This window comes from Paenibacillus woosongensis, from assembly GCF_009725165.1.
Lineage (GTDB): Bacteria > Bacillota > Bacilli > Paenibacillales > Paenibacillaceae > Fontibacillus > Fontibacillus woosongensis.
Genome location: NZ_WNZW01000003.1, coordinates 344,645 through 459,987 on the forward strand (window position 1 = coordinate 344,645; position 115,343 = coordinate 459,987).

General features: G+C 46.1%; 96 protein-coding genes and 1 pseudogene (1 of these 97 cut by a window edge). 73 read left to right on the forward strand and 24 right to left on the reverse strand.

Going from position 1 to position 115,343, the window contains the following annotated elements; genetic code table 11:
• Positions 1-181: 181 nt before the first annotated feature.
• From GNP95_RS12530 to GNP95_RS12555, 6 genes are all read left to right on the forward strand, one after another.
• Positions 182-1,207, forward strand: a complete 1,026-nt coding sequence (locus GNP95_RS12530; protein WP_155611194.1) for an ABC transporter substrate-binding protein — start codon at positions 182-184, stop codon at positions 1,205-1,207.
• Positions 1,208-1,218: 11 nt separating this feature from the next.
• Entirely contained in the window at positions 1,219-2,226 is a 1,008-nt protein-coding gene (locus tag GNP95_RS12535; RefSeq protein WP_155611318.1) for a FecCD family ABC transporter permease, read from the forward strand.
• Complete coding sequence (locus GNP95_RS12540; RefSeq protein ID WP_413773744.1) at positions 2,219-3,253, forward strand: FecCD family ABC transporter permease; 1,035 nt, start codon at positions 2,219-2,221, stop codon at positions 3,251-3,253. Before GNP95_RS12535 ends, GNP95_RS12540 begins: the two co-directional genes overlap by 8 nt.
• 114 nt (positions 3,254-3,367) lie before the next feature.
• A complete protein-coding gene (locus tag GNP95_RS12545; protein WP_155611319.1) occupies positions 3,368-4,180 on the forward strand; it encodes an alpha/beta hydrolase in 813 nt (270 codons plus the stop codon).
• Between the two features lie 215 nt (positions 4,181-4,395).
• Entirely contained in the window at positions 4,396-6,126 is a 1,731-nt protein-coding gene (locus GNP95_RS12550) for an ABC transporter ATP-binding protein (protein ID WP_155611196.1), read from the forward strand.
• 236 nt (positions 6,127-6,362) lie between these two features.
• The gene (locus tag GNP95_RS12555) at positions 6,363-8,468 is read left to right on the forward strand and encodes a serine hydrolase domain-containing protein (RefSeq protein WP_155611197.1); all 2,106 of its coding nucleotides are present in this window, start codon (positions 6,363-6,365) and stop codon (positions 8,466-8,468) included.
• A 55-nt stretch (positions 8,469-8,523) separates the two neighbouring features.
• On the opposite strand, the gene GNP95_RS12560 is transcribed toward GNP95_RS12555, so the two are convergent.
• A complete protein-coding gene (locus tag GNP95_RS12560) occupies positions 8,524-9,261 on the reverse strand; it encodes a glycosyltransferase family 2 protein (RefSeq protein WP_155611198.1) in 738 nt (245 codons plus the stop codon).
• A 199-nt stretch (positions 9,262-9,460) separates the two neighbouring features.
• On the opposite strand from GNP95_RS12560, the gene GNP95_RS12565 reads away from it, so the two are divergent.
• The 5 genes from GNP95_RS12565 to GNP95_RS12585 all read left to right on the forward strand — a co-directional run bounded on the left by GNP95_RS12565 (position 9,461) and on the right by GNP95_RS12585 (position 15,235).
• Positions 9,461-10,195: a glycosyltransferase gene (locus GNP95_RS12565; protein WP_155611199.1), complete on the forward strand. Its 735-nt coding sequence runs from the start codon at positions 9,461-9,463 to the stop codon at positions 10,193-10,195.
• A gap of 501 nt (positions 10,196-10,696) precedes the next feature.
• Positions 10,697-12,817, forward strand: coding sequence for a glycosyltransferase (locus GNP95_RS12570; protein WP_196427162.1), 2,121 nt, complete (start codon positions 10,697-10,699; stop codon positions 12,815-12,817).
• A gap of 28 nt (positions 12,818-12,845) precedes the next feature.
• On the forward strand, positions 12,846-13,469 hold the full coding sequence (locus tag GNP95_RS12575) for a glycosyltransferase family 2 protein (protein ID WP_230873788.1): 624 nt from the start codon (positions 12,846-12,848) through the stop codon (positions 13,467-13,469).
• A gap of 16 nt (positions 13,470-13,485) precedes the next feature.
• Positions 13,486-14,595: a DegT/DnrJ/EryC1/StrS family aminotransferase gene (locus tag GNP95_RS12580; RefSeq protein WP_155611202.1), complete on the forward strand. Its 1,110-nt coding sequence runs from the start codon at positions 13,486-13,488 to the stop codon at positions 14,593-14,595.
• Positions 14,588-15,235, forward strand: a complete 648-nt coding sequence (locus tag GNP95_RS12585; RefSeq protein ID WP_155611203.1) for an acetyltransferase — start codon at positions 14,588-14,590, stop codon at positions 15,233-15,235. The genes GNP95_RS12580 and GNP95_RS12585 overlap by 8 nt, the downstream gene beginning before the upstream one ends.
• An 86-nt stretch (positions 15,236-15,321) precedes the next feature.
• On the opposite strand, the gene GNP95_RS12590 is transcribed toward GNP95_RS12585, so the two are convergent.
• Positions 15,322-16,380 (reverse strand): glycosyltransferase family 4 protein, encoded by a 1,059-nt coding sequence (locus tag GNP95_RS12590; protein WP_155611204.1) that lies wholly within the window; start codon positions 16,378-16,380, stop codon positions 15,322-15,324.
• Positions 16,381-16,397: 17 nt separating this feature from the next.
• On the reverse strand, positions 16,398-17,837 hold the full coding sequence (locus GNP95_RS12595) for a glycosyltransferase (RefSeq protein ID WP_155611205.1): 1,440 nt from the start codon (positions 17,835-17,837) through the stop codon (positions 16,398-16,400).
• 343 nt (positions 17,838-18,180) lie between these two features.
• Between GNP95_RS12595 and GNP95_RS12600 the strand changes: the two genes are divergently transcribed.
• Both GNP95_RS12600 and GNP95_RS12605 read left to right on the forward strand, forming a co-directional pair.
• Positions 18,181-19,371, forward strand: coding sequence for a cytochrome P450 family protein (locus GNP95_RS12600; RefSeq protein ID WP_155611206.1), 1,191 nt, complete (start codon positions 18,181-18,183; stop codon positions 19,369-19,371).
• A 588-nt stretch (positions 19,372-19,959) separates the two neighbouring features.
• Positions 19,960-20,679 (forward strand): YebC/PmpR family DNA-binding transcriptional regulator, encoded by a 720-nt coding sequence (locus GNP95_RS12605; RefSeq protein WP_155611207.1) that lies wholly within the window; start codon positions 19,960-19,962, stop codon positions 20,677-20,679.
• An 85-nt stretch (positions 20,680-20,764) separates the two neighbouring features.
• Here GNP95_RS12605 and GNP95_RS12610 read toward each other — a convergent pair whose 3' ends face one another.
• Positions 20,765-21,646, reverse strand: coding sequence for a TetR/AcrR family transcriptional regulator (locus GNP95_RS12610; protein WP_155611208.1), 882 nt, complete (start codon positions 21,644-21,646; stop codon positions 20,765-20,767).
• Positions 21,647-21,828: 182 nt separating this feature from the next.
• Between GNP95_RS12610 and GNP95_RS12615 the strand changes: the two genes are divergently transcribed.
• Both GNP95_RS12615 and GNP95_RS12620 read left to right on the forward strand, forming a co-directional pair.
• On the forward strand, positions 21,829-23,313 hold the full coding sequence (locus GNP95_RS12615; protein WP_155611209.1) for an MDR family MFS transporter: 1,485 nt from the start codon (positions 21,829-21,831) through the stop codon (positions 23,311-23,313).
• Between the two features lie 220 nt (positions 23,314-23,533).
• On the forward strand, positions 23,534-25,372 hold the full coding sequence (locus tag GNP95_RS12620; protein WP_155611210.1) for a UbiD family decarboxylase: 1,839 nt from the start codon (positions 23,534-23,536) through the stop codon (positions 25,370-25,372).
• Here GNP95_RS12620 and GNP95_RS12625 read toward each other — a convergent pair.
• From GNP95_RS12625 to GNP95_RS12635, 3 genes are all read right to left on the reverse strand, one after another.
• A complete protein-coding gene (locus GNP95_RS12625) occupies positions 25,276-26,424 on the reverse strand; it encodes a sensor histidine kinase (protein WP_196427163.1) in 1,149 nt (382 codons plus the stop codon). The two genes, GNP95_RS12620 and GNP95_RS12625, sit on opposite strands and share 97 nt — an antisense overlap.
• Positions 26,425-26,685: 261 nt before the next feature.
• Entirely contained in the window at positions 26,686-27,060 is a 375-nt protein-coding gene (locus tag GNP95_RS26740) for a LytR/AlgR family response regulator transcription factor (RefSeq protein ID WP_155611320.1), read from the reverse strand.
• Positions 27,050-27,466, reverse strand: a complete 417-nt coding sequence (locus GNP95_RS12635; RefSeq protein WP_155611212.1) for a LytR/AlgR family response regulator transcription factor — start codon at positions 27,464-27,466, stop codon at positions 27,050-27,052. Before GNP95_RS12635 ends, GNP95_RS26740 begins: the two co-directional genes overlap by 11 nt.
• 187 nt (positions 27,467-27,653) lie before the next feature.
• Between GNP95_RS12635 and GNP95_RS12640 the strand changes: the two genes are divergently transcribed.
• From GNP95_RS12640 to treR, 9 genes are all read left to right on the forward strand, one after another.
• A complete protein-coding gene (locus tag GNP95_RS12640; RefSeq protein WP_155611213.1) occupies positions 27,654-28,571 on the forward strand; it encodes an ABC transporter ATP-binding protein in 918 nt (305 codons plus the stop codon).
• Between the two features lie 32 nt (positions 28,572-28,603).
• The gene (locus tag GNP95_RS12645) at positions 28,604-29,368 is read left to right on the forward strand and encodes a hypothetical protein (protein WP_155611214.1); all 765 of its coding nucleotides are present in this window, start codon (positions 28,604-28,606) and stop codon (positions 29,366-29,368) included.
• A 187-nt stretch (positions 29,369-29,555) separates the two neighbouring features.
• Positions 29,556-30,182 carry a DUF1796 family putative cysteine peptidase gene (locus GNP95_RS12650; protein ID WP_196427165.1) on the forward strand — a complete coding sequence of 209 codons (627 nt, stop codon included), beginning with the start codon at positions 29,556-29,558 and terminating at the stop codon, positions 30,180-30,182.
• Between the two features lie 213 nt (positions 30,183-30,395).
• Positions 30,396-31,151 carry a hypothetical protein gene (locus tag GNP95_RS12655; RefSeq protein ID WP_155611216.1) on the forward strand — a complete coding sequence of 252 codons (756 nt, stop codon included), beginning with the start codon at positions 30,396-30,398 and terminating at the stop codon, positions 31,149-31,151.
• 47 nt (positions 31,152-31,198) lie between these two features.
• The gene (locus GNP95_RS12660; protein WP_155611217.1) at positions 31,199-31,915 is read left to right on the forward strand and encodes a phosphocholine cytidylyltransferase family protein; all 717 of its coding nucleotides are present in this window, start codon (positions 31,199-31,201) and stop codon (positions 31,913-31,915) included.
• A 121-nt stretch (positions 31,916-32,036) separates the two neighbouring features.
• A complete protein-coding gene (locus GNP95_RS12665; RefSeq protein WP_155611218.1) occupies positions 32,037-33,152 on the forward strand; it encodes a DNA alkylation repair protein in 1,116 nt (371 codons plus the stop codon).
• Between the two features lie 271 nt (positions 33,153-33,423).
• On the forward strand, positions 33,424-35,142 hold the full coding sequence (treC, locus tag GNP95_RS12670) for an alpha,alpha-phosphotrehalase (RefSeq protein WP_155611219.1): 1,719 nt from the start codon (positions 33,424-33,426) through the stop codon (positions 35,140-35,142).
• A 55-nt stretch (positions 35,143-35,197) separates the two neighbouring features.
• Positions 35,198-37,159: a PTS system trehalose-specific EIIBC component gene (treP, locus tag GNP95_RS12675; protein WP_155611220.1), complete on the forward strand. Its 1,962-nt coding sequence runs from the start codon at positions 35,198-35,200 to the stop codon at positions 37,157-37,159.
• Positions 37,160-37,233: 74 nt separating this feature from the next.
• Positions 37,234-37,959, forward strand: a complete 726-nt coding sequence (gene treR, locus GNP95_RS12680; RefSeq protein ID WP_155611221.1) for a trehalose operon repressor — start codon at positions 37,234-37,236, stop codon at positions 37,957-37,959.
• 679 nt (positions 37,960-38,638) lie between these two features.
• On the opposite strand, the gene GNP95_RS12685 is transcribed toward treR, so the two are convergent.
• Entirely contained in the window at positions 38,639-40,405 is a 1,767-nt protein-coding gene (locus GNP95_RS12685) for a hypothetical protein (protein ID WP_230873789.1), read from the reverse strand.
• Between the two features lie 1,172 nt (positions 40,406-41,577).
• On the opposite strand from GNP95_RS12685, the gene GNP95_RS12695 reads away from it, so the two are divergent.
• The gene (locus GNP95_RS12695; protein ID WP_155611321.1) at positions 41,578-45,036 is read left to right on the forward strand and encodes a glycoside hydrolase family 2 TIM barrel-domain containing protein; all 3,459 of its coding nucleotides are present in this window, start codon (positions 41,578-41,580) and stop codon (positions 45,034-45,036) included.
• Here the strand turns inward: GNP95_RS12695 and cdaS are convergent.
• Together cdaS and GNP95_RS12705 are read right to left on the reverse strand one after the other, a co-directional pair.
• Positions 45,017-45,634: a sporulation-specific diadenylate cyclase CdaS gene (cdaS, locus tag GNP95_RS12700; protein WP_155611224.1), complete on the reverse strand. Its 618-nt coding sequence runs from the start codon at positions 45,632-45,634 to the stop codon at positions 45,017-45,019. The two genes, GNP95_RS12695 and cdaS, sit on opposite strands and share 20 nt — an antisense overlap.
• Before the next feature lie 128 nt (positions 45,635-45,762).
• Positions 45,763-46,314, reverse strand: a complete 552-nt coding sequence (locus GNP95_RS12705) for a TetR/AcrR family transcriptional regulator (RefSeq protein ID WP_230873790.1) — start codon at positions 46,312-46,314, stop codon at positions 45,763-45,765.
• 276 nt (positions 46,315-46,590) lie between these two features.
• Between GNP95_RS12705 and GNP95_RS12710 the strand changes: the two genes are divergently transcribed.
• The 6 genes from GNP95_RS12710 (at position 46,591) to GNP95_RS12735 (ending at position 54,026) form a co-directional block, all read left to right on the forward strand.
• Positions 46,591-48,036 carry a 4-hydroxyphenylacetate 3-hydroxylase family protein gene (locus GNP95_RS12710; RefSeq protein ID WP_155611226.1) on the forward strand — a complete coding sequence of 482 codons (1,446 nt, stop codon included), beginning with the start codon at positions 46,591-46,593 and terminating at the stop codon, positions 48,034-48,036.
• Positions 48,037-48,083: 47 nt separating this feature from the next.
• On the forward strand, positions 48,084-49,160 hold the full coding sequence (gene sfnG, locus GNP95_RS12715) for a dimethylsulfone monooxygenase SfnG (protein WP_155611227.1): 1,077 nt from the start codon (positions 48,084-48,086) through the stop codon (positions 49,158-49,160).
• 49 nt (positions 49,161-49,209) lie between these two features.
• Positions 49,210-50,421, forward strand: coding sequence for an acyl-CoA dehydrogenase family protein (locus tag GNP95_RS12720; protein ID WP_155611228.1), 1,212 nt, complete (start codon positions 49,210-49,212; stop codon positions 50,419-50,421).
• 220 nt (positions 50,422-50,641) lie between these two features.
• A complete protein-coding gene (gene pelA, locus GNP95_RS12725) occupies positions 50,642-51,601 on the forward strand; it encodes a pectate lyase (protein WP_155611229.1) in 960 nt (319 codons plus the stop codon).
• Between the two features lie 235 nt (positions 51,602-51,836).
• The gene (locus GNP95_RS12730; RefSeq protein ID WP_155611230.1) at positions 51,837-52,817 is read left to right on the forward strand and encodes an aldo/keto reductase; all 981 of its coding nucleotides are present in this window, start codon (positions 51,837-51,839) and stop codon (positions 52,815-52,817) included.
• Positions 52,818-52,904: 87 nt separating this feature from the next.
• A complete protein-coding gene (locus GNP95_RS12735; RefSeq protein WP_155611231.1) occupies positions 52,905-54,026 on the forward strand; it encodes a tetratricopeptide repeat-containing glycosyltransferase family 2 protein in 1,122 nt (373 codons plus the stop codon).
• 4 nt (positions 54,027-54,030) lie between these two features.
• Here GNP95_RS12735 and GNP95_RS26600 read toward each other — a convergent pair whose 3' ends face one another.
• Both GNP95_RS26600 and GNP95_RS12745 read right to left on the reverse strand, forming a co-directional pair.
• The gene (locus GNP95_RS26600) at positions 54,031-54,822 is read right to left on the reverse strand and encodes a collagen-like protein (protein ID WP_330163386.1); all 792 of its coding nucleotides are present in this window, start codon (positions 54,820-54,822) and stop codon (positions 54,031-54,033) included.
• Positions 54,823-55,356: 534 nt separating this feature from the next.
• Positions 55,357-56,118: a YheC/YheD family protein gene (locus tag GNP95_RS12745; protein WP_155611232.1), complete on the reverse strand. Its 762-nt coding sequence runs from the start codon at positions 56,116-56,118 to the stop codon at positions 55,357-55,359.
• A 234-nt stretch (positions 56,119-56,352) separates the two neighbouring features.
• Here GNP95_RS12745 and GNP95_RS12750 point away from each other — a divergent pair, with 234 nt between their 5' ends.
• The 8 genes from GNP95_RS12750 to GNP95_RS12785 all read left to right on the forward strand — a co-directional run bounded on the left by GNP95_RS12750 (position 56,353) and on the right by GNP95_RS12785 (position 65,854).
• Entirely contained in the window at positions 56,353-57,444 is a 1,092-nt protein-coding gene (locus GNP95_RS12750; protein ID WP_330163387.1) for a glycosyltransferase family 4 protein, read from the forward strand.
• A 191-nt stretch (positions 57,445-57,635) separates the two neighbouring features.
• Complete coding sequence (locus tag GNP95_RS12755; protein WP_155611233.1) at positions 57,636-60,818, forward strand: bifunctional cytochrome P450/NADPH--P450 reductase; 3,183 nt, start codon at positions 57,636-57,638, stop codon at positions 60,816-60,818.
• A 481-nt stretch (positions 60,819-61,299) separates the two neighbouring features.
• Positions 61,300-62,142 carry an SPL family radical SAM protein gene (locus tag GNP95_RS12760; RefSeq protein ID WP_330163388.1) on the forward strand — a complete coding sequence of 281 codons (843 nt, stop codon included), beginning with the start codon at positions 61,300-61,302 and terminating at the stop codon, positions 62,140-62,142.
• 104 nt (positions 62,143-62,246) lie between these two features.
• The gene (locus GNP95_RS12765; RefSeq protein ID WP_155611234.1) at positions 62,247-62,687 is read left to right on the forward strand and encodes a MarR family winged helix-turn-helix transcriptional regulator; all 441 of its coding nucleotides are present in this window, start codon (positions 62,247-62,249) and stop codon (positions 62,685-62,687) included.
• A gap of 139 nt (positions 62,688-62,826) precedes the next feature.
• Entirely contained in the window at positions 62,827-63,849 is a 1,023-nt protein-coding gene (locus GNP95_RS12770) for an NADH:flavin oxidoreductase/NADH oxidase (RefSeq protein ID WP_330163403.1), read from the forward strand.
• A 97-nt stretch (positions 63,850-63,946) separates the two neighbouring features.
• The gene (locus GNP95_RS12775) at positions 63,947-64,249 is read left to right on the forward strand and encodes a Dabb family protein (protein ID WP_155611236.1); all 303 of its coding nucleotides are present in this window, start codon (positions 63,947-63,949) and stop codon (positions 64,247-64,249) included.
• 62 nt (positions 64,250-64,311) lie between these two features.
• Positions 64,312-64,812 (forward strand): GNAT family N-acetyltransferase, encoded by a 501-nt coding sequence (locus GNP95_RS12780; RefSeq protein WP_155611237.1) that lies wholly within the window; start codon positions 64,312-64,314, stop codon positions 64,810-64,812.
• Positions 64,813-64,963: 151 nt separating this feature from the next.
• A complete protein-coding gene (locus GNP95_RS12785; RefSeq protein WP_155611238.1) occupies positions 64,964-65,854 on the forward strand; it encodes a hypothetical protein in 891 nt (296 codons plus the stop codon).
• 24 nt (positions 65,855-65,878) lie between these two features.
• Here GNP95_RS12785 and GNP95_RS12790 read toward each other — a convergent pair whose 3' ends face one another.
• Positions 65,879-67,270 (reverse strand): aldehyde dehydrogenase, encoded by a 1,392-nt coding sequence (locus GNP95_RS12790; protein ID WP_155611239.1) that lies wholly within the window; start codon positions 67,268-67,270, stop codon positions 65,879-65,881.
• A gap of 20 nt (positions 67,271-67,290) precedes the next feature.
• A complete protein-coding gene (locus GNP95_RS12795; RefSeq protein WP_155611240.1) occupies positions 67,291-67,593 on the reverse strand; it encodes an ArsR/SmtB family transcription factor in 303 nt (100 codons plus the stop codon).
• 190 nt (positions 67,594-67,783) lie between these two features.
• Between GNP95_RS12795 and GNP95_RS12800 the strand changes: the two genes are divergently transcribed.
• From GNP95_RS12800 to GNP95_RS12815, 4 genes are all read left to right on the forward strand, one after another.
• Positions 67,784-69,322, forward strand: a complete 1,539-nt coding sequence (locus tag GNP95_RS12800; RefSeq protein ID WP_155611241.1) for a hypothetical protein — start codon at positions 67,784-67,786, stop codon at positions 69,320-69,322.
• A 180-nt stretch (positions 69,323-69,502) separates the two neighbouring features.
• On the forward strand, positions 69,503-70,318 hold the full coding sequence (locus GNP95_RS12805; RefSeq protein ID WP_155611242.1) for an undecaprenyl-diphosphate phosphatase: 816 nt from the start codon (positions 69,503-69,505) through the stop codon (positions 70,316-70,318).
• Between the two features lie 119 nt (positions 70,319-70,437).
• Complete coding sequence (locus tag GNP95_RS12810; protein ID WP_155611243.1) at positions 70,438-70,848, forward strand: MerR family transcriptional regulator; 411 nt, start codon at positions 70,438-70,440, stop codon at positions 70,846-70,848.
• On the forward strand, positions 70,841-71,104 hold the full coding sequence (locus tag GNP95_RS12815; protein WP_155611244.1) for a hypothetical protein: 264 nt from the start codon (positions 70,841-70,843) through the stop codon (positions 71,102-71,104). Before GNP95_RS12810 ends, GNP95_RS12815 begins: the two co-directional genes overlap by 8 nt.
• 65 nt (positions 71,105-71,169) lie before the next feature.
• On the opposite strand, the gene GNP95_RS12820 is transcribed toward GNP95_RS12815, so the two are convergent.
• A complete protein-coding gene (locus GNP95_RS12820; RefSeq protein WP_155611323.1) occupies positions 71,170-72,801 on the reverse strand; it encodes a catalase in 1,632 nt (543 codons plus the stop codon).
• A gap of 506 nt (positions 72,802-73,307) precedes the next feature.
• On the opposite strand from GNP95_RS12820, the gene GNP95_RS12825 reads away from it, so the two are divergent.
• The 6 genes from GNP95_RS12825 (at position 73,308) to GNP95_RS12850 (ending at position 80,104) form a co-directional block, all read left to right on the forward strand.
• Positions 73,308-74,336: an ROK family protein gene (locus tag GNP95_RS12825; protein WP_330163389.1), complete on the forward strand. Its 1,029-nt coding sequence runs from the start codon at positions 73,308-73,310 to the stop codon at positions 74,334-74,336.
• Between the two features lie 20 nt (positions 74,337-74,356).
• The gene (locus GNP95_RS12830; protein ID WP_330163390.1) at positions 74,357-75,595 is read left to right on the forward strand and encodes an MFS transporter; all 1,239 of its coding nucleotides are present in this window, start codon (positions 74,357-74,359) and stop codon (positions 75,593-75,595) included.
• Between the two features lie 131 nt (positions 75,596-75,726).
• Positions 75,727-76,737, forward strand: coding sequence for an AraC family transcriptional regulator (locus GNP95_RS12835; protein ID WP_155611245.1), 1,011 nt, complete (start codon positions 75,727-75,729; stop codon positions 76,735-76,737).
• A 112-nt stretch (positions 76,738-76,849) separates the two neighbouring features.
• Positions 76,850-77,644 (forward strand): SDR family NAD(P)-dependent oxidoreductase, encoded by a 795-nt coding sequence (locus GNP95_RS12840; RefSeq protein WP_155611326.1) that lies wholly within the window; start codon positions 76,850-76,852, stop codon positions 77,642-77,644.
• 79 nt (positions 77,645-77,723) lie between these two features.
• A complete protein-coding gene (locus GNP95_RS12845; RefSeq protein ID WP_155611246.1) occupies positions 77,724-78,728 on the forward strand; it encodes an ROK family protein in 1,005 nt (334 codons plus the stop codon).
• Between the two features lie 155 nt (positions 78,729-78,883).
• A complete protein-coding gene (locus GNP95_RS12850) occupies positions 78,884-80,104 on the forward strand; it encodes an MFS transporter (protein ID WP_155611247.1) in 1,221 nt (406 codons plus the stop codon).
• Positions 80,105-80,132: 28 nt separating this feature from the next.
• On the opposite strand, the gene GNP95_RS12855 is transcribed toward GNP95_RS12850, so the two are convergent.
• Positions 80,133-80,807 carry an SOS response-associated peptidase gene (locus GNP95_RS12855; RefSeq protein ID WP_155611248.1) on the reverse strand — a complete coding sequence of 225 codons (675 nt, stop codon included), beginning with the start codon at positions 80,805-80,807 and terminating at the stop codon, positions 80,133-80,135.
• A 150-nt stretch (positions 80,808-80,957) separates the two neighbouring features.
• Between GNP95_RS12855 and GNP95_RS12860 the strand changes: the two genes are divergently transcribed.
• Positions 80,958-81,479: a GNAT family N-acetyltransferase gene (locus GNP95_RS12860; RefSeq protein WP_155611249.1), complete on the forward strand. Its 522-nt coding sequence runs from the start codon at positions 80,958-80,960 to the stop codon at positions 81,477-81,479.
• Here the strand turns inward: GNP95_RS12860 and GNP95_RS12865 are convergent.
• Positions 81,456-81,917 (reverse strand): annotated as a pseudogene (locus GNP95_RS12865) (rRNA adenine N(6)-methyltransferase family protein); the annotation flags it as partial. The gene GNP95_RS12860 and the pseudogene GNP95_RS12865 overlap by 24 nt on opposite strands.
• Before the next feature lie 244 nt (positions 81,918-82,161).
• Here GNP95_RS12865 and GNP95_RS12870 point away from each other — a divergent pair.
• On the forward strand, positions 82,162-84,537 hold the full coding sequence (locus GNP95_RS12870; protein ID WP_155611250.1) for a glycoside hydrolase family 16 protein: 2,376 nt from the start codon (positions 82,162-82,164) through the stop codon (positions 84,535-84,537).
• A gap of 912 nt (positions 84,538-85,449) precedes the next feature.
• On the forward strand, positions 85,450-86,121 hold the full coding sequence (locus GNP95_RS12880; RefSeq protein WP_155611251.1) for a transcriptional regulator: 672 nt from the start codon (positions 85,450-85,452) through the stop codon (positions 86,119-86,121).
• A gap of 377 nt (positions 86,122-86,498) precedes the next feature.
• Here the strand turns inward: GNP95_RS12880 and GNP95_RS12885 are convergent, their stop codons facing one another.
• Complete coding sequence (locus GNP95_RS12885; protein ID WP_155611252.1) at positions 86,499-87,980, reverse strand: amidase; 1,482 nt, start codon at positions 87,978-87,980, stop codon at positions 86,499-86,501.
• Positions 87,981-88,189: 209 nt separating this feature from the next.
• Between GNP95_RS12885 and GNP95_RS12890 the strand changes: the two genes are divergently transcribed.
• From GNP95_RS12890 to GNP95_RS12930, 10 genes are all read left to right on the forward strand, one after another.
• Positions 88,190-91,306, forward strand: a complete 3,117-nt coding sequence (locus GNP95_RS12890; RefSeq protein ID WP_196427168.1) for a hybrid sensor histidine kinase/response regulator — start codon at positions 88,190-88,192, stop codon at positions 91,304-91,306.
• 116 nt (positions 91,307-91,422) lie between these two features.
• Positions 91,423-91,527 carry a DUF6254 family protein gene (locus GNP95_RS26195; protein ID WP_230873791.1) on the forward strand — a complete coding sequence of 35 codons (105 nt, stop codon included), beginning with the start codon at positions 91,423-91,425 and terminating at the stop codon, positions 91,525-91,527.
• A 95-nt stretch (positions 91,528-91,622) separates the two neighbouring features.
• The gene (locus tag GNP95_RS12895) at positions 91,623-92,825 is read left to right on the forward strand and encodes a macrolide family glycosyltransferase (RefSeq protein ID WP_155611254.1); all 1,203 of its coding nucleotides are present in this window, start codon (positions 91,623-91,625) and stop codon (positions 92,823-92,825) included.
• A 177-nt stretch (positions 92,826-93,002) separates the two neighbouring features.
• Positions 93,003-93,332, forward strand: coding sequence for an ArsR/SmtB family transcription factor (locus GNP95_RS12900; RefSeq protein ID WP_330163392.1), 330 nt, complete (start codon positions 93,003-93,005; stop codon positions 93,330-93,332).
• Positions 93,329-93,739 carry an SRPBCC family protein gene (locus tag GNP95_RS12905; RefSeq protein WP_330163393.1) on the forward strand — a complete coding sequence of 137 codons (411 nt, stop codon included), beginning with the start codon at positions 93,329-93,331 and terminating at the stop codon, positions 93,737-93,739. Before GNP95_RS12900 ends, GNP95_RS12905 begins: the two co-directional genes overlap by 4 nt.
• Before the next feature lie 276 nt (positions 93,740-94,015).
• Positions 94,016-94,666, forward strand: a complete 651-nt coding sequence (locus tag GNP95_RS12910) for a glycosyltransferase (protein WP_330163394.1) — start codon at positions 94,016-94,018, stop codon at positions 94,664-94,666.
• 280 nt (positions 94,667-94,946) lie between these two features.
• Positions 94,947-95,411, forward strand: a complete 465-nt coding sequence (locus GNP95_RS12915; protein WP_155611256.1) for a phage tail protein — start codon at positions 94,947-94,949, stop codon at positions 95,409-95,411.
• A gap of 295 nt (positions 95,412-95,706) precedes the next feature.
• Positions 95,707-96,405, forward strand: coding sequence for a class I SAM-dependent methyltransferase (locus GNP95_RS12920; RefSeq protein WP_155611257.1), 699 nt, complete (start codon positions 95,707-95,709; stop codon positions 96,403-96,405).
• Between the two features lie 458 nt (positions 96,406-96,863).
• Entirely contained in the window at positions 96,864-99,479 is a 2,616-nt protein-coding gene (gene ppsA / locus GNP95_RS12925; RefSeq protein WP_155611258.1) for a phosphoenolpyruvate synthase, read from the forward strand.
• A 110-nt stretch (positions 99,480-99,589) separates the two neighbouring features.
• Positions 99,590-99,955 (forward strand): hypothetical protein, encoded by a 366-nt coding sequence (locus GNP95_RS12930; protein ID WP_155611259.1) that lies wholly within the window; start codon positions 99,590-99,592, stop codon positions 99,953-99,955.
• Between the two features lie 94 nt (positions 99,956-100,049).
• Here GNP95_RS12930 and GNP95_RS12935 read toward each other — a convergent pair whose 3' ends face one another.
• From GNP95_RS12935 to GNP95_RS12945, 3 genes are all read right to left on the reverse strand, one after another.
• Positions 100,050-100,844 (reverse strand): SDR family NAD(P)-dependent oxidoreductase, encoded by a 795-nt coding sequence (locus GNP95_RS12935; RefSeq protein WP_155611260.1) that lies wholly within the window; start codon positions 100,842-100,844, stop codon positions 100,050-100,052.
• Positions 100,845-100,867: 23 nt separating this feature from the next.
• Positions 100,868-101,713: an aldo/keto reductase gene (locus GNP95_RS12940; protein ID WP_155611261.1), complete on the reverse strand. Its 846-nt coding sequence runs from the start codon at positions 101,711-101,713 to the stop codon at positions 100,868-100,870.
• A gap of 979 nt (positions 101,714-102,692) precedes the next feature.
• Complete coding sequence (locus GNP95_RS12945) at positions 102,693-103,400, reverse strand: MerR family transcriptional regulator (protein WP_155611262.1); 708 nt, start codon at positions 103,398-103,400, stop codon at positions 102,693-102,695.
• A gap of 156 nt (positions 103,401-103,556) precedes the next feature.
• On the opposite strand from GNP95_RS12945, the gene GNP95_RS12950 reads away from it, so the two are divergent.
• The 7 genes from GNP95_RS12950 to GNP95_RS12980 all read left to right on the forward strand — a co-directional run bounded on the left by GNP95_RS12950 (position 103,557) and on the right by GNP95_RS12980 (position 108,211).
• A complete protein-coding gene (locus tag GNP95_RS12950) occupies positions 103,557-104,045 on the forward strand; it encodes a DUF6022 family protein (protein ID WP_155611263.1) in 489 nt (162 codons plus the stop codon).
• 20 nt (positions 104,046-104,065) lie between these two features.
• Positions 104,066-104,707, forward strand: a complete 642-nt coding sequence (gene vat(I), locus GNP95_RS12955; RefSeq protein ID WP_413773745.1) for a streptogramin A O-acetyltransferase Vat(I) — start codon at positions 104,066-104,068, stop codon at positions 104,705-104,707.
• A 26-nt stretch (positions 104,708-104,733) separates the two neighbouring features.
• On the forward strand, positions 104,734-105,624 hold the full coding sequence (locus GNP95_RS12960; protein ID WP_155611265.1) for a Vgb family protein: 891 nt from the start codon (positions 104,734-104,736) through the stop codon (positions 105,622-105,624).
• 82 nt (positions 105,625-105,706) lie between these two features.
• Complete coding sequence (locus tag GNP95_RS12965) at positions 105,707-106,057, forward strand: DUF2200 domain-containing protein (protein WP_155611266.1); 351 nt, start codon at positions 105,707-105,709, stop codon at positions 106,055-106,057.
• 592 nt (positions 106,058-106,649) lie between these two features.
• A complete protein-coding gene (locus GNP95_RS12970; protein WP_230873792.1) occupies positions 106,650-107,168 on the forward strand; it encodes a hypothetical protein in 519 nt (172 codons plus the stop codon).
• Between the two features lie 126 nt (positions 107,169-107,294).
• Complete coding sequence (locus GNP95_RS26200) at positions 107,295-107,558, forward strand: hypothetical protein (protein WP_155611268.1); 264 nt, start codon at positions 107,295-107,297, stop codon at positions 107,556-107,558.
• Between the two features lie 281 nt (positions 107,559-107,839).
• Positions 107,840-108,211 carry a hypothetical protein gene (locus GNP95_RS12980; RefSeq protein ID WP_155611269.1) on the forward strand — a complete coding sequence of 124 codons (372 nt, stop codon included), beginning with the start codon at positions 107,840-107,842 and terminating at the stop codon, positions 108,209-108,211.
• A gap of 300 nt (positions 108,212-108,511) precedes the next feature.
• Here the strand turns inward: GNP95_RS12980 and GNP95_RS12985 are convergent, their stop codons facing one another.
• The 3 genes from GNP95_RS12985 to GNP95_RS12995 form a co-directional block, all read right to left on the reverse strand.
• Positions 108,512-108,790: a hypothetical protein gene (locus tag GNP95_RS12985; protein WP_155611270.1), complete on the reverse strand. Its 279-nt coding sequence runs from the start codon at positions 108,788-108,790 to the stop codon at positions 108,512-108,514.
• A 234-nt stretch (positions 108,791-109,024) separates the two neighbouring features.
• Entirely contained in the window at positions 109,025-109,558 is a 534-nt protein-coding gene (locus GNP95_RS12990; RefSeq protein ID WP_155611271.1) for a CueP family metal-binding protein, read from the reverse strand.
• Positions 109,559-109,771: 213 nt separating this feature from the next.
• Positions 109,772-110,578, reverse strand: a complete 807-nt coding sequence (locus GNP95_RS12995) for a class I SAM-dependent methyltransferase (RefSeq protein ID WP_155611272.1) — start codon at positions 110,576-110,578, stop codon at positions 109,772-109,774.
• A gap of 405 nt (positions 110,579-110,983) precedes the next feature.
• Between GNP95_RS12995 and GNP95_RS13000 the strand changes: the two genes are divergently transcribed.
• The 4 genes from GNP95_RS13000 to GNP95_RS13015 form a co-directional block, all read left to right on the forward strand.
• Complete coding sequence (locus GNP95_RS13000) at positions 110,984-111,751, forward strand: ABC transporter ATP-binding protein (protein WP_155611273.1); 768 nt, start codon at positions 110,984-110,986, stop codon at positions 111,749-111,751.
• Entirely contained in the window at positions 111,738-113,669 is a 1,932-nt protein-coding gene (locus GNP95_RS13005) for an ABC transporter permease (RefSeq protein WP_155611274.1), read from the forward strand. The genes GNP95_RS13000 and GNP95_RS13005 overlap by 14 nt, the downstream gene beginning before the upstream one ends.
• 12 nt (positions 113,670-113,681) lie before the next feature.
• Positions 113,682-114,050 (forward strand): YxeA family protein, encoded by a 369-nt coding sequence (locus tag GNP95_RS13010; protein ID WP_155611275.1) that lies wholly within the window; start codon positions 113,682-113,684, stop codon positions 114,048-114,050.
• Between the two features lie 73 nt (positions 114,051-114,123).
• Positions 114,124-115,343, forward strand: the 5' portion of a protein-coding gene (locus tag GNP95_RS13015) for a M1 family metallopeptidase (protein ID WP_155611276.1). The gene runs 982 nt beyond the window's last position; 1,220 of the gene's 2,202 nt are visible here — the first part of the coding sequence; its start codon is at positions 114,124-114,126; its stop codon lies beyond the right edge, outside the window.

Below are 115,343 nucleotides of genomic sequence, written 5' to 3' on the forward strand. Positions count from 1 at the left end.
CTCCTTTTTTGCTTGTCTTGGCTGCATCGTATCAGGACCCAAATGGATATCGTCCAAGCACCTTCTGGATTTAGTCTATGTTCCGTTAGAAATCGGCAGCCTATAATTTGTAATTGAGAATGATTATCGATGAAAAAGATATGATTCTCAAGGATGATCGAAGATGAGGGGAGAGCAAGACATGTTAAAGAAATCAACGTTACTAGTTATAGCGTTGGGGGTGATGCTTGGTCTATCCGCGTGTGGAGCCAAGGAAGAGGCGCAGCCGGCTGACGCAGGTACAACCCATCAGCAAACGGAGAATTCCGCTTCTTCTGCCGGCAATTCCGCGAACAAGGACGGGCATGCATCGGCTGAGACAAGAACGATCAAATATTTGGGTCAGGAATACAAGGTGCCGGCCGAGGTCAAGAAAATCGTCATTACCGGTTCGGTAGAGTCGATGGAGGATGCTCTCGTACTCAAAGTTAAACCGGCGGGCGCGATGACGATGGGAGGTTCTTTCGAGCCGTTATTTGCGGAAATTACTGCAGAAGCAGTCGCGATTGGGGAGAAGACGCAGCCGAATGTTGAAACGATTCTGAAGCTGGCGCCGGACGTTATTTTGGCCAGTACAAAGTTTCCCGCTGAGACGTTGGAGAAGCTGGGCAAGGTCGGCCTGACGATTCCTGTCTCCCATATTTCTACGGACTGGGAAGCAAATTTGAAGCTGCTTGCTGAACTTGCAGGCGAGGAAGAGCAAGCGGATCAATTACTTGCATCGTACAAGCAAGAGGCCGCTGAATTGAAGGAGGCAATCGAACCAGCCCTTAAGAATAAAAGTGTGCTAATGATCCGGCTGCGTGCCGGCAGTATGATGATCTATCCGGAGGATGTTTTCTTTAATCCATCGCTTTACGGAGATCTGGGGGCGAATGTACCGGAGGAAGTGAAGCAGGCGAAGGCGCAGCAAATGATTTCACTGGAGAAGCTGTCTGAGATGAATCCGGATTACCTGTTCGTCCAATTCTCAGAGGCAGAGAACAAGGACACGCCAAAAGCGCTGGAAGAACTGGAGAGCAACCCGATCTGGAGCAGCATCAATGCGGTGAAAAACGGCAATCTGTTCGTGAACATGGTTGATCCGAGCGCTCAAGGCGGAACGGCTTACAGCAAAATTGCGTTTTTGGAAGCCATCAAGAACAGCAAATTAGCTGAAGCGAAGTGACGGAGACGGGTATGCGGGCAAGGCATTGCACAGCTGTCCTGATCCTAGGGAGCTCTCCGTTTCTAATCGTGTTTACGATTGTGATATCCGTGATATATGGCGCAAAGAACATCGATATAAGTACGATTCGAGAAGCGCTGTTTCATTTCGATGCAGGGAATGTGAATCACCAAATCATCATTCATTCCCGATTGCCTAGAGCTGTAGGGGCACTGCTCATTGGAGCTTTTCTCGCCATATCCGGGGCATTAATGCAGGGGATGACAAGAAATTATCTTGCATCCCCTTCTATTATGGGCGTCTCGGACGGTTCGGCATTTGCCATCACGCTCTGTATGGTATTTATGCCGGATTCTAACTCGGCGGAAATGATCCTGTATTCCTTCATGGGCTCGGCGCTCAGCATCGTGATCGTCTTTGGGCTTGCCTCGCTGCTCCCCGGCGGATTGTCGCCGGTACACATGGCGATTCTGGGTACGATTATCGGCACGTTTCTGAGCAGCTTATCCGCGGCGATGGCAGCTTATTTTCAAATTTCACAGAATATCAGCTTCTGGTACAATGCCCGGCTGCATCAATTGAACCCGGAGCTGATCAAACTGGCGATACCGTTTGCCGTCATAGGCATTGTGCTGGCCATTTGGCTGTCCAAGTCCATCACCGTACTGAGCCTCGGTGAAGAAATTGCCCTTAGTCTCGGACAAAAAACGAAGCTGATTAAATTCGCGGCCATGCTAACCGTCGTCATTCTAACGGGAATCTCAGTAGCTCTAGCGGGCAAAATCGGATTCGTCGGTTTGATTGTGCCTCATATCGTCCGTTTTCTGACCGGTGTAAATTACAAGTGGATCATTCCTTGCTCCGGCATCGTCGGAGCGCTGTTTCTGGCGCTTTGCGACGTACTTAGCCGTTTTTTGAATTATCCCTATGAAATGCCGATTGGCGTAGTTACGTCCCTGCTTGGTGTTCCTTTTTTCCTTTATTTAATTCGATCCAGGGGGGATGGGAAGCGTGCATAGATCAAGGAATCTACGTTTTGCCGGGGTGTTTATAATTGGACTTGCCCTGGTTCTCACTGCGGCGTATATCAGCCTGACGAACGGCACCTTCGATATCGGAATCCGGGATGTTGTCCGGACGCTGCTGCGCATTCACCCCGAGCCGGAGCACGATTTGGTTATTTTTGAGTTTCGGCTGCCGCGGATCGTTATTGCGCTGCTTGTTGGGGCTGGGTTAGGGTTGGCTGGAGCCGTCATTCAGAGTATTACCCGCAATGGATTGGCCGATCCCGGCATTTTGGGGATTAATTCGGGCGCAGGGGCGGCCATGGTTATTTTCCTCTTTTTCTATCAAGGACAAATCCGGGGGGACGTGTGGCTATCTATTCTGGCGATGCCGCTTTTTGGCTTGGCAGGCGGGCTGATCGCTGCGATGCTGATTTACATCTTCTCTTGGAAAAATGGCCGGCTGGAGCCGCAGCGGCTGCTGCTTACCGGCATTGCGATCGGCTCGGGCTTAAGCGCCATTTCTCTGTACCTGACTTTGAAAATGAACCCTGGCGATTTTGAAATGGCCGCGGTCTGGAATATGGGCAGCATTTATAACGCCAACTGGAAATATATCATTTCCATGCTTCCCTGGCTTCTGCTTCTCGGACCGCTCATTGTGTGGAAGTCGTACATGCTCGATTTGTTCCAGCTGGATGAAGACAGCATAATTAGCGTGGGGATTGCCTCGGAAAAAGAAAAAGCCTTGCTCTTGCTGTGCAGCATCGGCATTGTCAGCGCCTGCGTGTCCGTCTCGGGCGGGGTCGGCTTTGTCGGATTGATGGCCCCGCATATTGCAAGGCGCCTTGTTGGCCAGGCGCACCGGCATATGCTGCCGGTTTGCGGCATAGTGGGGGCGCTGCTGGTCATGCTGGCGGATTATATCGGCAGGACGGCATTTGCTCCGTCGGAACTGCCAGTAGGCGTCGTTATAGCCTTGCTTGGCGTGCCTTATTTCATCTTTCTGCTCTACAGAGCCAAAGGCCGGGGCATAGCTTGAATGTGACTCAGCCGCAGGAGCTAACGAGTTGCTCTAGATCAATGAAAAAGGAGAGTGGTTTCGTTGAAAAATATTAACCAGTCGTTTACGTTGCCGAATACGCAGTATTGGGATATGCGCTCAACGGCAGCGAACCGCGATTATCGCATTTTTGCCTTTAAGCCGGAGGAAGCGCCGCCTCCAGGCGGCTATCCGGTCATCTATTTGCTAGACGGAAATGCGCTATTTGCTACTATGGTGGATGCTGTCCGAGCACAATCCCGTGTACAGAAAAAAACCGGTGTGTCTCCCGCTGTTGTGATCGGCATTGGCTATCCAAGCGATGCGTTATTTGATCCTGCGCGCTACTATGATTACACGATGCCGACGCAGCCTGATCAGATCATTCCTGGACCGGAGGGCAAGCCTTGGCCGGAGCTGGGCGGCGTCGATGAGTTCATTGAGTTCATCGAGCAGGATCTGAAGCCGGAGGTGGAACGTCAATTTCCCATTGATGGCGGCAGACAGGCCGTACTGGGGCATTCCCTTGGCGGCTTGTTCGTGCTGCAGGCTCTGTTCGATCATCCGCATTTATTTCAGAATTATATTGCGGGCAGTCCCTCGATTCATTGGAACAAGTCCTATATGGCTGAAGCGGAGCAGAGATTTGTATCCCGTATGGGGCAGGGAGATAGGCAGGGGGATAGCTCAAGGACGCCCAAAAAGCTGAGCTTGCTGATTACAGCAGGGCAGCTGGAGCAGTCACATCCCAGCCGAATGGTCGAGAACGCGAACGGGCTCGCTGATCGACTGGGAAAGCTAGCTGAGCAGGGATCTGAGCTGCGCGTGGAATATTGCGAGTTTGCCGGGGAGAGCCACATCTCGGTGCTGCCCGCCTTGATCAGCCGTGCGGTCCGCTTTGCGCTTGTTGAAGCAGCAAACGGCTAGCTGAGGTATGCCAACATGTGAAAGCAGCTTCTATCTGTACAAAAGCGATTTTCGCAAATGTGTATTGTAGCTTCGAGCAACGTGGGTTACAATGGCATTAATATTTGGCCGTCACCTCCTGGTTTGAGGGAGAGGAACGGCCATTCCGGCATTTCCAGCCTAGCTGCTGTGAAAAAAATAAAATAGAGAGGGGCTGGAATGAACCAATGAGTATGATGATTCGCCGTTTTTTCGCTTACTACCGGCCCTATAAGGGCTTGTTCCTGCTTGATTTCGGCTGCGCCTTGATCGCCGGCCTGCTGGAGCTGGGTTTTCCTTTGGTCGTAAACCGGTTTGTGGATGATTTACTGCCCAATGAAGAATGGAATCTGATCGTATGGGCATCACTGGGATTGCTGGCATTATATCTATTAAATACGGCTCTGATGTATATCGTCAATTACTGGGGGCATATGCTCGGGATAAATATCGAGACGGATATGCGCAAGAAGCTATTTGATCATATTCAGAAACTAAGCTTCCGATTTTTCGATAACACAAAGACAGGGCATCTGATGTCGAGGCTGACGAACGACATGATGCAAATTGGCGAGATGGCTCACCATGGACCCGAGGACCTGTTCATAGCCGTCATGACGCTGGCTGGCTCTTTCACGCTCATGCTTACGATTAACTGGAAGCTGGCGGTTCTCACCTTTGTTGTCGTTCCCGTCATCATTTGGCTTGTCGTGTATTTTAACGGCAAAATGACCAAGGCGATTCATCAGCTCTTCACCGACGTCGGCGATTTTAACGCGCGTGTCGAAGATAACGTCGGCGGTATTCGCGTCGTTCAGGCGTTTGCGAACGAAGAGCATGAGAAGGAAAGATTCGCTGTGAATAACGGCCGGTTCCGTCTGACGAAGTTGTTCTCCTATAAGCTAATCGCCAAGAACAGTGCCATCAGTTACATGATGATGCGTCTGGTGACGCTGTTTGTCATGGTTTGCGGTACGTGGTTCGTCATTCGCGGCCAGTTGTCCTACGGCGAGTTTGTCGGCTTCCTGCTGTTGACGAACGTCTTCTTCCGGCCGATTGAGAAAATCAATGCGATCATCGAGAGCTACCCGCAAGGCTTCGCGGGCTTTAAGCGCTATGTCGAGCTGCTCGATACCGAACCGGATATTGCGGATAGGCCGGATGCCGTGGAGATTGGCGAACTGCGGAGGGAGATCCGCTATGAGGGTGTGTCCTTCGGATACGATAGCGAATCGTCTGTTCTGAGCAATATTAACCTGACGATTCGTCAAGGCGAGACAGTGGCCTTTGTCGGCCCGTCTGGTGCCGGCAAGACGACATTGTGCAGCCTGCTGCCGCGTTTCTATGAAGTGCAGTCAGGAGCGATTACAATAGACGGCGTAGACATTCGGGACATCAAGATGCAGTCGCTGCGCCATCAGATCGGGATCGTGCAGCAGGATGTGTATTTATTTGCAGGAACGATTCGCGAAAATATATTATACGGCAAGCTGAACGCATCGGAAGAGGAGATCTGGGAGGCGGCGCGCCGGGCCCGTCTGGATGAATTTATCCGATCCCAGCCTGACGGCATGGAGACGGTTATCGGTGAACGAGGCGTGAAGCTGTCCGGCGGACAGAAGCAGCGTCTCGCGATCGCGCGGATGTTCCTCAAGAACCCGCCGATTCTTATTCTGGATGAAGCGACCTCTGCGCTGGATACGGAGACGGAGCAGGTCATTCAGCAATCACTGGCCGAATTGTCTGCAGGCCGTACGACGCTCGTAATCGCCCACCGGCTGGCAACGATCAAAAATGCTGACCGTATCGTCGTCGTCAACGAGGAGGGTATTGCCGAGCAGGGAACGCATGAGGAGCTGCTCGCAGCTCGCGGCCCGTACAGCCGTTTGCATCAAGCGCAGTTTCAAAGCGCGGTCGGAGCTCTGTAATGCGGCTTAGCTAGGTAAGCATGCTATACCGCACCAACTATATTGGATATGAAGAATCCGCATTGGAGGCGGATTCTTTTTTTTGCGATGGAGGCTTACATAAAGTTCTTGAGAAGCGAATCGGAATGTCTTCGCCTACCCTTTCATACGAATATTATTGGCCCGTTGAACGAAACCGGTACTCTCGGCGTATTATCTATGATTTGCCATTATAACTAGGATTGAGAGGGAGAGAGATGAACAAGAAAGGACGTATCGCCGTATCGATCATGCTTGCCGCAAGCCTGCTCATGCCGATGGGAAGTGTGGCAGCAGACAGTGGAATCGGGTCAGAGTATGAGAGCTCCAAACAGCATTTCAGCCGGGAATACAAGGTTACTAGAGATACTGCTTCCAAGAAGGCTAAGCTGCTGGTAGAATCCTATGACACAAACAGTGTGCAGTATGCGCTGATCGATCAGGGGGACATCGTGATTTCCGGGGTAGCCAGCAAAGATGCGGGGAAGGGAAAGGATGAGATATCCGCCTCGACGATGTATGGCATCGGGTCCACCAGCAAAATGTTTGCCGCCGCTGCAGTTATGAAGCTAGTTGATGAGGGCAAGGTAGATTTGGACGTTCCCGTCGTCAACTACATACCGGATTTCAAAATGAAAGACCCGCGCTTTAAGCAAATCACGCCGCGCATGCTGCTGAATCACTCCTCCGGGCTGCAGGGGGGCGCCCTTAGCAACACGTTTTTGTTCGAGGATAACGACACTTATGCGCATGATCAGTTATTGACACAGCTTGCCGAGCAGAATTTGAAAGCTGACCCGGGCGCATTCTCGGTATATTGCAATGACGGCTTTACGCTGGCTGAAATTTTAGTAGAGCGTGTCAGCGGGCTCAGCTTCACGGATTATATCCACACCGCCTTTACAAAGCCGTTAAACATGAAGCATACGAAAACGCCTCAGGATCATGTTAAAACAAGCCAGTCGGCACCGTTATACTTTCCGGTATATCCGGGGCGGCTCCCCAATGAAACTGTCAATGTCATCGGCTCGGGCGGTATTTATTCTACAGCGGAGGACTTGGCAAAATTCTCGCAAATATTTACGGGTCAGGTCGATTCAATCATCAGTAAAAAATCGGCCAATGCGATGCAGCAGGAAGAATACAGAAGAGGATTGTGGCCTAAGGAAGCGGATTCGGCGTTTGGGTTCGGGCTTGGCTGGGACACGGTAAATATGTTCCCGTTCAGCGAATATGGCATTCAGGCGCTGTCCAAGGGTGGTGACACGATACTGTACCATGCTTCCCTTGTGGTGCTTCCAGAGCATAATATGGCTGCCGCCGTGCTCTCCTCAGGCGGGAGCAGCATGACAGATCAATTGCTTGCCAATGAAATCCTCCTTAGCGCGCTTCACGAAAAAGGTGTTATTTCTGAACTGAAGCCGGAGAAATCACATGGAATCCCCCTCAAGGCGGCCATGCCGAAAGAGGCTGCTGAGCATGCCGGCATCTACGGAGTGAGCAACGCACTAATGAAAGTGGACATTACCAAAGATAGCGAAATGATTGTATCTGTACTTAATATACCGGATTATCCAGTCGAGAAGTATGTCTACACGGCGGATGGTTCTTTTGTCAAAGAGGATGGCACTACCCAGGCTAGTTTTGTTCGTGAACAGAACGGGCGCACCTATTTATGGCTCAGAGCCTATTCCACGCTGCCTGGGCTAGGGCAGACGGCGATATCTCATTATGCCGCCGAGAAGCTGGAGGCGCATTCCTTGCCGTCCGAGGCACAAGAGGTTTGGAAGGAAAGGGACGGGAAGAAATATTTCGCAGTTAATGAGAAGTATTCCTCTGTTCTGTATTTGGCAATGATGCCTGTCCAGACTGTGGAGATATTCCCGGAGGCGCCGAATTACTTGCTCAACCGCAAAATGATCGATGCGAACAGAGCGGTCAGCGAGCTGCAAATTCCAGCCATGGGCGGAAGGGATACGATGGATTATAATTTCTTCAGCCAGAGCGGGCTGGAGTATTTAGAAATTGGCGGAAGCTTGTTTGTTCGTGAAGAAGCCGTCAAACCGCTTTATTCCGGATCGCGTTCCTTCCTCACCATTCAAGAAGAAGGATTTGCGAGATGGCTCTCCGTTCCCGAAGCAGCGGCGGGTAAGACGATGAAGGTAACAGTGCCCTCCAATGGTTCGTTTGCCGTCTATGATGAGCATGGGATCTGTTTAAACTTCGAACGCGTTAGCGGCAGTAATACAGTAAACCTGCCGAACAACGGCACGATTGTATTTGCGGGCGAAAAAGGGGCAAAATTCCAGATCGAGTTGAATTGAATTTAAGAAATCAGTAAAAAGGGGCGGGCTGATCAATGATCAGCCCACCCCTTTTTCATGCGTTTTTAGCAACGATCCCATTGCCTTGATAGCTCCATTTGCGATTAAACCGGGCTTCGCTGTGCACCCAATACTGCTTGATCGCTTCCTCGCGTTCCGGATTGGGATAGTATTCATGATAAATTGTACTGTCTGGACAGAACAGTATTTTGTAACCGCAGTAAATGGCGTTAAAGCAATAGTCCGTTTCTTCAAAATAGTGAAAATATTGTTCGTCTAATAAACCGAGTTTATCCAGTAATTTCCTCTTCAATAAAAAACAAGCTCCGTTTATTGCCAGACATTCTCTGGTTTCTTCCAAAATCCCTGGTTCATTGGGACATAAAAAGTAAGGAGAGGTCCAATCCATGTTCGTCCCGACACCGACTAATTGGTTGGAGCTATTAATTAATTTGGGAGCGACGATCGCTGTTTGTTCATCCCTCCATAGGGCGTCTATTAGAGGCGGCAGCCAATCTTTTGTTACGAATACGTCGGGATTCATAATCACGATCGATTCTGAGGAACCGTTCACGATTCCGAGGTTAACCGCGCTGGCGAACCCCTTGTTACGGCCGTTTTGGATCAGCTTGATATCAGGGAAGCTTTGTAAGTACTCCATAGTATCGTCCGTACTTCCGTTATCGACAACGATGATGGCATGGTCAGATGGCGTATATGTTCTTATAGCATCAAGGCAACGCTGAATGTAAGAGGCTGAATTATAGGTTACAATCACGAGATCTGTCTGCACAAGATATCGCCCTTTCTGTATTCAATCTCATTAGGTTCAATATCTCCACAACATATGCGCCGGGAGCGGCAAATGATTGAGGCAGACAACCATTTTTGCTGAATAGTTGTTTTGTGCAGTAAAAGGGCAAATGCCGATGTTCCCCTTCAAACCAAGGGAATAGACTGTGAATTATATGATATTTGGAGTGTGGTGACAGATGACTATTTCGGTAATTACACCCGTTTTAAACGAGGAGACTTTTTTGAGGCTGTTTCTGGAAAGGGTGACGTCCTTTGCCGACGAGATTCTCATCGTTGATGGGGGAAGCAGTGATAATTCCATTTCCATTATTAAGTCATTTATGAAGAAGTACAACATTCGCTTATTTAGCAATAAACAGGGAACTGCCTATACGGATGAATGGAATGAATCTGAAGTGAGAAATTTTTTGGTGGATCAAGCGCAGGGGGAATGGATTGCCAATATTGATGCGGATGAAATATTTGATGATGCATTCGAATCGGTCATTCCCGGCATATTAGCCCAAACGACCGCCCATGTACTGAGATTCCCGATTATCAACTTCTGGAAGGACCCATGGACAGTGCGCGTTAATGCACCCAATGACGAGAGATGGTCGAATGATATCATCCGTCTGTGGCGAAACGGGATCGGCATCCGTTATCGTGACCAGAAACATCATTGTACACTTAAGGGGCCCGAAAGCGACATTTGGGCGCTGCCGTCTGAACGCATTGAAGTACCGATTTATCATTATCATTATGCTTTCGGGAAGAGATTCAAATTTAACGACAATCGCCGTGGAGATGTTAATTTATATGACAATATAGGCGATCCGGACTGGTCGTTCCAGCACGGCGAATATGAGATCAGAACTGTACCATTCTCGGGGCAGCATCCCCGAACCATTCGCAATTATTTAGGAATATAGACCAATGCGGAGAGGTGGATCAATGTGTACACGAGAGAGCAGCTAAGGTTATTAAGAATGTTAAGCGGGGCCATTCGATGGAAGAAAGGCAGACGGCGGGCAAGACTGCAAAGAAGGGCATTGCTGCGTAAAATACAGTACTGGGAAGCGACAAAAGACAAAAGGATTCAAGCCAAGCAGAATCGGATCACTGAAAATTTACCAAGCCCCGTTTTGCCAATAAATCCCCCTAATGTTCCGGTTAAACCGGCTTCCCAAGCGTTAAGCGAGGTGTTGACAGAAACTTCAATCAGACCAGCGTCACCAGCGTCCTTGTCCTTATATGAACCTCCAAAAAATGATTATAAGCTGAAACCGTTGAATTCTTCATTAGATCCCAACAATATCACTCTGTTTCGTTTTCCGATTATTGACTGGGGTTACAGATGGCAGAGGCCGCAGCACATTTGTCAGCAGTTCGCAAGACATGGGTACAGGGTATTTTATTTCGCGATTGAAACGATGCCGATAGGCAGTGAAGTGGCTACATTCGAGGACGTTCAAGCTGCTCTGCAGATTCGAGAGGCGGAGGAGAATGTCTGGCTTGTTCAATTGTGCTCGCACAGCAGTCTTAACGCTTATCGCGATACCATCGATCATCCGCTCGATAAACAATACATGAAATGGTCGATTGAAGCCTTGAAGCAAAGGTTCAATATCGGACAAACGGCATCCATCGTCGATCTTCCGTTCTGGTCCATGCTTGTTTTTGATCTGGAGGATAATAAGGTCATTTATGATTGCATGGATGAACATGCCGGATTCTCGAATACTTCCGACGAGCTGCTCGCGCTGGAGCCAGCTTTAATGAACCGGGCCGATGCCGTTGTTGCTTCGTCCGATCTGCTCTATCAAAAAGCGCGGAGTCTAAATCCGTCTGTTCATTTAATCCCCAATGCGGGAGAATTCGCACACTTCTCGATAAAGCCAAGCTACAGGCCCATTGATATTGCGAAGGTTCATCAGCCGATTGTCGGGTATATCGGTGCTATTGCTGACTGGTTTGACATGGTATTTGTGTATGAGCTTGCAAAAGGCAATCCAGATTGGAATTTCGTATTGATTGGCGATACGTACTTTAGCGACACTTCAAACATAGAGAAGCTGCAAAATGTATTTCTCCTAGGCGAGAAACAGTATCATGAGCTGCCAGCATACCTGCATGCTTTTGATGTCTGCATCATTCCTTTTCTTATCAATTCCCTGACATTGGCAACAAATCCGGTAAAGATATACGAATACCTGTCTGCAGGCAAACCCGTCGTATCCACACCGCTGCCAGAACTCGCCCCGATGAGTGAATATGTGTCTCTTGCAAGCGGGCTGAAGGAATTTGAAGCAGCTATCGCCAGAGGACTTCAAGAGAATGGTGAAGAGCAAGCAAGAGCAATGGAGAAGCGTCGGCAATTTGCAGCTGAGAATACGTGGGAACACCGGTACAAGGACTTTCACTCCATTATTCTTACTGCGCTTTATCCAAAAGTTAGTGTCATTATCGTGACTCACAATAATTGGACATTCACGGAACGCTGCTTAAATAGTTTGCTGCGGCATACCGCTTATCCGCGAATTGAAATCATCGTGGTCGACAATGCATCTTCCGACGAGACGGCAGCCCGCTTGCTGCAGCTGAATTATCCTGACATTAAAACGATTCTGTTATCTGAAAACAATGGCTTCGCTGAAGGAAATAATATTGGAATTTTGAATGCTACCGGGGATTATGTCGTTTTGTTGAATAACGATACGATCGTATCCAAAGATTGGCTGCCGCGTCTACTGCGTCCTTTCAGAACAGACCCGCAAATCGCAGCCGTTGGTCCCATGTCCAACTATGTTGGGAATGACCAGAAGCTTGATTTCTTTGTCGGAGATGAAATCCAAGGTGCGAACGAAATTTGGCTCGATGAATTCTATGAGCTGTACGACCGGAGAATGAGATATACGGAAATGCTTGGTTTCTTCTGCGTTGCGATCAAGAAGGAGATGTTTAAGAAATTAGGTTCACTGGATAAAAATTTTGGAACGGGCATGTTTGAGGACGATGATTTCTGCCTGCGGCTGCGGCATGCTGGCTATAGACTGGCTGTGGCGGAGGATGCGTTTGTGTATCACAAGGGCAGCGCAACGTTTAACCAGTGGGAAGAAGAGCAGAAGAACAGTTTGTTTCACCAAAATCAATCCTATTTCGAAAGTAAGTGGGGCATAAATTGGTCACCGCATAGGATGCCTCTGTCATTATTTGTCAACACCTCCGACCCGGATAAAATTGCAGAAATAGTCGCAGCTAATCCCAAAACTGCTGTATTTGCTTCCTGTCCCGAGGAATGGAAGAATCCGCAGGAAGAGTGGCAGCGCAAACTGCTGCAAAAATGTGACGGGGATTCACTTGTCATTGCCCGCGTGGGAAGTTACTTGGGCCAGCCGATTCATGGAATTCGCAAGATTGGCCCGAACTTGTATTTTACGAATAATATGGAGCTATTGCAGAAAATAAAGTTCAAGCATATTTATGACTTTAGACAACTCGCGCCTGGGGGTGAGCTCATTGGTAACGAGCTTAGACTACTTACAAGCGTCTAGTACCGATGAATACAAGAAAGTTTATGAGATGGAACAGCCGTTGGTCACGATTTGCATCCCCACATATAACCGCGCGGATTCATTATTAAATCTTAGTTTGAAGTCAGCCGTGCAGCAAACTTACACGCATTTGGAAATCATCGTCATCGGAGATTGCTGCACCGATCATACCGAAGAAGTCATTCGCCAGTTCAATGATCCAAGAATCATATTTGAAAACAGGGAGAGCCGTGGCGAGTATCCAGCCGAGACCTATCAACACTGGCTGGTTGCTGGAAGCATCCCTACGAATCGCGCGCTCGAGCTGGCTTCAGGCCAATTTATAACTCACCTGGACGATGATGATGAGTTTGCCGAAGACCGAATTGAGAAGCTGGTAAACTTTGCAAAGGAAACCCGCGCAGACTTGATATATCACCCATTTTACTATTATGTCGTTCCAGAGCACTGGGTGGTGAATGATGCAGAGCCGCTGATGTGCGCCAAAATAACAACTTCGTCCATGTTCTATCATCACTGGTTAAAATGTGTTCCTTGGGATCCAAAATCCTACCTGCTCAATGAGCCCGGGGATTGGAATAAAGTCCGGCGCATGTTAGAGCTTGGGATCAAGACGGCAAGATATCCTGAGCCTTTGACTAAGAAGCATTAGGGAGTTGTGATGTGTAATGGAGTATATTCCGTTTCTAAAGCCGAAAGTGGTCCCCAAACAATACTATCAACGTTATTTGGACGAAATCGATGAATCAAGAATATATACGAACAATGGCCCTTTGAACAAAAGATTTGAAGAGCGGATTCTCAAGGAATATTTTAATCATGCGGGGGCCGTCGTCACGGTCAGCAATGCTACAATAGGTTTACTATTGGCTATTTCTCAATTGAAGCGGCAAGGAAAATATGCTCTGATGCCCAGCTTTACCTTTCCAGCTACACCGCTGAGTGCGATGTGGTGCGGGCTGGAGCCTTATTATATCGACATCGACCCTGAACACTGGTGCATGGACGAACACAAGCTGGAACTTGCACTGGAGAAGCTCGGGGATGAGGCTGCCGTCGTTGTTCCTTACGCCACGTTTGGCACACAGCTTGATCTGGCTTACTATGAATCGTTGATCCGTCGCGGCATACCCGTTGTTATAGATGCTGCTTCAAGTTTCGGAACGACCATGGAGGAACAGGATCTAACCAGTTTTGGAGGAGCTATCGTGTACAGCTTCCATGCTACGAAATCTTTTGGAATTGGTGAAGGAGGCATTGTATATAGCGGAGATCTCAAGTTAATTCAAAGTATACGACGCTCCACGAATTTTGGATTTAATGAGGAACGGTCGTCAGGACAATTGGGATTGAATGGCAAGATCTCTGAATATACGGCAGCCGTAGGACTAGCGACTTTAGATGTGTTCTCTGAGAAGATTAAGATTAGGGAGAAAATCGGAGAATGGTACAAGGAAGCGTTAAATAATTATAAATTATTAGAATCAGGTTGGAAGATTCAGGCTGTTGCAGATAAAATCGTCAACCAATTTTATCCGATATTATGCCCCGTTGATCAAGAAAACAGGTATTACGTCGATAAATTGCAAGCATCAGCCATTCAGGTAAGAACTTATTTCTCACCGCCTTGTCACCGGCAAAAAATGTTCGATTGCCATCCTCGTACACCGCTACCTGTTACAGAGGAAATTAGCCGGAGGATTCTCAGCTTGCCCGTCTGGGAGGATATTAGACAGGAACAGGTTGAGCGTGTTGTCAGGGGCTTGATCCATGAGTGAGGCAAATTTGCTGATTTGGGGCTGTGGCGGCATGGGGCGGGAAATTCTCGCCCTATGCGAGGTGTTGGGGCGAAACGTGATAGGGTTCCTTGATGAGCGTATAGAAATGCGGGGACAATTCGTCGACAATGTTCCCGTGCTCGGAGATATTACACATATCGTTAAATACAGAAATGAAGCGGAAATCATTTGTTCTGGAGTAGGCGACCCGGCCCTGAAGCGGAAATTCGTATATAAAACGAAGGAGGCTGGCTTTCGATTCGCTCCCGCGTTGATTCATCCATCCGTGAATGTCCCTAAAAACAGCCGGCTGGGGGTCAATAGCATTCTTTGCGCAGGATCTATAGTGAGCATAAATGTCCAAGTTGGCAATTTCGTCATCGTCAATACGAATGTTACGCTGGCGCACGACGTGTCGGTTTTTGATTATTGTACGATTTCGCCAGGAGTCAACGTTAGCGGTCATGTCACTGTAGAAGAAGGCGTTTTTATCGGTACAGGATCTGCTATTCGCGAGAAGGTGAGCATAGGAGCCTGGTCCATGATCGGAGGCGGTTCATTTGTTGCAAATGACGTCCCTCCTCAAGCTCTTTATGCAGGAGTGCCGGCCGTATTCAAAAAGACTAGGACGAATCTTTAATGATAAATCCCCTTGCGGTAAAACTTGGATTGACTAACCATGTCCTGATGGTTGCAATCGAGGTTTTACGAAAGGGGATTTTATAATTACCGCTTACCGAATATGTGGGCCAGCTTAGCTTTTACAACCTTTTTCATGTCAAAAGCGGATTTGACGATTTTGGCGCCTTTTGCCGCTATCAGCTTTGTTTTGGGAAGATGATCCCTGATCCAGTAAAGAGCGGAGAGGAGGGATTCTACGTTAGCTTCTATTTTGATATAATGGATTCCCTCTTTTAATATAAGCTGGTCATTGCGCGGATTCGTTGTCACCAGAAGACATCCTGTAGCCATGGCATCTACAGCGGCTGTCGTTGGAAAACCATCTAAAGCCATGTGATCGCTAATACTGCAATTGATGAACACATGGCAGCTTTGGTATAAGGTCTTTAACTGCTCGGGCGCCAGTAATCCATGGAAAGTAATGCGTTTATTTATGAAGTAGCCAAGCTCATTCTCCCAATCTCCTACAATATGAAGGTGGAAATCATCTGAATTAAGCAGATTATAAGCTTGAACAAGCAACGGGAATCCTTTTCTGGGGTAATTAAAGGCGCAGAAAACAAGCTGAATGGGCGATGACCACGATCTTGCAGCATAGTTATATAGTTTAGTATTAATGACCACAGGCTGATAGATGCTCGATTTCATTTTTGAGAGAACATCTTCAATATTCGTAAAGACGGTGGAGCAATGAGCGGCAACAATGTCCAGATATTCGGATCTTGTATCTTGTACGAGACCGCCGCCAGGGTATAGCGTCGTATGCAGCCTAATCTGCCGTTCGATTACAAATGAGCGAATATCCAAATATGGGTTTGAGCCCGGCATATGAGTTCCATCGGGGAGGGTGCATGCTCCCAGCAAACTTACGACCAAGTTCAAAAAAACGCAATAGACATCCGTAATCTGTTCAGAAACGGCTAAATCCTTGAATTGAGAAAAGGGATGCACGACCGCAGGGAAATCGTCCGTGTAAGGTTCAGTCGCAAAGAACAGGGTGTCCGGACGCTCGACATGCATCTGAACATTTTCCCAATATCGAAACCCGCTGAGCTTCCAAGGAAATCGGGTATCAATAATGGCTAGGCGCGGCTTAGGGCGCATGGGTTGAACTCATTACTTTATAGCTTGCGGACAAGCCGCATGCTGTTATAGTCGCATAAATAAGCATAGTCATCCCTTGCGCACATTTCATCCACCGCTTTTGTAACCCCTGGAAGCTCTGCCCATTCGTATCCGGGGCAATTTTTATATGAATAATCGTGGAAGGCGATAATACCTCCGGGTACAACCCTTGAAGCATAGTGTACAATATCGTGAACAACCCCGTCGTAGCTGTGATCTCCGTCGACGAAGAGCGCTGCGATCTTGGGCGGACAGTCGTCATAAGCCTCTTGGCTAGGTTTTTTGATTTTGTGAATATGAGGTTCCAACCCGGCATTTCGGATATTTTCGTCAAAATCATGTTCATAGTTTACAGGTAAGGCAGGGTGGTAGAAGGGATCGATAATGTGAATAGAACGTTTGCGCGAGGTTAGATATTGGCTGCTAAGACCAAGTGCTATCGCGCTTTTACCTTTGAAGGTGCCGATTTCTACGATTTCTCCATCCAAATGATCTACAAGCAAAGGCAAATGGAGAAGACCTAGAATTTCGAGCTCCATTAAGTAACCTTCGGTTTTTTTGACGATTTCAAGCAATTCGGAAAACTGATATTCTCCATTCAGACTCATTGTATTCCAGCGCTCCTTTTTGATTGCTTTTTTGAGATCGGTGCTTACCTCATAATCACGCGAATGCTTCTCAATTAAAGACAAAGCCGCGTTGTCATTGAAGGAAGGTGCAGCAGCACATTCATTTAATTTCTTCTCATAGTAAAACAAAAAGCTCTTACGCATATCCTGAGCATATTCTTGGATAAACCGGATGCGATTCTCTTCGTATTTGGACAAATCGGCCACCCCGCAGTCATGAACTGTCCAGGCGGTGTCCTGTAAAGGGATGCCAACCTCATAACCTGCCCTGTAAAATTCCATGCATTGGGACAAGTCATAGAAATCCCAATCCTGGAATAAATCCTCACGCCAAGGAATATCCGACTGCGTCATGATTAGCAAGCCATCGACTGCCGCAGCAGGCTGGTAAGAGCGGCCTGCTTCACCGTAGTTGAAGGCAAGCAGTTCCATCTGGCCGGAGTGGCTGCCGTATACCTGGCCATAATTCTCTGCGGCTTCCCACCACATCCCGCTTGGCGGAATATAGGCAGAACCGATTACTCCCATAAGCCCGAGATTTGGATGCTGTTGAAAAATACGAATCGTGTCTTCTAGGAAATTTTCATGGATAATGTAAACATCCTGATGCAAATATACTTTATATTTTGCATCAGATTGATGCATTGCTCTATTGTAGCCGGAGGTAATGCTTTGAGCTCCGGATATCGAAATAATTTCGATTTCGAATCCATCGGGGATGTGGAGAGCCGAAATATGGCGAAGTGATTCCTGCAACACATCTTGTTGGCTAACGCAATAAATGAAGCATATTTTATGTGAATCCATGGCCTATGGCATTGTTCTCCTCTCATATTTGGTATGTCTCCATATCACTTTATATGATGCTTGATTCGAATGTGCTTATTTGTTAGACTATACAATTTAAAATGGGTATGAATAGATGCCAGTTGATCGATCGTATGAACGTTCATGCCGGTCAGAAGGGTTGAATCCCGGATATCGTTTGGATTTGGATTGAAGGGTATTTTTGGCGAAATCCACTATCAAACGCCCATTATATTGAATAAATAGGCAAAATTACGCATATTTGCTATCTCTACAAACGCCATGGTAATATTTCCTTGTAGCTGCTCAACAATTTCAAATGAGGAGAGAGGAGACTATTTCCATGCAGACCAATTCATCCTTAAGTGAAAATTTGTTTACTGAAGCATTCACGCAGAATCCGTTTCCGACCTATGAACAAATGAGAGAGAAAGAACCGATTATGCGTATGCTTTTTCCCGACGGGCATTATGGCTGGATCATTACCAGGTATAGCGATGCTGTTGAGGCTTTGAAGGACCCTCGTTTTGTGAAGGATATGAGGAATGCTGGGATTGAAGAAGATATGCTCTTTATCAATAATAATATGTTGTTCTCCGATCCGCCGGATCATAAGAGATTGAGAGGTTTGGTACAAAAAGCCTTTACGCCGCAGCTGATTTCCGGCATGAGGGAACGGATCCAGCAAATCGCCGATGAACTGCTGGCGGAGGTAGAAGGCCAGGAGTCGATCAATCTGATCGATGAATATGCATTTCCACTGCCGATTATCGTAATCAGCGAAATGCTGGGCGTACCGAATTCGGACCGCGATAAGTTTCGGGTCTGGTCAAATGCGCTTATCGAGCGCTCTGGCCGGGAGCCAGATGAGGACGTGCGCAATTTAATCATGGAGTTCAGGGAGTATTTGGCGGACTGGTTTTCCAAAGTGAAACAACAGCCAGGCAATGATTTGATCAGCCAATTAATTATTGCGGAGGAACAAGGAGATCGGCTTACGGAGCATGAGCTGTTTAATCTGGTTATGCTGCTCATCATTGCTGGTCACGAAACGACTGTCAATTTGATCGGCAACGGTATTCTTGCACTGCTCCAGCATCCGGAACAGCTTCGGGCCCTGCAGAGCCGTCCGGAGCTGATTCATACAGCGATCGAAGAAGTGCTCCGTTACAACGGTCCCGTTGAATTCAGTACTGGCCGTTGGGTTAAGGAGGACCTTGAATTCAAGGGTGTATCTATGAAAAGAGGAGAATCCGTGATTATTTCCCTAAGCTCGGCAAACCGGGACCCGGAGCAGTTCAACGATCCCGATCTTTTTGATATTTCAAGGGAGAAGAGCCCGCATCTGGCCTTTGGCAAAGGCATCCATTTATGTCTCGGTGCGCCGCTCGCCCGGCTGGAAGGGGAAATTGCGATCAACACTCTGCTGAAGCGATATCCGAATATTCGGCTCAAAGTCGATGTAAGCGAGCTGGAATGGCGGCCGGGAATGATCGTCCGGGGAGTTAAGGAAATGCCGTTGTATTTGGAGTAGGACGTAAATACGCAACATATTAGGGGAGTGCGAAGGGGCTGTCCAAAGCGTGATCATCCGTGCTGGGGGCACCCCTCTTTTATACCAACTACTGGATACTAAGCTGTCTTGCAGGTCGTACAGTAAATGGATTTCATACATCTAATTATTCTCTAAACGAATGATGAAGGGGATTAGATGGATTTTATGCAGCTATTTCAAGAATCCATACCTTGTTTGGCAATTGTTCTGCTTCTAACGACATGAAATCCATTTAAATTTACATTTTCATCTTGGCCGTAGAAATTAACTACTATAGATCCATTTAGATAAGTCTTGAACTATTCAAAGGGTGTAGGGCAAGTAAGAAAGTAAGCAAGCAACTAGGTACGCAGGTGGGTAAGAAGGTATAATGTTCCTGCGGGCACTAGCCCCACATCCCTTGAATGATATACATACATAAGAGATAGCACTCCAGTCTTAGAGGCGACCACAAACATATATTCCGAAGTTAAAGGGGGGTTGTTATTCGTAGCCATCCGCAATTTTTCAAACGGGCGGAAGATGCTATAATAGGAACGTAAAATAATAAAAGAAAGCGGGAACAACATGGGTCGTAAATGGAATAATATTAAAGAGAAGAAAGCATCGAAGGATGCGAATACGAGTCGTATATATGCGAAGTTCGGCGTCGAGATCTACGTGGCAGCCAAGAAAGGGGAGCCGGATCCTGAATCGAACCGCGCATTGAAGGTCGTGCTTGAACGCGCCAAAACGTATAACGTGCCGAAGGCGATAATTGACCGTGCTTTGGACAAGGCTAAGGGCAGCTCGGAAGAAACCTATGAAGAGCTGCGTTATGAGGGCTTTGGGCCAAACGGTTCAATGGTCATTGTGGACACCTTGACGAATAACGTAAACCGGACGGCGCCCGAAGTACGCTCGGCCTTCAACAAGAACGGCGGAAGCATGGGAGTAAGCGGCTCGGTATCCTATATGTTCGATGCCACGGCAGTTATTGGCGTAGCGGATAAAACGATCGATGAAGTTTTTGAGATTCTGATGGAGGCGGACCTGGACGTCCGGGATATCATTGAGGAAGAGGACAACGTCATCGTTTATGCAGAGCCGGATCAGTTCCATGCTGTGCAGGAGGCTTTCCGCAGCGCCGGCATTTCGGAATTTACCGTGGCCGAGCTGACGATGCTGGCTCAGAACTACGTGAATCTTTCGGAGGAAGCGCAAGCGCAATTTGAGAAATTGATCGATGCACTGGAGGATTTGGAAGACGTACAGCAGGTATATCATAACGTGGAGCTGGAGGATTAATCCTTCTGCGCCCATACAAAATAAAGCAGCTTAATTTCTCTTGAAGAGATTTAAGCTGCTTTTTTCCGATCACCTATAAAAACAATTAGCCCCCAAACACGAGCTTTTCGATATGCTTCAGCACATGGCGAAGACCGTGCTCCTTCTCCATGAATCCGATCAGCGAGCGGATCAATACCGGCTTGTGCTGCTTGGCTTGCAATGCCTCCTGGAGCAGTTCAGCGGCTTCCTGCAGCTCAGCTTTTTTAAAATTTGTAATCTGCAGCTCAGGTATGGTGGTCATGAGGTCATTGAGCAGGTCAGGCAGTCTGTGGCGGGTACAAAAAGACTCTCCCTGCAGCGCAGATTGCATGTACACTTCCATATCCTCCCGTTTGAGCAGCGGAGGTCTGCTGGCGGCCTGTGTATTCGCTGCCATATCTTCCATGCAATGAACGATAAACTCAGCCACGTCGCGAAGAATGAGCGATCTTTTCTCGAACACCATCAGGAAAATGATCTCGCGAATAATTCCGTTATAAATGAAGACAAGGTCCCAGACGTTGGAGCGGATTCCTTCACCAAAAACCCGAATAAGGCTCTCTATATTACTTTTGAGCAGGCTCGCTCTCATTTGAAACAAAATGGGGGCGACCTTGCCATCAGGCGTCGAGAATTTCTTCATTTCCTGCATCATGTAATTGTTGTTCAAGAAAAATTCGCATTGGCATTCCGTTTCGCGGATAAAAATCTCCTTCGAGGACAGCGACTTGTCGCTTTGAATTTGCTCTTTCCGCTCAATCAAGCTCTCCTGCTGAGATAATAAAATTTCAATCAGGATGTCTTCCTTCGAGCTGAAAAAATTATATAAGGAGCCTTTGGCTACGCCGCAGTCGTCAGCAATATTTTGGATCGAGGTAGCAAGATATCCTTTTTCTAAAAAGAAACGCATCGCCGAATTCAAAATTTTCTGCTTGGTTACACTCAAAACCCTCACTCTTTCCCTAAAAAATGTTTGACATTGGTTCAAATTTAAGTAGAATTATTGTATTCAATGACCAGGCGGTTTTTTAAAAAACCATGTAGTCGTGACGAGTTTTTTGTTTTCCCCTATATCCTAACATATATTCGGGGAAATCATTACACAGAGAAATGGAGAGAAAATAACTCATGTCCAAAGACGCCATCCATGAACCGGCAGAGTTTTCTATGAAGTCGTTAATAGCTCCTCTGCTGGCGGTTATTCTGGGAATGATCATGGTTATTCTCGATAGTACGGTCATCAATGTGGCTATACCAAATTTGCAGCAATACTTCGGCACCTCGCTAAAGGCTATCCAGTGGACGATAACGGGATATACCCTGGCGTTGTCCGCCGTTATTCCGCTTGCGGGCTGGATGACGGATAAGTACGGCGCAAAGAAGGTATTCTTGATTACGATTACCTTGTTTACACTGGGCTCTGTACTATGTTCCTTGGCACAGACGTCCGAACAGCTCGTCATTTTCCGGGTGATTCAAGGGCTGGGCGGAGGCATGGTTGCTCCGATCGGCATGGCGATGGTGTTCAAGCTGGCTCCACCCGATAAGAGAGGGGCGGTCATGGGAATGCTGGGCATTCCGATGCTGCTTGCGCCAGCTTCTGGACCGATTTTATCGGGCTGGTTAATTAAAATCGCTTCATGGCATTGGATTTTCCTGATTAATCTGCCCATCGGCATCGCCGCGATCATTGTTGGTATTAAATTCCTGCCGAAGTTTGAGAGCAGGAAGGTTCCGGGGCTGGATATCCTGGGGATGATCCTGGCACCGATCGCGTTTGCAACGCTGGCTTTTGGCGTAAATGAAGGGGGAACGGAATGGTCCTCCCCGGTTACATTAACAGCACTCCTTGTTGGGGGCATCGCGCTGATTATTTTCATTATCGTAGAATTGAATAAAAAAGAACCGCTCCTCGAGCTGCGTGTCTTCGGCTCTTCCGATTTCACCAGGGGTGTGCTGCTATCCTGGATCGTGCAGATTGCGCTGTTCGGTGCGATTCTGATGGTGCCTCTCTATTTGCAGAACGTAAGAGGGTTTACGCCGCTGCAGAGCGGGTTCACGACGCTGGCCCAGGCGCTGGCCTCCATGACCATGATGCCGATTGGAGGAAGGCTGTTTGATAAATGGGGGGCGCGTCCGCTGGCCATGACCGGGTTGACTCTGATTTCCACGGCTTTGTTCCTGCTCTCACAGATCAAGGTAGATACGTCGATGATCATGGTTGTAATGCCGCTTATTCTTATGGGGGCAGGCATGGGCATGACGATGATGCCGTTAAATACGCATATTCTTAATTCGGCGCCCCGTAAGCTTGTGAATCGTGTGACACCGTTGACTTCGGCAACGCAGCAGGTTGTTACTTCCTTTGCTATCGCCGGATTGACGGGCTATTTAACTTCAAATATAACGAAGCATATGACGGCACCGGAGACAGCCGGAGATGTCATGGCGAGTTCAACGTTAGCGTTTGGCGATACCTTCTTTCTGACAGCTTGCATTGCGGTTTCCGGGCTGCTGCTCAGCATTCTGCTGCGCAAGCCGCGGAGCAAACCGGAGGAGGAGCTGCCGGAGAACGAATCGATGCCGGATGCTAAAGCGATGATTTCACATTAATCTGGATCAAGCTATCGGCCCTCAGACTTTCTATCCTATAGAAGGTTTGGGGGCTGTTCCTATTTTCGGTGCATGTTATTTTGGACATTGTTCACAAGTGAGCCGGCTATTAAACTACTCTAGCCCGCTTCTGATATGTTATCATGAGGAAAGCAACAATGATGATGTTATGTAGCAATTGCTAGAACGAATATCTCTGGAGAATGGATGGAGTATACATATGAAGTATCGTAATTTGGAAGAATGCGTCGTTGATTTGGAGAGACATGGGCATCTGGTTCGTATCCGTGAGGAAGTGGACCCTTATCTGGAAATGGCCGCTATTCATTTGCGCGTTTATGAAGCCGGAGGACCGGCACTTTTGTTTGAGAACATCAAGGGCACGAAATATCGGGCTGTCTCCAATCTTTTCGGTACGATCGAGCGGAGCAAGTTTATTTTTCGCAATACGTGGCAGGCGGCAGAGAACGTCATCGCTTTGCGCAATGATCCGATGAAAGCCTTGAAGAAGCCGTTTCAAAGCATGAGTTCCGGTTTAGCCGCCCTGACTGCGCTGCCTGTCAAGAAACCAGGGGGGCTGCCGTCCGGCATGCAGGAAATACAAATTTCGGATTTGCCGCAAATCCATCATTGGCCGATGGACGGAGGAGCGTTCATTACGCTTCCGCAAGTGTACACAGAGGATCCGGACAAGCCGGGAATTATGAATTCCAATCTGGGCATGTACCGCGTGCAGCTTAGCGGCAACGACTATGAGATCAACAGAGAAGTCGGTATGCACTATCAAATCCATCGCGGAATCGGCATTCACCAGGACAAGGCCAACAAGCTAGGTAAGCCGCTGAAGGTAAGCTGCTTTGTCGGCGGTCATCCAGCGCATTCCCTGGCTGCCGTCATGCCGCTGCCGGAGGGAATGAGCGAGCTGACGATTGCGGGAATGCTCTCCGGGCGGCGTTTTCGCTATAGTTATGTTGACGGCTATTGCATCAGCCATGACGCTGATTTCGTCATTACGGGTGAAATTCATCCCGGAGAGACAAAGCCGGAGGGACCTTTTGGTGATCATCTGGGCTACTATAGCTTGGTTCATCCTTTCCCCGTCATGAAGGTACACAAAGTATACGCGAAACCGAATGCTATCTGGCCGTTTACGGTTGTCGGACGTCCTCCGCAGGAGGATACGGCGTTTGGTGAGCTGATCCACGAGCTGACCGGTGATGCCGTCAAGCTGGAGGTTCCGGGCGTGAAAGAGGTACAGGCGGTTGACGCTGCAGGCGTGCATCCGCTCCTGTTCGCGATCGGCAGCGAGCGATATACGCCGTACCAGGAGGTCAAGCAGCCGGCCGAGCTGTTGACAATTGCCAATCATATTCTAGGAACGAACCAATTGAGCTTGGCGAAATATTTGTTTATTACCGCCGAAGATAAGCAGCCGCTAAGCACTTATCGCGAAGTCGAATTCTTGAGCTATATTCTAGAGCGTATCGACCTGCATCGGGATATCCATTTTCATACGAACACGACAATCGATACACTTGATTATTCCGGTACAGGACTGAACACCGGGAGCAAGGTTGTTTTTGCAGCATATGGGGAGAAGAAAAGGGAGCTCTGTACGGAGGTTCCTGACGGGCTGAAGGACATGCGCGGCTATGAAAACGTCCGTTTCGTCCTGCCGGGCATCGTCGCCATGGAGGGACCAGCGTTTAGAGATTACGCGAGCGCGAATAAGGAGATGGATGAGCTCAGCAAGGCGATCGCGGCAAAAGGAGAATTCCCTTCCTGCCCAATGATTATTCTATGCGACGACAGCGAGTTTCTGAGCGCATCTCTGAGCAATTTTCTCTGGGTGACCTTCACGCGCAGCAATCCGTCTCATGATATTTACGGAGTAAACAGCTATTACGACAACAAGCATTGGGCTTGTGACAACGTCATTATCGATGCCCGCAGCAAGCCACATCAAGCGCCGCCGCTCATTCCCGACCCGGCGGTGGAGAAGAACATTGAGCGCTTGTTTGTTAAAGGTGCTAGTTTAGGTGGGATCAAGATAGGATAGAATGATCTCGTCCCTAAAAGGGATGAGATCATTTTTTTGCAACCCTCTAGTCCAAGGTATTTATGTTGCCGTGTGTTTGCGCGGACTTGAAAAATATTATTGTTATAAGAAATCTCAAGTAGGCCTTGATTATCGTCTACTAGCTTTTTTATACTTTTCAATCCAATGCCACGTGAGCGTGCGGACTTAGAAGAGCAAATTTCTCCGTGAATATTTGTTCGAATAACATTAACATAGGGATTTGAAATTCTTATAAACAAACTTTCATTCAGGTAATGTAACTGTATTTTTATATATCCATTGCTATTGTTTTTTTCTTTACATGCTTCTATTGCATTGTCCAACGCGTTACCCAAAAGAACACTGATTAGAGTTGTGTCTAGATCCAGTCTAGGTGGGATGTTTACATCCAAGTAAAAAGGAATGTTATTTTTTGCGGCAACCTGACTTTTGTAATTAATTATCGAATCGATAATAATATTTCCATTATTCGAAATGCCTAGTGGTTTTTCGATATTTCCAAGTAATTGGTCTAATTCCTTAATGCCTTTTTCACTTTCACCAGATTGAAGTTTCGCACGTAGTCCAAGAAGTATATTTTTAAAGTCATGTTGAAACTTAATGGATTCTTCCTGCATTTCTTTTGTTAAGAAATATTGATTCACATAATATGCGTTTTGTTGCTCTAACAATCGACTTTTGTTCTGAATAGATTGGACACAAACAACGCGATCACATAACACAAACATTAAAAAATTAATCATAAGCAATCCAGTTGATGTTATGGGAAATAAAACAGGATTAGTACGAAACAATAAATTGGTAGATAATTGAACTATACATATAATACTTATAAATGGACAACAAAATAAGAAGATCCAATGCCATGCTGTTAATGTACCGTTTCCATATGCTTTAGTTACACGCACTAGTATGAAAGCTAACATAAACATCATAAATTTTGAAAGAAAGAGTGTAATAATATATCCACTTGTAGAAGAAACAGGCGGCATCGCCGCATCACATAGGAAGATAAGTGCTACAATGAACAAAGCGGCACTAATCCTCCACTTTAAATTCCCCTTGTACAAAAGTGATAGTAAAATTATTAGTCCTATGTTTATTAGAAGTGAAACTGATCCAGTCAATGGACTGAAACGCAGCGAAGCGTGCATACAAAATAGAGGCAGTAAGTGATAACAAGATTAGATTTACTCTCAATACGGCAATTGAAGCAATGTCCAAAAAAATAATGAATAATAAACGGTAGAAAGGAAAGCGTTGCTAAATAAAATAACTCTTCCAAAATTATATTATCCAATCAAACTCCCCCTGAACTTTAAATAGTTTTTCTTTACAGAGGCACTGTTCCTTTCGCTGATTGGTAATTGTATTCCAGTTACTAGAAATACCTTTTTATAGCTAATCTCCCTAATATAGTGAAAATTCACTATGTAAGATTGATGGATTCTTATGAAGTTGGTAAAAGGGAGCTTTTTCTCTTCCTCACTTAATGTGCTGTAGTATTGAATCTCATTATCTTTAGTATAAAGATGAATTTTTCTAATTTTACTCTCCAAATATACAATATCCCGGAATGGAACTAAGATTTCTCTCCCTTTTTGATGTATTGGAAGGAAGTTTTTTTTACCTTCCTGTCGCTTATGGATGGCTTTCTTAATAGGCAGTTTCTAATTTATTTTTAAATGCTAGTGATTCGATAGGTTTTTTAATAAAACCTGAGGGCTGAACATCAAAAAGCTGTATATGGTATTCTTCGTGACTCGAAATATATATCAGCTGCACAAGATCATTATTATCATCTGCTCTCAAAATATGCCCAGCTTGAATACCATCAATACCCTCCATCTCAATATCCATAAAAATAATATCGAATGGGCAGGCATTCTGAATGGCCTTAGTGAAGCTTTTGCCTGAGTAAAAAATAGAAATTTCTATTTTTTCAGGAAAGTTGTTCAGTGTATCCAATATTAACGCTTCGACAAATTCTGTTGTCCTCAAATCATCATCACAAACAGCGATATGAATCACGCAATCATTCCTTTCAAAAATTACCTGCAATATATTATACAATTTTAGGAATTATACCCATATGATGATTGTTTCTTTCGGTGATTAAACCTCGTTAATTACAAAATTAGCCTTATTATGAACAACTTGTGTTAGAAATCTTTATACGAATGATAATATTACTTTGTAAATAAATTATTATCAAGTCAGATGTTATGAAAGCGTAGAAGCAAGAGGAGGAAAATTCTAGTTGGAGCCAACAATTTTTGAAGCAAAAGGATTAACAAAGAAATATGGATCATCATTTGCACTCCAGAACTTAAATATGACGGTTAGAAGCAGAGAAATATATGGTTTTGTAGGTGAAAATGGAGCTGGAAAAACAACTCTTATGAGAATTATCGGTGGTTTGGTTCAACCAACATGTGGTGAAATGTCGCTTTTCGGTGAATGTGATAAAAATCGACTTAACCTAGTTAGAAGACAGATTGGATGCTTAATTGAATCGCCCGCTCTTTATCCAAATCTGAACGCGAAAGAAAATCTGACATTTTATTGTCGCATTTATGGTGTTAAAGATGAAAGCAGGATTTCAGATGTGTTGCAAGCAGTATCCTTATCAGATGTGGGGAACAAGAATATATCGAATTATTCTCTTGGAATGCGGCAGCGCTTGGGACTTGCCATTGCTCTTCTTAACAAACCTAAATTTCTGGTTTTGGACGAACCAATTAATGGGCTTGATCCCACCGGAATTATAGAAATTCGAAAAACACTAGAATATTTGGCATATGAAAAAGGCGTGTCTATTTTAATTTCCAGCCATATTTTAAGTGAACTACAGCTACTAGCTACAAAATTCGGTTTTATCCATAAAGGACGTTTAATTAGAGAGATTTCCGCTGACGAACTATTAAAATCTTCGAAAACACAGATAGTCATTCGAACACCAGAACCAGAGGAAGCCGTTAATTTACTAAAAAATGAGCTCGGTATAAATTCAATTAAAATTACTGAATCTAGGGAGATTCATATCCCTAAAGAAAGTACAGATCTTGAAATGCTAATGTCTGTTTTTCTGCAGCGAAGAATTCAAATTGAAGGAATTAACCTGTCTACTCCAAATCTTGAAAATTATTATATGGAGTTAATGAAGGGGAGCGAATAGTGATAAATTTCCTGAAAGGTCAATCATATTACTTGAAAAAGGATTCAACTTTTAGAAGTATTAGTTTGATATTTTTGATTGCAGGTATGGTCCTGCCTCTTTGGATTGGAGCAAAAACAGGGTTTGAAATAAGCAGTCCTTGGCAACCTTTAATCACAGCAATTCCCTTGTCCCTTTTTCTTTATTTTATTATTCCTATACATGTATGTTTTTTTGCTACCGAGGGTTTTGAATATGGATCGGTAAAAATTATCATTGCTTCGGGTAAAAGTAGGTCGTCTTACTTTATAGGAAAATATATCACAGAAATTACAGTTATACTTTTTTGGATTTTTCAATTTTTTTTCATTTACTATGTAATATCTATAGTTGCATCTCTCCTAGCAGGTACTCACATAAGGACTGATGATGTACGAGGAGATCTGATAACTGCAATTACGGCAATAGGATTCAATGTTTTATATTTAATGGCTTACTCTGCTATCGTTATGATGGTAGGGATTTTCACTAAGAAATCGGCCTCAACAGTAATTATAACTTTTCTTATCATATTCATTGACTTTATACTCAGTGGTTATCTCAAAGACTCAAGTCTCCCTTTTTTACGGATGGTATCTAACAACACATTAATGACTCAGATTATGAAATTTAATGGGTTATATATTTTCAACTCCCAGCAGATATTGCTGTCAGGGTTGAATGACTACTTTCGTGTGGCAATCATTCCAATAATCATCGTATTTATTTGTTTAACCATTACATTGATCTCGTTTGAAAAAAGTGATATCCATACTTAGCAAGTTTTGAGAGCGAGGTTATGAGCTCCCGTCTCTTTCAGAGACGGGAGCTGTTTTTTGTGACAGAAGGACTAGTCATTACTCTACTCTTATAAAATATTTGTTTGCCCCCTTCCTAATATCTAGTTCCTAGTAAGAGATGTGAATATTATATATAGAGATTTGGAACTACGGGGAGGTAATGAGGATGAAACTGTTTGAACTGCAGCGCCCATATGATCTTGTTATGAGCCTTGGTTATAATTGCATGACAGCATACCAGTTGAAGAGATTATCGCTTAGAAGCTTTTCAGGACCTGTCGATTGGGTGATTATCCATGAGGTAAGCGACTTAATTCGTCTGCTGGACAATCGTTTTCAGGGATATATGGAGGAACAAAATCTAAAGATATTGGGCACCCATAATGGGTATTTTTCGGTTCAGGACACGGAATACAAAGCGCATTCCTTTCACGACTTTCCATGCTCTGGCGGTAATCAGACGATAGCGAATTATTCTGAATTTAAAGAGAAATTGGACAGACGCATCAGCCGTTTCATCAGCTTAGCTGCCCAAGCAGATTCGGCTTTGTTTGTCCGCGAGCGCTGCAGCTATGAGGATGCGGTACGTTTGAGAGATAGCCTGGCTTCTTTGGTCAAAGGCAAGACGCATTTATTAATAATTAACTATACGAGGGAAGGCAGACTCGTTGAGCATAATTGGGTGGATGACGGCATTTGCAGCGTAGACGTAAATCTCGATGTCGATGATGAATTTCTTCGTGATTCATATTGGAACGATGCCTTTCGGGGGGTGTCATTAATTCAAAAATGACGGGTGATTTGCCCAAGCAAAGGGCATAATCTACAAATATGATGAACTAACTACTCGTACAGAATGGAGCAAGGATCAGGGAGAGGATAGAAATTGCCCAGACCGATAAACTTTATTACCGTTGAAAGCGAAAGCTATACCCGTATCATTACAAGTATCGTTGATCCGATCCGAAAATACCTGCCCGACAGTCTGGTTTCGGATCGCCGGGCGTTGAAGGACGCGGTAAACGTTCATTTTTTTAATGAAAAGGAGTACAGGAGCGAGGTTGCGCATTGCGGCATCAATGTCAGTATGTTTCATGGGATTGCAGACAAACAGATCCGTACAGGGGAGCAAGTCGGCTTTCATGATTATGTCCTTGTTCCGGGACCGGTATGGGTAAACCAACTGGTTCGCGACGGAGTGCCTAGAAGGAAATTGTTTATCGTAGGTTATCCTAAGCTAGATCCTTTATTCACTATCCAGCCGCCAGCTGAATCAACCAAGCAAACCGTATTATATGCACCAACCCATTCTAAATCCTGTTCTTCTTATCCTGCATTCAAGGAATTTCTTAACCGCTTTCCTTCACATATTCATTTCGATGTATCTTTGCACCCCTATGATCAGGTTCATCCCAAACCAACCATGGAAGAGCTTGTGGCAGCAGATGTAGTGATTTCCGACACCAGCAGCATTGTTTATGAAGCCTGGTCCTTGGGAAAACCCGTCATCTTTCCTGATTGGCTTGTCAAGGACAAAGTCATCAGTGATTGGCCAAACTCCATTCCCGCAAAAATTTATAGTGAGAAAATCGGCTACCATGCTTACAACTTCGACCATATGATTGAACTGATTGATCTCACTTTGACTCAAGGGATTGACAGAAAAGCCCAGCAATTCATGAGGCAGATTCTCCCTCAAAGGCTAAGAGGAAAATCCGGAGAAGTCACAGCACAGGTTCTTCAGAAAATAGCAAAGCTATAAACCGAAGCTGTAGAGGGGATGGACCTAACATTAAGAGGAGGACACCCATGAAGGTGATCATACTTGCTGCGGGAATGGGCTCCCGGCTAAAACCGTTAACGAACCATATGCCAAAGACGATGATCACGGTAGGCAATCAAACGCTGATTGAAAACATTATTCAGGGGCTAATAGACATCCAGCTCTCGGAAATAGCGATAATAACGGGCTACCAGCACGAAGTGCTTGAGATTTTTTTGAGGCGAAGATTCCCTACAGTGCGGCTGCAGTTTATATATAATGATCAATATTCAGTAAAAGACAACATTTATTCTTTTTCTTTAGCAGAGGAATACGTCGGAAATGAAGAGTTGCTGTGTATTTGTTCGGATATATATTGTAAGCCAAAGCTGCTGCTAAGAGCGGTTCAAGCGCCGTTCGATATTCTCATGGTGGATGATACGAAAGAAATTCCTTCTGGGGCAATGAAGGTTAGAGTGAATCGTGAAGGCTATATAACTAAAATAAGCAAAGAGCTTACTGTAGAAGAAGGCAAAGGTGAAATCGTCGGTATTTCCAAAATATCCGCATCTAATACGGCCTTCATTTTCAAGCGGGTCGCGACTTATTTAGACAAAGGTATAGTAAACGTCTGGTGGCCCTATGCAATAAATGACGTCCTGGAGCAAATCGAACTGCGTCCATGGTCTACAGATGGCATAGGCTGGGTAAATGTGAATACCTTCGACGATTTGAAAGAGGCCATAAATATTGCTAATGATTAAAAAGAAGAGCAGATTTTTAATCTGGTCTCTTTTTTTATACCCATATTATAGTAGCAATTGGTAGAGCAGTTGCTTTAATATGGTTGGAGGAACTTGTATTTAGACAGGGAGGATATATAGGATGGCCGAGCCGTTAAAGTTAATGTATAACAAGGATTTTCTAAGCGGATTTGCTAAGAAGGTGAAGCGAGCCTATAGCGAATTTGACGCAGCTTCATTTATCACGGAAGTATTGACTGAGCCATGGAGCGAACTAGAGTTAAAAGCCAGAATACGAAAAATCAGCTCCACGCTGGGACACTTTCTTCCCGGCGATTATGAAGAGGCGATCAAGGTACTCTATCAAATAGATGAGCAGTGCGTAGGGTTCCCGTATTTATTCTTTCCCGATTTTGTGGAGGTATACGGTCAGGCCAACGAGCATTGGGAGCTTTCCATGCAGGCATTGGAGCGTTTTACGTCCAAATCAACCGCAGAATTTGCAGTACGGCCGTTCCTGCTGCGAGATCCGGAGCGGATGATGCAGCAAATGATGATTTGGTCGAAGCATGATAACGAGCATGTGCGCCGTCTTGCCAGCGAAGGCTGCCGGCCGCGTTTGCCTTGGGGACAAGCTTTGCCGATGTATAAACGCGACCCTGCGCCGCTGCTTCCCTTGCTGGAAGGGTTGAAGGCCGATCCGTCATTATATGTGCGAAAAAGCGTGGCCAATAACCTGAATGATATTACGAAGGATCATCCAGCCGTGGTGATCCGGTTAGCCCGCGAATGGTTTGGCGAACATCCGGACACAGACTGGATCGTCAGGCATGCGTGCCGCAATTTAATTCGCAAAGCCGACCCTGTAATCATGAAGTTGTTCGGATATACGGATACGGCGGCCGCGGGAAAGGCGCCGCTAGTGTCTAATGCTGTATTATCCGTGGACAAAGCCATAGTTGCGATCGGAGATAACAGTGAGTTTGGCTATGAGCTTCGTTTTCGCGAAGGGGATCCTGTTCGAGTTCGAATCGAATACGGCATCGATTTTGTGAAGGCAAACGGACAGACATCGCGCAAGCTATTTCGATTAGTAGACCGTACTTTGCCTGGCGGAGCACGGTATGCAGGTTCACGGAAGCATAGCTGGAAGGATTTGACGACCCGCCGCCATTATCCTGGCGAGCACCGGATCACTCTGTTGGTTAATGGGCAAGAGGTAGCATCTGAAGCTATTGAAGTGATAGCCCAGAACTAGACGCAAACGAACTAGATTATAAAATGAACATAGATGATGCCCATATGCTGGCCGCATTAAACATCTTACATTCCCTGTCAAAGAATTGATTTTTATCAATAAAGGGGGAAGGTACAGATGTTTTTTTATTTATTAGTTTTTTTCATAAAATATTAGTCCTGCAAACAAGAATAGGGTAATTATGGTTAGAAGGTTGACAACCTGTATATACAAGTATATTATGTTTAACGTACAACCTGTATATACAAGATAATAAGGAGGGGGATGCTTCATGGAAAGCAAAGGAAACCTGCCTCGGGATTGGTGGAGAACGTCAACGGTTTATCAGGTATACCCCAAAAGCTTCAAGGACACAACAGGCAGCGGTACCGGCGATATCCGCGGGGTTACGGAGAAGCTTGACTATATAAAGGGCTTAGGCATCGATATTGTATGGCTGCAGCCGGTGTATGTATCTCCGCAAAATGATAACGGTTACGATGTAGCTGATTACTACAATATCGATCCCGCTTTCGGGACGATGGAGGATTTTGATGAGCTCGTTAGGGAGCTGAAACGAAGAGACATGCATCTGATGATCGATATCGTGGTGAATCATTCGTCCACTGAGCATCGCTGGTTCAAGGAGGCGAAATCCTCTCGTAACAACCATTACCGCGATTACTATATTTGGAGAGACCCGGCTGCGGATGGAGGTCCCCCGAACAACTGGCAGTCCAAATTTGGCGGTTCGGCATGGCAATACGATGAGGGGACGGGTCAGTATTTCCTTACTCTATTCGATAAGACCCAAGCGGATCTAAATTGGGAGAATGACAAGGTTAGGCAGGAGGTCGTCGATCTGCTCACCTTCTGGGCGAAAAAAGGCGTAAGCGGATTCCGCATGGATGTTATTAACCTTATTTCCAAGGACCAAAGCTTTCCCATGGACGACGGATCGGTGCCTCCAGGAGACGGGCGGAGATTTTATACCGATGGGCCGCGCGTTCATGAGTACGTGAAGGAGCTGAACGCCAAAGTGTTCGCGCCTTATAATTTGGTTACGGTGGGAGAAATGTCTTCCACAACGATGGAGCATTGTATCCGTTACTCAAATCCGGATGAAGATGAGTTCTCGATGACGTTCAATTTCCATCATTTGAAGGTGGATTACCCGAACGGACAAAAATGGGAGCTCAAACCGTATGATTTCGAGGAACTTAAGCAGCTGCTCTCCGATTGGCAAATCGGCATGCAGCAGGGCGGAGGCTGGAATGCGCTATTCTGGAACAATCATGATCAGCCGCGGGCGTTAACCCGATTTACGGATGACGGCGAATTCCGGGAAGAAAGCGCCAAGCTGCTTGCGACCACACTTCATGGCCTGCAAGGCACGCCTTATGTGTATCAGGGCGAGGAAATCGGCATGCCTGACCCGAAATGGAACGACATAACCGAATTCCGCGACATCGAATCACTTAATATGTATGAGATCCTAATGCAGAGGGGTAAAACTCCAGATGAGGCCGCCCATATCGTAAGGGTTCGTTCCAGAGACAATTCGCGGCTGCCTATGCTGTGGGACGACAGCGATCAGGCCGGGTTTACAACCGGTACGCCGTGGATAAAGATCGATGAGCGTTACCCGCTGATTAATGCGAAGTCGCAGGTGGAAGACCCGGAATCGATCTATCATCACTACCGGCGGTTAATCGAGCTGCGCAAGAGAATTCCGGTTTTGACGGACGGGACGTATGAGCGCCTTGATGAAGGGCATCCCCGCGTTTATGCTTATGCTAGAAAGAACGCGGAGCAGATACTGGTAGTTATTTCGAACTTCAGCCGTGAAGAGGTACAGTTTGAGCTGCCAGGCAGGTTCACAGCGAATCTCTCCACTGCGTATTCTAAGGAGCTGCTGCTAGGGAATACGAAGGATACGCCGGACCTTGCAGCTTCCATCAAGCTTCCGCCGTATGGATCCTACATGTGGAATGTTAATATGATTAATTAAAATATTTAACATCATGAATTACCACTCATTCTTATAAAGTCAGGAGCAGATGACGATGGCGAACATAGATCGCAAAAATGTGGAGCGCATCATCCAAGCCGTTGGCGGCAAAGACAATATCGAAGCGGCTACGCATTGCGTGACCCGATTGAGATTTGCCCTTGTGGATGAAAGCAAGGTTGATTCCAAGGCATTGGACGAAAATGATCTCGTCAAAGGGCAGTTCTCGACTCAGGGCCAATTCCAGGTCGTAATCGGACCGGGTCTGGTCGATCAGGTCTATGATGAGATGCTCAAAATTACCGGGGGAGCAAGATCGAGCAAAGATGACGTTAAGACACTCGCCAGCAAGAAACAAAATCCGCTTCAGCGGGCGATCAAGACGCTGGCCGATATTTTCATTCCAATATTGCCTGCGATCGTAATGGCGGGTTTGCTGCTCGGTATTAACAACATTCTGACGGGACCGGATATTTTCTATGCAGGCCAGTCACTCATTGAAGTACACCCGCAGTGGGCAGACGTTGCTTCGATCATCAACCTGATTGCAAGCACAGCCTTCGCCTTCCTGCCGGTATTGATTGGATGGTCCGCGGTGCGGCAATTTGGCGGAAGCCCGCTGCTGGGGATCGTGCTTGGCCTTATTCTGGTCAATCCCGATCTGATGAGCGCTTATCAATACGCCGATGCCAAACTTGCAGGCACGGTGCCGGTCTGGAATCTCTTCGGTCTAGATGTCGAGAAGATCGGTTATCAAGGGCAGGTGCTTCCAGTCCTGGTATCCGCGTATCTTTTAGCGAAAATCGAGAGCTTCCTGAACAAACGCGTGCATGATTCGATTAAGCTGCTTGTTGTAGCCCCCGTAGCCTTGCTGGTGACCGGATTCCTTGCGTTTGTCGTTGTAGGGCCGATCACGTTTGCAATCGGTAACGTACTAACGTCAGGGCTGGTTAGCATTTTTGATTCTTTTGCCGCGCTTGGCGGTTTGATTTATGGGGGATTGTACTCCTTGCTGGTCATCACGGGAATGCACCATACCTTCCTAGCCGTCGATATTCAGCTCATCGGCAGCCAAGGCGGAACCTTCCTGTGGCCGATGCTGGCTTTGGCGAATATAGCGCAGGGCGCCGCGGCGCTTGCAATGATGTTCGTTACCAGAGAGCAGAAAGCCAAAGGGCTGGCCGTAACATCATCAATTTCCGCCTTCTTGGGAGTTACTGAGCCGGCTATCTTTGGCGTGAATGTACGCCACAGATACCCTTTTATTTTCGGAATGATCGGTTCCGGGATCGCGGGCGTGATTTTAGCCATTAATAATGTTCTAGCGTCCTCGATCGGGGTCGGCGGCATTCCTGGCTTTCTGTCGATTTTCCCGAACCAATGGGGCATCTTCTTCCTGGGAATGGTCATAGTGCTTGTCATTCCCTTTGCGGGAACTCTCTTGTATGGCAAGTATCGCTTGTCCAAGACAGGTTCGGCGGTAAACGCTGCAGCGGAAGAACCTAAGAAAGAGGAAGTTCAACCTCAAACTGAAGTACAAGCTAATTCGGACAAGCTTCCCATGGATATCGCGGCGCCGATAAGCGGTGAAATTGTGCCTTTGTCCGAAGTTCCTGACCCTGCTTTTGCGGAGAAGCAGATGGGACAAGGCATTGCTATCATTCCGTCAGAGGGCAAGGTATTTGCTCCGTTTGACGGTACGGTTGCCCACCTGATCAAGAGCAAGCATGCATTGATTTTAACAGATACGAACGGTATTCAGATTTTGATTCATGTCGGTATCAACACCGTTTCCTTGAAAGGCGAAGGCTTTACCGCTCACGTTGAGACAGGGGCTTCCATTACTAAGGGGCAGCTGCTGCTTGAATTCGACATGGAGCGGATTGAGCAGGCTGGACTTCCAGTCATTACACCAGTGATCGTGCCGGACGGACAGGACGTCATTGATCAGGTTAAGGAATATGAAGGACCAGCGGTTCACAGCGATACGACAGTGCTGCAGGTTACGCTCAGATAAGAATTCGGCTCTAAGGAGCGGGGCCGTAATGACATTGCCACAAATCATGATACAATGATGTAGGTGATCAGGTGATGAAGAACAATATTTTTATGAGCCTCTATAAGGATTACGCTGAACGAATCGATGACGGTACGCTGCCGCCAGGCAGCAAGCTCCCTTCGGAGAATGAGCTGGCTGCGACCTACGGGACTTCGAGAGAGACCGTGCGCAAGGGCTTGAACCTGCTGGCACAGAACGGGTACATCAACAAAGTAAAAGGGAAGGGCTCTTTCGTTCTGGCTACGGGACGGCTCAAGTTTCCGATATCGGGGCTAGTCAGCTATAAAGAATTGTCTGAGCGGCTCGGCAAACCAAGCCGGACGCTGGTCTATACAACCGAACGGGTTCCTGCCGGGAACACGATTGCCAATGAGCTGCAAATTGAACCGGAACAGCCGGTATGGAAAGTAATCCGCGCCAGGGAAATCGACGGCGAACGCATTATTCTGGATATCGATTATCTGCTTGCTGAGGTCGTTCCGCATTTGACAGAGGATATCGCGGCTGATTCGATATATCATTATTTGGAGCAGGAGCTACAGTTGAAAATCAGCTATGCCGAGAAAGTGATTTCTGTAGAACAGGCTACTGAGCAGGATTATCGATGCATGGACTTAGGAGAGGACAAGCATGTGGTAGTTGTCCGGGGATATGTGCACCTGGAGGATACGACGCTCTTTCAGTATACGGAGTCCCGGCATCGGCTGGACAAGTTTCAGTTCGTTGATTTCGCAAGAAGAATATCGAGGGAGAACTAAATAGTGTTGAGATCAGAAGGGGCTGCCACAGAGGTCATCATAGATGACTGAGAGGCGCCCCTTTTCTTTCAGAAAGCTATCCGTTTCAGCGGAATTCGTTGACTCGTTTACTTGCATTCCATTCTTTAGCTCGTCTTATATTGCTTTCGATTACTAAGGTGCTATGCACTAAGCTATGTCGTAAACTATGCTAAATCGTACACTAAGCTATGTTCGAACACTAAATGGAATGCATGTATCTAATTATCCTATCAGCGCATAGTTCAGGGAGTTAAATGGATTTTATGCACCTATAATTCAAGAATCTCGCCCATGACCGCCTTCTTCCTTCTTCTAACGACATGAAATACACTTAAACTCACTTTCCGTTCGTCGCCGCAGAAATTAACTACTATAAATCCATTAAATAAGTTCCAACTATTAAAATTGCTGTGGCAGAGGAAAACTATCTATATACAACGGGTTTGGATTTGGAATTGTCGCTACAGCCCACAATTTACTGAAGGTGGTAGGCTTACGCCTTGCTGCTATCCCGCTCAAAAAGCTCAGTACAAAAAAAGTTGGATGATAAACTGGTTGTGTTTACATCCAACTTTTTGTTTTGGGGACTAACTGGGCAGACTCTATTTTTTCAGATATTAGCAAAATAATCTTCTATGGTCTCAGGTTCTAGCCTATTTTATGGCTTGGCGTTCTTCCAATAGGTATAAGCATGCACCAGCGTACCTTTGAAAGACGTATGCTTCAGTAACTCCTTCAGCTTCGCGAGTTCTTCCTCCATGTAGGCTGCACCCTCCTCAAAGAAGGTAATATGATTGCCTTCATGGCTGGCTTTGATTTCGACGGAGATATAGATCGGCTTGCCCAGCTCCTCTGCGAATGCAATCTCCTCCTTGGTCACGTCCACAATGCCGTTAGAGCCTTCGGCCGAGTCCCGGAAAGCCATCAGAGCGACATGATCCATACGGTCGATCATCCATTTGCTGAGGGATATGTCCTCGCCGGTAACCTTGTACTTGTCCAGCCATACGGCTAAATCCATGCTGGCCTCGAGGTTGGAGTCCTTCCTCAGTTCTGTGACAAACGCATCCAGGTTCGAGGTCCATTCGGAAATAATCTGCTGCGGATCCATCCTCCACTCAGGGAGCACATAAGGCTCGATATCCAAATGGATTCCGTGAAAACGCTCATCAGGCTCTACGGCGCGGTTATAATCTTTAACGTAGTTAACGAGCCTCATCATTCTAGGTAGCTCATATTCCATAGCCCATGTCGGTGTTCCTCCCAGGGCATGCACTTCAATTCCGGCTTCAGCCGCTTGTTTTATAAATGAAGAGTAGGCGCTGAACGGTTGCTGAAGATCCAATCGCACATATAACCAGTTCAGTTGTTTTTCCATGGCAAATTCCAGAATGTCTTGGCTGTTCCGGATAACTTCGCCGGACTCCCAAATGTAGGTGCCTCTGACGACTTCATCGCGCTGAACAGGCTGGGCATCAGGTACAACGTCGACGGGTTCAGGCTCGGGCTCCGTACCGGGTTCCGGTTGCGGTTCAGGCTCAGGCTCAGGCTCTAAACCAGGTTCTGGATCTGGCGTAGGATCAGGTACCGGTTTCGAAGGTTCTTCTCCATCAGGTACCGTGTCATCATCCGAACTATCTTGATAGATGTTCTTCCAGTTGCGCATATCATGGATGGCAAGCCCTGCGAAGGATGTATGGGAACTTAACGAAGAAGACAACAGCTGCAAAGTCTGCTCCATTTGTTCTTTGCTGTGACCGTGAAAGGTGGTGTAGGCTTGCTGGGGCATTTCTTTGGTGTTGACCGCAATGAGCAGTTTTTTGCCCAGCTTGCTGGCAAGCTCGAGCTCATCCTGGGAGAGGCTGATGATGCCGTTCTCCGAATCCACCTGGTTGCGATATGCCATAACTGTCACATGGTCAAATGTACTTATCAGCCACTCGTTAAGACTGGTGCCATTCTCTAGGGTGAAGTGGTCAAACCAAAAGGGGATATCTATCCCCCGCTCTAGGCCTGATCCCGATAACTTGCTAAGAAATACCTTTAGATTGCTTTCCCAGGATGAGATGATCTCATCGGGCCCGCTTTCCCACTGGTCAAGGACATAAGGCTCGATATCAAGGTGGACGCCATCGAAACGGCCTTCAGGCATTACGGAACCGTTATATTCCATCACCCAATCAGCAAGGCCGAGCATATCGTCGCGATAATCCACAAGAGCCCATCTTGGATCGCCCCCCAAGGCATGAACCGCGATTTGCGCCTCATGCGCGCGCTTGACGAAAACTTCGTAGGTTTCTTTTGGCATTTGTCGATTGATCTGCAGGTAGATCAGGTTAATGCCTTCATTCCGCGAAAAACGAAGAATTTGGTCTCCGCCGTCCATAATCATATCCGTTTGCCATATCCAAGTTGCTTTTATCATAGATTTTTCTCCGTAAACCGGGGATTGAAATCCCAATAGAAGCAAGGCAACCAGAAGAACGACAAGCTTTTGGCAACCTTTCACATTCATGGTTTACCCTCCATTCCTTTCTAAGAAATTGCTCTCTCTCTAAAAGTGAACGGGGTTATTATAGCATTGATATCAAAAAAATATATGAGCCCATGTTCTTACGGGACGGGTTGCATAAAGCGGGCTGCCGCAGGAAAGGTATAAAAGGAACTACTTCATGTCTGGGGTATTTTTATATCGAATCACAATTTGTATAATTATGTAGAATTTTGAGGCTAACTACTTAGGAGTAAAGTTGCGATTTGCTTGTACTGATTTAGTACAGTGTCACTGTGTCTATGCCTGACGACCAATTAATGTAAATTACACGATTTTTCGCTAATTTGCATGTTTTACCGGAAAATGTGATTAGAGGGACCAAGACATATAAAGGAAGGGTGCCATAAGGCACCCTTTTACGGTGTTATTGTCTAATAACGAGTACGTCTTGAGGCGGTCTACCCGAGCTTTGAATTTGATTGATTTCGGAGTTTGTAAGGTCTCGGCCTACCAAAATGAACGAAGATGTGACATTGTTAAAATTAAAATTGCTTAAGTTCGCTACGTTTTGGCTGCCACGGAATACCCGGAACGTTCCCTGAAAGTTAATTCGCGAGAACAATACAAGCGTTACTTGAGATCTCTGAACAACATTTCTCAGTCTGAAGCTGGAAAGAACGTTATCAAACCGGAATGCCCCGAGATCCCGAACCGCAACTCCTCCACGTCTGAATACAATTCGACGACCGGTAAAATTGTTGCCAGACCAAAGTACAAGACGTATATCTCTGTTTGCCAATAATATCACTCCTTTTTATAGATTGATATACTTTATGCAATAATTAATCTTCCGTAAGAGGCAGATGCAGCAGGGTTAAGGTTTGTTTTCATATAGCAAAAATTGAAAAATAATTTTCTAGATCTAGCGCATAGTTTATTGATTAACAACTTAAAGAAAATTCTTTGGAAAACTTAGAATGATCTCTAATCATGCTCACTGGATTTCACGACATGCTATAGTATTTTGAAGGATGTGATTATGCAGTCAGCCTCTTTATTTCCTCATTATTATCAAATCTCAGGAGAAAGCGAGTATGCCGACCATGAATAAGAAAACACTCTTTAATGATGGATGGGAATTTGCCAAAAGCGGTCTAAAGACAGCGGGTCATACAGGTCTGGCCTTTGAGCCGGTCGATATTCCTCATGATTGGCTGATCTACAATACACTTGATCTCTATGAGAACAGCATTGGCTGGTACCGTAAGAAATTTACATGTGCCAAGGAAGGCAAACAACTGCTGCTCTGCTTCGATGGCGTCTATATGGATTCCTCCGTCTATGTGAACGGGCAATTCGTGGGCGAATGGAAGTATGGATATTCTTCCTTTGAGCATGAGATCACAAACGCCGTTGCTGAAGGGGAGAACGAGATTATCGTAAAAGTTGTGCACCAGAGCCCTAACAGCAGATGGTACTCGGGAGCCGGGATATACCGGAATGTATGGCTGAAGGAAAGAACAGCCAATTACATTGCTTCCGATGGCGTATACATATCGACAAAACAGTTAGAACACGGCTGGGAGGTAGAAATTGATATTGAGCTGTGCCTTGATCAGGATGTCTATCTTTCGCATACGATTCTGGACCAAGGCCAGATCATCGCCGAGATTGCGGATCACATCCCCTCAGGCTCCGGGCCAGCCATGATTAACCGGCAGAAGCTAACGGTAGAGCAGCCTAAGCTGTGGAGCCCGGAAGAGCCTCATTTATACCAGCTCATAACCCGGCTATATCCTGCCATAGCAGGCGGCGAGAAGCCGCAAAGCCATGCACCCGAGACGCTTGAAACCGTTTCCCATGCTGTTGGATTTCGAACCATCCGCCTGGACCCTAATGAAGGATTCATATTAAACGGAGTCAAAATCAAGCTGAACGGGGTATGCGAGCACCATGATCTGGGCGCTTTGGGGGCGGCATTTAATAAGACCGCTCTGCGAAGAAGATTCATTATTCTGAAGGAAATGGGCGCTAATGCGATTCGCACGGCCCATAACATGCCTGCCAAAGAGCTGATGGAGCTGGCGGACGAGATGGGCATGCTTGTTGTCTCGGAAGCTTTTGATATGTGGGAAAGAGCGAAGACGCCATATGATTATGCCAGGTTCTTCAAGGATTGGGCACATCGGGACGTCCGAAGCTGGGTACTGCGGGACCGGAACCATCCGAGCCTGATCATGTGGAGCATCGGCAATGAGATTTATGATACCCATGCCGATGAACGAGGCCAGGACATCACCCGGATGCTGATGGACGCCGTACTGGAATTTGATCCGAAGCAGAATGGCAGGGTCACGATAGGCTCGAACTATATGCCTTGGGAGAACGCACAGCAATGTGCTGATATCGTGAAGGTCGCAGGCTATAATTATGCGGAAAAATACTATGAACAGCATCATAACGAGCATCCAGACTGGATCATTTACGGGAGCGAGACGGCTTCCGTCGTCCAAAGCCGAGGCGTCTACCATTTTCCGTTTGCGAAATCCATTCTTGCCGATGATGATGAGCAGTGCTCTGCACTCGGCAACAGCTCTACGAGCTGGGGAGCCAAATCTGCGGAAGCCTGCATTTTGGCTGAACGGGATACGCCATTCTCACTAGGCCAATTTATATGGACCGGATTTGACTATATCGGCGAACCGACGCCGTATCATACGAAGAACTCATATTTTGGACAGATTGATACGGCCACTTTTCCCAAGGATTCGTATTACATTTATCAGTCGGCCTGGACCGATTACAGAACAAAACCGATGGTGCACATCCTGCCTTATTGGGATTTCAATCCGGGGCAATTGATCGACGTGCGGGTCTGCTCGAACGCGCCGAGAATCGAACTGAAGTTCAATGGCGAAACAATTGGCAGGCATGATATCGATCATGAGCATGGAACTGAACTTGTTGGCTGGTGGCAAATTCCTTATGCGCCAGGGGAGTTGAAAGCCATTGCCTATGACGAGACAGGGCGGATCATAGCCACCGACGTCAAATCCTCATTCGGGGACGCAAGCAAAATCTGCTTAAAGGCGGATAAGGATCGGCTTGTGGCGAATGGCATGGATCTTATGTTTGTCGAAATTTCGATGGAGGACGACAATGGCCATCCGGTAGAAAACGCCAATAACCGGGTACATGTCGAGGTTACGGGTGCAGGCAGGCTCATAGGGCTCGATAACGGGGACAGTACGGACTATGATCCGTATAAGGGCCGAAGCCGCAGGCTGTTTAGCGGCAAGCTCATGGCGATCATCGCTGCGACCCTGGAGGCTGGAAAGATTCATATGAAAGTAACCTCCCAGGGACTGGCCAGCCAGGCAGCTGTCTTTGAATCTCACCTGGACGCGAACGGAGCCTATGCCGGAATATGCGCCCGAACGGAGAATGAAGAGCTGCCTTGCGTCATGGGAGCTGCGAATGAAATACCGCTACGCAAAATCGAATTGATCAGCGAGAGTGGACAACAGTTTGATCCATCCAGACGGGAGATGGTGGTCAGGGCTCAGCTACATCCAGCAGCAGCTTCGTACCGTGATGTCGAATGGTCCGTCGTTAATGACGCGGGCATTGAGTCCAATATTGCGAAAGTGGAGGCGAATGGGCATGAAGCGATAATCACCGCTCTTGGAGACGGAGAATTCAGGCTGCGCTGCATGAGCAAGAACGGTACGGACAAAATTAAGCTCATATCCCAGTTGGAGTTTACGGCAAGCGGACTTGGCTCGGCCTATAAGGATCCGTATAAATTCATTTCTGCCGGGCTCTATGATTACAGCAAAGGCGAGGTAAGCAATGGAAATGAGCGGGGCGTAGCTACGAGCAGGGACGGCGAGACCCAGATTGGCTTCCATGAGATCGACTTTGGGCCGTATGGTTCAGATACGATTACGATTCCAGTCTTTGCCCTGTCGAGCGAGCCGTATCCCTTGGAAATTTGGGAAGGTATGCCGGGAGAGGAAGGCAGCGAGCTTCTTGCCAACGTCATTTATCAGAAAGAGAGCCAGTGGAACGTGTATCAGGAGGAAACGTATCGTCTTTCCAAGACGCTTCGCGGGGTGACCTCGATCTGCTTCGTGCTGCGGCAGAAGGTGCATATCAAGGGGTTTTCTTTTGAAGCGAAGAACAGAGCCTTTGAGCAAAATACCGCCGCCCATAGCGACCGTATTTACGGCGATACGTATACCATCACGGATAACAGCGTCGAAGGCATCGGCAATAACGTCTCCCTGGTGTTCGAGCAGATGGACTTTGGCAGCGAAGGGGCGACGAGGCTCATCATTTGCGGCCGTTCGCCGCTGGACAAGAATACGATTCATATCCGGTTTGGCTCTGAGGAGGGCGAGAGCAATCAACTCGTCGAGTTCACACATTCTACGGAATACGAAGAGAGGGTGTTCGATATTGAGAAAATTACCGGAACGTGCAAGGTGACCTTCATCTTCCTTCCGGGCAGCCAGTTTGACTTCGGCTGGTTCCGGTTCGTCAGCCAGACTCCACATTAATGGGATGCAAGGTTCCGTTGATGGCAAAAGAAGCTTGTCCTGTTTCTTCAGATACGACAAGCACGATAGCATCGCACTGCTCCGTCAGTCCGATCGCCGCGCGGTGCCTTGTTCCCAATTTTCTGTCCGTTACCCGGATGCTCGATAGGGGGAGCACGTTGGCAGCCGACACAACCGTTGTGGAGCGAACCAATACAGCTCCGTCATGCAGCGGGTTCCCGGGATAAAATATCGATTCGATCAAAGCATGGGAGAGTGTCCCGCCAATCGGTATATTGGAGCGAATGAGCGATTCAATCGGATCTTGCCGTTCCACGACGATGAGCGCGCCATGCTTGCGTTCCGATAAATTCCGCACGCTAATCGTCAAATCCTCGTATTTAGTCGTGTAAGGCGATAAATAACATTTCAAATAAAAAGACGCTGCGCTCTCCACGATATCGGTCATCATATTTCGCATATTTTCAAACTGCTGAACGAGGCATATATTTTCATTGTTCAACAGTTCGATATTATGCTGCGCCAATGAAGAGATTTCATGGAGACGCTTTGCCAAATGTTCTTTCAACGAGGAAGAATTGCAGTTAGGATCGGCCATATTTTGAACCTCGATTCTGGGAATAAGTGACTTATAGCATACCCAGAAGGTGGATGTATTATCCGCATTTAACCCGGACACTCCTGTCTGTACCTTAAGGCAGGGAGGTGTAGTTCGGGTTTTTTGTATTACCGATGTATGCCCATTGAGGGATACATGCCAAACCCGGCAATTCTCGTAACCTGCAGTGCCATATGATGCGGGGAGTAGGCGCAGTTGTCTTCCAGCCATTTACTGATAATTCCGTCAGTGGCAAAAGCGATAAAGTCCAGTAGCAGCTCAAGCGGCGCCTCAAGCTTATGTCCCAATCCCAGACTGGATATTCTGCAAAAAACGCCATCCCGGATCGCATCCGTCCATTTGGCCCGTAATTGTCCAGGCAAATCGCGATGAAGCAGTACTCGGTAGAATGCAGCATGCGTGAAGACATGTTCAAACAGAGCCAGCAGCAAAGGATCAGGCTCGGAAGATGAAGGGATGTACATGTCTTGTCCTGAGCTCGTTTTCAGAATCCCCGTCAAGGTATCCAGCTTTTCGTCGACCATTTGCTGCAGCAGATCTTCTTTATCCAAAAAATGCGCATAAAGAGTAGAACGGTTAATATTCGCCCGTTCCGAGATATCGATAATGCTGATCTCTGCATATTCCCTATTCTGCAGAATGGCAACGAAGGACTCCATAATTACCATCCTTGTCCGTACAACTCTTCGATCCTTTCCCCGGCCAGCTCCCATAGTTAAATTCACCTCTTCATTTGATGATGACCCATTTCGGACAACAAAGGCTTTAATAATGTGGGTTTTTGGTGTGTTTTCCGACAGGTGCCGGAGAAGCTGTTATTTATCCGTCACCTAGCGAATTATTGCTGATTGATAAAATTTGGATAATAGCTATCATAAGGGATTAAACAGAGCAAATCAATCGGAATAATAATATTTTGTGGGAGGAGGTCATCTATGCGCGGCGATAAATTTATAGCAAGTCTTAATGACGGGCGCAGCGTGTGGCTGGAGGGGAGCCAGATCAAGCGCATTGCCGGGCATCCAGCTTTTGCAGGGACATTACAAACGATCAAATCGCTGTTTGATATGCTTGACCGGGAGCAAGTTGGGTATGAGCTTCCGGAGAAATCCTGCTATGCCCATAGCTCGTTTCTAGTCCCTTATACGCTTGAAGAGCTGAACAAACGCAGCAGTGCGTTCTTCCGCTGGTCGGCAGAGACTTACGGAATGATGAGCCGGCTATCCGATTATGCGCGTTCAATCGTTACAGGCTGGTACGCCGCACGAGAGGAGCTGGGACAGTTGGATCCCGCTTTCAAGGACAAGATTGCCGCCTACTACGAGCAGGCGCGGGATAACGATTTATTCCTGACGACGGCGATCATCGTTCCGCAAATCGATCGGTCCAGGGGGCTTGAGGATGAACGAATCGCCGAGCGATTTCTGCATGTGGTGCGGGAGAGCTCGGAAGGCATCGTCGTTCGGGGAGCAAAGATGATCGCTACGGGGGCACCGTACAGCCATGATTTTATTATTTTTTCTTTTTTACAGTTTGAATCTACGCAACGGAAGCATGCCCATGTACTGATCGTACCTGCCGACTCCGCCGGGCTGCACATCGTATGCCGGGAATCCTTCGCGGACTCCAGGGAGAGGAACCATCCGCTCAGCGCCCGTTACGATGAGATGGATGCCGTACTGTTCTTCGATGATGTGCTTATTCCATGGGAAAGAGTGCTGTTGTACGGAGATCCGGAAAAGGTTCTTGCGCTCCGGGCGAATGAGACCGCGAATGGATTGGCGTTTCATCAGAATGCCGTCCGATTCGTTGCTAAGCTGGAGTTTGTTACAGGAATTACGTTTGCCGTCGCTGATTCGATCGGGGTAACGGGGTTTCTTCACATTCAAGAGAAGCTGGGGGAACTGCTGCTCCAAGCCGATGTCATCAAAGCTCTGATTGCCTCCGCGGAGGCAAGGGCTTCGCCCGATGGGGCGGGCGTTTATGTGCCGGATTTAAACCTGATCGAAACAGCCAGAAACCTCGGGACGCGTTACTATCCGAGGGCCATCGAAATATTGCAGCAGATAGGGGGCGGTGGATTCGTGCAAACTCCATCGGACGTCGAGGATTTTTACGGTCCGATCTCAGGGCTGATGCATCGATATTTCGAAGGCGCGAACGTGAGTGCCGAGAAGAAAGTAGAGCTGTTCAAGCTGGCATGGGAACTGATCGGCAGTCCACTGGGAGCCCGGCACCTGCTATATGAGCGGTTCTATGCTGGAGATCCCGTACGGGGGTTGGCGAATCATTATCTCCGCTCTAATAAGGAAGCATGGACTGAGCCGATCTGGAAGCTGCTGCAGAACAATAGTAAGGGAGGAGATCGCAAAGTTAAGTGAATTGCGAACCCTGCAGCAGAAATCGATGAATGGAGAGGTGAAGATAATTGACCATGAAATTTGCTTACTGGGTCCCAAATGTCAGCGGAGGGCTGGTCATTTCCAATATCCCGCAAAGAACGGGGTGGTCCTTCCGGGACAATGTAAGGTATGCACGAATAGCCGAGAACAATGGGTTTGAGTATGCGCTGCTGCAAACGAGATTTATCGCCAGCTATGGGGCGGAAAATCAGCTCGAAGCGATAGCGCTCGCATCCGCGCTTGCGGCAGTAACTAACAAAATCAAGCTGATCGCCGCCGTACTGCCGGGCTTGTGGCATCCCGGCACGATTGCAAAGGCCGTTTCAACGATCGACCAGATCAGCCAAGGCCGGGCTGCTGTGAATATCGTCAGCGGCTGGTTCAAGGGCGAATTTCACGGTTTAGGCGAACCTTGGCTGGATCATGATGAGCGTTACCGCCGATCGGAGGAATTTATCCGCGTCCTGAAGCAGCTCTGGCATGAAGAGGTTACGAGCTTTCGCGGTGATTTCTACCGGATAAACGAGGCGCCGCATAAGCCGAAACCCCAGGTAATTCCGCCTGTCTTTCAAGGAGGCAATTCCGCCGCCGCCCGGCAGATGGCAGCAAGAGTGTCCGATTGGTATTTTATGAATGGCAATACAATAGAAGGCTTTCGCGGGCAGATCGAGGAGGTATCCAGGCTGGCCCTTGCGGAGGAGCGGAAACTGAATTTCGGAGCAAATGCGTTCGTAATCGTCAGGGATACCGAGGAAGAGGCCCGCCAGGTACTGAGGGACATCATTGCCTATGCCGATCCTGAAGCGGTCGAGGGTTTTCGGAGCCAGGTGCAGTTTGCCGGAAAAGCTTCTCCAGAGCAGGAGGGCATGTGGGCCAATTCGGGTTATGCGGATCTCGTCCAGTATAATGACGGGTTTAAGACGGGGTTGATCGGGACGCCCGAGCAAGTGGCCGATCGTATTATTGCATTGAAGCGCATCGGGGTCAATCTCATATTAACCGGTTTCTTGCATTATGACGAAGACCTGCAGGCCTTTGGAGCGAAGGTCATTCCGCTCGTCAGGGAGAAGGAGGCGGCCTTGTTGGATTCGGCCGTGAATTGATGGACTGGATGGAATTATGAAATTTAATTAAATATAAGGAGAGATACAAATGACGAAACAGTCCAAGCAAACCGCTATTTTATCCAATGATGACTATGAGGAGCTGCGAACCGAGATACGAAGCCTCGTAGACCAATTCATCAAGCCAAATGCAGAGATCACGGACCGTGAAGGCGGCTTTCCACGGGCTAACCTGAATGTATTGGCGGAGGCCGGCTGGAATGGGGTGCTCATTCCGGAACGCTATGGGGGCAGGGGGCTCGATTACGTTGCTTTTTCATTGGCTGCGGAAGAAATCGGCCGTGGATGTCCGTCGACTTCTCTCGTATACGTCATGCATGTCGGTGCTGCACAAACAATCGTACTATACGGGAATGAAGATCAGAAGGAGCGCTGGCTGCGGCCGGTTCACGATGGGCTGATTGGGACTTATTCCACGAGCGAAAAAGCCTCGGGCGGCCATTGGTGGTTTAATTTTAGCGAAGCTGCCAGGGACGGAAACGACTATATTCTTAATGCGGAAAAATCATTTACGACCAGTGCAGGGGAGGCGGATTTCTATGTGTTCCAGACACGGTCTCCTGGAGCGAGGGTGCCGACCGATGTAAGCTTCTTTATCGTGGACGGGTCGCTTCCAGGCATTAATGCGGGCGTTTGGGAGGCCTTGGGAGTAAGGGGGAACCATAGCGGATCAATAAAGTACGAGAATGTAAGGGTTCGAGCACAGGATAAGCTCGGGGCCGAGGGCCAGGGCAGGGAAATCCTGGAGAGCGGAGTCTCGCCCGTCTATCTAATCGGACTAGGGTCGACATGGCTTGGTGTTGCCGAAGCGGCTTTGGAAGCGGCAACGGCATACGTTAAAGGGATGGTGCACCGGGATTTCAATAAACGCTTGGCCGACTATCAGATTATTCGCCAGCAGCTCGCAGAGGTAAAGGTGTCAATCGCTGGTTTGAAACCGTGGCAATTGTCGCTGGCCAAGCAGTTGAACGAACTCCAGGCGCAAGGGCGGCCGCAGGTCGAGCTGCTGCTGCCGCTTGTGGAATTTAAGATCCAGGCTTCGGAAGCGGCCAATCTGGCAGCCAAAACGGCGCTTGATGTTACAGGCGGTTACGGTTACAAAAAAGGCATTTTCGAGCGGCTGTATCGGGATGCCCGCGCAGGCATTGCCATGGGGCCATCGAATAATATCGCCCGTGAATGGATCGGAAAGGCTTTAGTAGGGCTTCCGCTGGAGCTGTGGCACGAAGGCGGGGATTAAGTTTAGCATAAAAAAGTGATAAGGGCGGCGAGGACCTGTTGTCAGGTTTCCTCGCCGCTTTTGTTTTATTGCGCATTTAGCCTTAGTGCGTAAGATGAACAAATATCACCCAATAATTGACAAAAATTCACGAGAAAGTTACAATAAATTAACAAACAATGGTATATATATCAAATTAAGCGCATTCAGAATATGACTAACTACAAAGAGGAGTTCGAAAATGAAGAAAACAACGTTATCCTTGGCTTTGGCATTCTCAATGATTCTATCCGTGCCGGCGGTACTTCTGTCATCTCCTTCGATAGTCGCAGCTGCAGATGCCTCAGGTACAACAGCAAGTATTTCGGAGATTCTCAAAAATCAGCAGAGTGACGGCGGATGGAGGAAGGATTACGCAGTAAGCAGCGGAGAATGGGCGAAATCAACAATCGATAACAAAGCTACATATACGGAAATCCGCAGACTGGCAGGCGAATATCAGAAGACGAAAGACAGCAAATATTCCGCAGCTGCCATCAAAGGAATCAACTTTTTGCTCAATATGCAATATTCCAATGGCGGCTGGCCGCAAATATATCAAAGCTCCGGCTATCATAAACATATTACTTACAATGATAATGCGATGATTAATGTCATGATTCTGTTGGATGATATTGCTAATAAGAAAGGCGATTTCTCTTTCGTGGATAGCAGCCTGGCAAGTAAAAGCAAGCAGGCGGTAGATAAAGGAATTAACTGCATCCTCAATACTCAAGTTGTCACGAACGGTAAGCTGACGGCCTGGGGACAGCAGCATGACTCATCGAGCCTGAAGCCGGCAGGAGCACGAGCCTATGAAGTACCATCTTTAAGCTCGTCAGAAAGCGCCACGATTGTAAAATTCCTCAAGACCAGATCGGCAAATTCCAAAATTAGCGCTTCGATTAAAGCAGCGGAAGACTGGTTTAAGGCAGTCCAAATTACCGGCATCAAGGTAGTCAAGACAAGCGACGATGTCGTAGTTGTGAAGGACTCCAGCGTTACAACGCCGATATGGGCCCGTTTTTATGAAATCGGCACGAACAAACCTATATTTGTTGGGCGTGACGGTATCGTGAAATACAATCTTAGCGAGATCGAGCAGGAAAGAAGAACCGGATATGCCTGGTACGGCAGTTGGCCTGCCAGCGTACTGAAGTAACTGCTGCTTAATTATGAATTTAATATCCTTAAAAGGTGTTGCATACAATTTGTAACGCCTTTTTTTGTTTTTCCGGTCTGATCTCAGTGTTATCAGAGACAATCGTGTATTAATTCGATCAGTGCCGACTGCAAGTTGTCACGGGTTTACTTGACTTGGAGTTAACTCTAAATGCCATAATATTGGTATTAGCGGTTACGATAATTATATTTGGTAGAAAGCGAGGCAGAATCGAATGGAATATGTAAAGCTCGGTAATACCGGAATCGATGTATCGCGGCTATGTCTTGGCTGTATGGGGTTTGGCGTAGCAGAACGATGGATACATCCATGGGTGCTTGATGAAGAGCGCAGTCGTCCCATAATAAAGGAGGCGCTGGAGCAGGGGATTAACTTCTTTGATACGGCGAATGTATATTCCGATGGAACAAGTGAGGAAATCGTAGGTCGGGCCTTGAAGGATTATGCTAACCGGGATGAAATTGTCCTCGCGACGAAGGTTTATTTTCAGATGCACCAGGGGCCTAACGGTTCGGGACTTTCCCGTAAGGCCATTATGAGTGAAGTAGACAAGAGCTTGAAAAGGCTCGGGACGGACTATATTGATTTGTATCAAATTCATCGATGGGACTACAATACGCCGATTGAAGAAACGATGGAAGCGTTGCATGATGTCGTGAAGGCTGGGAAGGTGAGATACATTGGTGCTTCTGCGATGCACGCCTGGCGGTTTCTAAAGGCAAACTATACCGCGGAGAGAAATGGATGGACCCGTTTTGTATCCATGCAGAATCATTACAATCTCCTATACCGGGAAGAAGAACGGGAGATGATGCCGTTATGTAAGGAAGAAAAAATCGGCGTGATTCCATATAGTCCGCTCGCATCGGGCAGATTGACACGCGATTGGTCAGAAGCAACCCATCGTTCCGAAACGGATCAGGTACAGAAATCCAAATACGATGCCATGGCTGATGCCGACCGCCTGATCGTCGAGCGTCTTGCAGCCATCGCAGAGGAACGGGGAGTTCCCCGCGTGCAAATTGCACTAGCCTGGCTCTTGCAGAAGGAGCCGGTGACGGCGCCGATCATCGGTGCTACGAAAACTTCGCATCTCAAGGATGCGGCAGCTGCTCTGGCTATTAGGCTAACGCCTGAGGAAGTGGCCTCGCTTGAAGAACCGTATATTCCTCATGCTGTCGTTGGATATAATTAAATGGTTTGCCCGAAACCATGCAGAACCATTTGATCCGTTTGTCATAAACTAATTGGAGGTGAAGACGAAACGGAGGTGGGAAAGGCTTTGGCCACGATAAGCCTTTGCATGATCGTTAGGAATGAAGAAGAAACTATAGCGCGATGTCTCTCATCTGTTCAACCGATCGTGGATGAAATGATTATTGTAGATACGGGTTCATCCGATAAGACCATCGAAATTGTCAGCGAATTCACGCCCCATGTGTATCATTTTCAGTGGATTGATGACTTTGCTGAAGCAAGGAACTATTCCTTCAGTAAAGCGACCATGGATTATATTTTATGGCTGGATGCCGACGATGTTCTGTCCGTCGACAATATTCATAAACTGATGCTTCTTAAGAATGCCCTGGACGCCTCGGTGGATTCCGTCATGATGAAGTATATATTGGATCGGGATGAGTACGGCAAGCCGAGTTATAGCGTCAAAAGAAACAGGCTCGTTCGTAGAGAAAGAGACTTCAAATGGAAAGGATTCGTGCATGAATATCTGGAGGTAGGCGGCAATATTATGGACTCCGATATTGAGGTCGAGCATCATAGTATAAAAACAACGGCATCCGATCGTAATCTTAAAATATATGAGAAACACGATGCTGACGGAAAACGGTTTACACCACGCGATCTGTATTATTATGCAAATGAGCTCTACGATCATGGGTTGTATAAAAGGGCGATGAGATATTATCGCCGATTTCTCCGAACTGGCCAAGGCTGGGTGGAGGACAACATCCAAGCCTGCGGCAAACTGTCCGACTGCTGTCATTTCTTAGGCGAGCACGACAAATCACTGGATTGGGCATTTCGCTCATTTCATTATGATGCTCCCAGGGCAGATCTTTGTTGCCGCATCGGATATTATTTCATGCAAAAGAAGCAGTGGGATCGGTCGATTTTCTGGTATAAAACGGCTTCAAGGCTCGATCTGCCCAAAGAGATGCAAGGATTCGTTAATTACGCATGCTGGACATGGCTTCCACATTTACAGCTTTGCGTATGCTACTCCAACCTCGGGCAATATGAATTGGCTTACGAGCACAATGAACTAGCGAGAACCTATCGTCCAGACGATCGGCAAATTCTGCATAACAAGGAATATTTAGAGACAGTCAGGGCTTCTTTGAAACAAGGCGTTACAGCATTTGAGGTAACGCCTTGCTCTGAATGATAGGCTAGATATTAATAACAGCAGCAGTGAGTGCTCCCTGATTAATGGTAATGGTCTGACCACCTGACAAAGCGTTGCCGGTTACCTGCAGAGTATACGTATGCGTTCCCACAGGAGGTGCTTCATCGCAAGTAGTGAAAGCCGTAGTAATCGGGCTATTGGCGGACACGGGCGTATCGCTTGCGGTATCAATAACCGTGGTTCCATCGCGAAGAATCGTAAAAGTAATCGTCGGGTTGGCCGAACTTGGCGTCCAGGTTGTAGATGCTACTAACCAAACTCGGTTGGTTGGTGCAGCTACATTGACGGTTACAGTTCCCAGTGTTGCCGTCGGGGCTCCTGAAGTTAAAGTAATACCGCTAAAACGCGAACAGTCAAAGGATGAGAAAATTCCAGCCGGCCCCGTTGCTCCTGTAGCGCCTGTCGCACCTGTCGCACCGGTGGCGCCAGTAGCCCCGGCAGGCCCTGCTGGCCCTGCTGGCCCCGTTGGTCCCTGTGGGCCCTGTGGGCCTCCTGCAGGTCCTGTGGCGCCAGTGGCACCTGTAGGCCCAGGTGGTCCAGGGATGCCCTGGGCTCCATTCAATCCTGGAGGGCCTGTTACTCCTGTAGCTCCCGTCGCACCAGTAGCTCCCGTAGCGCCTTTGACTCCAGCGGGTCCAATAGGTCCTAGCGGGCCGACTGGCCCCGCTGGCCCAACAGGCCCTGCAGGTCCTGCAGGCCCGGCAGGTCCAACGGGTCCTGTCGGAGCCTTGACGACAATTTTTGGCGGCGGGCAAATAAGTTTTTTCTTCACCACAAAACGTTTTTTTCCTCTTTTAAACCGGCATATCTGCTTTCTTATTCTTTTTACTTTACAATGATTGATTCTCAATGGGTGTACACCTCCTGTTTTGCTATATCGTATGGCAAACATGGAGATCCGGAATGGACGAATGTATCGTAGACTTAAGCGGATTTGCACCGGCCTAGTCCACTTCAAAAAGCGACATGCAGTGTTGTTAATCCTTGTGAGCTTAAGGTAGAGCTCCATACCACCTTCTCGCGTGGGATGTTGAGCCGCAGGCCAGGCATACGTGTCAATAAAGATGCTCTCGCCTGCGGCTAACACCTGGTCAAGCAGCTCGTCGGCAATTTCCTGCACACGCGGACGCAGGCTCTCTATAAATCTAGGACGGGTCTGAATCGGAATAACTGGATAATGAGAGCATCGAACGGCTGGTTCTTGCAATGGAGCTGCTGTTGAAGTCAAATTTCCCTAAAATGGCCGGCAACCTGTCGATGTTTTACAAGCCAAAACGCTAATAAAGGGATATAAAAAAGAAAAACCGCCTCAGCGGTTCAGGGTAACAGCTCTTTTATAACGAATTACTTTTCTGTACATCGATTTATCCTTCAATTTGTTGAATATATAGGGATCCGGATTGGTGTTTACCTCAATAATCCAGGGTGTCCAGGTATGATCGAAGCCAATATCCAGACCTATTTGGCGTATCCCGGGATACTTTTTTTGAAGAGATTTTGCCGTAGTTACACCTAGCTCGTTAAGCGTATGAATCTTCTTTTGAATTTCGCTATTTGAGATGTGGGCAGCGAAGAGGCGTTTGGTATCCATGAGGGTGCCGCCGCTGTGATAATTGGTCACTATTTTATTAGGATGCGCCACTCTTCCAATAATCCCCGTTGTTTCCCATGTTCCTTTTGGATTCAGCTGCACCATGACCCTCGTATCAAAATGGCGTTTGTTATATTTCAATAGATGAATGCCCTTCTGGATAAGATAGCTTTTCTTGTTCGTATAATTTTGGATGGAGTTGTAAAATGATTTGTAATCCTTAAAGGTTTTCTCCGTTGTTCCAATTTGGTACGCATATTCACCGCTTTTTAGCAGCCTTGCACGTATAACTCCATTCCCATGAGTCCCGAGCTCTGGTTTAATATATACCATGCTATAAAGCCTCAGCATTTTATTCAAGGTGGAGTAGTTGAATTTCCGGGTATCCGGAATAAAGGGGAGAACATGTTTGCTTTTTAGAAGCGCCTTTGTTTTGGCCCATTTATTCATCACTACCCTACAAGTTTTCTTAACGCTCATCCTCTAGATCCCTCCCGATATACTTGCTGCCTTGTTGCATTAATTCGTTCATCATCTCACATTCTATGTGTGCTCCCCCTTGCGGGAGTAGGCAATTTAAACATTTTACATAAAGCAAATCCTCTACTGTAAAAAGGGCAGGCAACAAGGTGAACAGACTATACCCATTCCAGAAGATTGAATAAATATAGTAGTGTTCATGCACAATTCGTGCTCTGAGAGGGTGGGAAAAGAGTGAAAATCTTGATCGTTGCCCCAGAACAGATCCCTGTTCCTGGAAACGGATCGGTAGAAATATGTATTCTTGCTATTGCCAAACAGCTTGCAAGCAAATATAAGGTAACTATTATAAGCAGAGCTTCAAAGGGATTGCCCGCTCAAAGCAACGAGGGCGGCGTTAACATCGTAAGAGTACAATCGGGCAGCTCCAAGGTTTACATTGCCTCTGTTCTTCGCTATATTCAGGGGAAGTTTTTTGACATCATTCAAGTCGACAATCGTCCTCATTATATGGCAGCCATCCAACAGGCTTTTCCCAAAATGAAGGTTGCCTTATTCCTGCATTCTCTTACATTTGTACCGCCTAACGGCAGTGTTGCAAGAAGCTTGAGGCATGCCAAGCTTATTATTGCCAACAGCAGTTCACTGAAGCAAAGGTTAACGAAACGTTTCCCCGATGTGGCCTCGAAAATTCGAACCGTGGAACTTGGGGTTGATGCGAGCAGATTTCGCCCTGCAACCATAGCTGATCGAGCAAGGTACAGGAAAATGTATGGCTTAGGCGACAGATTTACGGCTCTGTTTGTAGGGCGCGTTATTCCGCGCAAAGGTGTTCCTATACTGCTCAAAGCGGCCAGTATTGCCGGGAAGGAAGTTCCTGTTCAAGTGGTTGTTGCGGGACGGGGGAGCGCTTCGTACATGAAGCAGCTAAGAGCTACAGCCTCCAGGTTGAACGTATCTGTAAAGTGGATCGGGAAGCAGAAACATTCCGATATTCATAAGGTATATCAGATTGCGGATTGTTTCGTTTGCCCCTCCCAAAAGCATGAAGCCTTTGGACTGGTGAATGTGGAAGCCATGGCGTCGGGATTGCCTGTAATTGCTTCTAAAATAGGCGGGATACCCGAAATTGTGAAACATGAGAGCCATGGTTTTCTGGTTGACGAATATCGGCGTGCTGAACGGTTTGCACCCTATTTAATCAGACTGGGAAAAAATAAAGAACTGAGACACGGAATTGGAACCAAAGCGAGAAACAGCGTCCTTCAGCATTTTACATGGCGGCAAACCGCCGACAAGCTATTGTCGATATATTCGCAAAAATAGGAGCTTGTACCCTCAAGGCGAAAAGCGTTCATCATTCGGACGCTTTTTGTTTTGGTTCTTAAAGACTATTTTTGCATTTAATGCAAATTTGTGTATACTTGTATGGCAGTAGGAGATCTAATCGAGATGAACTCTTTTTTTGTGGAATTTATTGATGTTGCATATATCAAACAAAAAGGAGAAAACCACAGATGGATAAGCAGACGAATCATATTATTCCCCAACCGAAAACCAAAGGCATTCTCGGCAATCTTCCTGACATTGACACGGATCAGCCCGTCCAATCTTTAGTGAAGCTGGCTAAGGAATACGGGCCTATTTTTAGAGTAGAGCTGCCGGGCGGACACCTCACGCTCATATCCGGGCACCAGCTCGTCGAGGAGGCATGCGATCAGTCCAGGTTTGACAAGAACGTCTGGAGCCCGCTGCAAAGAGTGCGTGCTTTTACGGGCGACGGCTTGTTCACCAGCTGGACTTACGAACCGAATTGGCAGAAGGCCCATCACATTCTGCTCCCCAGCTTCAGTCAAAGAGCGATGCAAGGTTACCATAACATGATGGTGGACATCGCCTTGCAGCTCGTTCAGAAATGGGCACGGCTCAATCCGGACGAGGCGGTTCATGTCCCGGATGACATGACGCGCCTAACCCTGGATACGATCGGGCTCTGCGGTTTTAATTTCCGGTTTAACAGTTTCTACCGGGATCAGCCCCATCCGTTCGTCGTCAGTATGACCCGTGCCTTGGACGAAGCAATGAGCCAGGGACAAAGGCTCGGCATTCAAAATAAATTGATGCTCCTTACAAAGCGTCAATTCCAGCATGATATTCAATCGATGTTCTCGACCGTGGACAAAATCATTTCGGAACGGCGCGCCGGCAAAACGGAGAGTAAGGATGATTTGCTCGCCCATATGCTGACCAGCAAAGATCCGGAAACCGGAGAAATGCTGGATGACGAAAACATCCGTTACCAGATCATTACGTTCCTGATTGCTGGCCACGAGACGACGAGCGGCTTGCTATCGTTCGCCATATATTATCTCCTGAAAAATCCGGATAAGCTTCGCATAGCCCAGGAAGAGGTTGACCGGATTCTTACCGGTTCGGTTCCGACCTATAAGCAGGTCAGGGAATTGAAATACATTCGCATGATTTTGAACGAAAGTTTAAGGTTATGGCCGACGGCACCGGCGTTTTCTTTATATGCTAAAGAAGATACCGTCATCGGCGGGAAGTATGCCATTCCCAAAGACGATACGGTCACTGTGCTGATCCCCCAACTGCATCGCGACAAGGAGGTATGGGGAGATGATGTTGAAGCATTCCGTCCCGAGCGGTTCGAGGATGAGGGGAAGATCCCGCATCATGCCTTCAAGCCCTTCGGCAATGGCCAAAGGGCTTGCATCGGGCAGCAGTTTGCGCTGCATGAGGCCACGCTGACCCTAGGAATGGTGCTCAAGCACTTTGACTTGATCGACCATACCAATTACGAGCTAAAAGTCAAAGAGACGCTGACGCTGAAGCCGGATCAATTTACGATCCAGGTGAAGGTCAGACAGCAGCCGATAGCTGCTGCTGCGGCGGAGGAAGAGGCGCCCAAACCGCAGGACAGCGCGCTGAATATTGCAGCCAATCCAGAACTGAAGGGGCATAATACGCCATTGCTGGTGCTATACGGCTCCAATCTCGGGACGGCGGAAGGCATAGCGCGCGAGCTGGCGGAGCATGGAAAGATGCTTGGCTTCAATAGCGAATCGGCCAGTCTGGACTCACGAATCGGCAAACTGCCGACGGAGGGAGCAGTGATTATCGTCTCCGCTTCGTATAATGGCAACCCCCCGGATAACGGCAGACAGTTCGTGGAATGGTTGAGCGGGGAGGAAGAAGGAAAACTGCGAGGGGTGCATTATACCGTCTTCGGCTGCGGAGACCATAACTGGGCGAGCACGTATCAAAAAATTCCGATATATATTGATGAGCGTCTTGAAGCGCTCGGCGCTGCACGTTTGGTTGAGCGCGGGGGTGGCGATGCCAGCGGCGACTTTGAGAAAGAATATGAAGAGTGGAGAGAGAAGCTGTGGGCTGGCATCATGGAGGCTTTTGGGCTCACTTATAAGAAAGTGGATAAAAAAGAAAGCTCCCTCTCGATTAGCTATGTCAGCGGAATGACGGGCATGCCTTTAGCGGAGAGCTACGATGCCTTTCATGCTGAGGTCGTGCAGAACAAGGAGCTGCAGAGCCCTGAGAGCCCTAGAAGCACGCGGTACATTGAGATTAAATTGCCGGAAGGCGCTGATTATCAGGAAGGGGATCACTTGGGTGTGCTGCCGCGCAACCCCGCTGCTTTGATACAGCGGGTTGTCGAACGCTTTCATCTGAACACGGATGACCATTTGCTGTTGGAGGGCGGCGGGCGCAGCATCGCTCACTTGCCCCTGGGAAGACCGATCAGCTTACTGGATTTGCTGGGATACAGTGTCGAGCTGCAGGAGGCGGCCAGCCGTTCGCAATTGCGCGAAATAATGGCCTACACGACATGCCCGCCGCATAAGAAGGAGCTTGAAGCACTGCTGGAGGAGGAAACCTATAAGAATGAGGTGCTCCACAAAAGAGTCAGCATGCTGGAGCTGATTGAGAAGTATCCGGCCTGCGAGATGCCTTTTGACCGGTTTTTGGAGCTGCTTCCGCCTTTGAAGCCGAGATACTACTCGATCTCTAGTTCGCCTAAGGCTCTCGGGAACAGGCTCAGCATTACGGTCGGTGTAGTCGAAGGGCCCGCCCGCAGCGGTCATGGCCAATACCGCGGAATCGCTTCGAATTATTTGCGAGACCGTCAGGCCGGCGAATCGGTCGTCGTATTTCTGCGAAGACCCGGAGCCGGATTTGAACTCCCGGCGGACCCGCAAACGCCAATCATCATGGTTGGTCCTGGTACAGGCGTGGCGCCGTTCATCGGCTTCCTGCAGGCGCGAGAGGCCTTGCGAGCGGAAGGAGCCAAGCTTGGCGAGGCTCATCTGTATTTCGGCTGCAGAAAGCCTGAGGAAGATTTTATTTACAAGCAGGAGCTTGAAGGCTATGACCGTTCCGGTATCGTGAAGCTGCACACCGCTTTTTCCAGACAGGATCCTTTAGCCAAGCAGTATGTTCAGCATAAGCTGAACGAGAATCGGGAGACCATTATTTCACTACTGGAACAGGGAGGACGGCTGTATATATGCGGAGACGGCACACGCATGGCTCCAGATGTAGAGGCCACAATCCGTGAAGCGTATCGGGAAATTCGCGGCAAGACCGAAGAAGAAGCGGTTGCCTGGCTCGACGATCTTCTTCTAAAAGGGCAATACGCCAAGGACGTTTGGACGGGAGTCTAGAAAATACGCCCTCTAGATATTTACCCAAGTTTAAGTTTTGGAGATATCTAGGGGGTTATTTCGTCGTTCGTCCTAAATACTGTTATTATGGAATTGATATTATGAAGCCCCATGCTTTTATATTTGGCGTTCGGCAAGTGTGATGCTGGTGTTTCTGGTGTAGTGGTTACTGCGGTTACTGCGGATATTACAGTTGTTGATATTGCGGCTACTGTTTCTATTGCAAAATTCGTTTATCTCTAACGGCTGCCACAAACGTTAATCGATGAAATACGAGCTCTTAGTAATCCTAACGGTTGTAAATCCACGTTATTCATGCCAAAATCGTCACAACAGTAAAAAAGATTAGAATAGCCGCATATACAACCGTTAGATTCTCGAACAGTGAATTATCGGCGAAATAACCAAGATAACAACCATTAGATCACTTTAACCATCGGGAGAGAGTACTGGGTCGTTAAAGGGAGGGGGGAATTTATCAGTGCCAACTGAAATCAAAGAGAAGATCGCGAAAAAGATCCTTAGCGAAGCGAAGGGTTACCTTGATATCGGATTTACTCATTCCTTAAACCCATATGGCGGCTGTGCATTTGCATGTAAATATTGTTATGTCCGAGAAATGCCGATTCAAAAATTTAAGGAGATGCCTTGGGGAGAATGGGTGGACATCAAAACAAACGCCTCTGAAAATTACCGGAATGAAATCATCAAACTTCGCCGGAAGAACAAACCGGTAAATATATTTATGTCATCCGCAACAGACCCGTACCAACCGATCGAAGCTAAGGCAGCCTTGACTCGGCGGATTTTGGAGGAAATGATTGAAAATCCGCCGGATTTGCTCCAAATTCAAACGCGAAGCCCTTTAATTACAAGGGATATGGATTTGCTGATCGTACTAAAGGAACGATGTGAAGTTCTCGTATCGATGACGGTTGAAACAGACCGTGAAGATGTGAAGCGAATTTTTGCCCCGTATGCCCCCGGAATCAAATTGCGGCTTAAGGCGTTAAGGAAGCTGCATGATGCGGGCATTTTTACCCAGGCTGCACTTTCTCCGGTCCTGCCATTTACACCTGATTTCCCAGACGTACTGAAAGGAATTGTGGACCGAATCTGGATCGATACGTTAATGATCGGAGACGGCCTCATGGGCAGGCGTTCAGAAAGATTAGGCATGCCTCATTTATTTGAGACACATGATTTGTCCAAGTGGTATCAAAAGGATATTCATCTGCGGGTTGAAAAGTATTTTAAAGCTTCATTTCCCGGCGAAATGATCCGTATTTCTAAAAACGAAGCTTTCCCCATTCATAAAACGTGAACCTGTTTGACTATTCAAAATAAGATAGATAGAATAATGAATTAACATGTTTAAATAAGGGTACGATGCCTAAAGACGGGAAAGATGAGGTGAATGGAGTACGCATGAGCAGCCGCAGTAAAAGCGATCTCATAAATAGCTGGATGTCCATAACAAATCTCCAGACACAGATCAATAACAGCATTGAAGCAGAACTGCAAGCTAAGCATGACCTTTCACTAAAAGAGTTTTTTGTTTTATATCTTCTAGCCCAAACAGAGGATAAAAAGCTGCGTTTGCAAGAGCTTCAGGAGTGGGTTGGCCTCAGTCAAAGCGCCATATCACGGCTAGTTGGAAGATTAGAGGCCAAAAATTGCCGTACACTGCAAAGAGATGTATGTGAGAATGACCGCAGGGGAATATACACTTGTCTCACTCCTTCCGGAGAAGTGAAGTTTCAGGAATCGCTAGCTACGGTTGAGACTTTATTACGGGATAATCTCTCTAAGAAACAGTTATTGCAGGAATTGAGTTCAATCGCTGAGACTGTAAAAACATCGTTATGATTCTTGAAAACCTCAGATACGTTCTGAAGGTTTTTTTCTTTGTGCGGAACGTATTTGATGAAGTTGACAAAGAAATTTATCCGTGATAATTTATATGCGTGCGCATGCATTTAACTATGTTAATAAAGGAGTGGTTTTAGTGAACCATTTGTTTAGCCCATATCAAATTAAAGGTTTGGAATTAAAAAATCGTGTCGTCATGCCGCCGATGTGTCAATATTCCGTCGAGAATAAAGATGGCATAGCTGCCGACTGGCACTATCTGCATTATGTTAGCCGGGCCATTGGGGGAGCCGGGTTTATTATAATAGAAATGACCGATGTGGAACCCGATGGCCGTATTAGTGATTATGATTTAGGACTATGGTCTGATGAGCAAATTCCGGCGCTGGCGAGAATCGTAGAAGCATGCCATAAATACGGCGCCAAAGTTGGCATCCAAATTGCTCATGCCGGGAGAAAAGCGGAGGATGCGGCAGAGCCGGTCGCCCCGTCGGCCATTCCATTTGACACGGATTGGAAGACTCCGCGAGCTCTGACTACATCAGAAGTGAAAGATATGGTAGAGAAATTCCGTCAAGCTGTGAAACGTGCAGTTAAAGCTGGATTTGATGCGATTGAGATTCATGGTGCTCATGGGTACTTAATTCATCAATTCCATTCGCCGTTAACCAATCAGCGAGATGATGAATATGGAAAGGATCTTACGAAGTTTGGCCGGGAAATTATAGAAGCAGCTAAAGCTGAGATGCCCGATGACATGCCTTTAATGATGCGTATTTCAGCTAAAGAGTACGTTGAGGGCGGCTACGGAATCAACGAAAGCATTCAATTTGCTAAGCAATTTAAAGAGGCTGGAGTAGACATGTTTCATATTTCCTCTGGCGGAGAAGGCCCGATTAGCACTTCCGCTAAACCAGGCACACATGCTGCTTACCAGGTCCCCCTGGCTAGAGAAATAAAGGCTTCACTAGATATTCCGGTGATCGCTGTTGGCAGACTGGAAGATCCCATTCTGGCCAATGCAGTTATAGGCAATGAGGATGCCGATCTTGTTGCGATCGGAAGAGGAATGTTAAGGAACCCTTATTGGACGCTTGAAGCAGCAGCAGCTCTAAAGCAGGAAATTCCTGTTCCTAAGCAGTACACTACAGGATTTTAATCGTTTCCAGCAATGCTTATTTATAAATGAGAAAATTTTTGATACCATGGTAGAAATCAAACGCAACATATTGAACGGAATTTGAGGAGGAAATAGGATGAGTTCGATTAAACACATGGTTACATTCTCATTGCATTCTGGTAAAGATAATCCGGAAACAGAGGCTTTTTTGCAGATAAGCAGAGAAGAACTAGCAGCAATCCCTGGCGTTGAACAATTCGAGGTGTTTCGTCAGGTGAGCGCCAAGAACCCATTTGATTACGGATTCTCCATGGTATTTGCAGATCAGAGTGCTTACGACGCTTACAATAACCATCCGGTACATATTAAATATGTTGAGGAGCGTTGGAATACAAAAGTGAGTCGTTTTCAGGAGATTGATTTGGTTGTCCATAAATAAATATATATTCAGAAGGCAGCTAAAACAGCTGCCTTTTAGACTTTCAACAGGAGGATTCCTATATGCAGCTAACTTTAGCCAAAATCGAGACTAAGCAGGAAATTGCCTCCTTGGCGGAACTGGCCTCAGACATTTGGCGCGAATATTTTGTCGCGATTATTTCCAATGAACAAATCGATTATATGGTGGAGAAATTTCAATCCTATCCGGCGTTGACGGATCAAATCGCCAACCAGGGATATGAGTATTATTTTATGACCGTCCATGGCCAACCTATTGGCTATGTGGGCATCAAGCAGGAAGAGAGCAAGCTGTTTCTCAGCAAGTTTTATTTGCAGCAAGAGCATCGCGGCAAAGGATACGGCAGCCAGGCAATGGAGCTGCTGACGGATATTTGCCGAAGCCGGAATTTAGGCGCCATCTGGCTTACGGTCAACCGGCACAATGCATCTACGATCGCGGTATATGAGAAAAAAGGCTTTAAAACTATCCGCACGCAAGTGGCGGATATAGGAAACGGTTTTGTGATGGACGATTACGTCATGGAAAAAGAGCTGGATTGAGTATGAAGCGGCAAGCGGTTGTCACGGGATGGGTCCCGGTGAACAGCCGCTTTTTTGACGTCAATGCTGTGCAGGAAGAATCTTCTTGTCTATTTTTCCAATAAATCTTGGTAAGGTAGAGGATAGCCATTGATATGAGGTGATGAGTTGTATGAATAAGAAACACTGTTTGTTCTGCGATGAGATAGTTCCTACGAAAGCGGAAGGGGACTACGATGTATATTTAGGCTGTTCCTGTTCGCCCGGCGGGTTCTACAGCTTGCTGAGAGACAGCTACGAAACGATTCATTCGCTGCCATACCATAAGAAGCGCGACATGTTTCATCTCGTCTCCGCTTATATCCGGGAGCACACAGATCGCGAGGAGAAGGTCGCTCTATCAGAAGGCGATTTGGAAGCGATCGTCCATTCTCCGAACCTTCCTGTGACCATTGAAGATAAAGGCAACCGTCTGCTGCAATATTTATATAGACATTCCGAAGGCCCAGGGGAACCGGTTGTTATTCAACCGCTCTCCAGCAGCTATAACCTGACGTACTCTCCTAATCTGCAGGAGCTGGTATATATTATTGATAAGCTGAGGGCTGAGCAGCTGCTTATCAGGGAGGGAATGGCTTTTCAACTGACGGAAAAAGGATGGAGCGAGGCTGTTGCAACCGCTGGTGGAAAAAAATTAAAGCCATGCTCCGTGCTTATCGCGGATGGAGAGGACTTTCGAACGGAATGGCTGCAAATGCTGCTGCCCACTATAGAACAGTATGGTTTTCTGCCGAGTTTGCTTGCGCCTGAAGCAGCAGAGAACGCTAAGGCGTATTCTTTAGAGCAAATTACGGACAGTAAGCTAGTTGTTGCGGATTTAACCGGACAATCCCCTGGGGTGTATTTTGCGGCGGGATACGCGCTAGGTTTGAACATCCCTGTGATCTGGACCGTGAAAAGCAGCGATGCCGAAATGCTGCCTGTGAGATTCAAAGAGATCCGTCCCATCGTTTGGGATACGGCCGAAGAGCTGGCAGCATTTCTTCAACAGAGATTGGGTTGATAGCACAATGAGCCATGCTGCTCATCAACGCAAAACTTTTCTGATCCACTTCAGGTTATCCTTATATGGAGGAAATAAGATCTTCATGTCAAAATTTGTGTTCTTTTTCATGATGCTTTTCGTATGGGAGAACAGGTCAAAGCTGTATTTTCCATGATAAGCGCCAATGCCTGCCTCCCCAACTCCTCCAAACGGGAGGTTCGGATTGGCCACATGCGTGATGGTGTCATTGATACAGCCGCCGCCAAAGGAAATGCGGGTAAGCACTTCATTTTCGACACTTTGATCTTTCGTAAATAAATAGAGGCCAAGCGGTTTGGGACGGGAAATAACCATCTCAATCGCTTCGTCTAATTGTTCATAGCCCATAATGGGTAATATCGGGCCAAAGATTTCATCTTGCATCGCCGCATCGGACCAGGAAACGGCATCAAGAAGGGTAGGCTCGATATACAGGTCTTCTCGGAGTGTTTGGCCGCCGAACAGTACATTCGCTTGATCCTTTTCCAATATAGCGGCTAATCGATCGAACTGCCGTTCGTTGACGATGCGGCCGTAATCGCTGCTTTGTCGTGCATTCGCGCCGTAAAAGGATGTGATGGCCATTTTCATCTTTTCGATTAATTCTGCTTTAATTTCCGTGTGGGCGAGTACATAATCCGGAGCAATGCAGGTCTGGCCTGTGTTTATCAATTTGCCCCACATGATTCTCTTGGCTGCTGAGTCGATATCCGCTGTACGATCTACAAGGACAGGGCTTTTGCCGCCAAGCTCGAGCGTGACGGGGACGAGATTTTTAGCAGCGGCCTCCATGACGATTCTGCCCACAGGTACGCTTCCGGTAAAAAAGATATAGTCAAATGAAGCGTGTATTAGGACCGAGGTTGTTTCTCGTTCACCCTCAATTACGCGTATATAGTCTTCATCGAAAGTTTCCTGTATCAACGTCTTGACGGCGGCAGCCACGGTAGGGGTATTCTCGGAGGGCTTTAAGACGGCGCAATTACCTGCGGCAATCGCTCCGATCAGCGGTTCGATCAGCAATTGAAACGGATAATTGAACGGCCCGATGATCAAGACGGTTCCGTAGGGTTCCTTATACATGTAGCCGCGGGAGCCTATATGATAGAAGGGAGTTTTGACTTTCTGCGGCTTTGCCCATTTGCGCAAGTGTTTCATAGTATGACGGATGCTGTTCAGGGTATAGCCAATCTCCGTCGTGTAGGCTTCGAATTCGTTCTTTCGCAGGTCCTTGTATAAGGCCGAAAGCAAATTCTGCTCATGGCGCCGGATCGCATCGGACAACTTCTTTAGCCGGTCCAGACGGAATTGAACGCTTCGCGTTTGACCGTGGTTAAAATACCTGTGATGTTCTTGCAGAAATTGATCGGCCTGATTTGATGTTAAATAGTCCATTTGCTTCCTCCCATACGAATTTATATACAATCTCTTTCTAATGTGACCAATAATTCTCTTAACAGCTGCACGGATTCCTCCAGAGACAGGGAATAATAGCGCTGAGTGCCCTGTTGTTCGACCTGGACTACGCCCGCATTTTTGAGCAGCTTGAGATGGTGGGAGATTGCCGGCCGCGACAGGGACATTCGTTCCGTAATTTCATTCACTGTCAAACTGCCGTTTTCGGACAGCAGCAGCAGGATATCCTGACGATGCGCATCGCTTAAGGTTTGAAGAACAGGAAGGCATTCCCGGAAGATATTCAGAGCTTCTTTTCCCATGTCATTGTGTGACCTCACTTAATATGATTAAATGTTTAAACATTTCAACGGATTATTACAGTTGATGTTACTACATCAATTGGCGGAAAACAAGGAACAATCATATTCGCATCCTAGATATTAACATAATTCCTTTATTTAACCGATATTAATTGAGTTCAGTTTAAGCATGGGGAGGAAGAGAGAAATTATGAAATCAATGAAATTAATGAAATTAATGACGTGGATAGCTGTCATGGCAATGATAATATTGCTAACGGCTTGTACGTCGGCTGAAAAAGAGATATCAGGGGAGGCAGCGGAGACTATACCTGAGTTTACGCTCTTTGACAAGCAAACGAAAAACGTCATGAGCGAAGATGAAACGGTGCAAATTTCTGTTCCTGAAAATTGGATAACGAGAGAAGTCCCGCTGAACGGGAACAATCGCCTTGTCGTACATAATGATCAAGCTTCAATGATATTAAATATTATTCAGGAGCATCATGAAGATGTAAATGAAGATATGGATTTGGAAAAATGGGCAGAGGAATTCTATGCGGAAATAGGAGAAGTTACTATCCTAGAGGAGCGTGTGCCGCAGATCGATGGAGTAGCGGCTAGAGAGAAATTTATCAAGTTTGTACAGAACAATACGAATCAATTTTGGATGCAGACATTTCTAGAAAAGGATGGTGCATTCTATCTGATCTCAATAGCAATTTCTGAATCATCGTATTCCTCAAATAAAGAGGAATTACAGAAGATGACGGAGACCTTTAAAGTACTTAAGCCAGCGGAGAAGGAAGTATTTGACTCCACCAACAGTCAAACGATGTTTAATGATGATCAGTCATTACAAATCACAGTACCCTTAAATTGGAGGGAGGCTAGAACTGATATTAACCAAATTGGTGAATTCATCCTAAAAAATGACCGGAAAGCGGAATTTCTGCTTATGCGGGAGTTCGCCTCAGGAAAAACAGAGGAGATAACGGTTCAAGAAGTCGTAGATGGAAGATTCGAGAATTATAAACAATTCTACCAGGGTGAAATCATTGGCAGCAGGGAACTTCTAATAGATGGACGGCCTGCTTATCAACTGGAAGGCAGATGTGAATATAAGGGGGAGAAGCATGGTTTACTAATCACGGCACTGCAAAAAGATAATGCCTATTATGTTATGATGATTTCCAGCCCTATTGAGGATTTTCTTGTATACGAAAGAGAGTATAAACGGGTTTTAGAGTCCTTACATGTATTGAAAAAGGTGGAAGAGCAAAATAAATCTCATGGAATGGAAAATGAACAGCCTAAAGTATTTGATAATAAACTGGCTTCGATGAAGATCGAGCTTACAGAAGGATGGAAGAAAATAGACATAGATCAAGATGCGCAGTTACAGGCAATACATCCGGGAGACAATACGTGGTTTTATGCTTATGGTGAGAAAGTTTCCGAAGACGACGGCCTGACTGTAGAAGATCTATTTGAATTTTATAGTAGCGATTCTGGATTAGAAAATCCTAGATGGATGAAGCCTGAGCCGATAAAGATTCAAGCCTATGATGCAATCTACTTTAAAGGAACCGGAACGAGCGAAGGCACAAAAGCCACTATTATTGGAGCCATTACCCTTTCTTCGAGCCAATATACCTTTCTTATATTTGCAGGAAAGCAGGACGTAATGGAGGACAATGAAGCGTGGTTTAAGAAAGCATTAACCACTTATTCAGAACGGCTGTGGTAATGAATATTTAGCCTCATGCTAACTCTATATGGATATATTCTAAAACATGGCAGGTGACGAAATTGTCACTTGCCATGTGATTTTGTTATATTAATAGAACGCATGTTGATGATTTTCGGTGTACAATAAATGAATTAGTACAAGTCGCAAGATACATACAGTAATAAATATGGAGGGCTTATGGGAGAAACTGATATTTTATTTATTTTAAAAATGATCGTGATTGGGCTTGTTCAAGGCTTTACCGAACCCATTCCTGTATCGTCTAGCGGACATGTGATGATTGCGAGTGAGATTTTGGGGCTAGGTGAACAGGGGTTCACGTTTGCGATTTTAACGAACACCGCTTCACTGCTCGCCGTATTATGGATTTATCGCGAGGATATTCTACGTTTAATCCAAAATTCATTGCGCTATCTGCAAACAAAGGAGGCACGCTACAAAAGCGATTTCCGGTTTGTGCTGTTTATCATCATCGGTACGATTCCAGCAGGTTTTCTTGGGGTCGTTCTTAAGGATTTTATTGCAGACAGTGTAAGTATGACAACTATTGCAATCATGCTATTCGTTACAGGTATCGCCTTATTTCTTATCCGTAATATGAAAGGTGCGAAAGGCGAGGCAGATATGACGCTGAAGGATGCCATCTTAGTGGGCTTAGGGCAGGCCGTCGCACTTACACCTGGCATTAGCCGCTCGGGCGCTACAATTATTTCCGCCATTGCTTGCGGCATCAAACAGGATACAGCACTGCGCTTTGCCTTTATGCTCTATATCCCTGTCAGCCTTGGCGGCGTTGTACTGGGATTTTCCGATTTTATTAATGAACCGAATAAGGGCGAGCTTGCGATTCCATACATGGCGGCGTTTATGGCGACGCTGTTCATGACTTATTTCGCCATGAAATGGTTTATGGGAATTATGAAAAGAGGCAAGCTCATTTATTTCACGTATTATTGCTTTATAGTTGCCACTTTGCTGCTTATTTTCTTTTAGGCTAAATTAGGCTAAACCCAGTCCTGTAAGCGGACTGGGTTATTTATGTATATCAACAGCAACCTATTGACTCCGTAGCTAGGTACAGGGAGTAAGATGACCTTGAAGGAGGAGCGGGTATGGCATATTTAACGATTGGGGAATTGGCGAAGCGTGCCAGCGTAAACCTGGAAACGGTACGATATTATGAAAGACGCGGATTAATTGTTGAGCCGCCGCGGACGAAAGCGGGCTATCGCATATATGACGAATCTGCCGTGGACGATATTCGTTGGATTCGCCAGGCTCAGGCTATCGGCTTCACGCTGCAGGAGATATCCTATTTGAAGGCGATGCGTGACGGCGCTGCAAACTCGGAAGCGGAGATGCGCTGCCATGCTGAGGAAAAAATAACTGAAATCGAGAAGAAGATAGAGCAGCTTCAGGAGATGAAGACCCTTCTGGAGCGTGCAGTAACTCACTCCAGCGAGTCGTTTGCGACTTGCCCGCTCCTCCAAACCATAAAGCAAGGGAGGATATCCAATGAGTAAACAAATTGAGGTATACTCGGATGGGAGCAACCGCAGCAAATCGATCATCGAGTTGGTGAAAAAGCTGGCTTGTCCTAAATGCGAAATCGTTGTGCATAGCGAAACTGAGAAAAAAGGGCGATCCGGCCCGTCTGTGTGGATAGACGGCAAAGAAGTTGATATCGGCAAGCTGTCGGGCGGCGTAAATCATAGTCGCTTGTATAATGGGGACAGGAGTGGACAGCAAAGGGGAAAAGAGCTGGTTTTACAACAGTGATTGGGCGGAAAAGGAGTATAAAAGGCTGCAGCGACCGGTGTTACGGACGCTGCAGCCTTTTATCATCAGTATGGATCGGCTTCGCGGCTTTTCTCCACAGCCTCTTTGGTGGCTTCGTTTGCGGCTAATGAGCCTTGGCCAAATTTCGATTGGCCGGCTTCACGGCCAGGTAGCTGTTCGTCCTTCTTCATTCCCTGTATTTCTTTTATGACCCTGTCGATGCCTTCCTTAACGCGGCGGCCATAGTCTTCATCCGCCTGTGTGAAGTGGTGGATCATCGCTTCCTGAATTCGTTTGTCGCATACCGCAAGCGCTTCGGACAGGTTCTTGATCAGCTCGTCGCGCTCCCATTCTTCAAATGAGCGGTACGTATCGCCCGCTTGCCCATAGTTATTGGGACGATCGATCGGTGCGCTCATGGCCGCCGCATTATACGTCGGACGATGCTGCGGACGATCCTGCTGTCCAGCTTCCTGATAGCCGCCAATCATGGAAGGCTCGTAATTAATATGCGGATTTTCTCCGGACTCTTTGGGGTCACGGGTATCCATTTGGCCGCGATGCTGATTCGTGCGCACCAGTACCTTCGGTGCGTTCACGGGCAATTTCAAATAGTTGGCGCCTACGCGGTAGCGCTGCGTATCGGAATAAGAGAAGGTACGGCCCTGCAGCATTTTGTCGTCGGAGAAATCCATCCCGTCGACCAGTACCCCGGTACCAAAGGCAGCTTGCTCAATTTCTGCGTGAAAATCAACCGGATTGCGATCCAGAACCATTCGGCCGAGCGGCAGCCATGGGAACTTATCCTCCGGCCAGAGCTTCGTATCATCGAGCGGATCAAAATCCAGCTCCGGATGATACCCGTCCTCCATGATCTGGACGAAGAGCTCCCATTCCGGATAATCTCCGCGTTCAATCGCTTCATATAGATCCTGCGTCGCATGGCCGACGTTTTTTGCTTGGATTGCATTTGCTTCTTCTTGCGTCAAGTTGCGGATCCCTTGCTTCGGCTCCCAGTGATACTTCACCAGCACAGCCTCGCCCTTGTCATTAACCCATTTGTAGGTGTTGACGCCAGAACCCTGCATATGTCGGTATGTCGCTGGTATGCCCCATGGAGAGAACAGGAAGGTAATCATATGTGTTGCTTCAGGCGAACGGGAGACGAAGTCAAACATCCGCTGGGGATGCGCCACGTTCGAAGCAGGATCCGCTTTAAAAGCGTGAATCATATCAGGGAATTTCATCGCGTCACGTATGAAAAATATTTTGAGATTGTTGCCGACGAGATCCCAGTTGCCGTCTTCGGTATACATCTTCACCGCGAAGCCGCGCGGGTCTCTTGCGGTTTCCGGCGAATCCTTTGCCCCTGCCACCGTTGAGAAACGAACCATCAGCGGTGTTCTTTTTCCGGCACCAGAGAAGACCTTTGCTCGGGTGTACTTCTCTACCGGTTCATCTCCGACTTTGCCGTAGGTTTCAAAATACCCGAATGCTCCGGTTCCACGAGCATGAACTACACGCTCTGGCACCTCTTCACGGTCAAAATGGGAAATCTTCTCGATAAAGTGATAATTCTCAAGCGTAGCTGGACCGCGGTCACCAATCGTACGGATATTTTGGTTATCTTTTACCGGATGGCCTTGGCGTGTTGTCAACGTCTCACGCTTCACGTCGTGCTCGTGAGGTATCTTCATGTCATTATTCTCTCCCAAATGAAACCCTCCTTTAAGTAGTTAATCTAAATCTAATCTTAACCAATATTGGAAACGCATATTCAAATTTAGATCGGTATCGACTGTGTGACGTAATTAAACGCTGTGTTGTGCGCTAAATGGAATTCATGTATCTAATTATGCTCTAAACGAATATTTTAGGGGATTAGATGGAATTTATGCCCCTAAAATCAAGAATCCAGCGTACGAATGGCAACTCCACTTATTCTAAAGACATGAAATCCACTTAAATCTACTTACCCTTCTTAGCCAAAGAAACTAACTACTATAAATCCATTTAGATTAGTAGTTGAATCCGTTTCTTGCGCTGCCATCCCTATCTAATCATTCATATTATTCCGATATTTACGAAATATGACCAATGTCTAATCGTTCTTTGTTTTACAATTGACGGATCAAGAAAAGGAAGTTACAATCCGATTATTAAAATACTTTTAAAAAGTATTGTTGAAATGGGGTTATGCACAGTGCAGCCTGTCTCGTATAATACGAGTCAAGTGAAAAAAATGAACGTTGAGCTAGTAAAAAATGCGTTAAAAGCGCAGGGGACGGCAACCAAAGCATCTATTGCAAGCTTAACCGGCTTAAGCGTGGCCACATGCGGTACCATTTTAAACGAACTTGTGGCAATCGGCGAAGTGATTGAGGTGAAACCGGATGAATCAAGCGGCGGCCGGCCAGCGATGCAGTACGAGTATAACGCTGACTTTGGCTGCGTCGTTTGTTTGCTAATCAAGACCGAAGGCGGCATCCACTCGATTAGATACAGCATCGTTAATCTAGTGGGGGACACTGTCGAAGATGCCATATTAGAACTAAAGCATATCGATGTCGATGTGGTCGACAACCTTGTCGGCAAATTGCTCAATAAGCATGGCCATGCACAAGCTATTGGTATTGGAGTGCCCGGGGTGGCCCATTCCGGCGTAATCGGCGTTTGTGATGTCCCTGACCTTGCAGGCAAATCATTGGGTCCATACCTGGAAGAAAAATATTCAATCCCGGTTATGATTGAAAACGATATGAATATGACGGTCTACGGATTTTACCATTTACAAAACTTTGAAGAGGAAAAAACATTTGCCGTCGTTACGTTTCCCAAAAATCATTTTCCCGGTGCCGGTTTTATCGTAAACGGCCAAATTCTATCCGGTAACACGAAGTTCGCTGGAGAGGCTTCTTTTTTACCTTTTGGTATCTCCAGGGAGGAGCAGCTGCTGCAACTACACACCGATGAAGGCTTTATCCGGCTGGCAGTCCAAACACTCACCTCCATCATTGCATTGATTAACCCGGTATCCATAGCGATAACAGGGGATCTGCCCCGTGAGACACAGCTGGATAAAATCTATGAGGGTTGCTTGAGACACATCCCGAAAGAGCATATGCCGACGCTTTTTGTTAAAAACGATACGAACGAGGAATACATGAAAGGCATGGTGACGGAGACGCTGGAGAGCCTAGCCTATCGCCTGCGCATCATTGAAAAAAGATAACGGATAAGGAGCAGCTAAGAGTGAGGAAACGATCAGGAAAATTCAACAAAATATATGCCATGCAGCTCGCAACAATATTTATAGGATTCGTCATTTTCGGATTTTCGGAAAATATCAAAGGACCTGCTATTCCGCGAATTCAACTGGACTTTATGCTAAACGAAGCACAGCTTGGGACCTTGTTGTCCCTGAATGCGCTTGGCTATTTAATCGCTTGCTCTTTCACTGCCTATCTGACAAAGATATGGGGAATAAAGCGGGTAACGATTATTGCTTTTGCGGCGATGGCTGTCTCAGGTATATTCATTTTTTTCTCGCAGCACTATTCCTTGTTCTCGGCTTCTTATTTCTTAATGTATATTGGAAACGGGATGCTGGAGATTGGACTGGCTATTCTGGGCGCCCGCATCTTTGTGAAAAATACGGGAACGATGATGAATTTAAGCCATGGCTTCTACGGCCTTAGCTCGACAGTTGCACCGCTCATTGCGACGGGTCTAATGGAGGTTACGATCAACGGTTACACGCTGGACTGGCGAGGCATGTATCTGATCATGCTGCTCTTATCCGTCATACCAATCGTATTTGCGTTGTTTAGCACATTTCCCGGGGATGATATTGAACATGAGGATCGTGTACCTCTAAAAACAATGCTTAAGGATCCCGTCCTATGGCTAATGGTGCTTGTATTAACTTTTGGGGTCGTATCCGAACTGGCTGTCGGAGGCTGGCTCGTGAACTTCCTGGAAAAAGCTTATGGTTGGAGCACGGTATCCGCTTCAGGGATGTTATCTGCCTTTTTCCTGTGCTTTGCGCTTGCCCGGCTACTGCTTGGGCCGTTAACCGACAAAATTGGCTTTACCTTATCTTTGATTGTATTCTCGGGGTTATCAGCCGCATGTACTTTTGCAGCTATCTTTGGCGGAGAAAATGCAGCCTTTTTATTTGCAGCCGCTGGTATAGGCATTGCGATGATCTATCCAACGGTCATGGCTTTTATCGCTAGAAGATACCCGAAGGGCAGTGATACTGCAATTACGTTCACCGTTACATTGATGGGAGTAGGCAGCGTCATCGGCAACTATCTGATCGGGGGAGTGATCGAGGTCACGAAAGGCATTTTCGGAGCAGATACGCATATTGGCCTGTTCCGGGGCCTTCAGGCCGGCTATGGAGTTATAGGCTTATGCGCCGCGTTAAGTTCAGTTGCGGGAATTATTTTATATACTTATTTATACAAGCGGAAAGAAATCATTTAATCAAGATTGAACCGGCAGCCGAAGATCCGGCTGTCTTTTTTTAATGGAAGGAAAAATCTGCTTGTCTGTTTTCAAGAAAAGTTTTGATAAGGTTAAAGGAATGACTGTTGCAGAAAAGGAGGACCACATATATGAAATTACATTCCTCTGACCGTATTAAAATGCCGCTAGGATTTTGGGCAGGGTTGCGTCAACTAGGGATTTCCGACCATGACGTAGCTCGTAAAGCACAACTTCCACTCACTATGATTACTGAACCGGAAGTCACGGGCGCCCAATATTTCGCGATTTGGCAGGCCTATTCCGATCTCATTGGCGATACTGCCAAAGGAATCATCAAGCTTGCGACGGCCTTTGACACAGCGAAGTACCCACCGACCGTCTTAGCGACTTACCACGCTCGTGACTACCGCGACGCTCTGAACCGAATGGCTCGGTACAAGCAGTTGTGTCCACCCGAGAGCTTACGGATCACCGAGGAAGACGAGGACTGTACTATTGAGCTGGAATGGCAGGATACCGAGCGGCCTGGTCCGCCGATGCTGGTTGGCATCACGCTGGCATTCCTTCTGGAGCTCGGACGACGGGGCACAGGTCACCCGCTGACAGCGAAGCTCGTCGAATTCTCGCACTCTATGGGCGATTTACAGACCCTTGAAGCTTACTTCGGCTGCCGTATTCAGATCAATGCAAAGCATAATCGGTTGACGCTGCACCGAAGAGATTTGAGTCGCCCTTTTATCTCTTACAATAAAGAGCTGCTGGAGATTCTGACTCCATTCCTGGATCAGTCGCTTGATGAACAACAGCGCAGCCTTTCCATGACTGAGATGGTCAAATGGATCATGAAACGCAGCCTAACTGGAGGACGATTAAATATTCAGGCAGTCGCGAAGGAGCTCAGTATGAGCGATCGGACCCTGCAGCGTCGGCTGAATGACGAAAACACGAGCTTCAAGGAACTGATGATACAAGCTAGACGTGAGCAAGCACGAGAATACTTGGCAGACCCCTCGTTGGATATTAAAGAAGTGGCATATTTGATAGGTTATGAGGATCAGAACTCATTCTACCGCGCCTTCCGCCTTTGGGAAGGTGTTACCCCATCAAAATGGCGTACTCAGCATTTAGGGGCGAACTGATATTCATTTGGCGTGTTAAACAAGAAATTTGGCGCAGCAGGCTAGTTACCGGGCAATTCAGACAAGGTAATATAATCACTATCCGAAGCATAAAGGAGATATGGATTATATTATGGATATGGGATTAAACAATAAAACTGCTTTAGTTACGGGATCAACGAAAGGCATAGGTAAAGCCATTGCCATTGAACTTGCCAAGGAAGGTGTTAATGTCCTCATTAATGGACGAAATTACGAGGAAGTAGAACGAATTGTAAATGAAATCAAGTCAGATTTCCCGGCTACCTCTCCTCAAAATGCTGCAGCCGATATAGTAGATAAAGAGCAAAGAGAAGCTTTATTCGGGAAATTTCCCAATATTGATATTTTAGTGAACAACATGGGAATATATGAAATCATGCAATATGAAGACGCTGACGATGAAGTATGGGACAAATATATCCATACTAATGTTCTTGCTGCAAATGCCTTAACTAAATATTATTTGCCTAAAATGCTGCAAAATGATTTTGGCCGCGTTATCTTTATGGCGAGTGAAGAAGCCATGATGCCTTCGGGTAAAATGCCTCAATATGCAGTAACCAAATCCATGCTGTTATCACTGTCAAAAAGTTTATCTAAGTTAACGGTAGGAACAGAAGTTACGGTTAATACGGTCATGCCAGGACCGACACTGTCTGAAAATGTGCATCAAATTATTGCGGGGATATACCCGGATGAGGATATGTCTTTTTCAGAAAAAGAGAAAAAATTTATGGAGACAAACCTGCCTCAATCGGAATTACAGCGATTTATCAGGCCTATCGAAATAGGCAGACTGGTTGCATTTATATGCAGTCCTCATGCATCCGCATTTAAAGGTTCTCCGATCCGTATGGATGGGGGGATGGTGCCGACTATTATCTAGTGAAAACCAAACGACATTCATGTAAAATCAAGTTATGACTGTCTTACTGATTCAAAGTATGAGTAAGGGAGGGGGGCCTATGAGAATAGCAAACGCCAATTTGATGAAAGAAATCAATCTGAACAATGTACGCCATGTCATGAAACGGATTGAAACGGCAACCAAACCCCAATTGGCCTCACTTACCAAGCTGAGCGTAGTTACAATAAACTCCCTAGTCAAGGAACTTCATGAGCTGGGGGAACTGCTTGAGGATGATACCGTTCCCTCGAACGGGGGGAGACCTGCCCAAACCTATCGCTACAACTATGATTTCAGCCTTGCGCTCGTTCTTTACTTGAAAGAGGAGCAAGGGCAGGAGCTGGTATCAGCATCGGTTGTAAATTTGGAAGGTCGTATCGTGTCAAAAGAAGATTTTATGATGTCCGCATTTGATCGTCAGAGGTTTTATGAGATTATAGAGCATTTTCTCACATTACATCCATCCATTAAGGTAATTGGCGTAGGCATCCCCGGACAGGCGGTCAATGGCGAGATTACGGTAAGCAGTCATCAGGAGCTGAGAGGCTCTCGCATTATTGAAGAAATTGAATCGAAGTTCGGGCTGCCTGTTATGGTCGAGAACGATATTAATGCAGCGCTCAGCGGGTATTGTATTAGGCAGGATGTCGATTTGGAGCACTGTGTGCTCGGCATCTATTTCCCTAGAAGGTATCCGCCAGGCATGGGCATTTATTTGGATGGAAAGATTGTCAAAGGAAAGAATGGAATGTCGGGAGAAATCAAATTTCTTCCACACGGTCCAGATTGGCAGCGTGAGATGAGTAAGCCAGCATTTATGGATGCGGTCTGCCAGATTATTCAAACCGTTAATGCCGTTCTGGCTCCTGACAAAATCGTGATCTATCAGGACAGAGTGGAAGCAGATGCCTGGAATCCAGCCTGGGAATCTTATCAGCTTCGGCAGCCTATGCCGTCATATCCTGCTGTGGTTTTACAGCAGACATTTCAACAGGATTTCGAGGCTGGCATGCGCTGGCTAACACTCAAATCCTTAGAGCCCAGCCTGGCTCAATTCGGTTAAGGACACCCTCTTGAAGTGAATTCAAGGGGGTGTCTGCGTTGCATGTCTTGACAAAGAAAAACACCTTCTGCATACTTAATAAAGATCCTTTATTAAGTAGTTTTAAAAGTTCTAAAGCATAGTACATTTTCATTGAAGCGGGAGAAGGTGTATATTTGGCAACCTGGTTTTTGATTATTATCTATCTAGCTTTTATTAGTCTGGGACTTCCAGATTCATTGCTTGGATCGGCATGGCCGGTGATCTGGCCTGACATTGGTTCTTCGTTCGGCTCTGCTGGGATTGTATCTATGATTATTGCAGGAGGAACTATCGTTTCCAGCTTGGCGAGCGGGAGTATCATTCAACGATGGGGTACCGGAAAAATCACGTTATTCAGCTGTTTAATGACCGCGGGAGCACTGCTTGGTTTTTCTATGGCACCGTCCATGCTCTGGTTTGTCATTCTAGCTATTCCGCTAGGGCTAGGCGCAGGTGCCGTGGATGCGGCTTTGAACCATTACGTAGCTGAAAACTATAAGGCTCATCACATGAATTGGTTACACTGCTTCTGGGGTGTAGGAGCAACGATGGGACCCATCATTATGTCCGCCTATATTGCAGGCCAGAACTCCTGGAGGGGAGGCTATGCTGCGGTTGCCCTCATTCAGTTTATACTTGTAATCATTTTACTTGTTACGCTCCCTTTATGGAAGCGGGTCGCTGCAGCTCGAAAACTTGAGTATCCTCAAAGCGATGAACCAGTCGAACGCGGCAAACTGCAGTCTGAGACGATTGCCAAACTCAATGTTTTGCATATTAAAGGCGTCAAACCAACCCTTATCGCATTTTTATTCTATTGCGGGGTGGAGGCCACCGTAGGGTTATGGGGAGCCAGTTACTTGGTTGGGGCAAGAAATATTACAGCAGAAACAGCTGCGGGATGGATTTCTTTATACTATGGCGGTATAACGGTGGGCAGGCTGATTACCGGATTTATTACGCTGAAAGTCAGCAATCGCCTGCTGATCCGTTATGGTCAGCTGATTAGTATTGCAGGGGGAATCATTCTGTTGCTTCCACTGCCGATTTCGTTTTCTCTGATCGGGTTTGTTCTGATTGGACTCGGTCTGGCTCCCATCTATCCTGGGCTTCTGCATGAAACGCCGTCTCGGTTTGGGAGAGAAAATTCAGCAAAACTGATGGGTTATCAGATGGCTGTCGCTTATACGGGAACCACATTGCTACCTCCAACCTTTGGACTCATCGCCACGCAAACGAGCTTAACCTTATTCCCGTTTGTTGTGCTTGCTTTACTTATTTTCATGTTACTGAGTGCGGAGAAAGTAAACCTTATTTTGAGCCAACAAGCGAAAGGGAATGTTGCCGAAGAATAGCATGAATCAATGATCCGGGCGCGGGAAATCAGCGCTTGATCCACGCCCGGTTTAAATCCATTTCCCGAATGCATTCATCGGTGTCATGCCTGTTGTTCTCGATCAATGGCGTTACCGCATACGCATGCATTTCTGCCGCCGAATGAGGCATTAGTATCGGATCGAGGGCATCGAGGTCGTTCGTCTGCTCATCGAGCCACCGGTTCATGTTCCCCGGAGACAGAATTGCCGGCATGCGGCTCTCAAATTCCCCAATCAGCGGGTTGGCTTCCGTCATGACCAGAGTGCAGGTGCGGAGCGGTTCCCCGCGTGCATCCCGCCAAATTTCGTATAGCCCGGCGACTCCAAACATACTGCGGTTTTTCATGACTACCCGCACCGCATACGATCTTTTTCCCTCCTGCTTCCAATAATACAACCCGTTGCACGGGATGATGCACCGCTGTTTATCCACCATTTTGCGATAGGCCGGATTTCGGTGCACGTTCCTAAGATCCGCGTTAATCGCATCTTTACCCCAATAAGGAATGAAGCCCCAACGAAATTCATCCAGAATTCGCTCCCCGTTTTGTTGCAGGACGACCGGTATATTTTGCGTTGGGCTGATATTATAGCGGTTCCTATAGTAATACATCACTCTTTCGATCTGAAAATGCTCTTGAACCTCCGGCAGCTCGGCTGCCATTGAAAAACGTTGACACATGGAATCAGCCTCCTCATAACCGTAGTTTTGGTTAAATGAGGAAATTTATTCATGCTTTCGGCGATATCTGAAATGAGTGTGAAATGATAATTGGATAGAAGGGAGTATAATAGGGATATAAGAACAGCCTAGAAAAGGGAGAATTTGATTATGAACGACAAGCAGTTTGAACATATTTTCGCGCTGATGAAAGCCTCGTTCCCAACAAGTGAACGAAGAAGTTACACCGGACAGAAGGAATTGCTGGCCGATCCGCATTACCGTCTCATTACGAAAACAAACAGCGATAACCAAGTGATCGCGTTTATGGCCGTATGGGAATTTCCTTCGTTCCGGTTCATCGAACATATTGCTGTTGATCCAAACACGCGTGGGAGCGGTATAGGCGGCAAAATCATGGCGTCCTATATTGAAGAGTCATCCAAGCCCATCCTGTTGGAGGTAGAATATCCTGACACTGACATGGCACAACGGAGAATAGGCTTTTATGAGCGCTTGGGGTTCCGGCTCAATCCTTTTGACTATGTGCAGCCGCCTCTACAGGAAGGGGAGACCTATTTACCGCTGAAGATTATGAGCTACCCTCGAATTCTTACGGAAGAGGAGTTTATCCATCGAAAAGAAATCCTGTATACAAACGTGTATAAGGTTACTGAGCTGCCGAGTCAATGATGACTCGGCAGCCCCTTTTTCCATGATGATCACGCCTCTTTGAAAACCGCTGGAAGGATTGCTGAGAAGCATTTTCATAATTGGCGTTGTTATCGCGTACGGAATATTGGAGACAACAACAAATTTTTCTTTTGGCAGACGGATTTTCATAATGTCCTGATGTATAATCATGGTATTCGATTGTTTCGCTGTCTTCCGTTTGAGGACCTCGACAAATTTGGCATCATACTCTACGGCCAACACCTTCTTAGCTTTTTGATTAAGCACGGTTGTCAATGCTCCTTTTCCAGCTCCTAATTCTAAAACCGTATCTTCACTGCTTATCTTCGCTAAATTCACCATGTCCGCAGCAGCTTCTTATTATGCATTAAATGCTGCCGGAGAAATAGGAGGCTCTCTGCGGCTTAATTTTCGTTGGGGGAAGGTCCCATTCCTAATGAGGCGCAGCTGAATAAAGATACTTTATAGGGATACAGAGGAGAACCGCTTAGGAACTCCTCTTTTTTATTGTTTTGGGTGGGGTAAAAACAAGATCGATAATCCGAAATTTTGGGACACAATCCCAAATATGGTATCTATTCATCGTGTTAGGAATTCGATAGAATTAAGACGCTCTCTGCTGTAAGCGTTTTCTAACAGGGCTTAGGCCGGGTGCATCTACTACGAATAAGGGAGTGTATTTATGAAGGAATCTCATGCTACGGAAAGGCGGTTCTTGCTGAAGGGATGGAGTTTGTTCTTAGTGGTACTTATGCTGGCTAGTGGTGCCCTATGGCCAGCTTCGAAAGCACAGGCGGCGGAAACTGCGGTTACCTCTATGGATTATTATTCACCAGCAGACGGACCGATCATCACCAAATCAGGGGTGGGACAAGCCAGCTACGGATTTGTAATGCCTGTATTCAACGGAGGCTCTGCCACTTGGAATGATGTAGCTCATGACGTAGGCGTCAATGTGAAAGTAGGCAGCAACTGGGTAGATATTGATAGTGTCAGCAGCTTTGTCTACAACCAGAACTGGGGACACTGGAGTGATGGCGGTTTCACCGGCTACTGGTTCACTCTTTCTTCAACAACCGAGGTTCAGCTGTACTCCAAAGCCAATGGCGTTTCACTTGAATACACGCTGGTGTTTCAGAACATTAACAAAACCACGATTACAGCGATGACGCCTACCCAAGGGCCGGAGATTACAGCAAGCTTTACGGGTGGAGCCGGCTTCACCTATCCTACCTTCAATAACGATCCGGCCGTAACGTATGAAGCCGTAGCGGATGATCTGAAGGTGTATGTGAAGCCTGTAAACAGCAGCACATGGATCGATATCGACAATAATGCCGCGAGCGGCTGGATCTATGATCGAAACTTCGGTCAATTTACCGAAGGTGGCGGCGGTTACTGGTTTAATGTGACAGAGTCGATCAACGTCAAGTTGGAATCGAAGACCTCTTTGGTCAACGTCGTGTATACCATCTACTTTAATGATGCCGTAAGGAATTCTTATGTCATCACTCCTTATGAAGGAACGACCTTTACGGCAGATACAAGCGGTGCGATCGGCATCCCGCTGCCTAAGATTGACGGAGGCGCGCCAATTGGCACGGAGCTTGATAATTTTGTATATGAGATTAACATCAACGGGCAATGGGTTAACTTGGCTGATTCGGGACAGAGTGGATTTTCATATTCCGCTAACGGCTACAACAATATGTCCGACAAGAATCAATGGGGCTACTGGTCTGATTACATTTATGGATTATGGTTTCAGCCTATCCAGGAAGATATGCAAATCCGTATCGGCTATCCATTAAACGGACAAAAGGGTGGCAGCATCGGCAATAATTATGTACACTACACATTTATCGGCAATCCGAATGCTCCTCGTCCAGATGTAAGCGATCATGAGGATATTGCTATCGGAACGCCAAGCGATCCAGCGGTAGCGGGCATGGATCTGATCTGGCAGGATGAGTTTAATGGAACTGCGCTGGATTCGAGCAAATGGAACTACGAATTGGGCTATTATCTCAATGATGATCCTGGTACATGGGGTTGGGGCAATGCGGAGCTGCAGCACTACACCGACAGTCCGCAAAACGTATTCGTACAGGACGGTAAGCTGAACCTCCGTGCTCTGCATGATTCCAAATCTTTCCCGCAAGATCCAAACCGGTATGCGCAATACTCATCTGGCAAAGTTAATACGAAGGATCATTTTAACCTTCAATACGGCCGAGTCGACTTCCGTGCCAAACTGCCTACAGGCAATGGAGTATGGCCGGCATTGTGGATGCTCCCGCAAGACAGCCCTTACGGGACATGGGCAGCATCTGGCGAAATCGATGTCATGGAAGCGAGAGGGCGCTTGCCTGGTATGTCGACAGGCGCTGTACACTTTGGGGGAACATGGCCGGCGAACCGGCATATTTCAGGCGAATATAACTTCCCAGAAGGCCAAACTATCGACAATGATTTTCATGTCTATTCCGTCGTTTGGGAAGAGGACAACATCAAATGGTATGTGGATGGCAAGTTCTTCTTTAAAGTAACTAATGAACAATGGTATTCGCTAGCTGCACCGAACAATCCGAACGCGCCATTTGACCAGCCATTCTATCTCATTATGAATCTGGCGATCGGCGGCAGTTTTGATGGCGGCATTACGCCGGATCCGTCCGATATTCCTGCTACGATGCAAATCGATTATGTGCGGGTATATAAAGAGAACGGCGCCGGTAATCCTGGAAGTGGAAATGGAAATGTGCCGGATCCATCCACTCCCATCGTTATCGGCGATGAAGTGCGGGGCCTGAAGAAAACAGGCGATGACTTGCTGTTCTATGTGAATGGCGCAACCTTTGCAGATTTGCATTATAAGGTCAATAACGGCGCACAGATGAACGTAGCCATGACCTCGACGGGAAACGGTAATTTTACTTATCCTTTAAATAATCTGCAGCAGGGGGATACGGTGGAGTACTTCTTCACCTATAACCCGGGGCAAGGGGCTCTGGATACTCCTTGGCTTACCTATATCCATGGTGAGACTGGTTATTGAGGATAAATTTCCTGAATTGTGAATAGTGTAAGAAGGCTAGCCGTGAAATATCGGCTAGTTTTTTATTTGATCCGCATATGAGTGATCCGTAAAATAAACATGGTTATTTCTAACGGTTGCCACAGTCGTTAATTCGCCGAAAATGAGCTCTTAGGAATTCTAACGGTTGCCATCCACGTCATTCGGGTCGAAATCATCGCAACGTTAAATAACTTGCTAGAATAGCCGCATATACGACCGTTAGGTTCTCAAATCGTGATTTATCCCCGAAATAACAGCAATAGCAACCGGTAGATAGTGTGAACCATCAGGTTGCAGCCGTCAGGTACGCAACAGTCAGGCGTAGTCGTAAGTATCGTTAACAGGCGGCAATCTGGCGGTAATCCTTAGGTAGCATCAACTACAAACTAGCTGGCGGTAATGGTAAGGGTAATATCAATGATCAACAGTTATGCGGCGGTCGTAGGTACATCAATGATCAACAGCAAGGTGGAAGAAGTTAGGTAACATCAACTATCAACTGTCAGCGGCAACATATAGGTAACAATAACCGATTGGTAATATCAGCCGTCAAGCGTTATGGTTAGTATGCTGATGTGCGGACTTATAAAGAAGCGTTTTCTAGAGATCGGCAAGGGAGAACAAATCGTGTTTCCGTCCCTTGGAAGACATGATTTGCACACCTAAAGGCAATCCTGTCTCGGTCAGAAATACCGCAACACTCATGGCCGGTGAACCTGTCAGGTAAGCCAACTGCTTAAACGCTATACATTCCAGACTTGGTGAAAAGGGATTGCTTGACGTTGCCAGGTATAGTACAATGAGTGCAAAATCACGGTGTGAAGTACATACCGCTTTAATACGATGCAGAAAATGCATAGTCGTATTAGAGCGGTTTTTCGTTTTGACTTAATGCGAAGGAAGGAGGTGAGCACGTTGTTTGATGAAATTTATGAGAACTGGTTGGCGAGGCATATAGCCGAAGAGGATAATCCGAGAAGACGTGGACTTTTGAAAAAAGGGCTAAGCCACGGAACCGTTACATTTCTGCGTTCGATATGGTTTCCTGTGATTGGCAACTTGAACGATCTGCATCCTGAGTATGAAGTCCGCGATTTTATTAATCGGTACCGTTATCTTGATCTAGCCTATATGCCCGGTGGCGCAAAAGGATGCATCGAGATTCACGATTATCGCAGTCACGCCAGGGACGTTGAGGTTGAGCGTTTCAAAGATTTATGTATGAAGCAATCGATGCTGGTGCTTGATGATTGGTCCTTTTTGCCGATAGCCTACCTGTCCATTCGTGACGATCCCGGGCTGTGCAAACAATTGGTGCTATCTTTCGTCCGGAAATTTTTATCGATAGATGTAACATTAGGTTTGAACTGGGCAGAAAAAGAAACGCTACGGTTTGCACGCAGATTGATGCGCGTATTCGAAGCTCGCGAGCTAGCCGCTCATCTGGCTCTGTCTGAGAATCGCACTAGAGTTATTCTACGTTCACTTGTGGCCAAGAACTTGCTCACTGTCGCTAGCGGAAATTTGAGATATCGCACTTATCGTTTAAGCCAGAATTTCTAACGGTTGCCACAGTCGTTAATCCGCCGAAAATGAGCTTTTAGGAATTCTAACGGTTGTCATCCACGTTATTCGGGTCGAAATCATCGCAACGTTAAATAACTTGCTAGAATAGCCGCATATACAACCGTTAGATTCTTAAATTGTGATTCATCCGCGAAATAACAGCGATAGCAACCGTTAGATAGTGAGAACCATCAGGCGGCAGCCGTTAGGTACGCAACAGTCAGGCGGCAGTCGTGGGTAGCATCAATGATCAATAGTCATACGTCAATCGCTAGGTAGCCAACTGCCAACTATCTGATGGTAATCGTTAGGTAACACCAACTACCAGCTATTAACGGGAACCGCTAGGTAACATCAACCGTCAAGCGTTATGGTTAGAATGCTGATGCGCGGACCCATAAAGAAGAGTTTTCTAGAAGATGGGCAAGGGAGAACAAGTCATGTTCCCGCCCCTTAGAAGACATGATCTGCACACCTAGAGGGAGTCCTGCCCCGGTTAGAAATACCGGAACGCTCATGGCCGGTGTCCCTGTCAGGTTAGCCAGCTGCGTGAACGGTGTATATGTCAGACTTGGTTCGAACATGTCATAAATGAGTTCCTGCTGTTTTTCTTTTGAAAGCCCGCTCACAGTAAGCAGATGCTGGATCTGTTCCGGACCTGGCGTTAACTCGCCGACACGAGGGGCAGGGAAGGCTGTAGTCGGTGTAATATAGAAATCATACCGATCCCAAATTATACTCATTTGAGCAGCAGCTGCGTCCCAATCAGCAAGACTGAGCGCATACTCAGCGGCCGACAGCTTGCGTCCGGCTTCCAGCAGCACCCAGCCTTCAATTTCGATATCTTCCGATGTAATTGCTCTTCCGAGTGAGCGCTCGATATTCAGCGCCATGGCAGCCATTTCGCCGCAGTTCATCCTGTAGTAATTTTCCATCAGCTGTACACCGTTGACCGGGCTTAATTTCTCTTCAATAAAATGACCCTCTGCTTCCAGAAACTTCACTAATCGCAGCACGGCTTGTTTCGCCTCGTCACTGACCTCAGTGCCTACAGGAGAATCGGTAGTGTAGGCAATACGATATGTTCTGTCTTCATTCCGGTACATATCCTCGAGATATTTCCCCGGATACAAGGGAGCCTGAAATGCAGCTTCATTCTGCAGCACCTGCAGCACATCAAGCAGCGCTGCGCTGTCTCGAACTGTCTTGGATAATGCAAAATCAATTGAGGCGCCTTGCCATTGTCGGCCGACACCGGGACCAACCGGAGTCCGGCCGCGTGTCGGCTTAAGTCCAAATAGGCCGCTAAATGAAGCCGGTATACGAATGGATCCGCCACCGTCGCTTGCACCTGCGACCGGGACCATACCGGAAGCGACAGCAGCTGCGGTGCCTCCGCTGGAACCTCCAGGTGAATGGAGAGGATTCCATGGGTTGCGTGTAGGGCCGTTCAATTGCGGCTCTGTTATGTTTTTCAGTCCGAACTCGGGGGTATTGGTATGCCCAAGGGGAATAAACCCGGCTTTGCGCAGTTTGGCGACAAAATGGGAATCCGAATGGGCTTTATGATGCCGGAACAATCTAGAGCCAGAGGTCAGAGGTTCACCGCCGATGGCTTGGGAAATATCTTTGAGCAGAATAGGTACGCCCGCAAACGGCTGTTCGCCGATACTGACTTGTCCAGCTTCGTGGATCGCCGCCTCATAACGAGTATGCACGACCGCGTTCAGTTCGGGATTGTGCTGATTGATTTGTTCCATAGCAGCATGTACGAGCTCGATCGGAGAAATTTCTTTATTTCGAACCAACTGGGCGAGCCCTACAGCGTCATAGGACGTATAAGGGAAGACTGACATTCTAAAAATCTCCTTTCCGTGACTCCTACGGGAGCAGCCTTAGGTATCACAGCAAATACTTATCGACCGCTGATCGGCCATGTTTGTTATAGTATATTATGGGGTGGCTCCTGCTTCAATGTCTTCGTGTTAAAGGGCTATTTCGTAGCACTCGCATGAGCAGCAAAGGAGAGGAAAGTTTCTTGATCAATGTTTTGGCAAAGTCGCCAATGAAAAAAAGCCATATTATGATATTCATAGGATTATTGCTCGTTATTTTATCCGGCCTGCGATTTTTTTGGATGGATTTTTTCTCTGATCAAAAACAGGTGTCCATTCAGCAGGGGCAATTGGATTTGCGTGATTGGGATGCAAAAGAGGGTGAAGTTCTTTTACTGGATGGAGAATGGGAGTTTTATCCCTATCAGTGGTTGATGGATGGCAGGCCGCTCCAAGGAATAAGTGAAATCAAACCTGGGTTTATTCAGGTTCCGGGAGGCTGGAATGAAGCTCTAGATGCTGACAGGCCAACCGCATATGGATATGCATCATATCGATTGCGTCTTTATGTAAATCCGGAAGAGGATATGAATTATAGCATTCGCGTGCCTAGCGTGCGTACGTCATCAGAATTATACATCAATGGCCGTTTGATTGCTCAATCCGGGCAGGTGTCGGAGACGAAGGATGGCTATATTGCCAAAAACCTGCCTTATTCCACAACTTTTACGGCAGACGAAAACGGCGTAATCGATTTGGTAATTCAGGCGGCCAATTATGTAGACAGCCGGGGCAGCGGCATTGTCCGATCCGTCAAATTTGGTTCAGAAGAAACAATCATAAAGGAGATGAAAGTCTCCATTTCTATGCAGCTTCTGGCGGCTGTTATATTTCTAATGCATTCTGTCTATGCGCTGATTTTGTTTGTGCTGGGAAATAAGGAGAAGAGGCTGCTTTATTTTTCTTTGGTGACGTTATCCATAACACTTACTAGTGTATTAAGCAATGATGAGAAGCTGTTCCACCAATTATTTTACATAGGCAGTGATTGGGATTTCCGGTTATCTAATGTTGCTCTAGTTATTGGAACCTATGCTTTGCTGGAGTGTACGGGTCATCGCGAACTCCCTTACTGGAGAAGGATGTACCCTGGATACAAGGTTATAAGTATCGGAACTGCTGGAATCACGCTGTTTTTAAACCCGCATCAGGTGATTATGCTCTTCCCGGTATATTATCTATTAGGCGGCATTGCTGCCGGGATCACGATGATTGCCATCTTTAATAAAGCCATCAAAGATAAGAAGGGCAGTGTGCTGCTGCTTTTATCCATTATTGTACTGGTGCATCATTTTGTTTGGTTGTTGATTTGGCGGGAAAGCGGCTTGAGCCTTGTCTACTATCCGTTTGACCTGATACTGTCGATGGGTTGCTTGGCCTCTGTATGGTTTAAGGATTATTTTATCATGCATGCGAACACAAAGGAGCTCGCCGCAACCTTGCAAAGAATGAATGACCATAAGGATCAATTTCTCGCCAATACTTCACATGAATTTAAAAATCCGTTACATAGCATGCTTAACATGTCGCAATCGGTCCTAAAAAGGGAACGGCATCTCATGCAGGAAAGGAGTATTAAAGAGCTTGAAACGATTTTATCTGTAGGGCGCCGGCTGACCTTGATATTAAACGATTTGATTGACGTGATGAGTTTGCGGGATGGCCATCCGCGTCTTCAGAAAAAAACGATACGCATTCAGCCGATCGTGACCGGAGTTCTGGATATGCTGCAATTTAACGTGGAAGTAAAATCCGTAAAAATCGCAAATCAAATTCCTGATGATTTTCCGCCCGTCATTGCAGATGAGAACCGGATCATTCAAGTCGTCTTCAATTTACTTCATAATGCTGTGAAATATACGAATGAAGGAGCAATTACAATTCAAGCTTATGCCAGGGACGGGAGAGCTTATATTGCTATTACCGATACCGGGATCGGAATGGATGAGGAGATGATGAAGCGCCTATTCCGTCCGTATGAGCAGGCGGGAACGAACGAGACGTTGATCGAAGGCGGCTTTGGATTAGGCTTAAGTATAAGCAAACAGCTGGTGGAGCTGCATGGTGGCGCGCTGGATGTGTCTTCCGTTCTAGGAGAAGGCTCAATATTTACATTTTCATTAGAACTGGCAAGTTTGCATTTAGAGGAAAAGGACACAACACCTCAATCCTTCGAGCAGCCGGCATTACCATATACCCCGGTACAGGAAGTTTCGGCCGCTCTGGACGAAACGGATTTGCCGCCTGCTGCGCAGCAATCAGCTTTTCTAGAAATCAATCATAATCGGCCAATCATACTTATTGTGGATGATGATCCGGTCAACCTTCAAGTGCTTGAAGCGATACTGCCCCAGGATGAATATGAATCAGTGATGGTAACCAGCGGTAAAGAAGCACTGGTTATGCTGGATACTAGGGAGTGGGACCTGGTCATCTCTGATATTATGATGCCCCAGATGTCGGGTTATGAGCTAACGCGAATAATCCGCGAGCGCTTCACACTTACAGAACTTCCTGTGCTGCTGCTAACGGCAAGAAGCCAGCCCAAAGACATTCAAAGCGGTTTTATAGCAGGAGCTAATGATTATGTGGCAAAGCCGGTAGAACCCATGGAGCTCAGATCACGTATAGAGGCGCTGGCTACGATAAAGCAAGTCGTTAAGGAGCAATTGCGGTTAGAGGCTTCCTGGCTGCAAGCGCAAATTCAGCCTCATTTTCTATTTAATGCGTTAAATGCTATAGCCGCTTTAAGTGATGTTAATTTGGACAAGATGCGTGCTTTGCTTGAAGAGTTCAGCCATTTTTTGAGGCATAAATTCAGTTTTCAAAATATGAATGGGCTTGTCCCGATCGAAGAGGAGCTCAGTCTAGTACGTTCCTACCTGTATATTGAAAAGGTCCGGTTTGATGACAGGCTAGAGGTGGTTTGGGAGACCAATGACTATGAGGAGTTGAAGGTTCCGTTTCTATCGATCCAGCCCCTAGTTGAAAATGCGATCATCCATGGGATTATGAAGCGTGCTCGCGGCGGGAAGATCTTAATTCGGATTTTCGTCTATCATGAGCATGCAGAGATCACTGTGGAGGATGATGGAATCGGAATGGACGAAGTCCAATTGCAACAAATACTAGAAAGAAATGCGGACCGCAAATCAGGAGTTGGATTGATCAATACGGATCAGCGTTTAAGACGCCACTTCGGAACAGGGCTGCATATTCAAAGTACGTTAGGTGCAGGGACGAAGGTTACTTTTCATGTACACACCAGTTCCGGTAGGGGCCGGTGAACTGCATGTAGAAGAGGCTTCTATGCAAAAAAAGCTGCTTCATGCATGAGCAGGTCCCTGGTATGACAACATAAGGAAGTAGTATACATCTCATTTTCCAGAGGAGGATATGGATTATGGCTCACCAGAAGAGAAGGAAAGAAGCTGCCTGGAAGTCGCGAAAGCAGGATCGCCGTCCTCATGGTAAAATCAAATCGTTCAAGGAGTTGTCCAACGATTAGTACGAGAGTATGCTTCATGTAAGGGAAAGACTGCCATAGCAACCGGCAGTCTTTTATCATTCATTTAGAGCACTGAATACCTAAGGAGGTCGAGCATGGCGCGTGTTTTGTTTATTAACGGCGGGTCAGAGGGACATATCAATCCAACGATTGGTGTTGTAGAGGAACTTGTTTCGCGCGGCGAGGAGGTAGTGTATTTTTGTATTGAAGCTTTCCGGGAACGTGTGGAGAAGACCGGCGCTTCGGTACGAACATTCGACGAGCAGAAATTTATTAAAGCCTTTATCTCGGGTGGAAGAAATTATTTGCTCGAAAGAATCAACGGTCTTTTACTTACGGCAGACATCGTCATACCAAGCGTTCTGGAGCAGATCAAGGGAGAGCACTATGATTACATTATCCATGATTCCATGTTTGGCTGCGGACGTATGCTGGCCCAAATACTTGAACTTCCTGCCATCAATTCTTGCACTTCTTTTGCACAGACTAAAGAATCTTTCGATCATATGCTGGAGCCATTCTTCAAGCATGTCCCTGCAGAAATAGTACAGCCTATAAACGATAAATTTCAAAGCCTGACGGAAATGATCAAGGAAAAATATGAGGTGGAGATTTCTTCTCCTTACGAGGTGTTTTGTAATCCTGCACCGCTAACAATTGTTTATACAACCAAGGAGTTTCAACCCGGCGGAGAAGCATTCGACCAAACTTATAAATTTGTCGGCCCATCCATCTCTTCACGTTTCACGCAAGAAGAAAACTTCGACTTTACTGCAGTCCAAGGGAAAAACCCCATTTATATTTCTTTGGGTACGGTCTTTAACCGGGCCACCCCATTCTATAAGCTTTGTTTTGAGGCGTTAGGGAACACGGAGCACACGGTTGTCATGTCGATAGGGAGTAAAACCCCAGTATCTGATTTAGGGGAAATTCCTGAAAACTTTATCGTCAGGAATTATGTTCCACAAACCGATGTGCTGCAGCACGCTAAACTATTTATGACACATGGGGGAATGAATAGCACGCATGAAGGCCTTTATTACGGTGTACCGCTAATTGTGATTCCGCAAAGCGCAGATCAGCCGGTTATCGCGAACCAGGTCGCCAATGTTAGAGCAGGCATTCAATTGCAGATGCAGAGCTTGACGGCAAATCAACTGCGTGAAGCGGTAGATGATGTACTTAGCCCCACTATTTTGGAGGCTGTTGCGCATATAAGGGAATCCTTCCGGAAACAAGGCGGATACCGTCAAGCTGTAGATGAAATTTTCGAATTTACCAATCAGCTTCATCGGTAACTGCTTATCGAATTATACATTGATTAACGGAGAAGTTACCGCAACTCATTTGGGTTTGACAAGACACCAAATGGTGTCGTATGATAAAAGCGTCACTAAACGGTGTCTAATTAGCAGCTTGTATTGTTTGTGAAAATTAGCGGCTGTCCCTTGATGATACAGTTAGGAGAGGGTGTCGTGAACGAGAATAACCAGTTGCGGGATGTGTTTGCTGCAATTGCAGATCCAACAAGGCGCAGATTGCTTCAATTGTTGGCTGAAGCCGACGAATTACCGCTCCATGAATTAAAGGCACACTTTCAAATGGGCCGAACAGCGGTATCGAAACATTTGACGGTCCTTAAGGAAGCCGGGCTGGTACTTGACCGAAAAGTTGGTAGAGAAACAAAATTCAGGCTGAACGCTTTTCCACTCAAAGAGGTTCAAGACTGGGTAGCTTTCTACAGTAAGTACTGGAGTACAAATATGCTTCGTTTGAAGCAAGTGTTAGAGGAGGAAGATGAGTGAGTTTATCATTATCTATGGATTTTCAGTTTACGGCAACGATCGAGAGGCTTTGGTCCGCCATAACCGATTCAAACAAGCTTGCGAATTGGATCGCGGACAATGATTTTAAGGCCGAGGTAGGATATCGCTTTCAGTTTCGTCATCAGCCCTCCGAATGGTGGGATGGCATCGTGGATGGCGTAGTGCTGATCGTAGACGAACCAAACCGATTGTCCTATGAATGGGTTACGGGACAAGAGAAACAAACGGTCACTTTGACACTGCAGGATCTTGGGGACGGTAAGGTGAATCTTCACCTCGAACAAACCGGGTTTTCGAACACGCAAGGGCTCGAAGGCGCTAAGTATGGCTGGGGCAGTTGGGTCGATAAGCTTGAAAAGTTATTGGGACATCAGGGAACCGCTTGAACAGAATCCACATAAGCCGGCTGCAAGGCGTGCAGCCGGTTTTGTGTCTGCTTAGGAAGAACTGACAATATCAACTGGGCAATTTGATATAGAAATGAATCATGATAGAGTAAGCGTCAGGATGGCGGAAGCAAGGGCGGCAAGTGGTGTTTGAGGGCATGCCCTTCGCTTTGTTGTCTGTAACACACAGGATTCTGTATAGAACCAGTTGTTTCAACCATAATATATCAGTGATACAGCTTGATTCATCCCACATATACAGAGGAGCAGATGAATGTGAAAAACAAAAGGTTGCTGGCATCGTTGTTAGCCTTGGCGCTAGTTTTTAGCATGACCCCAGCAGTATCTGTGCAAGCGAAGGCGGGCGAGGGAAAAGATATGTCTTGCCTAAGATCCAAAATGGTGAAGCTGAAAGTCGATATGCAGAAAGTATGGATCGACCATACCATATGGACAAGAAGCTATATTGTCAGCGCCATATCTAATCGTGCAGATCAGAAGGACGTATTGGACCGGCTGTTGCGAAATCAGCAGGACATAGGCAATGTGATCAAGCCATACTATGGAGAGGCTGCCGGCAACAAGCTGGCCGATCTGCTGCGGGAGCATATTCTGATTGCGGCGAAAATTGTAGCGGCTGCCAAAGCCGGCAATCAGACGGATGTGAATAAGTTAGAGAAGGACTGGCATAGAAACGCGGACGATATCGCTAAATTTTTAAGTGCGGCGAATCCGAACTGGCAGTTTAAAACGCTGCAAGATATGCTGTATACACACCTTCAGTTTATTACGGAAATCGTTGTTAGCTGTCTCAAAGGCGATTGGAAAGCGGATATTGCAGCAACCGATAAAAACGAGATCCATATGATTCATCTCGCGGATATCCTGACAGAAGGGATTGTCAAACAGTTTCCTGAACAGTTTTAAAAAGGATGGAATAAAGAGTATTCAGTCCCTGTGATTCTGATAAGGGAAACGAAGAAGCATCTTGTTGAAAGCCTTAGGTTCAGTTGCGGGTGCTTCCTCGTTAACATTAATGGCGTTATCCTGCTGAATATCAAATCTCTATTGACACGACACCTAATGGTGTCATATAATTAAACCAGACACCAAATGGTGTCTGGTTATCGTGAATCAATTTGGATATTAAAAGAAGTAATTCAAATAATCCTGTTGGTTTATAGAAGTGATGCGAGGAGAGATAGGAATGTCCTATATCGTTGATTTCAAAAATGTATCCACGGTTGGTTTAGACACCTCACCGGTAGCAGAGGCGCTTGCTGGTTTGCGCGCTAATGAAGCCCGCTATTTTATGAACAAGTACAAGCATGAATTTACGGTTGTGCCAGCTAGCGAAAGCCAAGAGACCCTGGATTATGTGAACCGGATTTTGAAAGAAGAACGGGATATTGAGTTTTCAAGCAAACCATTAGAGACATCGCGTTTTCAAGTAGAAAATATCAATTGGACCTTCGTTTTTTATGAGGATGGTCTAGGGGTTAACGTCCTGTATACGATCGATGACCCTAAGAAGCGGGCCGTTGGTTTTAAGCTATCTGAGGGGATGGAAATCCCCAAGGAGCTAGAGGGGAAATTTAAGTTTGCTAGGCAGAAGTCTAAACTAGCCGGGACAATCCGGGGCTCGTTTTTTGTAATTAAAGGAGAGTATTAACCTTATGGTCTTATGTTAGTGCATTGGACAATTGGCCCAATAGTAGGATAATAGATGGAGGCAATCGGCTATGACCAGTTGCCTTTTTTTATTTTCTGAAAACGTTGCCTTGCTTCGCGGTGGTGTGTCATCGAATGAGAGTTAATTAATGCTGAATTATAGATAACAATGTATCCCGAGCAGGGGCTATTCTTCCTTGATTAATAGATGTATAATTATGGAATAACCACAGGTGACCCTAGGGAGAAGCCGTTCAAAGCATTAATAAGATGAGAAGAGAAGAGGTTGAGCAGAGATGAGAAGAGAAAATAGTGGACTTGAATTGTCCAGGGTAATTTTCGTCGGAAGGACTTATGAAGAGTATGTCAGAATGTTTGATTTAACAGATGAAGAATTAAAGAATTATACAATTTTAGATGCACCAGCGGGGGCGTGTTCTTTTACTGCTATTGCAAGTCAATTAGGATACCGTGTTACTGCAGCAGACATAGCTTATTTTCATTCCGTGGAACAATTGTATCAAAAAGGGCTGGATGACATAGAGCATGCAATTGAAGGCATTTCAAAGGTGAAAGAAAAATATAAATGGGATTATTTTAATTCTATAGATGAATTAGAGAAACAGCGTAACTCCGCATTACATGATTGTGTAAGACATATGAATCATTCTCCTGAGTTATATTCACCTGCTAATCTGCCTGAATTACCGTTTAAAAACGGTCAGTTTGATATGATATTATCCGCCCACTTCCTATTTATGTATTCAGACAGGCTGGATTTTAATTTCCATAAAAAGACGCTTAAAGAGATGACTCGGGTCGCCAGAAAGGAAATCAGAATATTTCCGTTAACTGATTTATCTGGCAACAGATACGAGAAGCTACAAGAGATCATCATGTTTATTCATGACTTAGGCTGGACAGCTGAGGAAAGAATCGTATCGTATGAATTTCAACAAAATGGGAAATCAATGTTAAGAGTATATAGAGATTAACTTCAAGTATAGTAAGCACTAAGAGCCGGGTATCCTGTCATTAACGTGGACGGGAACCTGGCTTTTAATTTAGTCTGTTTGATTTTTCGTATAGAATTGTCAAAATAAGCGCTAAATGGTGAATTGTATAAGGTTTTTCATATAGATTGATCAATTCTCGTCATTACACCTGAAATCTATGCGATGTTTCATACACAATTGCAAAATCAATCGTTTCATACCGTAACTCGGCTCAAACATGGCTATGGATGTCATTTTAAATGGAAAGTCAAAAAAGAACCTGGATATTCCACCAGGTTCTTTAATATTGCATATGAACAGACACGATGATATAATCAGACCATCACTGTCTGCGTATGAATGGGCATAAATATCTTATCTTACACTTTAAGTTTAACATGCCGGTAAACTGTTGTCAAATGTTTTTTTCTCAATCCAATGGTTAGGGGAGATGCTGAATGGGTTCTTTGGTACTCGGATTTCAGGAAATCGAAACGAATCAGCTTATGCTCGTTGGCGGGAAAGGATTGAATTTAGGCATATTATCGAAAATGGATGGAATACATGTACCCGAAGGATTTTGTGTCACCACCATGGGATATCAAAAAGCCATCGCACAAAACGTTACGTATCATGCTTTATTGGATCAACTAACCATGCTAAATGCAGAAGATCGAGGCCAAATTGCTGAAATCAGCAGGAAGATCAGGCAAACCGTTATGGATGAAGAAATTCCTTCTGTTGTTGTGGAAGCAGTGACAGAATCTCTCTCCCGCCTTGGCGAGGAGCATGCTTATGCCGTACGTTCTAGCGCGACTGCTGAAGATTTGCCGCATGCTTCTTTTGCGGGTCAACAAGACACATACTTAAATATTATCGGCATAGAAGCCATTCTGCGGCATATCCGCAAATGCTGGGCTTCCCTGTTTACGGATCGCGCAGTCATCTATCGCATACAAAATGGATTTGACCACCGTCAGATATACTTGTCCGTCATCGTTCAAAGGATGGTTTTTCCGCAGGCTTCGGGGATTATATTTACCGCTGATCCAATGACTTCCAACCGAAAGGTGCTATCCATTGATGCCAGTTTCGGACTTGGAGAAGCGCTGGTCTCGGGCTTGGTGTCCGCCGATGGTTATAAAGTACGGGAAGAAGAAATCCTCGATAAGAAGATAGCAACCAAAGCAGTGGCAGTCTATGGCCGAATAGATGGCGGAACCGAGACCCGGCAGATCGATCCTGATCTGCAAACGGCGCAAACCCTCAGTGAAGCGCAAATTTTAAAGCTGGCACGAATAGGGAGGCAGATTGAAGCTTATTTCGGCCAACCGCAGGATATCGAATGGTGTTTGGTTAATGATACGTTCCACATTGTCCAAAGCCGGCCCATCACCACGCTATTCCCGATCCCTGAAGCGAATGATCAAGGGAATCACGTCTATGTATCTGTTGGCCATCAGCAAATGATGACTGACCCCATAAAGCCATTGGGGTTGTCTTTTTATCTGCTAACAACGCCTGCACCTATGCGTAAAGCTGGCGGAAGGTTGTTTGTAGATGTGACACTTCTGCTGGCTTCGCTTACCGGCAGAGATACAATATTAAATACGCTGGGCCAGTCCGATCCGCTCATTAAAGACGCGCTTGTGACTATTATAGAGCGGGGGGATTTTATCAAACTGATACCAGAAGTTAATAAAGAACCAATCCCCAGCCAAAGCAATAACGGTACATCGTCAGCGGGTGCTCAAGCACCAAACGAACCCGATCCGTCCATTATTTCTGATTTGATTAAGCAGAGCCAAACCTCGATCGAAGCTTTAAAACGGCAAATCCAAACGAAATCCGGAGTGGATTTGTTCGATTTTATCCTCAAGGATATTCAGGAATTAAAGAGGATTTTATTTGATCCGCAAAGCTCGGCTGTAATTATGGCTGCTATGAATGCTTCAGCATGGATCAATGAAAACATGTGCAAGTGGTTGGGTGAAAAAAACGCAGCCGACACACTTTCTCAATCTGTACCGGGCAATATTACATCTGAAATGGGTCTGGCGTTACTGGATGTCGCAGATGCCATCCGTCCTTATCCGGAAGTCATTGAATATTTGCAATACGTCAAAAAGGATGACTTAAGGGATGAACTGCTTCAGTTGGAAGGCGGCCAGGAAACCAAAGAGGCGATCGATGCTTATCTAGACAAATACGGTATGCGATGTGCCGGAGAAATCGATATTACCCGAACCCGTTGGAGCGAAAAACCAATTACGCTTGTCCCGCTGATTCTTGCTAACATCAAAAACTTTGAGCCTTATGAAAGCCGGCGGAAATTTGAGCAGGGGCGGCAGGAAGCTCTGGAAAAGGAACAAGAGTTATTAGGTCGCTTGAAACAGCTGCCGGATGGCGAACAAAAAGCCCAAGAAACCAAACAAAAGATCGACCTCATCCGGAAATTTAGCGGATATAGGGAATATCCCAAATATGGCATGGTGAATCGCTACTTCGTTTATAAACAGGCTTTACTGAAAGAGGCCGATCGACTTGTGCAAGCTGGTGTTATTCATGACAAGGAAGATATATACTACCTAAGCTTTGAGGAACTTCACGAAGCTGTACGCACCAGCAAACTGGATGGCCAAATCATTAGTAAACGAAAAGGCGAATACCGATTCTATGAAAAACTGACTCCGCCGCGGGTGATCACATCAGATGGTGAAATCATTGCAGGGGAGTACAAACGAGAAAATATCCCAGCCGAAGCTATTGCAGGTCTGCCAGTTTCTTCCGGGGTAATCGAGGGACGGGCACGCGTCATCTTAAACATGGAGGATGCGGATTTAGAAGAGGGAGATATATTAGTCACCGCTTTTACAGATCCTAGCTGGACACCATTATTCGTATCCATCAAAGGCCTAGTCACCGAAGTAGGCGGATTGATGACGCATGGAGCAGTTATTGCACGTGAGTATGGCTTACCAGCTGTTGTCGGTGTAGAAAATGCCACCAAGCTGATCAAGGACGGGCAGCGTATTCGCGTACATGGAACAGAAGGGTATATCGAAATATTGTAATGGCTGAAGATATGAGCAAATCCCGTTCAGTTTCTAAGAACATGCGCTAACGCCTATGCATACTGTAGCGTAACGATGTATGTCGATTCTGAACAGGGAGGATGAGATCCATGAATACCCATAGAGCGTTCGCTCCATTTTCGCCTTTTTTTCCGGGACCAGGGGTAGGGCCTGGAGCGGGATTGCCTCCAGGTATTACGCCGCCACCGCCTCAATTACTGGGTCCGTTTCAGCAGCTATCGCAGTCTCCCGCTCTAGCGCAGAACTTTGTATTCCAGCAGCCGACTCAAGGCGCCGTGTCATTTGCTGCAGGCTGTCAGAACCGCTGGACGCTAATTGTCACTCGTACCTTTAACGTTTTTCTTATGTTTGTCACATCTACCAATCCATTTGGTTTTACACAGGGCTTCATCTTTCCGACGTATTCGTTCGGAAGCTTTCCTTCGTCCGTTATTTTATGGTATACCTGCTTCTAAAAGTATATGTAATGAGGAACAGGTCCCCCTATGATTCTAGCGGGGACCTGTTTTGTACGCTTACACAGAATAGAGCAGCTGCTGAAACTGTTTATTAAAACACACTACGTACTAATCCTCCGTCTATTCGTAACGCGGAGCCATTAATAGCCGAAGAGAGCGGACTACTCAAGAAGGTAACAAAATGTGCAATTTCTTCAGGACGAATAAGCCTTTGGATAATGGAGGTTGGCCGGTTCTCTTTCATAAATCGTTGTTCAGCTTCGCCTATTGTCAATTTCTCATTGGGATAAAGAGTATTTAACATCGTTTCCACTCCTTCTGTTAAAGTGGAACCAGGCATAACCGTATTGACCGTCACATTTGTTCCTGTAGTCAGCTCGGCCAAACTGCGGGAGAGCGAGAGCTGCATCGTTTTGGTCGCGCTATAATGAGCCATTTCTTGAGATGGCATAATCGCTGCTTCGCTAGCGATAAAGATGACTCTGCCTTCTTTTTTGCGAATCATTTGTTTCAGGTAATGGCGAGTCAGCCGGACACCACTCATAATGTTGACTTCAAACAGTTTGAACCAATCTTCATCAGAGATATCAAAATATTCTACAGGCTCAAATATGCCAAGGTTGTTAATAAGAATGTCTACTTCAGCGTACTGCCCAATAACCTTTTGGCATCCTTGCTCTGTTCCTAGATCAGCGACAACGGACTGAAGGATAGCGTCAGGATACTTTGCTTGAATTTCCTGTATCGTCTGATTTACTTTTTCTTCGCGGCGTCCATTAATAAGCACTGTGGCGCCTTCAGCGACTAATGACATGGCGATTGCTTTTCCGATTCCTGCTGTTGAACCAGTAACCAGCGCCGTTTTTCCATGTAGATTTAATTGCATGTTGTCCCTCCGAAAATTGTGTTTTAAAAATCAAAATTGTCCGGGTCTGGACCAACTCGATAGTTCTGATTCAGTTCATCAATGCGTTGCATATCTTCGTCCGTCAACTCAAAATCAAATACCGTTGCATTTTCAACAATTCGATGTTCTTTTGTAGATTTCGGAATGGTTACAACACCGTTTTGTAGGTCCCAACGTAAAATGACTTGCGCGATGGACTTACCATACTTATCTGCAATTTCCTTCAGAACCTGATGATCTAGCAATTGACCCTGCATTAATGGAGACCAGGCTTCCAGCTGAATCCCATGTTCCTGGCAAAAAGACTGCAGTTCTTTTTGGGTCAAACGCGGGTGGTACTCCACCTGGTTTACCATCGGCTTGATTTCTGCCTCTTTCATTAAATCTTCGAGATGATGAATTTGAAAATTGCTTACCCCGATAGCTTTTACTCGTCCTTCTTTGTAAAGAGTCTCTAATGCTCTCCATGCATCTTTATATTTACCTTCTACAGGCCAATGAATCAGGTATAAATCCAGATACTCTAATCCAAGTTTTTTTAAGCTCGTTTCATAAGCAGCTATTGCAGACTCATACCCTAAATCGGTATTCCAGACCTTTGAAGTTACAAATAGATCTTCTCTGGAAATGCCGGCCTCTTTCATCCCTTCGCGGATACCTTGTCCGACCCCTTCTTCATTTTCATAAATCGCTGCTGTATCTACACTGCGATAACCGTGTTTAATGGCTGTTTTTACAGCATGGACTAATTCAGGACCTTCTTCTACTTTAAACACCCCGATACCAAACCAGGGCATTTTGACCCCATTATGCAACGTAGTCTTATCTTGTAAGTTTTTAGCAAACATAAATTATTGACCTCCTGATGGTGATAAAATTGAAATTAGATGTTTTGGGCATCTCAGACGGGACAAGGACGCATTTGCGCTTACAGTAGTATTACCACCATAAAAGCAATCATACCCTAGATGTCACCTGCAAATCATATTATGTGATACTTAAGGCGTTAAAGAAAAGTACGCACTTTTAAGTGATATAGATACTTCATAGTTCCATAGGCACTTTTTAGTTCCTGCACACTGGCCTCTGTATGGTAAGCCCGTAATAGTATAGGTAATGATAATAGTGATTGCTCTACGAACACCATCAATACAAATTTTGAGTTAACACTTATATTCGAAAATTCATACAGAATCGTTGTTATTTTCTATATATGAGTAATTGTGCATGGTTATTCAGATAGAAATCATAGCATCAAACGTTTGAAGGGGAATTGTAGATGATTTTTCGATTATATTATACGAAAGCTCGATTGAATTAACGTAGTATGGATGTAATTTTATATCTGGCTCAGGAAAATCTACTTCTTCTACATACTCATTACTGCGGCCGCAGTTCGTTTATGACGATGACCTTCGAGGGAGAATTGCGCGGAAAATAGCAACGCGGACAAGGCCCCCTTAGTGTACACGGTTGCCATTACCGCTAATCCGCAGGTTTTTCAATTTCTGAGAATCTAACGGTTGTATATGTTGCTACTCTAACGTTTTAAACTATTTTGCGATCGATTCGGCTCACATAACGTGGATTACAACCGTTAGAACATCGAGGTAGCTAATTTCAACGGATTAACGGCCGTGGCAACCGTTAGAATTTTGGAATAGCTTCGCCGGTTGTGAAAATATACCGGAGCTATTGCAAAAAAGCGCATTCTCCAGTGAAAGGGTGCAGTGTCACAGTAATCTGGGTGCTGCGAACTTCGTGCCATTCACAACTTTAGCTTTACGGTAAGACTGTCCGAACGAGCCTCGGTAGTTTCCGCAATTCCTATTGTTTGAATTCTAATGTTTGAATTAAGCGGTAAAGAAAATAGAGTGCTCGCATCTGAAGCTTGATCGTTTGATGCAAGTGAGCACGGATACTTTCAGAAATTCTCATCGCATGCTCGATATTCTCTAGTTCCAAGATAGCTATGGATTTTTTTAAGTTCACGGTTTCCTCAGAATAAACGGAGCTCTGGAGTACTTGAATCATCCTAATTTTAAAGAGATGTGCTTCATTATAAAGACGATATTTGTTATCAGGATCTCGCTCAGCAGTGAATAGGCCGCTTTTCTCCCAGTAACGGATTGCGGACTTAGGAGCCCCCGTCAATCTGGAAACCTCGTGGATGCTGAAGTGTCGGCTAAAGTCGTAGGTTTGACTGCCTTCAGAATACGATTTCAACTCCTGTACCAGTTGATCTAGACTTGCTTTTTCCCGATGGAGCATAACCTCCTTATCCCTGACGATCCACAATGCGTCGTCCAAGTCATGTCGCCCAAGACAATGCATCACCTCGCTTGTTACTTCCATTCCGAATGCGGAAGCCATGGCTTGAATACATGCCAGATAAGCCTCATGCCGTTCCGTATACATACGGTACCCATTTGCGGATCGGACCGCAGGAGGCATTAACCCCTTTGCTTCGTAGTTCCGTAAGGTACTGGCGCTTAAACCGTATTTTTCTGCCAGTTTTTTTGGTCCAAAGTCCATGCGAACCCACCTTAGTAAGAAAATATGCGCCAACATTAAAATCATTGTAATGTTATTCTGGTTTTTTTATTGAATTCCTTCATAAATATTTTCTAAACCTTCCAATTGGCTTACATGTCGTATGATGGAGATAATCCACATTAAGGAGGAGTAAGCATGACACTAAAACCATTATTCCGTTACGACATGAACATTGAGGAGATTTGCGAGGCAGGTAATCAGTATATCCAATCGGTATGGAAGATATTATACGATTCGATGCTAGGTGAGCTAACGATCGCTTTTCATGAAATCGGGGATGCTGCCTATGGCCGCTATTTGGACCGGTTAATGATTGCACTATTTGAAAGCCTTGTAGACGCCGGGTTCGAAGCAAATGAGGCGCTCAAAGAGAATGATTTCGTGATCGGGAGCTGTCTGCTATTTCGCAACTCACTTGAAAAATGGGGAACCGAGGATCGTAGATCCCGAATTTTTTGGAATGTGTTACGCAGTAAGAATAGTCAACATCCCATAGGAACTTTATTGACGGAAATCCCTCATTCGCATCTGAAGTTCGACATTCCTATGGCACCTGTATTATATTCGCTGAAAGAGTACGAGAGGGAGCGCATCGCGCAAGGAATTCGGCGGATCAAGGAATAACAATAATCGTGAAGGAGTGCATGCTTATGTTAGGTCCAAATCCTAATGAAAAGTATCCGATACCGGGGAATCGTAATTTACAGTTTATAAAGAACACCATTACCAAGCCTAACATTATAGTAGGGGACTATTCTTATTACGATGCATTGAACGGAGAACCGTTTGAAGATCAAGTACTGTACCATTATGAGATCATCGGGACAAAGCTGATCATCGGGAAGTTCTGCTCGATCGCCCCCGAAGTCCGATTTCTTATGGATGGCGGCAACCACAGGATGGATGGATCTACCTATCCGTTTAATATTTTCGGGCATGGATGGGAAAAACACACCCCTTCACTAAATCAATTGTCGATCAAAGGAGACACGGTTGTCGGTAACGATGTCTGGATCGGCAGGCGCGCCACGATTATGCCGGGGGTGCGAATTGGCGACGGATCTATTATTAGCGCGGAAGCTGTGGTCGTGAAGGATGTTGCACCCTATACCGTTGTCGGTGGGAATCCAGCTAGGGAAATAAAACAACGGTTTTCGCAAGAGGTCATTCAACAATTTTTGGAGATAAAATGGTGGGACTTCGATATCGAGCTCATTCATCCGTATATTGACGCCATCGTAAGCGGAGATATAGACACGCTCAAAAAAATGAAGCAGCGTCCTTAAATGATTTCTTTTGGGAGGTAGTATGTATGACGAGCATGATCCATGAATATTTAGTCAGAACGCAAGACTCAGGGCCTTACGGAATAACGAGAGGTAAAGACGGAGCCATGTGGTTTACGGAACAACGGGGCAATCGAATCGGGCGAATAAGCAGCGCAGGCGAGATCATTTCGTTCTCCCTACCGACAGAAAATGCCGGCGTGATGTCGATTATTTCAGATCGAACCGGCGACTTGTGGTTTACGGAGTATCAAGCCAATAAGATCGGGAGGATGTCGTTAAGTGGATATTTTACAGAATATGAACTTCCTTCCGCAAATTCAGCCCCTTTCGGCATCACGGAAGATAGGGAAGGTGCGATTTGGTTTACGGAAATGAATGGCGGAAGAATAGGGAGGTTAACCGCATCGGGAGAGATCACCGAATTCGAATTGCCCAGCTCAGATACATTTCCTTCATTTATTGTTCCCGGATCAGACGGAGCATTATGGTTTACACAGAATCAAGGGAATTCGATCGGTAGAATCACCACCGAAGGTGATGTCACAGAATTTCCCATTCCAACGCCGAACTCCGGACCTGTAGGCATTACGGGCGGTCCTGACGGGGCATTATGGTTTGTTCAAATTATGGGCAATAAAATCGGAAGAATGACAACTTCCGGCGAAGTAGAGGAGTTTATGATACCGACATCGAATGCCAGGCCCCATGCTATCATTTCCGGGGAAAATGAAGATCTCTGGTTTACGGAATGGGGCGGTAACAAGATCGGACGAATTACGGTTCAGGGAATGGTTACAGAGTATCCAATCCCTACGAAACACGCAGAGCCCCACGGTTTAGCGATGGGTGAAAAGGGGGAAATTTGGTTTGCCGAAGAGTGTAATCGAATTGGACGGCTTATCATCTCCACCTGAAACTATAACTACATTAAAGTTTAAACCCGACTTTATTTTTACTATAATAAAAATAAACAAAACCATATAAGCGAGGGCGATCATGACCAAACATCGGATTTATACAACAAGTGTCGCAAGCGTCTATCCCCATTATGTTACAAAGGCGGAGAAAAAAGGCCGTACGAAAACAGAAGTCGATGAAATCATCCGTTGGTTGACAGGGTATAGCCAGGAAGAGTTAGAAGCGCATCTGGAGAAAAAAACAGACTTTGAGACATTTTTTGCGGAAGCTACCCAAATAAATCCTTCCCGTACTTTAATCAAAGGCGTGGTCTGCGGTGTTCGAGTGGAAGACATCGAAGAGCCTACGATGCAGGAAATTCGCTATTTGGATAAGCTGATTGATGAGCTTGCAAAGGGAAAAGCAATGGAGAAGATTTTGCGAAAATAGCTATGTACTTGGTACCGAGTTGAAAGTATCATGTTTCCATGGCACAGAATGTCCAAATTCATTACACACAAAAGCCTAAATGTCTAATGTAAATATTTAATAAAGCTAAATGCCTGATTTATCAGGCTTTTTTATTTAAGTGGCAAAAAATTGTGCCATTAAAAAATGCACAAAAGTGACCACATGTAGGGTTTTGACACAAATGTGGCTACATTAGTGGAAAGCAAATGGAGAATTCTTTCTTTATTACAACAGTTGTTTGCTATTCTTTTGTGGTTTATGCGCCACCAATCAATCTAACTTTAACCAAACGATCGCAAGAAGCCATCTCTTTTTCGAATAAGAACGATCTACGATCATTTATAAGCAAGCATACTTCGCCTTTCATATGAATCCCAAAATTTATGAGTAGGAAATACAACATACCATCCTAATAGAATATTTTTTTTGTTCGACAACTTTCCCCTTACTTCGAGTCCTGCTTTCATATACTATAAAATCATCCAATTAAGTGTTATTTATAACCAAATATGGGAGATAATGGATAGTGATACGGAAAATCTTATGTTTTTTTATGGTTTTAACTCTCGTTATGAGTACAGCAACATCAGCTTTGTCTGCTAGCAAAGAAGATACTAAAGAATTGAGTATTCAAAACTTGTTTGATCAAAGAGCCAAATTGCTTAATGAGAAAGAAGTTGATCTACAAAGAATCAATAGAATAGAAAGTCAACTTCAAACTCTTGGTGTAGAGTCACTATCATCGGGAGAGGTTAATGCAAAATTTAAAGCGACAGGTAAAATTACTCCACAAGTATCTGTACCAAACCAAACTAACGTAAGTTGGTTTACGTATCGGAGTGAAATAATTAAAAATGGGAAGACATATGAAGTGCAAAGATTAATAGCACAACCGAATACGCTAGACTCTAATTTAAAGAGTCGTGGTAGTGCCTCTGTAAGTTCTACATATAGATGGAAGGCTGCTTCGATTAATGTTATTAAAATGCTCGCTACTAGTAGTGTAGGCGAAATTCCAGGTGCCAGTACAGTTCTCACCGTGTACGATGCAGTTACTGGATTTATCAGTGATATACAACCAACTACATGAATTGACGGAGCAAATGTCATATATTCTTGGTCACAAACCACCACTGTTATATTCTTTTATGTAAAACTGAAAGGGGAAACAGACGATAAACAATACTTAAAATTTGTAACTAATAAATGTGATGTGGTGGCTGGCTGGCAATTCCCTACTTTCACATATACTAACTCTAGTGGTGGGCAGGTAGCTAAACCTTCTGTCGTCCAAGGAAGCCGCAACATCTCGGCTATAGCTCCTGGCTATGATAATGCCAATAAAGCCGTTGATTATTATATCGCAGGAGGACCAATAATTACAGATTTCGTTAATCAAATCCCAGTAATCGGAATTGAAGATAAGACCATTAAAAATATTGTCCCAGTGAGTCCTATGACGCCAGTATACATCTATTAATAGCATTAAACATATCGTGACGCGCACTATTTTTAGTACGCGTTACGATATGAATAAATAAAGGTTTTTCAATAAACCCAAAAGAATATAGTTATATTACTAATTTTATATTTTAACAACATGGATAATAGGGGGGGCTACTTATCAATAAAAAAATATTAGCTTGTTCAGTAATATTACTATCTTTTTTATTAATAACAGGAATATTATTAGTATCATACAACTTTCCAAAAAAAATAAATATCGAATATCCAGCAATCGAATATCATGATGAATCATCAGTGGCGAAATCTACAATCAAAATAAAAGGGATTTTATCTCGACCAATTTTTCGAAATGCCTCATTTAGCGGACAAATTATATTTGACAAGTATGAATTTACCAAAACCTATGATCTGATCGATATCGTTTTCTATAAACACATAAATCCTCACATGGGTGCAATGGTATATACAACAGTTAAAAATGGCGAGCCTATATTGGAGTTATTTGGAACCGTCTACATTTCTGGCGATTTTGATAAAGTGGCTTTTTCGTTATCAGAAAAACACGGGGTAGAGCCCAATACTAAAATATCTGCTCCTGCCGAAAACTATGACGACGCTTTGTCAATTAGTAAAATATTCACGGTTGACGACAATAAGAGCAATTGAACATAATTGTAGTAAAAATATCCCCCACGAACCTCCCGTGTTGTGTGCAACTTTGGGTAGACTGAACACCAACTGGTGTTCCCAGGATGCCACGCGGATTATTAAAAACATAAAGACACAAAGTGGATACAATTTAATAAGCTAAAAAGCCTGATTTATTGGGCCTTTTTATTATTTAACAATTGAAGGTGGATAGGACAACGATCAATTAAATTAGAATTAATGGATACAAAATCAACCTCCCTTACGGTTTACAAAACGCATAGGAGGTTGATTTTTGTGGCATAAGGCAGTTGTTTATTATTTATTCCTTACGACTTCTTGATACAATTCTTCAAGATGTTGCTGAACACTTCGAAGTTCATCTTTTCCTCTTAATGTAATATCGTACTGGGAGCCTTTGTTAATTAAATAACCTTCGCTCGTCAGATGATCCAGCTCTTGCTTAACTTGCTGCGGACTGAAATGATAGCCGTGGCTGTTGATTTCAGGTTGGATCTCCTCCGGTGTAATTGCATTTATATTTGCATGATACAACAGGTGAATTCGTGAAAATGGACTTTCGAAACCTGAATGCATGATGAAAGATCTCCTTTTCAAAAATGGTACTTAATCAGGGTTATTATTTGTGTTTGTGTCCCCACATTATACATTCCCCGATCAAGCCCACTCTATAATAGTTCTGCAACCAATCCATGAGTGAATCTCTTGAAAAAGAAGAGGGTGGGGGTAGCACTGATCCTTCATTTCTTTATTGACAATTTAACTTAGAATCACAACTGCTCCTTTATATTTTGCAGAGGATTTTCAGTTTTATGTCAATTGCATGGTTGTAATGCAGGTGTCGTCACTTTCAAACGTTGAAAACTTGGATTCTACAGTTTTCTCATTCTGGGTAATTGAGATACGATATTCTTTATTTCTCGGCAGCCATAAATCAATAAATCCATGGGAATTGGACGTTAATTTGTCATCTCGGATAACGTTTCCTTCGCTATCTTCAATGTACACCTCAAACTCTTTATTTACCAATTCTCCTCGGCAACCAGTCAGGCTATGGGTTGCGCAAGGATGTGTTTGTTCAACGTATGGTGCAATAGAAACAAAGAACTCGTCTTCCGGCAAGGCATAGGTTAACTGAGTATTATCCTGGTTTGTAACTATTAATTGCATGGAATTGATTGAGGCAGATTGGTCCTCTATATTACCACTACTATAATCACTAACTAACTGTTTAATATCAACGTCACTTTTTATGAGCCCATTGTTATTTTCTGACTGTTGGCTTACACATCCACTTAATACAATAATTGTGACCATACTAATAAAGAACAAACGTTTTCTCATTGAATTATTCGCCCCCTTTTCATATTATTCATAAATTGTATAAGTACCATAAATTGTATATACACCATAAACAGCATTTAGTAAGTGATTTACTGCACTGACAAGCACCGAACTCAGCCAACATGCGGTTCCATTGCTGAAATGTGATTCAAGGATTGAATTTGAAAATGCGATGTATTAGAAATTTGCTAGTCATGATTAAACTATCGGATACTATAGTTTTCTTGCCTTGATTACAAAGGTTACAGGAAGCATCTTTGCTTTCTGGGCAAAATCGCTGTCCCGTAATTGCATAATTCCATCATCCGACTCCTCAATTAGTTGCTCAATGACAAACCCCGCTTTTGAGAGCGCATTCACATAAGTTGATAGTTTACGATCCGATAAGGTTAGCGTACTTTCTTCAAGAGAAACCGAATACCAAGATTCATCGAAATAACTTTTTTTAAAAATAAGCATACTATTTTCTGCAGCTACACATTTGTGTATAGGGTGGGACCAACTGAAAATAAATACGCCGTCTTTTTTTAGGTAAGAAGCAATTCGGCCGAAAGTACCTTCAAGGTCGGTGGTCCAGCCTATGGCATAAATCGAATAAACAAAGTCAAAATAATTCTCGGGTATGCCGCATTCTACTTCCATGGGAGAACAGATCAATTGGGCTGTAAGGCCGCACGCCGTCAAATGCTGCCTTGTCTTATCGATTTGGTTTTCTGACATATCCATTCCCCATAGTTCAGATGCTTTGCGTTCCCCATGATATTGCAAGGATTGACCTCTGCCACAGCCGATCTCCAGCATCTTTTTCCCTGAGACATCGCCAAAAAGCTGGCACTTTTCTTCTGAGACAAATGCTCCATATAGAGGAAGCGAGGTTGCTCCTAAGATGTCATTTCCCTTTGTGTCCCAAAAGATGCTGTTTGTCTTATGTATAGAAGCCTTATTCATGTCGACCGAGATGGCGCTGCCAACCTCGCCAGCGCCTATAATGTTTGTTCTATTCACAGAATTCTTGTCCATGCCGACGTCCTCCCCAAATATAATGCCTAAACGTATATTCCGATTCGAAAAAGCGAACACCTGTGCTGATTAATCTACATTAATGTACCATTTTCCCATGAACAAATCCACTAAAATTATCCACTCAGTATTAAAGAAGCATTCGTGCTCAGTAGTGATTAGCTGTAGCTGTCCAAAGAATTAATCACTTGACAGTGGACTTATTAAATCTGTATAAGAACTATTAGAGTTCATTATAATTTGGATGGTTACGAATAAATAACCCTCAGGAACGCTGTAAAGGCGCGCCTTGAGGGTTTTTGCATAATTTTAAGGTTGCTGTAAGGTTGCGATTAACATGGTGTAAGCTTCGACCATTAAGATTGGATTTACATTCGAGAAATTCAACGCTTAAGGAGTGTAACCATGAAAACCATACTGTCAGCAAACAACGTGAACAAAACCTTTGGCACAAAAGGAAACCTATATACGGCGCTGCAAAACATCAATCTGAGCATTGAAGAAGGGGAGTATGTCGGCATTATGGGCCCATCCGGAGCGGGGAAGTCGACGCTGCTGAACATCTTTTCGACGATCGATACGCCGACCTCCGGTGAGATTACGATCGACGGGCAAAACATCGTCGCTATGAACGAGGAGAAGCTGTCCGATTTCCGTCGGAATAAGCTCGGGTTTATTTTTCAGGACTACAATCTACTTGATACATTGACGGTCAAGGAAAACATCCTGCTTCCGCTGGCCCTTTCCAAAGTCCCGGCAGCTGAAATCGAAAAGCGGGTTGAGGAAATCGCCGATACGTTTGGCATTCGCGAGATTCTCGATAAGTACCCATACCACATTTCGGGGGGACAAAAGCAGCGTGCTGCGGCATCTCGGGCGATCGTGTCGAATCCGAGCTTGATTTTGGCGGACGAGCCGACTGGCGCGCTCGATTCGAAATCGGCGACCGGTCTGCTGGAAAGCTTGAGCAAGCTAAACCAGCACCATCAAGCGACCATCCTGATGGTTACGCATGACGCCTATGCAGCGAGCTTCTGCAAGCGGGTCATTTTCATCAACGACGGCCGGCTGTTCAAAGAGCTCCATAAGGAAGGCATGACGAGACAAGCATTTTTCGGACAGATTATTAAAGTTTTGGCGACGCTCGGAGGTGGCCATCATGACGCTATTTAAGATCGCCGGGAAGAACATCCGAAAGAACTTCACGAATTATTTTCTTTATTTCGCCTCGATGATATTCAGTATCGTCATATATTTTACGTTCGTGTCTTTGAAATACGACAGCACCATCGCATCCGCATCGGAAGGATCGCAGAAGATCAGCTCGGCGTTCAGCGGGGCAGCGGTCGTGCTGATCGTTTTCGTGGCGGTGTTCATCTGGTATTCGAATTCGTTTTTCACGCGGAAACGCAAAAAAGAGGTCGGGCTGTATTCGCTGCTTGGTGTCCGTAAAAAACAGATCGGACGGATGCTGTTTTATGAAAATTTCCTGATGGGGATTCTGGCCCTGATCGTCGGAATTGCGCTTGGAGCGGTACTTAGCCGTTTTTTTGTAATGATTCTGATGAAGGTGATGGGTTACGCCGTCGTGGCGGATTTCTCCATTTCCCCGGCAGCGATCTTGAATACATTCCTGGTGTTCATGATCATCACGCTGATCACTTCGGTCCAAGGCTATCGCTTGATTTACCGGTTCAAGCTGATCGAGCTGTTCATGGCAGATCAAGAGCGTGAGAAAGAGCCAAAGTCTTCCCTGCTCATTGCGTTATTGTCCGTAGCGCTAATCGGGTTCGGCTACTGGCTTGCGCTGCAAAATATGCTTACGTCCAAGGCATGGGCTGCGATCGGCTTCATGCTGACTCCGCTCGTTATTTTAATATCCGTCATCCTGGGCACATATCTGCTGTTTAACACGTTGACGGTTACGCTGCTGAAGCTGGCCCGCAAACACAAAAAAAGCTACTGGCGTGGACTGAACCTGATCGGGACTTCCCAGCTGCTGTACCGGATGAAAGGCAACGCGCGGACACTCACGATCATCGCTGTGTTAAGCGCAACGACGCTGACAGCGGTTGGAACGGCATACAGCACGTATTACAACACCCGGACGAACGCGGCGGTTGCGAATCCGAACAGCTATATGTTTATCGGTGTGGACGCTACGGCCACAGGAAAAGCCGATCAGGCGATCGGGCAGGCAATGGGGCATAAAGTGCTTTACCATGAGTCTATTCCTCTCCTCGAGGTGGATGCCGACACCTCCGGCTTGAATAACGTTCAAGGATCGGATGAGCAGTCGTTTACGGTCATATCGAACCGCGATTTTAACCGATTAGCCAAGCTGCAGGGTCGGGACGATGTCGTAAGCCTTGAAGGTAGCGAGGCGGCTGCGCTCGAGCCGGTTTTTATGGAAGGCATCTCGCCGAAATACATCGGTTCGTCGATCAAGCTGAAAGGAAACGAGATTAATAAAACCATACAATTCAAAACATTAAAAAAATACAATGTGCTGAATCTTGGAACGGTCTACTCAAGCATAGTGGTCAGCGATGACATGTTTGCAGAGCTTAAGCCGAATGCCAAATACATGGCTGTTGAAGCCTATAGCATCACCGATCAGGACAAGGCGAAAGAGCTGACAAAGCAGCTGGAAGAGATTTTACCGGAGAAAGCCGGGCTTTCAAGCTATTACAGCGTTTATTCGCGGGGAATGGAATCCTCCGGCCTCTTGATGTTTATGGGCGGATTCCTCGGACTCGTGTTCCTGGCGGCGACGGGCAGCATCATTTACTTCAAGCAGCTGACGGAAGCCGGCAGCGACAAAGCCCGTTATGTGATTTTGCATAAAATCGGCGTCAAAAAACGGGAAATCCGCAAAACCGTTGCCAAACAGGTGCTATTCATTTTTGCCCTGCCGCTGGCTTTCGGAATTGCCCACTGTGCTGTCGCCCTGTCGGCATTGTCGAAGCTGATGATGACCAATCTGATCGTTCCCGTCGTGAGCTGTATGGGTGTCTATGTTTGTATTTACCTGATCTATTATTTCTTGACTGTACATGCGTACTGCAAAATTGTTACTAATACAAAATAAGGAGTGAACGGAATGAAAAAGGGATTTATCGCTTTAGCGGTTGTTGTGATCGTTCTGGTCGGATTCGTCGTATTCATTCAAAACGTGAATTTAAACCGAATCGGTGCGGAGCAATATTACGTGCAGATTAACCAAGACGGAAAGAGAATCGAAGATAAGTCGGACAGTGGACAGAAGTATGTTTCTTACGAATACACCCTGGAGGGCTTTGATTCTAACGGGAAGGAAAAAAGCCTGACCTTTACAGCATCCAAAGAACTGCGTCAAGATGCGTACCTGAGAGTTTATGTGAAAGGGAATGATGTAAGCTCCTACCAGGAAGTTCAGCCCAGCGAGCTGCCTGGACAAGCGAAGCAAAAGCTGGATGGTGCCGGGAAATAAGCTCTTTATACGGGGAAACGAATATAGTCAACGAATATAGTCTACTAAAGATGTCTACTGGGGAGAGAATACAATGTATCGAATAACCTTCAAATCTGTTTCACAAAAAACGCTGGCTTACTCGCTGGCTTTTACACTGGCGGCCAGTCCGGTCGTAGGCGCTGGCCAAGCGCTTGCACAACCAGCCGCCGTCGCAACTGCGGAAACCATAGCAATGGCGCAGGCGCATGCCCAGGTCCAATATCGAATCAATGCAAAGCTAGATGAGAAGAATATGCGCATCCAAGGAAGTGAGACCGTAACCTACCGGAACACGTCCAATGATACGCTGCGGGAGATCGTCTTCCATACGTTTGCCGACGCCAACCGGTCCAAGGCGACGCAAACATCTATGTTTGAGCGAAACAACGAGGAGATCCGGAAGGAAAATCCACAGAAGAAGCCGGAGGACTTTCTGGGCGGCATCGACATTTGGAGCGCGGCAGTTGACGGACAACCCTTGGTTTTCTCCAACAACAATCAAGCATTGACCGTTAAATTGCAGCAAGAACTAAAGCCTGGCGAAGCGGTCACAGTCGAAATCGGCTTTGAAGTGAAAATCCCTTATGGCATGCAGCGCCTGTCCTACTACAAAGACATCATCAATGGCGCACATTGGTTCCCGGTTATGTCGGTCTACGACGAGAACAAACATGAATGGGACAACAAGCCGTACAGCAAGACCTTTGAAACCGATTATTACAATTCATCGGATTTCGAAGTGCATTTTAATGTGCCGGAAGCCTATCAAGTGCTGATGCCGGGGACGATCACCATGCAGGCGGACCCGAAAGAGCCCGGCCGGAAAGTCGTTACCGCCGATGCCGATAACACCCGGGAGCATGTCTTTTTTGCCAGCCCGAATTATAAAGTTGAGCGCGTAACGCGCGACGGTTTGACGGTTGAATATTACTATTTTGACAATATGCCAGACAAGAAAAAACTCGTCGATGAATACATCGACACCGCTTTTAAGGCAATTCAATTTTTTAGTGAAAAATATGGGGAATATCCTTACCCTGAGTTCCGGATCGCGGAGTCGTACGTAGAGGGTGTGGCGGTCGAGTTTGCCCGGGTCATCCAAATGGGGCAAATCCGGCCCAACAGTGATCCGGCGCATGATTATGTGTTCGTACATGAAATCGCCCACCAATGGTTCCATGCCTTAATCGGCAACAACTCTGAGGCAGAATCGTTTTTGGACGAAGGATTTGCCGATTTCTCGATGGTGTATTTTGCGGAAAAACAAGGCGA

What these genes read in the sequence shown, in the direction of transcription:
- GNP95_RS12530 (WP_155611194.1), top strand. Translation starts at nt 182, where the DNA reads ATGTTAAAGAAATCAACGTTACTAGTTATAGCGTTGGGGGTGATGCTT.
- GNP95_RS12535 (WP_155611318.1), top strand. Translation starts at nt 1,219, where the DNA reads ATGCGGGCAAGGCATTGCACAGCTGTCCTGATCCTAGGGAGCTCTCCG.
- GNP95_RS12545 (WP_155611319.1), top strand. Translation starts at nt 3,368, where the DNA reads ATGCGCTCAACGGCAGCGAACCGCGATTATCGCATTTTTGCCTTTAAG.
- GNP95_RS12550 (WP_155611196.1), top strand. Translation starts at nt 4,396, where the DNA reads ATGATTCGCCGTTTTTTCGCTTACTACCGGCCCTATAAGGGCTTGTTC.
- GNP95_RS12555 (WP_155611197.1), top strand. Translation starts at nt 6,363, where the DNA reads ATGAACAAGAAAGGACGTATCGCCGTATCGATCATGCTTGCCGCAAGC.
- GNP95_RS12565 (WP_155611199.1), top strand. Translation starts at nt 9,461, where the DNA reads ATGACTATTTCGGTAATTACACCCGTTTTAAACGAGGAGACTTTTTTG.
- GNP95_RS12570 (WP_196427162.1), top strand. Translation starts at nt 10,697, where the DNA reads ATGCCGATAGGCAGTGAAGTGGCTACATTCGAGGACGTTCAAGCTGCT.
- GNP95_RS12575 (WP_230873788.1), top strand. Translation starts at nt 12,846, where the DNA reads ATGGAACAGCCGTTGGTCACGATTTGCATCCCCACATATAACCGCGCG.
- GNP95_RS12580 (WP_155611202.1), top strand. Translation starts at nt 13,486, where the DNA reads ATGGAGTATATTCCGTTTCTAAAGCCGAAAGTGGTCCCCAAACAATAC.
- GNP95_RS12585 (WP_155611203.1), top strand. Translation starts at nt 14,588, where the DNA reads ATGAGTGAGGCAAATTTGCTGATTTGGGGCTGTGGCGGCATGGGGCGG.
- GNP95_RS12590 (WP_155611204.1), bottom strand. Translation starts at nt 16,380, where the DNA reads ATGCGCCCTAAGCCGCGCCTAGCCATTATTGATACCCGATTTCCTTGG.
- GNP95_RS12595 (WP_155611205.1), bottom strand. Translation starts at nt 17,837, where the DNA reads ATGGATTCACATAAAATATGCTTCATTTATTGCGTTAGCCAACAAGAT.
- GNP95_RS12600 (WP_155611206.1), top strand. Translation starts at nt 18,181, where the DNA reads ATGCAGACCAATTCATCCTTAAGTGAAAATTTGTTTACTGAAGCATTC.
- GNP95_RS12605 (WP_155611207.1), top strand. Translation starts at nt 19,960, where the DNA reads ATGGGTCGTAAATGGAATAATATTAAAGAGAAGAAAGCATCGAAGGAT.
- GNP95_RS12615 (WP_155611209.1), top strand. Translation starts at nt 21,829, where the DNA reads ATGTCCAAAGACGCCATCCATGAACCGGCAGAGTTTTCTATGAAGTCG.
- GNP95_RS12620 (WP_155611210.1), top strand. Translation starts at nt 23,534, where the DNA reads ATGAAGTATCGTAATTTGGAAGAATGCGTCGTTGATTTGGAGAGACAT.
- GNP95_RS12650 (WP_196427165.1), top strand. Translation starts at nt 29,556, where the DNA reads ATGAAACTGTTTGAACTGCAGCGCCCATATGATCTTGTTATGAGCCTT.
- GNP95_RS12660 (WP_155611217.1), top strand. Translation starts at nt 31,199, where the DNA reads ATGAAGGTGATCATACTTGCTGCGGGAATGGGCTCCCGGCTAAAACCG.
- GNP95_RS12665 (WP_155611218.1), top strand. Translation starts at nt 32,037, where the DNA reads ATGGCCGAGCCGTTAAAGTTAATGTATAACAAGGATTTTCTAAGCGGA.
- treC (WP_155611219.1), top strand. Translation starts at nt 33,424, where the DNA reads ATGGAAAGCAAAGGAAACCTGCCTCGGGATTGGTGGAGAACGTCAACG.
- treP (WP_155611220.1), top strand. Translation starts at nt 35,198, where the DNA reads ATGGCGAACATAGATCGCAAAAATGTGGAGCGCATCATCCAAGCCGTT.
- treR (WP_155611221.1), top strand. Translation starts at nt 37,234, where the DNA reads ATGAAGAACAATATTTTTATGAGCCTCTATAAGGATTACGCTGAACGA.
- GNP95_RS12685 (WP_230873789.1), bottom strand. Translation starts at nt 40,405, where the DNA reads ATGATAAAAGCAACTTGGATATGGCAAACGGATATGATTATGGACGGC.
- GNP95_RS12695 (WP_155611321.1), top strand. Translation starts at nt 41,578, where the DNA reads ATGAATAAGAAAACACTCTTTAATGATGGATGGGAATTTGCCAAAAGC.
- cdaS (WP_155611224.1), bottom strand. Translation starts at nt 45,634, where the DNA reads ATGGCCGATCCTAACTGCAATTCTTCCTCGTTGAAAGAACATTTGGCA.
- GNP95_RS12705 (WP_230873790.1), bottom strand. Translation starts at nt 46,314, where the DNA reads ATGGAGTCCTTCGTTGCCATTCTGCAGAATAGGGAATATGCAGAGATC.
- GNP95_RS12710 (WP_155611226.1), top strand. Translation starts at nt 46,591, where the DNA reads ATGCGCGGCGATAAATTTATAGCAAGTCTTAATGACGGGCGCAGCGTG.
- GNP95_RS12720 (WP_155611228.1), top strand. Translation starts at nt 49,210, where the DNA reads ATGACGAAACAGTCCAAGCAAACCGCTATTTTATCCAATGATGACTAT.
- pelA (WP_155611229.1), top strand. Translation starts at nt 50,642, where the DNA reads ATGAAGAAAACAACGTTATCCTTGGCTTTGGCATTCTCAATGATTCTA.
- GNP95_RS12730 (WP_155611230.1), top strand. Translation starts at nt 51,837, where the DNA reads ATGGAATATGTAAAGCTCGGTAATACCGGAATCGATGTATCGCGGCTA.
- GNP95_RS12745 (WP_155611232.1), bottom strand. Translation starts at nt 56,118, where the DNA reads ATGAGCGTTAAGAAAACTTGTAGGGTAGTGATGAATAAATGGGCCAAA.
- GNP95_RS12755 (WP_155611233.1), top strand. Translation starts at nt 57,636, where the DNA reads ATGGATAAGCAGACGAATCATATTATTCCCCAACCGAAAACCAAAGGC.
- GNP95_RS12765 (WP_155611234.1), top strand. Translation starts at nt 62,247, where the DNA reads ATGAGCAGCCGCAGTAAAAGCGATCTCATAAATAGCTGGATGTCCATA.
- GNP95_RS12775 (WP_155611236.1), top strand. Translation starts at nt 63,947, where the DNA reads ATGAGTTCGATTAAACACATGGTTACATTCTCATTGCATTCTGGTAAA.
- GNP95_RS12780 (WP_155611237.1), top strand. Translation starts at nt 64,312, where the DNA reads ATGCAGCTAACTTTAGCCAAAATCGAGACTAAGCAGGAAATTGCCTCC.
- GNP95_RS12785 (WP_155611238.1), top strand. Translation starts at nt 64,964, where the DNA reads ATGAATAAGAAACACTGTTTGTTCTGCGATGAGATAGTTCCTACGAAA.
- GNP95_RS12790 (WP_155611239.1), bottom strand. Translation starts at nt 67,270, where the DNA reads ATGGACTATTTAACATCAAATCAGGCCGATCAATTTCTGCAAGAACAT.
- GNP95_RS12795 (WP_155611240.1), bottom strand. Translation starts at nt 67,593, where the DNA reads ATGGGAAAAGAAGCTCTGAATATCTTCCGGGAATGCCTTCCTGTTCTT.
- GNP95_RS12800 (WP_155611241.1), top strand. Translation starts at nt 67,784, where the DNA reads ATGAAATCAATGAAATTAATGAAATTAATGACGTGGATAGCTGTCATG.
- GNP95_RS12805 (WP_155611242.1), top strand. Translation starts at nt 69,503, where the DNA reads ATGGGAGAAACTGATATTTTATTTATTTTAAAAATGATCGTGATTGGG.
- GNP95_RS12810 (WP_155611243.1), top strand. Translation starts at nt 70,438, where the DNA reads ATGGCATATTTAACGATTGGGGAATTGGCGAAGCGTGCCAGCGTAAAC.
- GNP95_RS12815 (WP_155611244.1), top strand. Translation starts at nt 70,841, where the DNA reads ATGAGTAAACAAATTGAGGTATACTCGGATGGGAGCAACCGCAGCAAA.
- GNP95_RS12820 (WP_155611323.1), bottom strand. Translation starts at nt 72,801, where the DNA reads ATGAAGATACCTCACGAGCACGACGTGAAGCGTGAGACGTTGACAACA.
- GNP95_RS12835 (WP_155611245.1), top strand. Translation starts at nt 75,727, where the DNA reads ATGAAATTACATTCCTCTGACCGTATTAAAATGCCGCTAGGATTTTGG.
- GNP95_RS12840 (WP_155611326.1), top strand. Translation starts at nt 76,850, where the DNA reads ATGGATATGGGATTAAACAATAAAACTGCTTTAGTTACGGGATCAACG.
- GNP95_RS12845 (WP_155611246.1), top strand. Translation starts at nt 77,724, where the DNA reads ATGAGAATAGCAAACGCCAATTTGATGAAAGAAATCAATCTGAACAAT.
- GNP95_RS12855 (WP_155611248.1), bottom strand. Translation starts at nt 80,807, where the DNA reads ATGTGTCAACGTTTTTCAATGGCAGCCGAGCTGCCGGAGGTTCAAGAG.
- GNP95_RS12860 (WP_155611249.1), top strand. Translation starts at nt 80,958, where the DNA reads ATGAACGACAAGCAGTTTGAACATATTTTCGCGCTGATGAAAGCCTCG.
- GNP95_RS12870 (WP_155611250.1), top strand. Translation starts at nt 82,162, where the DNA reads ATGAAGGAATCTCATGCTACGGAAAGGCGGTTCTTGCTGAAGGGATGG.
- GNP95_RS12880 (WP_155611251.1), top strand. Translation starts at nt 85,450, where the DNA reads ATGCGAAGGAAGGAGGTGAGCACGTTGTTTGATGAAATTTATGAGAAC.
- GNP95_RS12885 (WP_155611252.1), bottom strand. Translation starts at nt 87,980, where the DNA reads ATGTCAGTCTTCCCTTATACGTCCTATGACGCTGTAGGGCTCGCCCAG.
- GNP95_RS12890 (WP_196427168.1), top strand. Translation starts at nt 88,190, where the DNA reads ATGAAAAAAAGCCATATTATGATATTCATAGGATTATTGCTCGTTATT.
- GNP95_RS26195 (WP_230873791.1), top strand. Translation starts at nt 91,423, where the DNA reads ATGGCTCACCAGAAGAGAAGGAAAGAAGCTGCCTGGAAGTCGCGAAAG.
- GNP95_RS12895 (WP_155611254.1), top strand. Translation starts at nt 91,623, where the DNA reads ATGGCGCGTGTTTTGTTTATTAACGGCGGGTCAGAGGGACATATCAAT.
- GNP95_RS12915 (WP_155611256.1), top strand. Translation starts at nt 94,947, where the DNA reads ATGTCCTATATCGTTGATTTCAAAAATGTATCCACGGTTGGTTTAGAC.
- GNP95_RS12920 (WP_155611257.1), top strand. Translation starts at nt 95,707, where the DNA reads ATGAGAAGAGAAAATAGTGGACTTGAATTGTCCAGGGTAATTTTCGTC.
- ppsA (WP_155611258.1), top strand. Translation starts at nt 96,864, where the DNA reads ATGGGTTCTTTGGTACTCGGATTTCAGGAAATCGAAACGAATCAGCTT.
- GNP95_RS12930 (WP_155611259.1), top strand. Translation starts at nt 99,590, where the DNA reads ATGAATACCCATAGAGCGTTCGCTCCATTTTCGCCTTTTTTTCCGGGA.
- GNP95_RS12935 (WP_155611260.1), bottom strand. Translation starts at nt 100,844, where the DNA reads ATGCAATTAAATCTACATGGAAAAACGGCGCTGGTTACTGGTTCAACA.
- GNP95_RS12940 (WP_155611261.1), bottom strand. Translation starts at nt 101,713, where the DNA reads ATGTTTGCTAAAAACTTACAAGATAAGACTACGTTGCATAATGGGGTC.
- GNP95_RS12945 (WP_155611262.1), bottom strand. Translation starts at nt 103,400, where the DNA reads ATGGACTTTGGACCAAAAAAACTGGCAGAAAAATACGGTTTAAGCGCC.
- GNP95_RS12950 (WP_155611263.1), top strand. Translation starts at nt 103,557, where the DNA reads ATGACACTAAAACCATTATTCCGTTACGACATGAACATTGAGGAGATT.
- GNP95_RS12960 (WP_155611265.1), top strand. Translation starts at nt 104,734, where the DNA reads ATGACGAGCATGATCCATGAATATTTAGTCAGAACGCAAGACTCAGGG.
- GNP95_RS12965 (WP_155611266.1), top strand. Translation starts at nt 105,707, where the DNA reads ATGACCAAACATCGGATTTATACAACAAGTGTCGCAAGCGTCTATCCC.
- GNP95_RS12970 (WP_230873792.1), top strand. Translation starts at nt 106,650, where the DNA reads ATGAGTACAGCAACATCAGCTTTGTCTGCTAGCAAAGAAGATACTAAA.
- GNP95_RS12985 (WP_155611270.1), bottom strand. Translation starts at nt 108,790, where the DNA reads ATGCATTCAGGTTTCGAAAGTCCATTTTCACGAATTCACCTGTTGTAT.
- GNP95_RS12990 (WP_155611271.1), bottom strand. Translation starts at nt 109,558, where the DNA reads ATGAGAAAACGTTTGTTCTTTATTAGTATGGTCACAATTATTGTATTA.
- GNP95_RS12995 (WP_155611272.1), bottom strand. Translation starts at nt 110,578, where the DNA reads ATGGACAAGAATTCTGTGAATAGAACAAACATTATAGGCGCTGGCGAG.
- GNP95_RS13000 (WP_155611273.1), top strand. Translation starts at nt 110,984, where the DNA reads ATGAAAACCATACTGTCAGCAAACAACGTGAACAAAACCTTTGGCACA.
- GNP95_RS13005 (WP_155611274.1), top strand. Translation starts at nt 111,738, where the DNA reads ATGACGCTATTTAAGATCGCCGGGAAGAACATCCGAAAGAACTTCACG.
- GNP95_RS13010 (WP_155611275.1), top strand. Translation starts at nt 113,682, where the DNA reads ATGAAAAAGGGATTTATCGCTTTAGCGGTTGTTGTGATCGTTCTGGTC.